Consider the following 113101-nt stretch of genomic DNA (forward strand, 5'->3'; position numbering starts at 1 on the left):
TATCGCCGACGCGGCACATCCGCAGCAGAGAGGACTTCGATCTCGGGTCTGAACTTATGGTCGGCCATAAGGTCGGACTTAGCACCGACGCCGAAATCCCGTCAGACGGCCTCCGCCGCAGGGATACCATCAAGTGGCCCCTAAGTATCCGAACATTACGGTCCAGCTGACTGGGGATGATAGCAATGCATTCATGATCCTCGGGTTGTGCCAACGGGCCGCCAAAGGCGCGGGAATCTCGAAGCAAGAGATCGCCGCGTTCTACCAGGAGGCCACAAGTGGGGATCATGATCATCTGATCCAAACCGCCATGCGCTGGTTCAGCTGCGAGTAGCTGCCGAGCTGCTCTGCGTCGCCTTTTTGGCATAGGTCGCTGCGAAAATTGTCTCCGAAAGCCATTTCTTGAACGACGGATTGTCGCTGAACTGCTTGAAAAGTTCGGTGTGGTCTGAAAGCAGCTCGATGACCGCTCGCTCCAGGGCTTTGTCGTGCTCGATACGGGCGTTCTGCTTGTCCGAGTTCTGCATCGCATTCTGGTAGGCTTTGTCGGCCGCGACCTTGGTGGGCAACTCCTCAGCGATCACCTTCCCGATTTTGTCAACATCCTTCCAATCGATGTTGCCGAACATCTCATTGAACGTCTTCAGGATGTTGCTCAGAAAGTCGAGTTCTGGCTCAGGCTTGCGACCGCCTCCACCCAAAGGTACCGGCCCGATTTCCGCATCCGCATCGGGAAGCGCAATCGACATCGTCGCCTGCGCCTCGACCCGATAGCTGTCCATGTCGATGGCTTCGAGGATGCCCTTCGAGAGATCCTGCTCCTCAGGCGCTGGCAATTTCGGCGTGAGGAAGTTCAGAAAGATCGAGAGTTTCTCCCACTCCGCGTTCGTGTAGGGCAGAATGGCCGCGAGGAATCCGTAGGTGCGCGTGAAAGCCTTCGCCTTGCCCTTGAAGTCGACCTGCCCATCTTCATCTAGGTCGGCCTTGTAAACCGCGACACACGCATCGAGGATGGGGTCGAGCTTGTCCCGGTCGGCGCCACCGAGATAAAGCGCCACGAGGTCCTCCACCTGCTCCCAAGAGTAGACTTGGTAGCCGTCGAGCCGCGCTTTCAGGTCGTGCAGCTTGTTCGGGTCGGTCTCCTCGCTCAGGATCGTCGTGCGGTAGTAGTCCTCGAACGACGCCTTGATGCTATCCACGTCGTTCATGAAATCCAGCACGAAGGTGTCGTGCTTCTGCGGATGCGCCCGGTTCAAGCGCGACAGCGTCTGCACGGCCTTGATGCCGGAAAGCGTCTTGTCCACGTACATCGTGTGCAGCAGCGGCTCGTCATAGCCGGTCTGGAACTTGTCGGCGACGATAAGGAACCGGTACGGATCATTCTGGATCGTCTCCTCAATCTTGTTGCTGGGAAAGCCGTTAAGCGACGCCTCGGTGACCTTCATTCCGCCATATTCATGCTCGCCAGAGAAGGCGACGATGGCCTGATATGGGCTCTTGCGCTCTTTCAGATATTCCCCGAAAGCGTGGAAATATTGGATAGCGCGGTGAATACCGCTGGTCACCACCATTGCGCGCGCCGCGCCGCCGATCTTGCGGTGGGCCATCACCTGGTCGTGGAAATGATCGACCATGATCTCCGCCTTCTTGCGGATCGCATGGTCATGGGACTCCACGTAGCGCCGAAGCTTCTTTTGCGCCCGCTTGCTGTCAAATTGCGGATCATACTCCACAGTCTTCATCAGGCGGTAGTAGCTGTCGACCGGAGTGTAGTACTTCAGCACGTCGAGGATAAAGCCCTCTTCGATGGCTTGCTTCATCGAGTAGTTATGGAAGGGGATGTGCCTGACCTTGCCGCCCTCAGGCACCGCCGTGCCGAAAACCTCAAGCGTTTTGTTTTTTGGCGTGGCTGTAAAGGCGAAATAGCTCGCGTTCGGCAGCACCTTCTTAGCTTCCATAAGCCGGTTTATGGTGTCTTCGACCGTTTCCTCTTCGTCCTCGGCCCCATTCGCGGCGAGCGCGATGTTCATTTTCGCAGACGTTCGGCCGCCTTGGCTGGAATGCGCCTCGTCGATGATGATGGCGAAGTTTCGACCGCGATGGCTGTCGCCGATCTCGTCCAGGATGAACGGAAACTTCTGTACAGTGGTGATGATGATCTTCTTGCCTTGCTGCAGGAACGTCCGCAGCTGCTGCGAGCCTTCGGTGACTGCGCCAACTATCGAGGATACTTGAGCGAACTGTTTGATGGTGTCGCGGATCTGCTTGTCGAGCACGCGCCGGTCGGTGACTACAATGACAGTGTCGAAGGTTGGTTTGCCGCGTGTCTCCAGCCCGATGAGCTGGTGACCGAGCCAAGCGATCGAGTTGCTTTTTCCTGAACCCGCTGAATGCTGGATCAGGTACCGCTGTCCGGCACCTGCGGCCTCGGCATCAGCCAGCAGCTTGCGCACAACGTCCAGCTGATGGAAGCGCGGGAAGAGCTGTTTCGGTTTCTTTTTCTTGCCTCGCTCATCGGTCTCCTCAACCACCTGCGCATAGTTTTCGAGGATGTCGGTGAGGTTCCGCTTGGTCAGAATTTGCTTCCACAGATAATTGGTCTTCAATCCGTTAGGGTTCGGCGGATTGCCCGCGCCGTCGTTCCAGCCCTTGTTGAACGGCAGGAACCAAGAGGCCTTCCCCTTCAGATGCGTGCACATGCGCACCTCGTGATCGTCGACGGCCCAATGAACGACGCAGCGGCCAAACTGGAACAACAGCTCCTTTGGGTCGCGGTCGCGCTTGTACTGCTCGATCGCGTCGTCGACAGTCTGTTTAGTCAGGCTATTCTTCAACTCGAAAGTGAAGACAGGCAGGCCGTTAATGAACACGGCGGCGTCGAGCGACAGTTTTGTTTCATCCTTGGAATAGTGCAGCTGGCGCGTGACACTGAATACATTGGCCGCGAACAGCTCCTCGGCCTTGGTGTTGCCGGGGGTGGGGGTGCCGAAGAACAGCTCGACCGAGCCTGGCCCATGCTTCACCCCGTTGCGCAGCAAGTCGATTACACCGCGTTTCGCGATTTCACCCTGCAAACGGTGCAGGAATTGCAGCCGCTTCGGGCCATCCTCACCAATGCCAAGCGCTTCGACCACGTCTGGCTGAGTGGAATTCAGGAAAGCGAACAGCTTCACGACGTCGATGGCGTGGTCTCGGTCGAAATCCTTGGAGTCACCCGCAGTATATCCCGCCTCGTCGATCAGCGAGCGGACGATGAGGGTTTCGAGACCCTTTTCACTCGTGTCAGTGTGCTGCCGCATTCGACGAACTCCTTCAACCTGGGTGCCGGGATCGACCCGAATGAGACCTGCTTCGCTGAGGAATGCCTCAAGCATCGGGTCTTTTGCCTCGAACCCTTCGATCAGACGTCGCGCCGCGTCGGACGGCATTTCCAGCCGGACACGAGAACTATTGGCTTGGGTCACCGAAGCAATTGATATTTGCCCGAAAGGGACACCGACATACGCGGCAACCATTGAGACTAGGCGTTGCCGCTCTTTTTCGTTCATCTCATCGGGATCACGCGCCACAATCAGATCGACCAGCATCTTTTGTTCTGCCGACATCGGCGGCGGATCACCGCGTGCAATGATGCACGGCGATTTCTTGTATCGTTGGAGGTAGCTCACGCCCCATTTTTCGTTGTCCGCCCGCTCGTGGCAGTTGGCGCACAAAGCGATCAGGTTTTCGAGCGAATGGTCCTGCGACTTGCTCCAAGGGATGACGTGCGCATACTCGAGCGGCAGCGACACGCAGCAGACCGCGCAATGATGCCGAGCCTCGAAGAGCACATCGCGCTTTATTTCGATTGGGATTGCAGGCCTATTCGTCGGCATCTGCCCCCTCCATTAACTCGGTGTCATCTGTCTCCAGTACGTCGTCCGATAAATCTATGTCTTCCAAGGAAGTGTTTTCGTCCAGAGCAGGAAGCTCGATATGCCTTACGTCCAGTTTTCCGGTCACAATGTCGGAAATTAGCCTTTCGCGGTACTCGTTGATCTTCGCGAGTTCAGACTTAAATCTTTTGCGAATAGCCGTTTCGAGATCAATGATGCGCCGTATTTCCTGTTGAATTTCGGCCGGTGGAATTCTTATTTTTTCCTTTCGAAGTGATCTTATGTTCAGAGGTCGATTGCGACCTGCAGCTCCGCGAGAGTGTATATCGAGCAATAATTGCCCATAGTCTGATCGAAAGAATGCAAGCAGATAAGAGGTGTCGACGACGCCTTCTGTGCCACGCAATATTGGGTAACGGTGTGAGGCTATGCACCCGTCAGCTTCATCGCCTACAAGAGCTACCGCCCCCTCCCACGCAAACTGGCCACTAAAGATAAAGTCTCCTGCCTTTATCCAGAAGAAGTGCGAGTCCCCCAGTTCTTCACCTGGCGTTTCCGGCTTTAGGAACATTCCGCGGCCCCTGTTGTACAAGCCGACAGGGATGTACAAGTTTGCTGGCGCACGCTCGACCGGTCTGATCACCAACTGTGTTGCAACATCAAGCCTTATCTCTTGCGCGTCTGTAGAATTCATGGCTTCGCGAGTCACAAGCTTAAGACGTTCGGATGCGGCCTCCGCTATCTTCCTTTTGTTTTGTATGAGGCGACGAATGCGCTGGTCATAGTTCCGAATAAAGGAAACGATTATTCGCTGCTCATCTTCGGGCGGCTGCATTGCAGGGATAGTGCCAAAGCGGTCCGAATAAAGTCGCAGGAAGCCAGACATGCCGGTTCCAAGCCCTTTGGACTCCTGACGAAATTTGGCCCTGTAGATGTTCGTCTTGAACAGGTTGACGAAATAATCGGGCTCAATCGGTTGCAGGAGGCGGAAGACCGCATAGTCAGGGCTAACAAGGCCGTCCTCACGCGCAACGGCAAACATGCCATTCGATGCCTGCATTCGGTTGAGGACCATTTGGCCGGCTCGGACCCGCTTGTAACCCTTCAAATCCTCTGGCGTTACTGGCTTGGTCGAGACCTTGTTGTGGGGGATCAACCCGTGTGCCTGGCGCATAGAAAGCAATGTTTCGGTGCCAGTATCCGTTCGATCATCAACTTCGCGAAAAAGGTACTTGCTTCGCACAACCTGCCAGTGTTCTGGAGCGGCTCCGAGCCAATCATGAGCACTGTCGCGATAACCCGAGTATGGTTTTGGGCCAATGGTATTCTCCGCCTCGGCGGCGCGATCAGTTTTAATATCCATTTGGCCCTTGTCGATCATTGGTTGGTCAAAAAGTGAGGGTTGCGGCAGGTCGCGCGGCGGTGGTGGAGCAACCGGGCGTTCGTGACGTGCATCAAGCCCAACGGGCCGACGGCTACCGCCAGCAGCGCAAATCACCTCAATAGGTTGGCGGAACAGAAGAAATTCCGGGATCGACAGCGGTTCGATCTCGTGCAGGCTCTCCGCCTCATCGCCCTTCAGCTGCTCGCGCAGTTCCATCAGCAGTCGGCCAAGCACGTTCATGCCGACGAGAGTGCCGTCGTCAATCACCTTCGCGCCCCAGAAATCATCCTTGCGGGATTGCTCGACGATGGGCCGGTCCCCGGTCGACAGCAACAGCCTGCCGAACTCATTCCAGTTCTGCGCCAACTTCACCCGCAGGCTCCAGCGCATGATCTTCACGCGTACTGCGTCCCAATCCGGCCTCGAATCCTTGCGGAACGGCTTGCTCCGCATTTTCGCCGTCATCGGGCTACGCTCGTCGATGATCGTGCGCTGCACATCCGGCAAATGCGGAAAGCGGCACGCCTGATAAAGAGCCTCCGACGTTCGGATGCGGACACCGTTCACACATAGCGGAAAGCCTCCAGCCATATTCGACAACCCGCCAAACCGCTCCTTCGTCTTGAGGAAGACGACGCTTGTTTCGCGGTCATATGTTCGGAACTGATTATTCCGGGACGCTTCAGAAGTCGAAGTCATCTAAATCGACCTCTTGTTCATATGTGCGCCGTTGCAGCAATGGATACCACTTGCTGAACGGATGATTGCGGTGGGCATCGGGATCGCCCCACCACAAGGCGAGGGGCGCGTTGTTGGGACAGTTCCGATAGGTCACGATGGTCGAGCCGAAGCCGACGCCAAAACCACTGAACCCGAGAGGGCGCATGATGGCTGAGGGGTTCTGGCAAAATCCACGGATACGCACGCCCGCCATGAGAAATTCGCGTTCGAGCAGTTGGCGACCTTCGTCTGATGAGAATATCTCGATTTCTGGCTTGCCGCCCGGTTGGCGTAGCTCCAAGGGGAAACGTCCTTGTTGCGCCAAATAGGCCGCGAGAGCAGGATCATCTGGGACGGTCGCGGGCCAAAGGACTTCAGACGTACTTCGGTACGCTTTTCTGTTCTCTATTCGCGCTGCTGCCCAAACATGGAGCTCAAGCTCTTTGCCGGCGGCGGCAGCAACTTCCTTGAGGCTCTTTGTAGACTGCCATTCGCCAAGTCTATGCGTGGCGATTACGAGAACGTGCACCACCGCCTTCGCTGGCGCAGCTTCCCTGATCCAGGCCGTCAAGTCATTTTTCACTCGGCCACCAGTGAAAATAACGTCGTCCAAATAGACGTATGCACCACCAGGGGCACCACAAGCATCAAGGTTTAGCCCGCACTGTTCCTGAAGAGATTCCCCGAAGAGCCTCCGTATCTGTGTCTGACTTTGCCCATTCTGTTGGATGTCTAAAAGATGTGCGCGCGACCAGAAACCGGCAATATCTTTGCCAGTTAGATTCTCGTGATTAATCTGTGCAGAAAAAAAGCCCTTAATCCATTCCTCGGAGAAGTAAGTCTGCTTGAGAACGTGATCCATCTCGCGAAGGATCGGTAGTTGCACGTCCGCGCCAAACTGATTGATCCACCGCTCTACATGATCTGGAGTCGGTGCCGGAAGATCGCCTTCGCGATAATCTGCAGTTGTTGCTGCTATTGAAGCAAGGAGGTCATTTCGCTCAGTCATTTGTAGCTCTTCGGTATGAAAGTAAAAATTAGCTGTTGCTTATAAGCCTTCGAAGTAGGTTTTTATCTTCTGCGCCATCAGTTTTCGGCGCTGTTCGAGAAAGTCGTCAAAGGTCGGGATATCACCGTCTAACAGACTCGCCGGCAGACAGCTCATCTGCAAGTTCGACCGCATCTCATCACCAGTCGTGATCCCGCCATACCTCTTGGGGCCGCCGTTGCATTGTTCAGAAAGCTCGGTGAAATAAACCTTCGGATCGCGATCACCGATGCCGATATTTATCTCGCTTTGAGCCAGGACGAAGTTGCCAATCTGATTGTAGCGGCCTCGCGTCAGGCCCTGGCCCTTGAGGTGATTGCGTGGATAGACATGGTGCACGTCGCTGCGGTTCAGCAGCAGGTCGCGCACGGTTATATCGCGAGACAGGAAACCGAGATCACCGAGCTTTGCCTGTGCTGCCTGATAGACCAAGAAATAGGGGCTTGAACCTGATGAGGTTTCCATCTCCTGCGGCAGCAGCGTATTCCAGAAGCTCTCGGGCAGTTCGGCGTCGATCACGGCATCAGTGTAACTAGCCAAGCCACGAGATTCGATCTGGCGAATATCGAAGTCGAATGCCGTTTCTGGGCTTCCCGAATAGCGCCCACGAAGCAGCGACATGACGTACCAGCGCCGCACAAGACGCTCCAAGTCGGCAGCGGGCATGCTTTCAGCTCGACCTCTCAAGTAGAGAATGTAAGCAAAGTTGATCGCGTTCTGACTACGGATTAGCCTTGAGGTCACAAAACCAGCCGAGCGAAGGATCATCGTCAATCGGTCGAAATGAGTTTTGTTTATAAAATTCAGGACGCCTGTCTTCAGGCGGGAAAAAGCCTCTTCTGCGACAGCTTCTTCATACTGCTTTGTCTCGAAGTTTCGACCCGATAGGAGGGCGACAAGGTCTTGGAGCTTTCCGCGTCGGAATTCAGATGTGAACGCAACTCGTAGCATGTCTGTGTAGGTGGGATCGTAGAGGTCGTCATTGACGTCTTTAAGCCAACGCATCTTCGGGAGGAATTCGGATGTGGCGAATGCCTTATCGCCCTTTTCAATTCGAGGCAAAAATTCAGGCGCGACAGCAAGGTGGCAGAAATAGTCTATCGCCTTTCGCAGTATGTTACCGCCATAAGTGTCGTTCGCCGCGATTTTCGACATGGCGAAGTCAGCCTGGCTGAGCGATGCACCGGCCGAGTTCACTCGGATGAAGATCTCGGTCACCGTCTCGATATCGAGATCTTCAGCCAGTTCGATGATGCCAACCTGGTTATTTATAACCTTGCGAACCTTCTCCAGCACCAATGAAATCTTATCCTGATCAGCCTCTGGATTGCGCGCTGTGTATTCACGCGTGAGCTTGGTCAGGCTGGCGTCAGGCGCGAAAACCGTCGCCAAGTCAGGGATCCATGAGGCATCTTTCTGGATGGCCGGGTTCGAGACCTCGAAGCGCTCGTCGACTGGGTGGAAAGCGATCCGGATGCGTACCGTCTCGTAGTCCTTGGTGAGTACCTCCTGGCCGAGCAACGCGGCCATGAGTGCGGTGACGCGCTGCTGCCCATCGATCAGAATGCGTTTGCCCGAGGATGTGGAGCCATCCTTCAATCGGACCGACGGGTTTCGCCAAGCGATCAGATAGCCGACCGGGTAGCCCTGATAGAGTGAGTCTAGCAGGTTCCGTACCTTGGTCGCATCCCATACGAAGGGGCGCTGGATCTCTGGGAATGCGATCTCGCCGGACTTCACCCAAGTCAGCAGTGTCTCAATCGGATGGGGGGTCACGGAGTAGCGCTGGGTGGCCATTCTCAGTGACCTCCCGTCAGCACGTCTTCAAGCAGCCCTTCGGTTTCCTCCTCAAGCGCCCGGATGTCAGATTCAATCTCCTGGAGTGTCCGCAGGGGTTGCGGTTTGTAGAAGTGCCGCGTGAAAGATATTTCATAACCGATCACGGTTTTCGACGGGTCTATCCAGGCGTCAGACGCGTGAGGCAGAACCTCACGACGAAAAAAAGCCTCGATACCGCCGCTCTCCAAGAATGGAACCTGCTCTGTATCTCTTAACTCCGTGTCCGGCTCATATTCGACGATCACCGCTTTGCCGCCTACGGTTTGATGGTAGCTGCCGCGCAGCGCGTCGGTTTCGGCATCGGCGCTTTGCTTGATCTTGGTCACCTTCCTAATAACAGGTTCCGCTTTAGGATCCTTGATGCCCAAACCCGCCATCAGGAGCTTTTGGCGTTTTGCCGTCATACGGACGCCGCGCTTGCCCGCAACAACTTCGGCTTCTTTAATGAAGTGGTTGAAATCGAAATGGGGGCCATCGCCAAGCCGTTCGGTCACTTCTTCCACAACGTTAAGGAGGGGCTCGTCATCAGCCTCCGTGCATGTCTTAGTGAAGAGACGCTGCGCGCTAGCCGAAAGTTCGACCTTCAAGCGCAAGGGCCGCTCGACGGTCACCTTCCAGTAGCCAAATGCATCGTTGGGAAAAATCTTAGACTGCTCATTTTCCTCGCTGTTGAGGAAGCTATCGCAAATTCGCTTGATGTCGTCCGGCCCAAGAACGCAGTTCTTCTTGCCAAGGTTCTTGCGCAACGGCTTGAACCAAGTCGTCGCATCAATCAACTGGACCTTCCCCTTACGGCATGGTGCCTTGCGGTTACTGAGCACCCAAATGTATGTTGCGATACCAGTGTTGTAGAAGATGTTCAGCGGCAGCGCGATGATTGACTCGAGCCAGTCGTTTTCAATTACCCAGCGCCGAACATTGCTCTCGCCTGATCCTGCGTCGCCGGTAAACAAAGCCGACCCGTTGTGTACTTCTGCTATGCGGCTGCCGACTTTGCTGTCTTTCTTCATCTTGCTCAGCATATTGGCCAAGAAAACCATCTGACCGTCACTGGAACGGGTGATCAGACTAAATTCTGGGTCGCCGCCATGCTCGATGATGAAGCGAGGGTCGGTGATATCCTTCTTGCCGCCCATCCGGTCAAGATCGGATTTCCAGCTCTTGCCGTATGGTGGGTTCGACAGCATGAAATCGAATTCTTTCGACGGGAAGGCGTCGGCTGACAGTGTCGAGCCATATTTCATGTTCTCAGCTTCGGCACCTTCACCCTTTAGGATCAAGTCTGCCTTGCTGATGGCGAAGGTTTCGGGTTGAACTTCCTGTCCGTATAGATGGACCGAAGCTTCTTTGCCGTGCTCCGTAGCCAGCTGGATAAGCTTTTCCTCTGCCACGGTTAGCATGCCACCAGTGCCGCACGCGCCGTCATAGACAAGGTAGGTCCCGGACAGGATGTCGTCCGCTATTGGTTTGAAGATGAGGTATGCCATGAGTTCGACGACATCGCGAGGCGTGAAGTGTTCGCCGGCTTCCTCGTTGTTCTCTTCGTTGAAGCGCCGGATCAGCTCTTCGAAGATTGTACCCATGGAATGGTTGTCTAGGCCGGGTAAGCGTTCGCTGTCATCTCGGTGAAGAACTGGTTTTGGGCTGAGATTGACTGACGGATCGAGAAACTTCTCTATTAGGAATCCTAAGATATCCGCGTCTACAAGAGTCGGGATCTGATTGCGGAATTTGAACTTTTCTAGAACCTCCTGAACGTTAGGCGAGAAGCCATCAAGGTATGCTTCAAAATCCGCTTTTAATTGCTGGCGACGGGCCTTTGATGTCAGATCCCGCAGGCGAAATTGAGAGGTATTGTAGAAAGCCTCACCAGACGCCTGACAAAGTGCTGCATGCTGATTTGCAACACCTGCTTTGTCGAGCTGGGACTTCATTGCGAGAACCGCGTCTTTCGTCGGCTCCAAGACGGCATCAAGCCGACGAACGACAGTCATAGGCAGGATGACGTCCCGATACTTGCCGCGCACATATACATCGCGAAGAACATCGTCGGCGATGTTCCAGATGAAATTGCTGATGTTCAGATCACTCACTCCGGCCCCTCACGTTTTGGTCTGTGCAGCTTTTTTCTGCATATCGATCCAGCTATCGAGGTCTGATCGCTTGAACCGCCATGCACCGGCCACCTTGAACCCTGGTAGATCTCCACGTTTGGCTAGCCGATAAACCGTCTTCTCGTCGACGTTCAGGTAGCCAGCCACATCTCGCACTGTCATGGCCTGGTCAGGCGTATCCGCCATCATCGCGCCCTCGCTGTTTTTTAGAATATAACAGGGTACTCTGGGGCAAGCCAGTCCAATCATGTCCAGCACTATTCGCGCCTTCCTGACCCGTAGGACGGCATTAGCCGCAATCTAGACATCTGCGACGGGGCGTGCCGAGTTGTGCCTACCCTCGACACGCCCAAAGTCTAACGCAACCACATGCGCGGTCGCGCAGTCGGCGAAACCTCGGCCGACCTGGTGGGCTCCGAGCGGGTTCGCCGCCATCCCCACCGCCGCGCTCGATCCGCCCCACGGTGCGGCGTCTCCTGCGGTCCCCGCGCTTGTCGGGTCCGGGTCCCCATCAGTTCTGGCCGCTTTGACTATTCCGCCTCGGGCGGTGGGGCAGAGGCCATCTCGGAGATGGCTTGAAATTCTGTCAGAAACTCCGGCCGATGTTGCATCAGGTACCGAACGATCCGGGCGTTCCCAAGAAGCTTTGCCAGATACCCCTTGATGACAGTCAGCTGCAGGTGGTCCTGGCCGTAGGAGTCTTGGATCGATGTGATCCCTTCCTGCAGCCGGGCCAGCTCGCGCTCCATGCGAGCCATGGCCTCCGGGGTGATGCCTCTCATCTTCTTGGGTTTCTTGGTGTCCACCAGCTGCGTCTGGGGCGTTCCCGCCAGAATTGCAGAGATGTATGCCGGAGAATAATTGTTCGCGTTCATCATCAGCTCGGCGGCCTCAATCTGGCGCATGGCTTTCATCTTGCGCAGGACTTCGAACACGGCGGTCGCGCAGTGTTTGTCCTTCAGGATGCCGACGGCCTCTTCGCAGATCCCATCGAGGAGCCGGGCCTTGCGCACAATGCTGCGCGGATTGAGGTCCAGCGCCAGAGCAATCTTTTCCTCGGATACCCCACGCTCGATGGCCCTGCGGATCATCTTGTGTTCCTGAATGGGCGCAAGGCGGCTGATCCGCTTGTTATAGGTAAAGGCCTCGTCGTCCGTGGAAATCAGACATTCGACTCGTTCGACGCCGAGATCCTTCAACACCTCGATCCGGATATGCCCGTCAAGCAGCATATAGGTGTCTTCCTCACCCGTGGATCTCGTGACCACCGGCGGTTCGACCAGGCCAACCTCTTTGATCGACGCAGTGATCTGGCGGTACTTGCGGCTGGATTTGACCGATGCGCTTAGCGCCTTCACGGGCAGGACAGCCTCTACCGGTACAGTGATGCAATCACTCTCAAAGCCGAGCGCAACCGCGTCCGGGGTCTTGCACTTGCCCCGGCTCATTCGGCCGCTCCCGCATCCAGTGATTGCCCGAGATAGGTGGGCAGGGTATCCAGCCCCTCCGCGCGCAAGAGAGTCAGGAAGTGGTCATCGTCGCGCAGCGAGCGAAACGCCTCCACGACGAACATCAGGCGGCCTTGTGTCAGTTCGGCTTTCTTGATCAGTATCTTCTGTCGCTCCGCTTCCTGTTGATAGGCTCGCACAAGCGCGTCGCTGGTCAGGGGCCGCTTGGTGCCGTCGCTTCTGCCATAGCGGTTGCGATGAAGGTGCGGGCCCTGCGCATCACGTAACTGGATGAGACGACGCACAGCGGCCAGTTTCTTACCGCGCAGCTTTTTCTGGGTGTAGGCGTCCATCAGAGCGCGCTGTCCGCCCTCGGCATCTGTCTTTGAAATGTCGATGGCGAGGTTCAGCGGCAGAAGGCCGGTTTCCACTGCCGAGACCAGCCGTTCTTCGCCACGTTCCAGAAGCCCCGCAATCATTCCGACATAGTCTGGCGTGACGCCGATCTTGGTGGCAATCTGGCGGTCGTTGTAGCCGCGTTTGCGCAGGTTGCCGATTTCGCGCATCAGGTCGATCGGGTTGTGCTGGCGGCGCGCGCAGTTCTCCACGAGGCTCATGACGAGGCAGTCGCTCTCATCGGCGTCGATGATGATGGCCGGTATGGCATCCTGCTGGAGCTCCATGAACGCCTCGAGCCGACCCTGACCGCAGACGAGATCATACTCCGCGGGATCTGTCCCGGCACGTTGCGCGACGGTGATTGGTCGCTTCAGACCGATCTTCGCAATGTTATCGACCATTTCTTCGAAGGTGCGCCGGTTGCGCACACGGGGATTGAGAATACGAATTCGGTCGGTGGGGATGAGAGTGACGTGTTTCTGGGCAATGTCTTGGGCGTCATCTGGCATCAGGCGGCCTCCGTGATCCGGGCCCGGCCAGCGAGCGCATAAAAATAGTCGAGCGTGTCGAAGCGGTAGGCGTCCAGCGACAGCCCGTTCTGCTCGGCCAGCCTCAGTCTGGCCATGGTCATATCGATGCTCGGCAGCAGGTAATAATCGCGTGGTGTTTCGTTCAATTCGTCCATTCGCACGGCAATCGTGATGTCGGGCACCAGGCCAGTATCGAGACGGATGCGCCATCTCAATGATCCGCCCTGCGTCTCGAAACATCGGGCCAACACCACCGACGCCGTGAACTCGTCGTTGATCCGGATCAGCTCCGTGTCCGGATCCTGCACCGCCTGTCCTCCACGCTCCGCGACCCCGTCGAGGATCCGGGCTACGATGCCGGGGTGGGCCTGCCGCAAGGCCCGGTTGATCTCGACGTAGCGATAGTCGCGCTCTGGCTCGTAACCGATCATCTGGTAAGCGCGCAGCAGGCTGCCGAAGCGGTTCCGAAAGGCGCTGGACGACGGCAGGTTGTCCTGTTCATCGATGATCAGTCCCGACAGCACGCCTTTCTGTTTCAGCACGGCGCGCAGGGCTTCGAGCAGTTCGGAATCTGTGAAATGCTGGCTGCGCGCGTCGACGATTTCGCGTGCGCGCAGATACAGCACCTCGTCCACAATGGCGGGGTAGGCGCCCTCCGCCCGGATCCACATTTCGCGTGGGTTCACCACTCGCTTGTGCTTCAGCTTGAAGGACACCTTGTTGTAAACGTTGTTGCCGATGTATTTTTCGTTGGTCAGGACCTGGTGCACTGATGCCCGGGACCATGGCCGCTCAAGATCGGTCAGATGCCCCTCGGCATTCAGGGTTTCCGCAATCTCACGCTCCGAGCAGCCATCCTCGACGAACATTCGGTACATGCTGCGCACGACATCCTGTTCCTGATCAGGGCCTGGAATGAGGACGACACGGTCAGTCTGAAGGCTCTTCTGTTCGCCGCGGGACAAGGCACCCTTCGGGTTGCCGTGTTCATCGATAAGCACCCGGCGCAGGCCGTATCCAGCCGCTCCACCTTGGCGGTAGCCAAGCTCAACCAGGCGGCATTGCCCAGCGAATACCTTCACGGAAAGCTCACGGCTGTATTCGCCGGCCATAACCCGCTTGACGGTTTTCAGAAGGTTGGAGCCGATGCTGCCGTCGTTTTCGAACTGCTCGCCGCAATAGTGGACCCGGATCCCGGCACGAGAGCAGACATGCTCGTGGTAGGCCCCTTCATCAGCATCCTGAAACCGGCCCCAGCGGCTGACGTCATAGACCAGAATGGCCTTGAAATCCGCTTGGCCGGTTCGGACCTCGGCCATCAGGTTCTGAAGCGCCTCGCGGCCGTCCAACCGCAACCCGGACCGACCGGAGTCCTCGAAGACGCGCAGGATCTGCAGGCCCCGGGCGGTGGCGTAATTCCGAATGATATCGAGCTGGTTCTCGGTCGAGTACTTCTGGTGATCGGTCGACATCCGCACATAGGCGACGGCCGGCACATCCGTTTCAGGCGGCTCGTCGCTCTTGTCGGAATGGGTCGTCCATCGACCAGTCACATGCGTATCTCCTCATAATTCCAGGCAAATCCATCGCTCCATTCGGAATCAACGGTTGAATTCTTCGCATCCATGTAAAGCGAAGGAGTGTGGAATGTCGTTTCCGAAAAAGGGCAAGTTCTTTCCAAAAGAAACCGGATATAATGGGAAAGGCGGTCATCAGACGAAAGGATGCTTTGTCGAAGAAATCGCATCGGCGTTAAAACGGTCGCTCGGCGACAGTCGGGCGGGTGTGAAGACCGTGGCGGCCTGGACGGGTGCCAACGAGAAGACGGTAAAGAACTGGTTCTCGGGCACGTATGGACCGAGCGGGGCGCACCTGATTGCGCTGGCGCGGCACTCTGACGAAGTGCTGGGTACCTTCTTGGCGATGGCTGGGCGGGAGGATCTGATGGTGGCCATCAAGCTCGCGGCTGCCGAAGACGCGATTTCGGAATTACTTGACGCCGTGCGTCAGCTTGGTGGTGACGACCCAAGCGGCAAGGTCAGCTGATCAGCCGAGCGAACTGAAAGCTATTGTCCCTCAATGGTGCGCAGGATTTCGAAGCGATCCCGTGCGGTGGAAAACTGCACGGGAGAGAGTTGGGCGCGTGACTCATTCGCTCCGCCACTTGCCCCCGCGAGAGCGTTCTCACGATCCGGCTGCGGCCGGATTCTCCTTTGTATTCAACGGCGTTGCAAGTGGGACGGTGCACCTGTCTTGGCGCGCGGGTGGTTGGTTGTATTGACCCAGCGGAATCTGCTCAGGTTAAGCCGCTAATCTGAATGCCTCGGCAGGCGTGCGCATGGCAAGCGCCTGGTGAGGGCGGCGGTTAACCCGCGCCCTGATGACATACGAGACCGCATGCTAGCCCGCCATGAACGCGCCCTTGCCGCCTATCCGCATGCGGTGCAGCTGACCACCCGCTGGTTTGACAATGACGCCTTCGGGCACATGAACAACGCGGTGCATTACCAGTTCTTCGATACGGCGGTGAACCTGCTGCTGCGCGACCTGGGGCAGGGGCAGGCGGCCGATGGGGCCTCGCGCTTTCTGGTGGTGGAAACCGGCTGTCGTTATTTCGCCGAGATGGCCTATCCCGATCTGGTGACGGTCGGTCTTGCGGTGGGGCATGTCGGGCGGTCTTCGGTCCGCTACGATCTGGCGCTGTTCCGCAACGATGAAACCGTCGCCGCGGCGGTTGGTTTTCTTGTGCATGTCAACACCGTCGAAGCCCAGGCGGCGGCAATGGACGACGGGTTGCGCGCCGCGCTTGGCCGCTACCGGATGCGCAGCGCCCCCTAGGCCGGGGTGCGGCGGTGCAATCGACCACTGGCAGGCCCGGCCAAATTGACCGATGGCAGGTGCCGCGCTAGGCTGTCGGAAGGTAAAGCGAATGCATTCACAGCGGCACGAGGATTGGCCATGACATTGAAACTGAAATTTGCGGCGGGAATGGGATTGGTGATCGGGGCCATGGCACCCGGTGTGGCGCTGGCGCAGGATGCCGCCATCTATGCCTATCCCACGGCCAATTACTGCCCGGCCGGGCTTCAGCCGGTCACCATTGGCGGCGTGATCTGCTGTGGCACCCCGACGCGGCACCAAAGCTATGCCAGAATGATGCAGCACCCGGTGAAAAAGCGGGCCCACAAGGTGCGCCGGGTGCAACGCGAGTACATTCCGACCCAGAAGGGCATTCCGACGGGCAAGGGACTGGGCGACTGACCTTGGCGCGGCCCGTTCTTGCGATGCCGTGAAAAAGGGGCGCGCCGGTTCTGGCGCGCCCCTTTTTCGGTTCATTTCAGGTCGGGTGCCAGGGCCTCTTGCGCCAGGTCCTTCACGACATCCGCCAGGGCGACGGTGCTGGTCTGCTTTTCGCCAAGGCGGCGCAGGCTGACCGTCTTCTCCTCGACCTCGCGCGCGCCCACGGCCAGGATGACCGGCACCTTGCCCATGGAGTGTTCGCGCACCTTGTAGTTGATCTTCTCGTTGCGGGTGTCGGCCTCGGCCCGGACACCGGCGGCGCGCAGCCTGGCCGCGACCTCCTGGGCATAATCGTCCACGTCCGACACGATCGAGGCGACAACCACCTGGCGCGGCGCCAGCCAGAAGGGCAGCTTGCCGGCCCAGTTTTCGATCAGGATGCCGATGAAGCGTTCGAAACTGCCCAGGCAGGCCCGGTGCAGCATGTAGGGACGGTGCTTTGCCGAATCCTCGCCGATATAGCTGGCGTTCAGGCGTTCGGGCAGGTTGGGATCAACCTGGAAGGTGCCGCATTGCCAGACCCGGCCGATGGCGTCGGTCAGCTTGAAATCCAGCTTGGGGCCATAGAAGGCACCTTCGCCTTCGTCCAGCGTATAGGGGTGTCCGGTGGCCTTGATGGCCTTTTCCAGCGCCTGTTCGACGTGATCCCAGGATTCTTCGGAACCGACCCGCTTTTCGGGCCGGGTGGCGAACATGATCTCGAACTTCTCGAACCCCAGGTCCTTGTAGACGCTGGCCAGGTAGTCGATGAAGGCCGCGCATTCCGCCTCAATCTGGTCTTCGCGGCAGAAGATATGCCCGTCATCCTGGGTAAAACCGCGCACCCGCATGATCCCGTGCAACGCGCCCGAGGGCTCATAGCGGTTGCACGACCCGAATTCGGCCATGCGCAACGGCAGGTCGCGATAGGATTTCAACCCCTGGTTAAAAATCTGGACGTGGCAGGGGCAGTTCATGGGCTTGAGCGCGTTGATCGTCTTTTCGCGCGCGTGGTCTTCGTCGACCTCGACGATGAACATGTGCTCCTGGTACTTGTCCCAATGGCCCGAAGCCTCCCACAGCTTGCGGTCCACCACTTGGGGGGTGTTCACCTCGACATAGCCGGCGGCGCGCTGCTTGCGGCGCATGTAGTCCTGCAGGGTGGTGTAGACGGTCCAGCCGTTGGGATGCCAGAACACCTGGCCCGGCGCTTCCTCCTGCATGTGGAACAGGTCCATCTCGCGGCCCAGCTTGCGGTGATCGCGCAGCGCGGCCTCTTCCAGCATCGTCAGATGCGCCTTCAGGTCGTTGCGGTTCTTGAAGGCCACGCCATAGATGCGTTGCAGCATCGGGCGGCTGGAATCACCCAGCCAATAGGCCCCGGCGACATTCATCAGCTTGAAGGCATCGGCGGGCACCTGGCCGGTGTGCTGCAGGTGCGGACCCCGGCAGAGATCCTGCCAGTCGCCGTGCCAGTACATGCGCAGGGGTTCGTCGCCCGGAATGCGGTTGATCAGCTCAACCTTGAAAGGTTCGCCTTTCGCCTCGTAGTGGGCGATGGCGCGGTCGCGGTCCCAGATCTCGGTTTTCACCGGCTCGCGGGCGTTGATGATCTCTTTCATCTTCTTTTCGATCACGGCCAGGTCTTCGGGCGTGAAGGGTTCGGCGCGGTCGAAATCGTAGAACCATCCCTGGTCGCGCACGGGGCCGATGGTGACCTTGACGTCGGGCCAGATCTCCTGAACCGCGCGGGCCATGATATGGGCCAGGTCGTGGCGGATGAGTTCCAGCGCGGGGTCGTCGTCGGCCATGGTGTTGATGGCGATGGCGGCGTCGCGTTCGATGGGCCAGGCCAGATCCCAATGGGCGCCGTCAAGGCTGGCCGATATCGCCTTCTTGCCCAGCGAGGTCGAGATTGACGCGGCCACTTCGGCGGCGGTGATGCCGGCATCGAATTGACGCGCGTTGCCATCGGGGAATGTAAGGGAAATCTGGGTCATGGCCCATGCTCCTCGTCGGTTTGGCGCCTACCAAGCGCCCGGTTGCGGGTATGTGGTTGTGCGCCTGAAATGGCGTTCGGTGCAGATGGTGTCAACCCGCTATCCCGCGCCGCCGAAGCACCGTTGCATCCCTTCGTCAGTGCGATAGGTTTGCCGCAACATCAGGAGGGCGCGATGGCAGCAGAACTTGAAACCCCGCAGGGCCGCAGGATCGCCCACCATGTTCTGCCGGGCAAGGGGCCGGGCGTGGTGTTTCTGGGCGGTTTCAAATCCGACATGGGCGGCACCAAGGCGGTGTACCTGGAGGCCTGGGCAAGGGCGCGGGGGCGGGCCTTTCTGCGGTTCGATTATTCCGGCCACGGCGAATCGTCGGGCGCCTTCGAAGAGGGCAGCATCGGCGACTGGGCCGAGGATGCCATGGCGGCCATCGGCGCGCTGACAAGTGGCCCGCAGGTTCTGGTGGGGTCGTCCATGGGCGGCTGGATTTCCTGCCTGGTGGCGCGGGCCATGCCCGAAAAGGTGGCGGGCTTCGTCGGCATCGCCGCCGCGCCAGATTTCACCGAAGACAGCATGTGGGCGGGGTTCGACGACAGCCAGCGCGCGGCACTGACGGGGCAGGGGCGGGTCGAACTGCCCTCGGCCTATGCAGACAGCCCCTATGTCATCACCCGGCGGCTGATCGAGGACGGGCGCGAAAACCTTGTGCTGCGCCAGCCCCTGAAGATCGACGCGCCGGTGCGCCTGTTGCAGGGCACGGCGGACGAGGACGTCGAGACGTCGGTGGCGCTGCGCCTTCTGGATCATATCGAGGGGCCGGATGTGCGTCTGACGCTGGTGCAGGGGGCCGATCACCGGTTTTCGACACCCGCCTGCCTGGCGATGATCGAAACCGCGATAGACGAGGTGACAGGATGAGCGGCGGAGCCATGGAACAGCGGATCAGCCTGATCACCCTTGGCGTGCGCGACATGGAGGCGCAGGCCGCCTTTTTTGACGCCATGGGCTGGCAGCGGGTGAAAACCGAGGATGGCGTGATTGCCTATGACCTTCCGGGCCAGACGCTTTGTCTTTATCCGGCGGCAGACCTGGCGCGCGATATCGGCGTCGAGGCCGGGGCGCCCGGCGGGTTTTCCGGCATCACGCTGGGCTATAACGTGCGCGACAAATCCGAGGTGGCGGCGGTTCTGGCGCGGGTCGAACCGGCGGGCGGGCGCGTTTTGAAACCGGCGGGCGATGTGTTCTGGGGCGGGCATCACGGCTATTTCGCCGACCCCGAGGGCCATGTCTGGGAAGTGGCCCACAACCCCTTTTCGCCGCTGGGCCGGGATGGCGCCTTTCAATGGAACGGCGCGTCCTGACGGCCAGGGGCGAAACTTTGCCATACGACTCTTGATTGGTTGCAGCCGGATTTGGCCGGGCCTAGGGTGCAGTCGAATTCGGACCCTCGAACAAGGCAGGAGGCAGGCAGCGTGAGTGACCCGGTGGTTCTGTTGCCCAGCTTCATGGCCGATGCCCGCATCTGGGGCGCCCAGATCGAAGCCCTGTCATCCACACATGCGGTTCACCTGGCCCACCTGGGTATCGGCCCCACAATCGAGGACATGGCAGGCGATGCCCTTGCCCATGCGCCCGAGACATTCGCCCTGGTCGGTCACGGGCTGGGCGGGATGGTGGCGGTGGAAATGCTGCGCCGGGCGCCCGAACGGGTGACGCGGATCGCGCTGATGTGCACCAACTGCCTGTCGGAAACGCCCCCCGCCGCCGCCGAACGCGAATTGCGCATCGCCCGCGCCAAGGCCGGCCGCCTGGCCGAGGCCATGGCCGAAGAAATACCCGATGGCTGTTTCGCGCCGGGCGAATACCACGACATGGTGGTGCAGTTCGCCCGCGACATGGCGATGGAGCAGGGGGCCGAGGTCTATCTGCGCCAGGCCGCAGCGCTTCAGCGCCGCCCCGATCAGCAGCGCACCCTGCGCCAGGTGCGGGTGCCGGCCATGGTGATGTGCGGCGAACACGACAGCCTCTATCTGCCGCGCCGCCACGAGTTCATGTCGGGGCTGATTCCCCGGGCGCAACTGGTGACGGTGCCCGACGCGGGGCACCTGCCCATGGTCGAACGCCCCCGCGCGGTGAACGAGGCGCTGGCGCGCTGGTTGCAGGACGCCCCGCAGGCGCTGATCCTGAACAAGATCTGAAGATATCGCGCCCCGGCGCCACGGCCGGGGGCAGCGGCGGCCTATTCCGCCGCGGTGACCGTGCGCTTGGATGCTTTGGGGGTATTGGCATCGATGAAATCCAGCACGAGGGGGCGGATATTGTTCCGCCAGCTTCTGCCCGCGAAGATGCCGTAATGCCCCGCACCCGGTTCAAGATGCGCGGCCTTTTTCGAATCGGGAAGGCCGGTCAGCAGGTCAAGCGCGGCCAGACACTGACCGGGGGCGGAAATATCGTCGTTCTCGCCCTCGACGATCTTGACCGCCACATCGGTGATCTTGCCGATGTCCACCTTGTGCCCATCGACGGTGAAATCGTTGCGGGCCACGTCGCGGTTCTTGAAGATCCGCTCGACCGTCGAAAGATAGAATTCGGCCGTCATGTCCATGACCGCCAGGTATTCATCGTAAAAGCGGTTGTGCTTGTCGTGGTCACCGTCGATGCCCTTGGCCACCCTCAGGATCTGGTCCTGGAAGGCCTTGGCGTGGGTTTCGAGATTCATCGACACGAAGGACGACAGTTGCAGCAGCCCCGGATAAACCATCCGGCCGGCCCCGGCATATTTGAAGCCGACACGCTGCACCGCCGTTTCCTGAAGCTGGCCCATGGTCACCCGGCGGCCGAAATCGGTAACTTCCGTGTCGGCGGCGTCCGGGTCGATGGGGCCACCGATCAGGGTCAGCGACCGCGGCTGTGCCTCGGGGGTCTGTTCGGCCAGAAGGGCGGTGGCGGCAAGGGCAAGGGGTGCCGGCTGACACACCGCGATGACATGGGTATCGGGGCCAAGATGGCGCATGAATTCAGCAAGGTAGAGCGTGTAATCCTCGACATCGAACTTGCCCGCCGACACCGGGATGTCGCGTGCGTTGTGCCAGTCGGTGATCCAGACATCGGCATCGGGCAGAAGCGAAACGACGGTCGAACGCAGAAGCGTGGCATAGTGCCCCGACATCGGCGCCACCAGAAGGATGCGCCGGGTGCGCGCATTGCGTCCGCCCACGTTGAAACGGATCAGATCGCCGAAGGGTTTCCTCACCTCGGGAACGGTGCTGACGACGTGGTCGCGCCCGTCATGGCAGACCACGCTTTCGATGCCCCAGTCGGGTTTCGTCACCATGCGCGCAAAGCTGCGTTCGGTCACTTCGCCCCAGGCGGCCATGATCTGGAACATCGGGTTGGGAAACAGCCCCGTGGCAGGGTACGATCCGATGGCGGCCGCCGTTGCGCCCAGCCACTGGTTGGTGTTGCGCATGGTTTCCATCATGTCATAGGTCGCCATATACCGCATGTTGCTCCTTACCCCGGGGAAAACCCGGACAGACTCACGCTTTGATCCCAGCTTGCACAATTGCTATGGTGGGGGCGCGGTTCATTATGCTGCCGTGCAGCAAACTAGGGTGGAAAAGTTAATATGACAACTCATGATTCCGCGAAGGGCGGCCCGGACGGTGCGGGTTCGGCCCTGCTCGAGGCCAACCTTGCCAAGGTCGAAGAGCTGTCTGCGCGCCTGGTGGCCGCCTTGTCGAACAAGCGCCAGGTCCCCGGCAGCCTGCAAGGCCCGGGGCAGGATCTGTTCCAGAAAGCCGCCGCCGCCTACGTCGCCGAGATGATGGCCAACCCCAGCAAGATGATGGAACAACAGGTTGGTTTCTGGGCAAAATCCATGAAGCATTATCTTGAGGCGCAACAGACTCTGGCCAGCGGAAAGCTGGCCCCGCCGCCCGACACCGGCCCCAGCGACAAGCGCTTTTCCAACCCCATGTGGGATACGCACCCCTATTTCAATTACCTCAAGCAGCAATACCTCCTCTCGTCCGAGGCAGTGCGTGATGCCGTCACGTCACTTGACGGGCTGGACCCGGCCGACCGCAAGCGTGTCACCTATTTCACGCAGCAGATCGTCGACATGTTCAGCCCCACCAACTTTCTGGGCACCAACCCCGAGGCCCTGGCCCGCGCCGTCGAAACCGAAGGGCAATCGCTGGTGGACGGGCTCGAAAACCTCGTGCGCGACATCGAAGCGTCGGACGGTGAACTGTTGGTCAGCCTGGCCGACAAGGAGGCCTTCAAGGTGGGCGAGAATATCGGCACCTCGGAAGGGTCGGTTGTTTTCCGAAACGAGATGTTCGAGCTGATCCAATATGCCCCCAAGACCGAGAAGGTGCGCAAGACGCCGCTTCTGATCTTCCCGCCCTGGATCAACAAGTTCTACATCCTCGACCTCAAGCCGAAGAACAGCCTGGTCAACTGGATCGTCGAGCAGGGCTATACCCTGTTCGTGGTCAGCTGGGTGAACCCCGATGCCTCATTCGCCGATACCGGGCTGGGCGACTACATCGAAAAGGGTTATCTGACCGCAATCGAAGAGGCCAAGGCGATCACCGGACAGGACCAGGTGAACGTTGTCGGCTATTGCATCGGTGGCACCACCCTTTCGCTGACCCTGGCCCTGCTGGAAAAGCGCGGCGACACCTCGGTCAAGGCGGCGACCTTCTTTACCACGCTCACCGATTTCTCGGACCAGGGCGAGGTGGGGGTCTTCCTGAACGACGATTTCGTCGATGGCCTGGAACAGGAGGTCTCGAAGACCGGCGTGCTGGAATCCTTCTACATGTCGCGCACCTTCAGCTACCTGCGCTCCAACGACCTGATCTATAAGCCCGCCATCCGCAGCTACATGATGGGCGAGGCGCCGCCAGCCTTCGACCTGCTGTTCTGGAACGGCGACGGCACCAATCTGCCCGCGACCATGGCCATGGAATACCTGCGCGGGCTGTGCCAGGAAAACCGCTTTGCCGATGGCGGCTTCCCGGTGCTTGGCGAAACCGTGAACATCACCGACGTGAAGGTGCCGCTTTGCGCCATCGCTTGCGAAACCGATCACATCGCCGCCTGGCGCAGCAGCTATGACGGCGTCCGCCAGATGGGCAGCCGGTCGAAAACCTTCATCCTGTCGGAATCAGGCCATATCGCGGGCATCGTCAATCCGCCCAGCAAGAAGAAATATGGCCACTACACCAACACCGCCTGGCCCCAAGAGGCAGCCGCCTGGCAAGAGGGCGCGGATTTCACCGAAGGGTCGTGGTGGCCAACCTGGGAAGCTTGGTTGCGCAAGCGGTCGGGAACGCTGGTCAAGGCGCGAAAACCCGGCGAAGGGGGGCGCGACATTTTGGCACCCGCACCGGGCACATATGTGACGGCGGTGCCAAAGGTCTGATTTTCAATCGCTATAGAAAATATGCTGCGATGCAGAAAAAACTTGAAATGCCGCAGTGCAGCATTCATATTGGTTTCAGAAATTCAACGCGGACCTTCCGCAGGATCGGAGAACTGATATGGCTACGAAAGCACAAGACTACACCAAGACCATGCAAGACATGATGGGTGCCTTCCCCGTCGACATGACCGCCTTTCAGGACGGTTTCAAAACCTACGCCGCCTTCGGCGAGAAGATGAGCAAGGTCGCCCTGGAAGCCGCCGAGAAATCGACCGAGATCTCGACCGCCTGGACCAAGGGCACCATCGCCAAGATGGGCGACGTGACCAAGTCGAAGTCCGAGGCCGCCGACTACCAGAAATCGGTCAGCGATTTCGCTTCGGCCCAGGCTGAAATGACCAGCGAATCCATGGCCGCCTTCGCCGAAGTGGCCAAGAAGGTTCAGATGGAAACCGTCGAGATCATGCTGGCCGCCGGCAAGACCGCCAGCGAAGACATGACCGCCGCCGCCAAGAAGGCCGGCGAGGACATGACCGCTGCCGCCAAGAAGGCGACCGCGAAGTAAGGAATGCGATCATCGCCGGCGCTCCTCCCTGCCGGCGATTGTCCTGGGCGCGCCTCGTGCGCGCCCTTTCTTTTTGTGCTGCACTGCCATAGATTGGCGCTGCACCGCAAAACCAGGAGGCTCAAATGGCCGAAACCGCCGCTCCGCTTTTGATCAAGCGTTACGCCAGCCGCCGCCTCTACAACACCGAAACCAGCGATTATGTCACGCTTGAAGACATCGCAGGTTTCATCCGCGCCGGGCGCGAGGTGCAGATCGTCGATCTGAAATCCGGCGACGACCTGACCCGCCAGTACCTGCTGCAAATCGTGGCCGAACATGAATCCAAGGGCGAATCCGTGCTGCCCCTGGGCGTTCTGACCGATCTCGTGCGCAGCTATACCACCCAGGCGCAATCGGTGGTGCCGCAGTTCCTGGCGATGAGCTTTGACATGCTGCGCGACGGCCAGTCCAAGGCGATGGAGAGCTTCACCAACCCGATGGCGGCCATGCCGGGATACGAGGCGATGCGCGCCCAGCAGCAGGCCTTCCTCAAGGCGATGACCGGAGGAATGATTCCCACCCCCGGCACCCCGGCCGAGGACAGCGAAAGCAAGGATGAACTCAACGACATCCGCGCCCAACTGGCCGATCTTCAGGCCAAGCTGGGCAAGCTCGAGAAATAGGGCAAAGACCCCCAGTGCATCACGCGACCGCTCACGCCGGCGAACAGGCCGCGCGCAGCGCGTCGCGTTCTTCTTCTTCGCTGCCGGAAAACCGGTCGCGCCTGGCGCGACGGTACCAATAGTCGGCATTGTCGGGGTCGCCCTCGACCCGGTGCAGATGGGCGTGCAGCCAATGGGCAAGGGGGGCATCGCCCGCCTGGGCCACTTCGTGCGCCCCTTCCCAGTCGCCATTCTCCAGCTTGTCTAGCGCCGCGCTGATGTCCTTGCTCATCTCGTCCTCATCTTTGGTCCTGAAATATCCCGGGGGTGAATTGCCCGGAACGGGCAAGAGGGGGCTGGCCCCCTCCCGCCGCGCTTCGTCACGCCACTTCGGCGAAGACCTGCTTGAGCGCCGATTCCAGCCGCGCGAACATTTCGTCCATCTGCGCCGGGGTCATCACGAAGGCGGGGCACAGCACGATGGCCTGGCCCAGCGGGCGGCAGATCAGACCGTGATCGGTGCAGGTGTTGGCGATACGCTCGCTCACCGACAGAGCGCCATCGAAGGGCGTCTTGTTGGCCTTGTCCTTCACGGCCTCAAGCGCGCCCATCAACCCCTTGCCGCGGGCCTCGCCGATGTTGTCCATTTCGGCAATGCGCGCCATCCCGGCCTCGAACTGCGGAATAAGCCCGCGCGCCTGTTCCAGCAGACCGTTCTCGATCAGGTGGATGGCCTTCAGCGCGATGGCACAGCCCACCGGATGCCCCGAGGCGGTAAATCCGTGGGGGAATTCCTCGATCACCTCGCTGGCGGCCTGCATCCGGTCGGCCAGGTCGGGCCCCAGGATCACGGCCCCCATGGGGAAATAGCCCGCCGTCAGTGCCTTGGAGGAGATGATCGCGTCGGGCACGAAATCATAGGTCTGGCAGCCCCACATTTCACCCGTGCGCCCGAAGCCGGTGATCACCTCGTCCGCGACCAGGGGAATGCCGTGTTTCTTCAGGATCGGCTGGATTGCCTGGAAATACCCTTTCGACGGCGGGATGACCCCGCCCGCGCCCATCACCGGTTCCGCGACAAAGGCGGCGATGGTGTCGGCGCCTTCGCGGGCGATCACCTCTTCAAGTTCGGCCGCCATGCGGGCGGTGAACTGCTCTTCGCTTTCGCCGTCCTGGCCAAACCGCCAGTAATGCGGGCAGGACAGGTGGTGGAACCCCTCCAGCGGCAGGCCGAAGACCGAATTGTAGGGCTTGCCGGTCATGCTGGCCGAAACCACCGTCACCCCGTGATAGCCGTTGATCCGGGTGAGGATCTTCTTTCTCTGCGGCTTGCCCTCGGCGATGCCGAGGAACCACAGCATCTTGACCAGCGTGTCGTTCGCCTCGGACCCCGAGTTGGTGTAGAAGACGCGCCCGCGCTCGAAGGGCGAAACCTCGATCAGCTTCTCGCTCAGCATCACGGTCTGGTCGGTCATCCGGCCAAAGAAGGCGTGATAGCCGGGAAACCGGTCGTATTGCGCCTTGGCGGCGGCGGCCATTTCGGGGTGGTCAAATCCCGCGACCATGTTCCAGAGGCCCGCGTTCGCGTCGAGGTATCGCCGCCCGTGAACGTCGATCACATAGGGGCCTTCGCCATGGGTCAGCACCACGGTGCCGCGCTTGTGGATCGTGGGCAGGTCGGTGAACCCGTAAAAGGTGTTCGCTTCGGCGCGGGCTTCCCAGCTGTTGGGGGCATCGTCTCGCATGGTTACACTCCTCGTGCATTTTGCCCAAGGCTATGCGCCCCGGCGGGCGGGATCAATCGGGCATCTTTGGGCGGGCGGCTTTCCTGTCGTCAGGTGCCGGTGGCGCGGTGTGGCGCGGTCACGTCGTCCATGGCGGCCAGCAGGGCGTCGGCAATGCCGTCGATCTGGGCATCGGTCAGACGCACCGGCAGGCGCAGATCGCAGGCCCGTTGCAGCATCGCCCGGGTTTTCGGCAGATCGGGGATGGCGCCAAGGAAACCCCAGTTCCAGAAGGCGCGCGCATTGTCCGGGGCGGCGCCGAAGACCTGCACCGCATGACCACGGGCGGCGGCCCCGTCGCAGAAGGCGCTGACCTGGCCGTCGTTCAGCCCTGCCAGGTTGAACTGGATCGAATCGGGCGCGCGCACCTCGCCTTGCAGGGGGGCGGGCACTTCGATGTGAGGATTGCCGCGCAGGGCATCGGCCAGCCGATCATGGTTGCGCAGCCCGGCGGCGATCCGGGCGGGCAGCTCGGCAAGCTGCGGGCGGGCGACGGCAGCCGACAGGTTCGACAGGCGGGTGTTGTACAGCGGCAGGCGGTTCTGCCAGCGGGCCAGCGCCGCGCTCAGGGCTGCGTCGGGGCCATGCTTGCGCCAGTTGTGTTCATAGGCGCCGGACATGATGACGGCCCGCGCGATCAGCTCGGGATCGTCTGAGATCAGAATCCCGCCTTCACCGGCGTTGACCATCTTGTAGGACTGGAACGAAAAGCAGCCCATGCGCCCGATGGTGCCGATCCTGCGCCCGTTCCACAGGGTGCCAAGGGAATGGGCGGCATCCTCGATCACCGGCACGCCGGCGCCGTCGCAAAGCGCCATGATGGCATCCATGTCCGAGGTATGACCACGCATGTGGCTGATCAGCACGGCGCCCGCACCCGGTAGCTTGGCGGCGAAATCCTCCATGTCGATACGGTAGTCGGCGTTGCATTCCACGAGGACCGGCGTGCATCCCGCATGCAGCACCGACGAGGGCACGGCGGCGAAGGTGAAGGCGGGAATCAGCACCCTGGTGCCGGCGGGCAGGTCCAGCGCCCGCATCGACAGGAACAGCGCCGCAGAACAGGACGCCACGGCCAGCGCATAGCGCGCGCCCATCATGCCCGCGAATTCCTGCTCCAGCAGCGTGACCGGCGCATCCTGCCGCGCGGTATAGCGGAACAGATCGCCCGAAGTCAGAAGCTCGGACACGGCAGCGAGGGCCGCATCCGGGATCGGATCACCATCTTGGGCAGATTTCGGTCGGGGTGCTGACATGGGGGGCGCCTCTGCTTTGTCCGGGGTGGCGTTACGAAGGGGTTTTACAAAGACTGGCGGGCAAAGACGAGGGTTTTATCATCTGACGCGGCGCGCCTGTTGCAAGGGGGCGGGGCAGGGATTACGCTCTGCGCGACTTCCACAGATCGGTGATCCATGCATATCGGCATTTTGCAAACCGGGTTGGCCCCGGACGCCCTGAAACCGCAGACGGGCGACTATCCCGGCATGTTCGCCCGCCTTCTTGATGGCCACGGCCTGACCTTCACCACATGGGTCGTCTGCGAAGGCGAGATGCCGGCGGGAATCGACGCCGCCGATGGCTGGCTGATCACCGGCAGCAAGCATGGCGCCTATGAAGACCTGCCCTGGATCGCCCCGCTTGAGGGGTTCATCCGCGATGTTCACGCCGCCGGTCGCCCGATGATCGGCATCTGTTTCGGCCACCAGATCATTGCCCAGGCGCTGGGTGGGCGGGTCGAGAAGTTCGCCGGTGGCTGGGCCGTGGGCAACACCACCTACCAGGTTGACGGCAAGACCTATCACATGAACGCCTGGCATCAGGATCAGGTGGTGCAGGTGCCCCCCGGCGCAAGGGTGGCGGGCCACAGCGATTTCTGCGCCAATGCCGCGCTGGCCTATGGCGACACGATCTTCACGGTACAGCCGCACCCCGAGTTCAACGCCGATTTCATCGAGGGTCTGATCAACACCCGCGGACGTGGCGTGGTGCCTGATACCTTGCTGCACAAGGCGACCGATGGGTTGAACGAACCGCTGGACAACGCCGCCATGGGCGATCTGTTGGCGCGGTTCCTGAAGGCGGGTGCCCATGTCAGCGCCTGATCCCGAATGGATGGCCCATATCCCCCGTGCCGCCCGCGCCTTTCTTGAAGGCCGGCGCCTGGACGAGGTTGAGTGCATCATCTCGGACACGCCGGGCATCGCCCGGGGCAAGGCCATGCCGGCCAGCAAGTTCTCGCGCCAGTCGCAGTTCTTCCTGCCCAATTCGATCTTCTACCAGACGATCACCGGCGGCTGGGCCGAAGCGGCAGGCACCGAGGGGTTCACCGAACCCGACATGATCCTGACGCCGGATTATTCCACGGCGACGGCGGCGCCCTGGACGGCGGACTGGACGCTTCAGGTGATCCACGACGCCACATTGCAGAACGGTCAGCCGGTGCCGACCGCGCCGCGCAATGTGCTGAAACGGGTGGTGCAGGCCTATCACGACAAGGGCTGGAAACCCATCGTGGCGCCCGAGATGGAATTCTATCTTGTCGCCCGCAACATCGACCCGGGCCAAAGCATCGAACCGATGCTGGGGCGCACCGGACGGCGCGCCGCCGCGCGCCAGGCCTACTCCATGAGTGCCGTCGATGAATACGGGCCCGTGATCGACGACATCTACGATTTCGCCGAGGCTCAGGGGTTCGAGATCGACGGCATCACCCAGGAGGGCGGCGCAGGGCAGCTTGAGATCAACCTGCGCCATGGATCACCGGTCAAGCTGGCCGACGAGATCTTCTTTTTCAAACGACTGATCCGCGAGGCCGCCCTGCGCCACGATTGTTTCGCAACCTTCATGGCCAAACCGATCGAGGGTGAACCGGGCAGTGCGATGCACATCCACCACTCGGTCGAGGACCGCGAGACGGGGCGCAACATCTTCACCGCCGAGGATGGATCGGAAACGCCCGAGTTTCACCATTTCATCGGCGGGATGCAGCGCCATCTGCCCAGCGTCATCGCCATGCTGGCCCCCTATGTGAACAGCTATCGCCGCTATGTGAAGGACCACGCCGCACCCATCAACCTGGAATGGGGGCGCGACAACCGCACCACCGGCATCCGCGTGCCGATTTCCGATGCCCAGGGGCGGCGCGTTGAAAACCGCCTGGCCGGGATGGATTGCAACCCCTATCTCGGCATTGCCGCCTCGCTGGCCTGCGGATACCTGGGGTTGATCGAGAAGGAAAACCCGACAGCGGAATTCGCCGGCGATGCCTATACGGCGGAAGAGGCCATTCCACGCGGGCTGTTCGATGCCATCGACCTGTTCGAGGACGCCCCCGCGCTGCACGATCTGCTGGGGCACGAATTCGCGCGGGTCTATTCCATCGTGAAGCGCACGGAATACGACGAATTCCTGCATGTCATCTCTCCGTGGGAGCGCGAGCATCTGCTGCTCAACGTCTGACCGTGCGACACCGTGAAGGGCCGCACCCGTCATCGGGCGCGGCCCCGCGCGTCAGTCGATTCCGTCCAGCGTCTTCATCTTCGCAAATGAGGGCCGGTCTTCGCACCGTTTGATCCAGGCCCGGATCTTCGGGCTGTCCGGTGTCATGTCGGGCAGCCAGGAAAACGGCGAGGACACCAGAAGATCGGCAGCGGTAAAGCTGTCACCCATCAGATAGGGGGTGTCGGCCAGGGCGTCTTCGATGAAGGCGACCGCCTCGTCCATGCTGCGGAAGGTGGTGTGCAGGATCGGCTGATCCATGCCCATCATCTTGAAGACGAAGACCGGTTCGAAGACGCTGCCGTACCAGTCCAGCCAGGACAGATAGGCGCCACGGGTCTTGTCGCCCACCACGGGCGCCAGGCCCGTTTCGGGGAAGCTGTCGGTCAGGTAAAGGGTGATGGCGCCACGTTCGCGAATGCCCACGCCATCATCCACAAGGTAGGGCACCTTGCCATCGGGGTGGGGGTTCTCGGGGTCGCGTCCGCCGCTGCCGTCCTGGCGGGGTATGGTGACCTGCCGGACGGTCACGCGGTCGGAGACGCCCAGTTCCTCAAGCAGTTGAACGATGGTCGAGGAGCGCGACCGCGGCGCGTGAAAAAGTGTCAGCATGATATGTCCTTTCGGGATTTGCCTGTCGTGACGGGTTCTGTATAACGGGGCCATCCTGTCAGTTTCCGTCAGTAGAAATCATGGCCCGGTCCGACCGTCTCTTGCGCCTGCTTCAGGCCCTGCGCAGCCTGCCTGCGCCGGTGACGGCAGCGCGCCTGGCGGCCGAAACCGATGTGTCGGAACGCACGCTCTACCGTGATATCGACGCCCTGCGCGCGGCGGGGGCGGTGATCGACGGGGCGGCGGGGCAGGGGTATTGGCTGACCGAAGATCCGGCCCTGCCGCCACAGTCCTTCTCGCGCATCGAGATTGAGGCGCTGGTGCTGGCCATGGGCGAACTGGCCGCGCGGGGCGATCCGGCCATCGTGGCGGCGGGCGAGGCGGCATTGGCCAAGATCATCGCCACCCTGCCGGAAACCAAGCAGCGTCAGGCGATGCATGCGGTTGTCACAGTCAACCGCTGGGGCCGCCCGCCACCCACCACGCTGGACCTGTCGCTGTACCGTCAGGCCTGTTGGGACGAAACCGCGCTTGATATCGCCTATTGCGATGCATCGGGTGCGGCAACGCGGCGGCGGATCTATCCGCTGACCATCGTCTATTCCGAACGCATCGTGTCGCTGTTGGCATGGTGCCTGCTGCGTGCCGATTTCCGCCAGTTCCACATGCACCGCATCGAAAGCGTGACGCTGAGCGATGAGGGGTTCCGACCGCGCCGCGTGGCGCTTTTGCGCGATTATCTGGCCCGCCTGCGCGGCACCGACCGGAAGGCAAGACCATGACGATGGACCTGTTGACAGCCAATGACCGGCCGGGCCGTTACCCGGCCAGCTGGTACGCCGAAACCGCGACGCCGCTTGCGCCCTTCGCGCCGCTGAAGGGGGCGCAACGGGCCGATGTCTGTATCGTCGGGGCGGGCTATACCGGGCTTTCGGCGGCGCTGCACCTGGCACAGGCGGGGCTGTCGGTGACCCTGCTCGAGGCGCAGCGCGTCGGCTTCGGCGCCTCGGGGCGCAACGGCGGGCAGGTGGGCAGCGGTCAGCGCCAGGATCAGGACTGGCTGGAGCGCCAGGCCCCCGGCGCGGCCCGCACCCTGTGGGATATCGCGCAAGAGGCCAAGGCCCTTGTGCAGGACCTGATCGCCGAGCATCACATCGACGCCGCCTGGCGCCCCGGGGTTGCCCACGCCTGCCACGGCGCCCGTTCGGCCGCCCATGCCCGCGCCTATGCCGAAAGGCTGGCCCGGGACTACGGCTATGACGCGGTGCAGCCACTGGACCGGGCCGGGATCGGCGCGCTGATCGGCTCCGGCAGTTTCGCGGGCGGTGATCTGGACATGGGGGCGGGGCATCTGCACCCCCTGCGCTTTGCCCTGGGGCTGGCGCGCGCCGCCCAGGGGGCGGGGGTGCGCATCCACGAACGATCCCGCGTGGTGGCGGTGGAGGGTGGACTGGTGCGCACCGAAGACGGAGAGGTGGCCGCCGATCACGTCATCCTGGCCTGCAACGGATACCTGGGCCGCCTGCACCCCGATATTGCCGCCCGTGTGATGCCGATCAACAACTTCATCGTCGCGACCGAGCCGCTGGGCAATCGAGCCGATGACATCCTCAGCCGCGACATCGCCGTGGCCGATGACCGCTTCGTGGTGAATTACTGGCGCCTGTCCGAGGATCGCCGCCTGCTGTTCGGAGGTGGCGAAAGCTATGGCTACCGCTTTCCGCGCGACATTGCCGCGCTGGTGCGCCGGCCCATGCTGTCGATCTATCCGCAGCTTGCCGATGTGAAGATCACCCATGCCTGGGGCGGTACGCTGGCCATCACGCTGAACCGGATGCCCTGTTTCCACCGCGACGGCGGCATCTATACCGCTTCGGGGTATTCCGGGCACGGAGTGGCCATGGCCACCATGGCAGGCCGCATCATCGCGGCGGCGGTGCAGGGCGATGCCAGCCGGTTCGATACCATGGCCACCCTGCCCACCCGCGCCTTTCCCGGCGGTGGCGCGCTGCGCACACCGCTTCTGGCGCTGGCGATGACATGGTATGGCCTGCGTGACCGGCTGGGGCTGTGACGCCCGGGGCTAGATGTTGTCCCAGTCCAGCACGACCTTGCCCGACTGGCCCGATTTCATCGTGGCAAAGCCTTCGGCAAAATCCGCCGCATCGAAACGGTGGGTGATGACGCCCGAGACATCCAGCCCGTTCTGAAGCATGGCGATCATCTTGTACCAGGTCTCGAAGATCTCGCGCCCGTAGATGCCCTTCAGGGTGATGGCCTTGAACACGATCCGGCTCCAGTCGACGGGGCTCTTGCCCGGCGGAATGCCCAGCAGGGCGATCCGCCCGCCCATCACCATCGCCTCGACCATCTGGTCCAGCGCCACCTGGTTGCCCGACATTTCCAGCCCGACATCGAAGCCCTGCTTGATGTGAAGCCGCGCCTTCACGTCCTCCAGATCGTCGCTGGCCACGTTGACCGGCGTCACGTCGGCCACCTTTGCGGCCAGATCCAGGCGGTGCTGGTTCACGTCGGTGATCACGACATTGCGCGCCCCCGCATGACGCGCCACGGCGGCGGCCATGATACCGATGGGGCCGGCGCCGGTGATCAGCACATCCTCGCCCACCAGATCGAAGGACAGGGCGGTGTGAACCGCATTGCCCAGCGGATCGAGAATGGCGCCGATATCATCGCTGATCTCATCGGGCAGGGGTACGACGTTGAAGGCGGGCAGGCGCAGGAACTGGGCGAAGGCGCCCTGTTCGTTCACGCCGATGCCCCGCGTTTCCGGGTCGAGGTGGAACTTTCCCGCGCGGCTCTGGCGGGATTTGCGCCCGATCAGGTGACCCTCGCCGCTGCACCGCTGCCCCAGGTCAAGTCCGTCGACATTGCGCCCCAGTTCGACGATCTCGCCGGCAAACTCGTGACCCGTGATCAGCGGAACCGGCACCGTCTTCTGCGCCCATTCATCCCAGTTCCAGATGTGGATGTCGGTGCCGCAGATGCCGGTCTTGCGGACGCGGATCAGCACGTCGTCAGGCCCGATTTCGGGCACCGGTGCGGTTTGCAGCCAAAGCCCCTCGCGCGGGTGGGCCTTAGTCAGGGCGCGCATTTCATTCGTCATTTCAATACCTTCATGGCCTTCCCGACCTTTTCGAATGCGTCGAGGGCGCGATCGAGTTCATCGCGAGACAGCGCGGCGTTCATCTGGGTGCGGATGCGGGCCTGGCCGCGCGGCACCACTGGAAAGAAGAAGCCGCTGACATAGACGCCTTCCTCGAACAGCCGCGCCGCCATCTCCTGAGCCAGCTCGGCCTTGCCCAGCATGACCGGGATGATCGGATGTTCGCCGGGCAGGATGTCGAACCCCAGGCGTTCAAGTCCCGCGCGCCAGTGGGCGGCATTGTCAAACAGCCGTTGGCGCAGGCTGTCGCCCTCTTCCACAAGGCGGATCGCCTCGATCGCGGCGGCGACGATGACCGGCGGCAGGGCGTTGGAAAACAGGTAGGGGCGGGCGCGTTGGCGCAACAGGTCGATCACCGGTTGCGGCCCCGCGATATAGCCCCCCAGCGCGCCGCCAAGCGCCTTGCCGAAGGTGCCGGTCAGGATATCGACATCGACGCCGAAGTGGGCCGGCGTGCCTTGCCCCTTCGGCCCCATGAACCCGGTGGCGTGGCAATCATCGACCATGACCATGGCGCCATGGGCTTCGGCGAGGCGGGTGATTTCGGGCAGCTTGGCAAGATATCCATCCATGCTGAACACGCCGTCTGTGGCGATCATGATGAACCGCGCGCCATCGGCCTTGGCCGCCTTCAGCTGCTTTTCAAGATCCGCCATGTCGGAATTGGCATAACGATAGCGTTTCGCCTTGCACAGGCGTATGCCGTCGATGATCGAGGCATGGTTCAACGCATCCGAGATGATCGCGTCTTCCGGCCCCAGAAGCGGTTCGAACAGCCCGCCGTTGGCATCGAAACAGGCGGCGAACAATATGGTATCGTCCTTGCCCAGAAAGCGCGCCAGCCGCGTTTCAAGGTCGCGGTGCAAATCCTGCGTGCCGCAGATGAACCGCACCGAAGCCATGCCGAACCCCTTGGAAGCCATGACGTTTCTGGCGGCCGCGACAAGATCGGGATGATCGGCCAAGCCAAGGTAATTGTTGGCGCAAAGGTTGATCACCTGCCGCCCGTTCACCGTTATCTCGCCCCCCTGGGGCGAGGTGATCAGGCGTTCGCGTTTCAGCAACTGTTCCGAGTCCAGCTGTGCAAGCGTGTCGGTGACATGGGAAAGAAATGCATTGGTCATGGCGCCCTCCGGTTTTCCCTGGCCTATCACAACGGCCCGCTTTTCGAAACCACCGTTCATGCGTGATGACGGAAAATTTCCGTGATGCTGTACGGAGGCGCGGTTCAGGCGCCGTGAACCACCAGAAAGGCATGGGCCGGGCCTTCGGCCTCGATCCGGTGGGCCACGTCGGCCGGATAACGCGCGGTATCGCCCGCCGACAGGTGTTCTGTTGTTTCGCCGCTGGTGACGGACAGGCGGCCTTCGATCACTGTCAGATGTTCGCGCGCGCCCTGACCGTGGGGCTGACTGAGAAGCGCGCCCCCGGCGGCAAAGCGCAGATCATAGACCTCGTGCCGTCCGGCCTCGTCGGGGGGCGACAGGATACGGATGGCACACCCGGTGCCCAGCCGCTCGATGGTGGGAACGGCATCGGCGCGGATCACCTCGATGCGCCGATCGGCCCCCTGGTCGAGAAGCCCGGCAAAATCCACCTGCAACGCCCGGGTCAGGTTCCAGAGGGTCGAGATGGTGGGCGAGGATTCGCCGCGTTCGATCTGGCTGACCATGCTGCGCGACACGCCCGAAAGCTTGGCCACAGCCTCCAGCGACAACCCCTTGGAGCGGCGCGCCTCCTTCAGGCGGCTGGGCAGACGGGACAGGATGGCGTCGGTGGTCTCCATGATGCCGGATGCTACCGACAAGCGCCCCCAGACCGCAAGCCGACTTTCCCGGGCGGGTCGGAATGGTGATCAAAAGCGACGGCCAGCGGCTTTCGTCTGTCCAAGATGATGACATGGTGCCCCCACACGGACTCGAACCGCGGACCTACTGATTACAAATCACAAACTCATATTTATACAGTTGGCGCACGTTGGTGCGCTTCACCAGTAATTACATGCGGTTATCCTAATTTTGCAACGATAATCAGTCAGTTGACACTGCGCCAGAATGCGCCTTATTGAAATGGTCTGTTGCAAAAAACGTTGCAAAAAAACGGAGATGGATAGATGACCGCTGCAATCGACTTCACCAAGAACGCGAAACTCCTGAAAGCCCCACCGGGCATGTATCGCCACGATGGCGACCGCTTTCCGGGCCTATATCTGAACGTCGGGAAGCGGCGTTCGACGTGGTATCTCAAGAAGCGCGTCGGCGGTAAAGTAAAGTCGATCAAAGTCGGCGCGTTCCCCGACATGGATGCCGCACAGGCGAGCAAGCAGGGCGAGACCAAGACGACACAGGTGCGCACCAGCCCGGACATTACGACCGTGCGTGACGGCTGGGAGAAGCACTGCGACACGTCGCAGGCAATGGGGTCGATGTCCGACAAGCACCGCGCCGACATGACGGCCAAGCTGGAACGCCACGCCCCGGACATCCTGAAACTGCATGTTGCCGACGTGACCTCCGCCCGCGTGCAGGACGTTGTGAACGGCCTCGCGAAGGACGGCATGAAGGCAACGGCCCGCCATGTGCGCACGGCCCTCGGGTCCGCCTTCAACTACGCGAACGTCCCCAACCCTGTATCCGGCAAGAAGGTGCGTGCGCCGAGTTCGGGCGAGACGGAAACCAAGTGGACCCTCGCCTGCAACGCGCACGGCCTCGACGAGGACGACTGGTCGCCCATGTGGGAGGCGATCATGGGCATGGACAACGCCCTGCGACGCACGGCTTGGGTCGTGATGCTGTTCACAGGCATTCGCGCGGGCAACGTCCGTTCACTGCGCTGGGACCATATTGACCTCCAGATGCGCACGATCCACCTGCCGAAGATGAAGAACAAACTGGCTCGCACGTTGCCTATCTGCGACACGGTGGCTCGCGCTCTGACGGCGATCCGGGGCGGCGGTTCCGACTTCGTGTTTCCGGCACATTCCAAGACGGGGCATATCGACCAGCTCGACGTGCTGTCCACTACCATCGAAGGGAAGCAGGTTCCGGTCTTGAGCCAGCACGACACCCGGCGGCACTTCATGCAGGCGGGCGCGGAGGCGTTCCTGCCCGATTACGTGATCCACTATCTGCGCGGCGACGTGTCGGGCGGCAAAGGTAACGACATGCTGATGAAATACATGAAACGGATGGGCAATCACCGCGCGCCTGCGGAAATCGAAAAGGTCGTCTTGCAGCGGATTAAGGTAGAACCTTCTTTCGACATTGTTTCTTAACCCTGCCTGCACTAAGTTGAGGGTGCACCAATGCAACGTCGTGAGACGCCGCGCGCCATAGTGGCGGGTGCCAGCATATTGCTCAGGGGATCGGCGCCTGAGCATGAGGGCTAAGCCGAAATATCAACGGGCGCGAAGAGCGCAACATGGCCCACCTGTTCACGACCGGACAGCAGGAACCGTTGATATGTCTCAGGACCAACTGTGCGCAATCGAGTCGCGCCTTGAAGAACTCGAAACCCGACTATCCCATCCCCGCATGATGACTCCCCTTCAGGTTTGCGACTTCCTGCAAATCTCCGAACGCGCGCTCTATGACATGAAGGAGCGCGGCGACGCGCCGCCAGCCATCTACTTCAGCCAGCGGACAGTGCGCTACGACCTGCACGAGGTCATGGCGTGGGCGAAGCAAAAAGAAGTGGGGCATGGGTGATGGCGACGAAAGCAGATACCGTTGTATTCCAAGAAGCGGAAGCGTTGCGGCAATTCACACTCGGGCAGAACAAGCGCGTGGAGGCGTGGCTAACAGACAACTGGGAACATGTCGGGCTGTCAGGTCCAATCAACAAGAGCACCGTGTCTAAGGCTCTGTCGTCGATGCCCGTGGTCAAGCCTGTCGCAGATGCGCTCGACGTGCTGTTCTCCGAGATGCGCGACGATCCTTGGGCTTGGTGCGAGCCGCCGGGTCATGTCGAAGAAATGCCCAGCTATGCGCCCCTGACTTGGTGGTTCAAGACACTGCGGCTCAAGGACGGGTTGCCGTGGTCCCGCTTCGAACGGATGCCATCGAAGCCGCTGACGGACGAGGATCGCTCGTGGGTGCAGGAACGTCTCGACGAATGGTCGGCGCGGCTCAAGGCTGCCTGCGATCAGTTTAAGACGGACCGTGCACTCGTGCGTGCGCTCGAAGCCGACGAAGATCCCGAGTTTCAAAACTGGCACAGGATCGACGGCGAGTGGCGCATGGGTAAGAAACCACCACGCGACACTGCCGAGAAGGACTTACGACGACGTGTCGGCAATGCGGGCCTCTACGGGCGATCAGAGGACGAGATCGGGCTAGCATGGGCGCTCGCAGATGCGACGATCACATTGCCGGATATAGTCGAGGCGAAGCTGACATATTCGAGGCCTCGCGCGGTGTCTGGTGTCACGCATTTCTCGGAGCCTATCGAGCCGTGGAACGGCCAGGAGTTCGATGGCGTCGAGATTGCAGAGTTCGTTTACGACAAACCATATACGGACACCGAGGCCTACACGATCAAACACAGGGTTCGCTTCTACTGGGCTGGTGATCGCTACAAGGTCGAAGACGTGGAGCCTTTCGCGAAGGTCAAAGATGTCGATGGCTGGCGGGCCACGACGGCGCAAGAGCGCGATCTGTTCATGACGGGGATCAAACGCAAGCACCTGACGCGCGGCGAGATTGCCGCTATGCGGGATGAATGGATCGAACGGACATGGGATGTGCAAAAAGCGGAGCCGTCTTTGCGCGAGCAGTTCCCAGATGGCGTTCCGCGATCTTTCACTGAGGAGGCGTTCGAGCGCGTCTTTAGAGAGATCGACGAAGAAGCGGCAGCCGACGAGCAACGCGAGGTCGCTCGTCAGCGGATGGCGTTCATGCGGCAACTGCGCCGCAGGTAGGAAACAGTTCTGCCACGAGTTGGCGGCGCGTAGCATCGTCAACGCGATCCCGCAGCCACTGGGAACAGGTTGCGGGATCGTTCAGCGCGTTCGCACGGGCGAGGCGGTTGATCAGGCGGGGGTGGACGCTTGGGGGGAAGTCGAAAGGCATGTCGGGTCTCCTTTTGAGGTTTACTTGCCGAGGGAGTCGAGAATCTCTTCGCACTCTTTGCGGGTCGTCTTGGGCATGAGCCAGCGGCGGATGGTGTCGAGGTCGATGCCTTCGGCGTAGAGGCGGTGGGCGTGGTCTCGGGCCATCGTACTGCCTTCGGATTGGTCATTTGTCATGGGTGGGTCTCCTTGCCGTTGCTATGCAACGATCATACGCGCCGCAGCGATGCTTCTTCGACCGCGATTGCAGGTAATACCTATAACTTGGTTGTGGCTTGGTCGGCCCTGCGCCCTACACGCTAACGCACGCACTGGCGCGTGCGCGCGTGAAACAACGACGGTGGTGTAAAATTACACCGACGTTTTTGCACGAGGGAAATTGAGGGAATGCCTGTGCAGGGTGCAGGGTGTGCAGGGTCGTCATGAAAGCAAGGGCGTTCAGGGTCAAAAGGCGTGCAGGGCTGATGCAGGGAACGCGTTGCTTCGGGAGTGATCACTCCAATTCGATGATCTTGGATCGCGCGTGCGCGCGTGTGTATAGCTGGGGCGAATGTCAATGGGGCGAGGACGAGATTTCTTGGGTCGCCTGCATTTTGTTGAGCCTGCCTCTCTCCCCTCGAAATCTCCGACCGCTTGTTGCGAGCCGTTCGCAACTGAACCGTGCAAATCAGCCCTTGTGATAAATAATCAGTGGTTCTGCCATTATTGCTCAAGCGGTTAGTCGGTTTTTGCAACGCGCTTTGCAACATAGGCGAAAGACCTACCAAATAGGTCACCTGAATATCCGCAGATCGACCGCGCCAACGCACATGCAGCCAACGCTATCGCCCGACACCGTGCCAGAGCCGCGATCTGCTGAGGCACACGCGGTCGTCTTGGTCAAATCCGACGCAATATGCCCGACGGCCGATAACGGGCGTCTCTGAGGCGCTGCTGCGGTGTGATCGTCGAACGCCTTTCAGCACCTAACATTCCCCCTCCAACACCTCCTTCTGTCCGCATCCGCCCCGAAGCGAGGTGATACGCATCATTTGTCGGACCCTGTGATGAAACCGCGCGCCCAAGGGTGGTCCGACGTTTCCTGCTCCCCTTGGGCGCGCACATCGCAGAAGGACCACACCTTGACCTACCAAGCAGCGATCAGCGGCTCGACCGCGAAGATCACCGTCACCACGACGGCCAATTCGACAACCCTGCGCGTCGCCAACGCGGCCAGCTTGGGCAACCAACTGACAGCCCTCGCGACAGACCCCAGCACGGCCCCTGTCGATCAGACGCCCGACTACATGGTCTATCCCAGGGACAGCGGCGTGCGCGTCACGTCCGGGCCGGGCCACGTCGATATTCCGTGGCGCTGGGTCATGCCCATCGCAAGCCAGCTTAACGCCTGACCTTGCTGCCCGACCTCCCCCGCACGCCCGAAGCGGCCTTGGTCACGGCGATTCTCATGCAGGCCTACCGCGACCTGTTCGTGGCCGTCCGCACGGAGAGCAACGCGTCCTTCACGACCCAGTCGGATCAGGATCAGGCCATCACCTTCCTGACCGACAAGGCGGGTGCATACGCCCAGCACCGGAACGCCCTCTGCGCCCTGATAGGGTGGGACGGCGACGTGCTGGCCGCTCGAGTTCGCGCGATGATGGACGGCGACGACTTCGCCCCTCCCACGTCCTATGCAACCCCCGCCACGGCCGAACGCCACGCCGCCGCTGTCGAACGCCTGCGGGAACGCTGGCACGCCCTCAAGCATCCCCGACACAACCGCGCCGCCTAGCGAGACCTGAAATACACGATCAGCACCTCGTTCTGGATATCTACAAGCCCTGTCAGCCCCAATAAATTGACCTCACGAGCGCAACGGTGCGTCGCTCCTTCTGTCCAAACCGGATTGAGCGCGGCGTCCCGATGCCGCGCTCAATTTCGGATGGACATAGGAGCATCAGATGCCTGACGACACGACCGCCGCCCTGCAAGCCCTCATGCAGCAGGTGCAGACCCTCACCGAAACTGTCACCGACCAAGCCAAACGCCTCGACGATCTGCACGCCTTCAATAGCCGCGTGCTGGACGAGAAGAAGGACGTGCAGCGCCAACTCGAAGCGGCCAAGAATGAGCCGCCCAAGAAGACCCTGATCGACGTGGTGAACGAGGAAACCCGCGAGCGGAAGATGCGCGCGGCCAATCTCGAAAAGGACGCCGATGGCAACTGGTATCCCAAGGGCGTGCGCCCCGCGCACAGCCTGACCCGCGAAGACGCCCGAGACCCGCGCAAGTATGCAGCGGCGAAGGAGGCAGCGCAGAAGGCTGGCGCGACGCTGACCGTGATCGACGACGGCGACGATCCGACCATCCGCAACACAGGCCAGGGCGATGTTGTTCAGTCGAAGACGTTCACCTTCGACGACACCCACGAGCGCGTCCGCTACATCCGCGCCGACATGGAAACGGGCAAGGGCATCGTCGGTCGCCGGATGCGGGCCGAGCAAGACGGCTATACCATCAAGACCTTCCGCACAGCGGACGATCTGCCACCCCACGCCCGGACCAAGTTCGAGTTGATGGAGAAAGCCGCGAACGCGGAATCCTGATCATGGCACAAGGCGGAAACAAGTTCTCGGGGCGTCGAGCCATCATCGACATGCGCCCGGACAAGAACGAGATCATCAAGGACATTGTTCTGGAACGTCGTCCACTGGCCGAGATCGCGCGCCGCCTTGGTGTCGATTACTCGACGGTGCAGCGGTATCGGGACGACAAGATCACGGAAGAAATGCGCCGTTCGATCCTCGCGGAATCGCGGATCGACAGCATCAAGGCTGACACCGAAGTGATCAATCAGGACCGCATGGACGTTGCCATGACCTACGAGTCCTTGGCGAAACGTGTCGAGCGGCTGATCACGAAGGCAGAGCAGAACGAAGACGATGCCTTCGCGCTCACGGCAATGGAAGGCCTGCGGAAGGTGCTGCGCGATATTGCGACCATGCAAGGCAAGCTGGCCACCAACCTGACGGTCAACGTGTCCCTCGCGGAATCGAAAGAGTGGGTCACGCTGCGTCGCATTCTGAATGAGGTCGTCGAAGAAGTCCCAGAAGCCCGCGAACCACTGCTGCGCCGGATGCGCCACGAAGTCCTGTCCGTGACGCGCGAGGAAAGAGGCGCGCTATGACCCATCGGACATTCGAAGGCTGGCATTCATACGGGCGACGGATCAAGGCAGCGACGAAAGCGGGCAATCGCGACTGGGTGCGCCTGCCGTATTGTCGGAGTGTCATGCTGGCCGAAGGCGGCAAGCTGTTCTTCACGGGCAAGGCGTGTAAACGCGGGCATGTCTCGCCGCGCAACGAGCATGGTGATTGCACCCAATGCCACCTGATGCGCCTTGCCGAGCGTCGCGATGCCGTTTGACGCCCTCCATGACTGGTGCAGCCTCGTCGAACGCGACTTGGACCCTGCTGCTGAAATGCTGCACTTCCTGCGGCAGGAAATCCCGGATGCCGAAAGCGTTGATCCTTGGCAGGTCGAGGCGATCACATCGAACGCGCAGACGGTCGCGCTACTTGTGTGCCGTCAGGCGGGTAAGTCCTGCGTTCTCGCGACACGCGGCATCCGCGAATTGAAGAATGGCGGCACCACCATCTGCGTCGCGCCCGCCGAACGTCAGACCCGCGAGATCACCCGCAAGGTGCAAGCATACCTCCGCGCGACCGACCTAATCGTCGAACGGGCTACCCAGACCGAGATCGAAACGTCGAACGGTGGCCGCTTCATCGCCGTGCCTGCCTCTGGCGCAACGATCCGGGGCTATACGGCAGACCTGCTTCTGGTGGATGAAATGGCATATCTTTCCGGCGAGAACGGCGGCGAGGATGTTGTCGTGTCGATCCTGCCGATGCTCAAGGACAATGGACAGATATTCTACGCATCGACTCCAGCAGGGAAGCACAACCTTTTCGCAGAACTATTCCTCGAACCCAAGGACAACGTGCATCGGATTAAGGTGCCCGGCACGTCGATCCCACGCCTTGCATCCCGCGTTGAACGCCTGCGCGAGCAATTGTCGGCCACGCGCTTCCGTCAGGAGGTTTTGTGCGAGTTCCTATCGGACGGCCTGTCTTACTTCGACCTGTCGGCCATCGAGAACGCCACATCACAGGAGGCCGCGATATGCCCGAGGTTCTGAACCTGATCCACATGCCCGATGGGCGCGTGATCAACGAGACCAACATGGACCCGGCCATCGAGAGAGTGACCGGATTTGTCAGATACTTCGTCGGCGCAGACCTTGGGCAAGCCAACGACTTCTCGTCGGCGGTGGTCCTGAAAGACCAGCAGTTGCCCATCCATGACGGCACCCGCGTCGTCCTTGGTCCGCGCGAGCGCACCGTCGTCTTCGCGGACAAGTTCCGGGGCGTGTCCTACGTCGATGTGGTCGATTACCTCATTCGCCTTCGCAACGCGCCGCCCTTCGGTGGAAAGTCGGAATTGATCATCGACGGAACGAGCATCGGACGGGTCGTTTCGGACATGATGTTCGAGCAATCCGTCGATCACACCGCCGTGCAGATGACAGGTGGTCAAGAGTGGCGGCGATCCGGGCGCTACGTCAACGCGTCCAAGACCCTAATGATCGAAAACCTCGCCGTCCTGTTCGCGTCGGGCGACCTCAAGTTCGCGCATAACTTGCCCCTGCGGTCGGAGATCGAAGAAGACCTGGCCTCGTTCACGACGCAGACGACCGCTGCCGGGAACCAGATCATCACGCAGTCCCGCAACGCCTCGGGTCACGGCGACACAGGCATTGCCCTGATCGTCGCAGCCTTCGCTTCGCAGTATCTCGTGCCGCAGAATATCCGCGTCTCGACCCTGAAAGGCTGGTTCTAACCCGCGCTGTCGTCGCGCACTTGGCCGCTGCGCCTGCCATTGCCCGACGAAGCGCACGAGACGCGAGCAAACACCCCCGAAAAATCGCGCGCTGATGGGCGTCTCGATGTTTTGGGCATCGTTGCGCCTGCCAGCCCGCAATGCGCCTTAGACGCATGCTGCTGAATGCCTAAGTCGCCCTACTCGTTCAGCATTTTGTTACAGACCGCGAACACCTTTTCGGCTCTTTCTAGGGTCACCATTATGTCGTCGCCGTCGCCTTCTAGAATGCCAGGGTTGCGGATCAGCCAGTCCGCAGGCCGGTAATGGCTGTATTCAGGAATTTCAGCGGGTAGCAGTCGGAAAAATGCCTCAGCCTGTTTGACTTGCCTTGGCGCACCCTCGGACTCAGCCAACTTCTCTGCCGTGATTGCATTATCACCATCTAGTGCATAGCAGCCGTTGATCACCTTGCAGAAAAACTCTGGATGCATGACATCTTCAATATCCGCTTCGGGTTGATCTAGCAACTCTGCAATTGTGTGAAGCCGCTCCGCCGCCAAGACTTCCGCTCGGCGCAGGCGCTCAATCTTACCATTGTCACCTTGCCCTTGGTCTGAAAGCACCGCCACGTTCAGGTGGTTGCCGTGAAAGAGCGAAATAAAGGGTCGAATGTTGTCGATCCCGCCTGCTGGGCAAGTGGTCCATTTTGAGTCTAGGCCGACCCGCCCCCGTCTCTCAAGTTCATTCGAAAATACTTGTAAATAGAGAATGTCTGATGGACCTTCCACGAGCAGGCTGTTCTCTCCGATAAACAAAGATTGTGTAACGGAATACCCGAGCGCCCCTTGCAGCGGGAACAACGTGTCCTTGTCGGTACTCATCACGTCATCTGTGACCTTCGTGCCCTCGGATTGCGGGCGCCCCCGTCTATCAGAAGTAATCACGTCTTCGACCACGCGGCAGTCGGCCAGCCGATCATGGGGAACCATGAATGGCGAGTGGGTGGAATAGATCACTTGATGGTCAGGTAGCAGCTCTTCTGCGATGTAACGTAATAAATCAGCTTGGGCTTTGCCGTGGAGGGTCAGGCCGGGTTCATCAAGAAGAATGATCACATTGTCAGTATCCCGTCGCATCATGGCAAACTGAACGAGGAACGAGAAGAACCAAACGAACCCCGCGCTTCGCTCTGAAAAGGATACGCTGGCCCTATGCAGTTGATTGTAGACCCTCGCCCTTGCCACGGCACCCGCATTGAATGGCGCTTTGTCTTCCGCGCGCCCCTCGCTCAAATTGACCTGAACTTCAAGATTATCGTTCTGCGACCAATACTCAAATATTTGATCGGTAATATCTGCGGAAGCGGCTTCACATTTTGCGTTAAGTTCCTCATATCGCGGAGAGTTATTGAGTTCATCCAACGACGTTCCGGCCAAGCGGAGAAAGTCCAGGAATATCTGATCACCGGGAGATATGCCGTCCGCAGCCTTGTCCGTGGCAATCTTCTGAGCGGAAATTTGTCCGCTCATCCGATCATAGTGTGACGTGTAAAAGAAGTGAGGCACAATTGGGTTGAGAAGGTCGATACCGCGCTTCGTTACTGAATGATCCCGAAAACTCTCAAATCTGGCCTTCAGGGTATTCAACTTCTCAGTGGAATTTTCTTGTGCTGCGACGGCTGCAATTGCCTGCTTTGCCGTCGTCGATTTCGCAAGGACGGCTTTTTCAGCAGCGTTCATCTGCATCATTTCAATTGCGTTTTTGATCGCCGCGCCTTCATCAACCGGAACGGACCAATATGTTCCCTTTTGGTTGTATTCCTTCCAAATCTTGAACTCTCTCGACGTAATGGCGCTTTCCCCAAACTCATCGCAAAGCATTTGGTGTCCTTGATCGGACAATTCCCACCAAGTTTCGACCACCGTAGCATCATTTCTAGGATGACGTTCTGCAAATCGTGCGGAGTATCGCCTCGGATAATTCTCAGTAACGTCAAAGTCTGACTGTGCGTTCCCGTAAGGCCGTATGGACTGAAGTGCGGTAAGAGTGGCGGTCTTGCCGGCCTCATTCTTACCAACCAAGCAACAAAGTTCGCTTGTCGAGAATTTCCCAGAATCTAGAATTGATCGAAAGTTCTGAACTCTAACATGCGTCAATTTCATGCTGCTTTGCTCCGCTGCTCGTTATGCGCGAGAATGCACGATTCAAGATAGCTCTACAAGATGTAGCGGCGTAGGCGTCGCAACACGCTTATGATAGCGTGCCCAGCCTCGGAAGGCTTCATGAACAGGTCCGTCCGCATTTCGAACGCACGGCGCAACGGGATGACATGCAGCCCGTCGTAAGGATTGTGTGGAGCGATCATCCTCCCGGTCGCTCCACATTCCTTTGCAAAGCTTATTTGCAGGCTGCAACCAGTGCGGCAGCGCGGTTCGTGTCGGCATCGTGGGCCGGGATGCGCTTCACGCCTTTGGGCAGGAGCAGATAGTATTTGCCCGCTTTGCGTTCGACGCCTAGCCCAAGTGCGCCCATGTCGGTGCGCAACGCGGACGACACGGTGTCTTTGTTCCAGCCGAGCGTCGCCATCAGTTCCTCGATGGTCGCGCCCTTGGCCAGAGCCACGGCCATAAGGTGCCGTTTCGAGCCTGCCTTCGTGGCTTTCACGTCTTCGGCCTTGCCGGGTTCGATCATTACGCGGTCAGCGAGAACGCGGGGCTTGAGCGCGGCTTTGAGTGCGGCCTTCGCCTCGATGCCTTCGGCCATCAGATCAAACGCAACGCGGATGCCGTCGTCGGCAAGCACCTGTTGCACCGGGCCTTCGCCGTTCACTCCCTCGTCCGTGATCACGAGTAGGGCTTTCGTCGTGAGTGAGGCAATCACGCCTTGCACCTGCTTCTGGGTCAGCCCCGTGCGCTGTGCGATTTCTGGCACGTCGCCCCACGTCATGTTGTCCGCGAGCATGTCGTCCAGGGTCTGGGCACCGTTCGCGTCGATCCCGGCATTTAGGTAGGCGACAAGGACTCGCTTCTCCAACGCGGTCAGCTTCGGCGGCTGCGCCTCGATCATTGCGACGAGGTCGTCCTTCGAGGTCTTTTTCAGCGCGGAGGCCGTCAGCGGCTTCGCCAGAATATCGTTGAGGGCGGTTTTGGTCTGGTTGTTGAGGTCGGTCATAATCTTGTCACTCCGTTGATAGGCGGGCGCGGCGCACCCGGTGACACGACGTTCGGACCTATCCCCGGCGCTGCTCAACCGGAGATTGCGGGGCTATCCGTTGTTTGTTTGAGACACCGCTTGGCAATCGACTCCCTAAAGGTCGCGCAGTAGGGTGCCCAAAACGAATTGTTGAGGGGTTACAGGCGGATGGCACTACTGCATGACAAGGTGGCGCAGCTTCGGGAGCAGCGAGGGCCGATGCCCGAGGCTTTGCAGGGCGTGACGAAGAACCGTATTCGAGCCGTCCTGCAATACCTCGATCTCGGCTCGAACGCGGACCTAGTCGATTGCACCTTCGCAATGCTCGACGACGAGACGGACAGTTGGTTCACCAAGGCACCTGCTGGGGCGAAGGTCGCTGACGGCGCATCGACGGCTCACCTCGCCTGCCATATCGGCATCCTGCAACGGGACAGCGGCAAGCTGGATCGTGAGGGGCGCGACTACTGGATCAAGCCGCTCCGTGAGTTGGGAGGGTTCGAGGCGATCACGCTTGAGAAAGGTGAGTTCATCCCCGGACACGTAAAAGCGAAATCGCCAAACTCCTGCTACCGCCTCGACGAGGCCCTGAAGGCCGTCCTGAAGGCTCCTGACGACGCGTGGCGAGATATGCTGGCCGAGTGGGCGCGGGACGACGTGTCGCGCGAACGCCGCGCCTTCCAAGCTGAGATGGCCGAGGCTGCCCGCAAGTTGGTCGACTCCGGCCACGCGCATCTGATTAGGGCAAGCGTCGAGAATTACGCCCCGCGCTTCCTTCCTGGCTATCAACTGCTCTATGTCGATGATGCGGATGGCGACCGCGTATCGGATGCCGAGCGCGCGAAGATGGCAGAAGCCGGGGTGGCCTTGACTTTAGAGGACGCAATGCCCGACGCATTGCTCTGGCACCCGGACACGGACCACCTGTGGGTTATCGAGGCGGTGACAAGCGACGGCGAGGTGGACGCGCACAAGGTCGCGCAGATGAACAGGCTGGCCGAAAGGTGTGGAAAGGCGGGCGTTGGGTTCACGACGACCTACCGGACGTGGAAGGAGGCGGCTGCGCGCCAAGGCAAGCACCAGAACATCGCCTACGACACGTTTATCTGGATTCAGGGCGACCCGGCAAAGCAGTTCAAAGTGACAGGCTAGAGCAAGTCATCCATCGTTGTGTCGCCGCGGCCTAGCGCCTCAAGCTGGTCGCGGCTCGGATAATGCAGGTTACGCAGGTCAGTCGCGTTGACCTGCGTATGCCCCGAGAAGATGCGGAAATACTGGTCCACGGCCTCCGAGTTCAGGAAGGCGGCGAGGCCTTTGGCAAGGTCGAGCGGCAGGCCTTCGCCGCCCTCGTGGAAGTAATTCAAGTGGTTCTCGAACCCCGCGCGCCCGCCGTCGTAAATCGAGGCAACGAGACGGCGCTTTTCTTCCTTGGCTGTGAAACGCTTGGTCAGGACGTAGATGCCTGCGGGCGTGATTAGCTTCGCCGTGTCGTCGTTGTCGGCCAGCGCATTGTGCTTTCGGAAGTCAGGTATCGGCCAGCGGATGCCCCCATCGTGGAAGTGTTGGGGGTAGATCAGTGGCACCGTGTCGTCGCCCGGTTCCTTGCGCAGGTTGTCCCGCGTGCGAAAATCGACGACGCGCCCGGTCGATACCTTGATACCAAGGTCCGCAAGGACGCAGGGGAGCGCCTGAACGCTGTCGGCAAGGTCGTTGCCTGACACAGGCAGGCGGATGAAGGCGTGGCGATCAGAGGGGCGCACGATGTCCGAGAACGGCACGGCGCGCGGGTCGGTGAGGTCAGTCGAGAGCGAAACGTCGCCTTGCGCACAGCCCTTGCGCACGCGGAAGATCATGTTCTCCTGCAACACGTCGTCGTCCTTGAAGGAGGATCGACGGGACTCGAAGACATGCAGGTTCGAGATTGCAGACCCGCCAAGCAGCAAGCGGCGGAACGGCTCATAGTAGGACCCGTTGCAGAAGGAGCGCGGCGTGATGGCGACGATCTCGCCGCCGTCGTCCATCTGCTGCAAGGCGACGGCGACGAAGGCAGTGTAGAGGTTCACCGTTTCGATCCCAAGGGAGCGCAAGCCCAGCCGCCATTCCGAGGTCTGATTGATCTTGCCGTAGGGCGGGTTGAGGATGGCACAGTTGTAGGTGCGCTGCTCCCGCAGCAGCGGCTCCGCCGACTGCAAGATGTAGTCGTCGCGGACGACGCGGCTCGTGAAGGATACGCCCGCGCTCGCACACTGATCGGCGCAGGCGGCAAGCGTGCCGTCGAGAATCGACGCAAGCTGGTCGTCCACCTCGTAGCAGGTCACGTCTATCGACCTGGGCCTCGCGTCACGGGCAAGCGCTTCCGCGACGAAAGCGGCGGTAAGAGCGCCCATGCCTGCGCCCGCATCGAGCAAGCGTACCTCGGGCGGCACATCGAACATTCCTGCCATGAAGGACGCTATGCGACCGGGCGTCATGAACTGCCCGAGTTTCGAACGACGCTTCGGATCGAGGGTGGGGGATACTTCGAGGCGGGTCTGGTCGATAGATTCTAGGAGCAATTGTTCTTCCTTTGTTTTCGCCCATCATCGCATCAACGTGCGAGTCTGCCAACCAAAACGGCACACAAAGGAAAGCCCGCGACCGTTAGGTCGCGGGTATTGGATCACGCAGCTTTAAGCGCATTGGCATCATCGTTGATGCTCATGCCGAGCGAGTGGATATGCTCGTCTAGCTGATCCTTGTAATACGTGATGATCTTGACGTGAGCTTCGCGGCTCAATCCCTCGAATACTCGATCTGGGATGACTTCTCCTTTGAACCGGAAGGTTCCGTCGCCGTCGATTGAGAAGCTATCGACGTCATGGCAGAGAATATCGTCGAGCGCTTTGATAATAAGATTCCACATATGGAATCCTTTCACGGTGGCGAGTGAATATAGAGGGGAGCACCTGCCACCTGCGGAGCCCACGCCTCATCCGACCGCTTGCGCGGAGGAATTCGTCATGTCTGGAACTCCGTTGATAGCGAACGCGATTCCGCGTCCGTGGGGCATAGGTAGGCTTCCGAGGCCGGGTAGTCAAGAATTTCTTTTGGTAACAGTGGCTTGCCTGTTTAAACGTCGAGCGCGACATTTCCGCGATGTTGCAAAGTTGTTGCAAAATCGGAGACACAGCAAATCGCCGCTCGACTATTTATTCAACGATTTCATGATGATATATGGTGCCCCCACACGGACTCGAACCGCGGACCTACTGATTACAAATCAGTTGCTCTACCAGCTGAGCTATAGGGGCATTGGGCGGGGATTTAGCAGGGGTCTTGCGGGCTGGCAAGGTGGATTGTGGGGAAAGCGCGGGTCGTGGTTCGCTGGTGTAGCACCAATCTTGCCGCGGTGCGACGGCGGGCTTGATGGCCGCTCTTTAGGGTTTTGACCGCCCCCGGTGCTGTTGATAAGGTCGCGTGCAGGCTGCGCCCGGGCGGCGGGCCTTTGGGGATGTGCAGTATGATCAATCTGTCGGGCATGGGCGCAAGCGGCGGCGCAATCGTGGGAGCCGCGGCCATCGCCGGTGTTGCGGTGCTGGGGTATTTTGCCCTGCGCCCCGAACCCGCGCTGCCGCCACCATCGGTGGTGCCCGATGTGGTGGCGGTGGTGCCGCCAGCCCCGGCCAACGATGCGCCGCAACCGACGCCGCCAAAGGCGCCCGCGCCGCCATCGCGTGGCGAGGGTGCGCCGCCGGCGCCACCGCCGGCAGGCGACGCGCCAGAGGTCGAGGGCGCCGCGCCGGTGCCCGAACCCGCGCCGCCGCCGCAACAGGGCCATCCCGCCCCCAGCTTTGACATCGTGCGGGTCGAACCCGATGGCTCGGCCCTGATCGCCGGGCGTGCCGCGCCGGGCAGCACGGTCTCTGTCCTGCTGGACGGGGACGAGATTGCCACAGAGCAGGTCGACGGGCAGGGCGGTTTCGTGGCGCTTGTCACCATTGAACCGTCTGCGGTGCCGCGCATCCTGTCGCTGTCGTCGCGGCTGGGTGACAGTGTGCTGGTGGCGCAACAGACCGTGATCCTTGCGCCAAGTGCCGAAACGCTTTTGGCCGCGGCGCCTGCCGAGGCCGCACCGCAGCCTCCGGCCCCGGCGGCGGCCCTCCCTGATGCGCCACCGGCCAGGGCGGTTGCCACGCCGCCCCAGGCGCAGACCCCGGCACCGGCCGAGGAGCGCGGCGCGGAGGAGGCCGATGGGCCGGTTCCTCCCGAGGAAACGACAGCGCCCGAAACGGCGATGCAAACCGCAGAGGCCGACGCGGCCACAGCGGACGATCCCGAAGCCGATGGCGCGACACCGCCCGCTGTTGACGGCACAGCGCCCGGCGATCTGGCCCTGGCTGACCCGACAACAGAACAACCGCGCCGCCCCGGTGCCAACACCCCGCCCGCCATCCGCGCAACGCCAGGTGCGCCGGGGCGCCCCGCCACATCCCAACCCGAACCGGTGGCCCGGGCAACTCCGCCCGGCCAGCCCGGGATGGCCAGCGCACCCACCGCCCCGACAATCGCACAACCCGGCGAGGCGCCCGGCACGCTGCCCGATGCCGCCGCCCCGGCCAGCCCGGCGCCAGCCCCCGCGCCACCCCGCGTTTTGGTGGCCGACGACAGCGGCATGAAGGTGCTGCAAGAGCCCGGCCCCGGCCCCGATGCCATGTCCAGCGTATCGCTTGACACCATCAGCTATGACGCGTCGGGCGACGTGGTGCTGGGCGGGCGCGGCGGCCCTTCGCGGTTTGTGCGGGTCTACCTTGACAACGACCCGGTGCGCACCACCCGGATCGGCGAAGACGGGCAGTGGCGGGCCGATCTGCCGCGGATCGACACCCGGGTCTATACCCTGCGCGTCGACGAGATCGAGGAGGGCGGCGATGTCGTTTCGCGCACCGAAACCCCCTTCCGCCCCGAAGCGCCCGAAACGGTGATCGCGGCCGAGACGGCCAGCCCCGATGCGCCGCCGGTGACGGTGGTGACGGTGCAGCCCGGCTTTACCCTGTGGCGGATCGCGCGCGAGAATTACGGCGACGGCATTCTCTATGTCCGGGTGTTCGAGGCGAACGCCGACAAGATCCGCGACCCCGACCTGATCTATCCCGGCCAGATCTTCACCGTTCCCGAATAATGGCGAAGGCTCTGGCCAATCGCACCACCGCGCCCTAGGTTCCGGTGTTCCCCGAGCCAGAGCCGAGATTTCCATGCCAGAAGCCCCCTCCGTCAAAGACATCCCCTCCAGCGGGATGAGCGTAATCCGCCGGGTCGCGCCCTATCTCTGGCCCGACGAACACCCCTGGGTGAAACGCCGGGTGGTGCTTGCCTTGGCGGTGCTGGTGCTGAGCAAGCTGATCGCCGTGGGCACGCCGTTCTTCTACAAGGCGGCGGTCGATGCGCTATCGGGCGATGCGCGCGACGTGGCCTGGACGCTGGGCCTGGGGGCAGTGGGGCTGACCGTGGCCTATGGCGCGGCGCGGCTGATGAACGTCGGCTTCCAGCAATTGCGCGACGTGATCTTCGCCGCGGTCGGGCAACGCGCGCTGCGGCAACTGGCCCTGGAGACCTTCACCCACATTCACCGGCTTTCGATGCGCTATCACATCACCCGCAAGACCGGGGGCCTGAGCCGGATCATCGAGCGGGGGGTGAAGGGGGTCGAGTTCCTGCTGCGCTTCCTGCTGTTTTCCATCGGGCCGCTGGTTCTGGAACTGCTGATGATTGCGGTCGTGCTCGCCTGGGTTTTCGATATCTGGTATCTCGTCGTCGTCTTCGTCACCATCGCGCTTTACACTTGGTTCACCTTTGCCGTCACCGAATGGCGGGTGAAGGTGCGCAAGGTGATGAATGACCAGGACACTGATGCCAACCAGAAGGCCATCGACAGCCTGCTGAACTTTGAAACCGTCAAGTATTTCGGCGCCGAACAGCGCGAGGCCGATCGCTATGACAGCGCGATGGAGAAATATGTCGCCGCCGCGCTGACCACATCCTATTCGCTGGCCTTCCTGAACTTCGGCCAATCGGTCCTGATCACCGGCGGGCTGGTGGCGGTGATGGTGATGGCGGCGGTGGGCGTGGGCAACGGCGCGTTGACCGTGGGCGATTTCGTCATGGTCAACGCCTACATGATCCAGATCACGATGCCGCTGAACTTCCTCGGGACCGTCTATCGCGAGATCCGCCAGGCCCTGGTGGACATGGGCGAGATGTTCGGCCTGCTGGAGCAGCCCGCCGAGGTGCAGGACAAGCCCGGTGCGCCTGCGCTCGAGGTGAAGGGCGGGCGGATCGAGCTGCGCGACGTGGTCTTCGGCTATGACGCGGCGCGACCGATCCTGAAGGGCATCTCGCTCACCGTGCCGGCGGGCAAGACGGTGGCGATCGTCGGATCAAGCGGGTCGGGGAAATCGACAATCGGACGGCTGCTGTTCCGTTTCTATGATGTAAGCGGCGGCAGCTTCACCATCGACGGGCAGGACTTGCGCGACGTGACGCAGGATTCGCTCCATGCCCAGATCGGGGTGGTGCCCCAGGATACCGTGCTGTTCAACGACACGATCCGCTACAACATCGCCTATGGCCGCCCCACCGCCAGCCACGCCGAGGTCGAGGCGGCCGCGCGGGCGGCCAAGATCCACGAATTCATCACGGCCCTTCCCGACGGGTACGAAACGACGGTGGGCGAACGGGGGCTGAAGCTTTCGGGGGGCGAAAAGCAGCGCGTGGGCATCGCCCGCACTCTGCTGAAGGACCCGCCGATCCTGCTGCTGGACGAGGCGACCTCGGCACTGGATACCGAGACCGAACAGGACATCCAGACCGAACTCAAGGGGCTGGGGCGCGGGCGCACCGTCATGGTCATCGCGCATCGCCTCTCCACCATCGCGGACGCGGATCAGATCGTGGTGCTGGAAGCGGGCGAGATCGTCGAACGCGGCAGCCACGAGGAACTGCTGACGGCCCAGGGGCGCTATGCCTCGCTCTGGCATCGCCAGGAAACCGAAGAGGAAGACGCGGCCTGACCTTTCGGAGGCGCGCTGGCGCGCGCCCCGACATTGTTTCGGTCGCGCCGGTTTCGGGTGATGGCGTGCCGGGGACGGGCGGTTGCGCGGGCTGCGCGGACGGAACGCCTCCGGCGGGAGTATTTGGGCAAGAAAGAGGGGGGATGCGCCCCTGTTTCTTTCTTGCTTCAAATACTCATCTTCTTCTTCGCCCTGTCCCTATTCCGCCGCGCGCAGGTTGGTTGCGGCGTGGGCTGGCAGGTCTTGCGCCCGGTCGTCTTCCGCGGTGTCCCAGATGATCTCGGGCGAGCGGATCTTGCGGGCGGCGCGGTGTGTTGCCACGTCGCGGGCCGACTTGCCGCGGCGGCGGGCCAGCGCGCCCAGGCCGCGCATCGAGCGATAGGCGCCTTCCGAGATCCAGACCCGCAGGGCCAGCAGCGAGGGGGTGAAGACGAGGGTCAGCATCGTTGCGATCCCGAGCCCGAAGACCACGGCCGTGGCCAGCTGTTTCCACATGATCGCGGTGGGGCTGTCGAGGGTATAGCCGCCACCGATGAAATCGAGCGAGAGGCCGTACATCATCGGGGCCAGCCCGGCCATGGTGGTTGTCGTGGTGAGCAGCACCGGGCGGATGCGGTCTTCGGCGGTGCGCACGATGGCCTCGAGACGGGGCATGTAGCGGGCGTATTCCTGGTAGGTGTCAATCAGTACGATGTTGTTGTTCACCACGATGCCCGCCAGCGCGACGATGCCGGTGCCTGTCATGATGATGCTGAAGGGTTGCCCCATGACCAGCATCCCGATCAGGCAGCCCGTGGTCGAAAGCACCACCGCCAGCAGCACGAGGACCGCGTTGTAGAAGCTGTTGAACTGGGCCAGCAGGATGATGAACATGAGACCGAGCGCGCCGACGAAGGCCTTCATCAGGAAGGCGCCGGATTCTTCCTGGTCTTCCTGGTCGCCTGTCCATTCCCAGCTGACCGAGGCGGGCAGGGGGGCGGTCTCGAGCCACTCGGTGAGGGTGGCGATGCGTTCGTTGGCGTTGATCGGGATGTCCTTGCCCGATGGCCCCGCTTTCGTGAGGTTCGGGGCGACATCGGCCTTCACGTCGAAATAGCGCGACTGGTCGACCCGGTCGATCTGGCCCAGTTTCTTCACCGGCTTGCGCGTGATGAAGTTGGACAGGGGCACCAGGCCGTCGCGGGTGCGCACCTTGAGGTTGTCGAGGGTGGAGAGCACCCTGTCCTGTTCGGGCAGGCGGACGCGGATCTCGATCTCTTCGTCCGAGGAGGGCACGCGCATGGTGTCGAGCAGGATGCCGCGCGTCACCAGTTGCACCATGCCGCCCACGGTGGCCACATCGGCGCCGTAGCGGCCGGCCTTTTCGACATCGACGTCGATCTGCCAGTCGATGCCGGGCAGGGGGCGGCTGTCCTCGATATCGGTCAGCCCTTCGGTGGTGGCGAATTTTTCGCGGGCGAGGGCGGCGGCGGCCTGCAGATCGCCCCAGTCGTTGCCCTTCAGCCGCAGGTGGACCGGTTTGCCCGACCCGGGCCCCATGGCCAGGTTCAGCACCTCGGTCTGGATGCCCGGAAGCTGGGCAAGCCTGCGTTGCAGTTCGGCGATCACCGCATCACCGTCAAGCTGCTCAAGCGTGACCTCGTCGGGGTGGGTGCGGGCATAGTCGGCGCGATCCTCCCAGGCGATCAGTTCGATCTGGATCTGGCCGATGGCGTCCAGCGGTGCCTGGCTGCCGGCGGTGTTGGCGTTCAGCCCGCCCTCGCCGGCGAAGGCGAAGGCGCTTTCGATGCCCTTGGTGGACAGGGCGACGGTTTCGGCTTGGCGCAGCAGCGCGTCCTTCTCGTGCAGCGACAGGTTGCCCCGCGCCTTGACGTAGACGATGGCCTGTTCGGGTTCGGATTCGACGAAGAACTCAACGCCGTTGTTGTTGGCGGCGAAATAGCCGAAGACCGAGACGACCACGAAGATGACCGCGCCGATCGAGACCAGCGGCATCACCGGGTTGCCGGTGATGAACTTGATGAAATAGCCAAAGGGGCTGCGCCGGCGGTGGGCGTCGATCCGTTTCGGGGCGCGGGTGATCTTGACCGAGCCGAGGGTGATGGCGGTCAGCGTGGTGCCCAGCAGGAACAGCAGGGCACCCGGCAGAAGCCGCGCCGGGGGCGGCAGCGGAGAGCCGCCGGGAAAGATGTAGTCGGGGTTGAGAAGCTGCATCGCCGCGATGAAGACCAGCAGGCCGGCCGGCACCACCAGGGCGGCGCGGACCACCCAGGGCAGCAGCGCGCGCAGCATGTCCGAGGCGCCCTGGAAGGCCCTGCTCATCCGGCCGGCGACGCCGCCCATGACCGGCAGGTAGACAAGCGCCACCAGCAGCGAGGCCAGCAGCACATAGATCAGCGTGACGGGCAGCATCCCCATGAATTCGCCCGCCACCCCGGGCCAGAACAGCATCGGCAGAAAGGCGCAGAGCGTGGTGCCGGTGGACGAGACGATGGGCCAGAACATGCGCTTGGCGGCCTCGGTGAAGGCGGCCATGGGGCCGGCGCCTTCGTCGATCCGCCGGTCGGCGTATTCGACCACCACGATAGCGCCATCCACCAGCATCCCCACCGCCAGGATCAGGCCGAACATCACGATGTTGGAAATGGTGATGCCCATGACCCCAAGCAGCACGAAACACAGCAGGAAGGACGTGGGAATCGCAAAGCCCACCAGCAGCGCCGAACGGATGCCGAGCGCGCCCAGAACCACGATCATAACCAGCGCGATGGCCGTCAGGACCGAGCCTTCAAGCTGTGACACCATGGAAGCCACCTGGCGCGACTGGTCGTTGCTGGTGCCCACGGTGATCGCATCGCGCAGGTCGGCGGGCCATGCGTCCTGGGCCTTGGCCACCTCCTCTTTCACCAGCGCGGCGGTGTCGATCAGGTTGAAACCCTTGCGTTTGACCACCTGCAGGGCAACGGTCGTGTCGCCGTTGAAGCGGGCGGTGCCGGTGCGGTCTTCGAAGGTCAGCCGGATATCGGCCAGTTCGCCCAGGGTCACCACGCGGTCGCCATCCACCTTGACGGGCAGGGTGTAGATGTCCTGCTGATCGTCGAAGGACGAAGGGATCTTGACCGAGAAGGTGCCGTTCTCGGTCTCGACCTCGCCCGCCGCGATCAGTTGGTTGTTGTTCTGCACCACGCCGATCAGTTCGTTGGCGGTGACGTTGTAGGCTTCAAGGCGCAGGGGGTCGATGATCACTTCCAGCATCTCGTCGCGGTGGCCGGCCAGGGCCGCCTCCAGCACCGGTTCCAGCCCTTCCAGCCGGTCCTGCAGATCCTTGGCCACCTTCAGAAGCGTGCGTTCGGGCAGGGGGCCGGTCAGGTTGACGATGATGATGGGGAATTCCGAGAAGTTGATCTCGTTGATGCTGTACTTGTCGGCTCCGGCGGGAAACTTGGCCTCGACCGTGTTCATGCGGTCGCGCACATCGGCCAGGACCTTGGTCTTGTCCCAGCCGAACTCGAACTCCAGCGCGACGCCGGCATAGTTCTCCGAGGCGGTCCCCGAGATCGTCTTCAGCCCATCCAGGTCGGAAAGCTCGGTTTCCATCGGCTTGACCAGCAGCTTTTCGCTGTCCTCGGCGGAAATGCCGGGAAAGGGGACCGAGACGAAAAGCGCCGGAATCTCGATATCCGGCTCGCCCTCCTTGGGAAGCGAGACATAGGCAAGGCCGCCTGCCACGATCGACAGCATGATGAAGGCAAGGACCATCCGCGCCCGCGACGCGGCCCAATCGACGATACCGGTCATTGCTGGATGGCCCCGCTGTTGTCCGCCGTGCGGAAGGTGGGTGTGACGGGCACGCCGTCGGTCACGTATTCCTGGCCGACGACGATGACCGAGACCGTTTCGTCAAGCCCGGCCAGCCAGACGCCATCGACCGTGTCGCGCAGCACCGACACCGGAACGAAGCGGGCCGTGTTGTCGTCTGCCACGATTCGCACGCCAAGGTCGCCCTGATCGTCCAGCGTCAGCGCGGACTGGGGCAGAAGGTGCGCCTTGCGGCCATCCGATTGCACCATGATCTCGACCGTCTGACCGTCGCTGATGGCAAGGTCGGCGTTGGGAACGGTCACTTCGGTGCGGAAGGTGCGGGTGTTGCTGTCGGCGCTGCGCGACAGGAAGGTGACGGTGCCCGTCACCTCTTGCCCCGAGGCCAGCCGCGCGCCGGCAAATGCGCCGACCTTCACCTTCGCCACCTCGGTTTCCGGCACGAAGCCCACCAGCTTGATCGGGTCAAGCTGGATCACCGTGGCGCAAAGCGCGCCGGGCTGCATCAGCGTGCCCAGTTCGGCGGAATCGGTTTCCAGAAGCCCCGAAAAGGGCGCGGCGATGGTCAGCTTCTCGATCTCGCGTTCGGCGGCGGCCACGGCGGCCTCGGCGGCCTGCACGCCCGAACTGGCCGACTCCACGCCTGACTTCGCCGCCTGAACTGCCGCGCGGGCCGATTCGACCGCGGCGGCCGTCTGTGCCACCCGGGTCTGCGAGGCGAAACCGTCCTGCGACAGCTTGCTTGCGGCGTTGTCGTTGATCGATGCTTCGGACAGGCGCGCCTCGGCCTCGGCGACGCGGGCCATGGCCTCGGGGCCTCGGGCGCGGGATTCGACCAGCCGCGCCTTGGCCTCGGCCAGTTGCGCGGCGCGGGTGCCGGGGTCAAGCTCGCACAGGATCTGGCCTTCGTCCACGAAGGCGCCCTTGCGCAGGGGCTGGGAGATGATGCGCCCGCTGGTTTCGGCGCTGACCGACACCTGCCGCGCCGCTTCGGTGCGCCCACGCAGAAGAACGGCGCTGTCGATCACCTGCGCGTCGGATTTCAGCGCAACGACGGCAACCCGGGTCGCTGTATCGGTGACCTCGGTGCTTTCCGTTTCGGCCTCTTCGACGGATTCACCTGCCGCAAAGGCCAGAAGGGCCGGGCGTTCGAACACCACCAGGTAAAGGCTGGCCATCACGAGAAGGGCAGTCAGGATCGAGAAAAAACGCATCGGGGCCTCTTTGAAATGGCGGCAGTCGTCGAGTGTGGGCGCGGTCTAATGCGCAATCGAATTCTTTGACAGGTATTACGCTGAACTAATCGGTTCAGATTAAACTTTTCCCGACAGCGGCGCAAGACTGCCACAGGAGCGGTTCTTGCGCCCTTGGCATTGGTCCCCCTGACAGGGTAAGAGGGGCGAAACCGGGATGGGGATATGGCGTGAGCGACACCGACAGTTTCATCGACGAAGTCAGCGAAGAGGTACGGCGCGACCGCCTGTTCGCCCTGATGCGCCGCTATGGCTGGATCGCCATTGCCTGCGTGGTTCTTCTGGTGGGGGGCGCGGCCTATAACGAATGGCAGAAGGCCAGCCGCCAGTCGGCCGCCCAGGCCTTTGGCGATGCCCTGCTGGGTGCCCTTGAACAGAACGATCCGGCCGACCGCCGCGCGGCCCTGGCCGGGATCGAAGGCACGCCGCGCCAGAACGCGCTTGTCGCGATGCTGTTGGCGCAGGAGGCCGAAGAGGGTGACGGCAACGTGGCATCCACCCTTGAGACCCTGTCGCAGAACGGCGAATTGCCGCAGGTCTATCGCGAATTGGCGCTGCTGAAATTCGTCATGCACGACGACAACGGGCTAAGCCCCGAAGCCCGTATCGAGCGGCTGACCCCCCTGACCATTCCGGGCGCGCCCTATCGCCTGCTGGCGCTGGAGCAGATCGCCCTGGCCGAGGTGGAGCAGGGCGAGACCGAAGCCGCGCTTGAGCGTCTGCAGGGCATCCTGGGGGAAGACCAGGTAAGCCAAGGCTTGCGCCGCAGGGTTTCTCAGTTGATTGTGGCATTGGGTGGCACGCTGGACGCGGCATGACCGAAGGCCCCGCAAAGGGGCCGCGGCGCGACGGCGGGCAGACCGGCAGAGGGCAGGAGACAAGGCATGGGACTGAGCAAACCGGTGATGGCGGCCATTGGCGGGCTGGCGCTTCTTGCGGCCTGCGGTGACCCCGAACTGATCCTCACGGGCGAAAGGCTGGACCTGCGCGCCGATCTTGACGGCGCCACCCCGGCCGACCCGGTGGATCTGTCCACCGCGATTTCGCTGCCGGCCATGGTTGCCAATGCCGACTGGACCCAGAAGGCCGGCGGCGCGACGCACCGCATCGCACACCCCGCCCTTGGCAACAACCTGACCCGGATCTGGAGCGCGCCCATCGGCGAGGGTGACAACCGCCGTCACCGGATCACCGCCGATCCGGTCGTGGCCGACGGGCGGATCTTCACCGTCGACAGCCGGGCACGGGTGATGGCCCATTCCACCGCTGGCGCCGCGCTGTGGTCGGTCGATCTGACCCCGCCTTCCGACAACCCCGACGACGCCTCGGGCGCCGGACTGGCGGTGTCGGGCAACCGGCTGTTCGTGACCACCGGCTTCGGCGATCTTGTGGCGCTGGACGTGGCAACGGGCGCGCGGCTCTGGACACAGGAACTTGACGCCGCGCCTTCGGGTGCGCCGACCGTGGTGGGCGATCTGGTCTACCTCGTGACGCGCGATGCCCTGGCTTGGGCGGTGCGCACCGACAAAGGCCGTGTCGAATGGACCCTTCAGGGCACGCCCAGCCCCTCGGGTGTCGTGGGCGGTGCCGCCCCGGCGGTGAATGACCGGGTTGCGGTCTTCCCCTTTGCGGGCGGTGAACTGGTCAGCGCGCTGCGCAGCGGCGGCACCCGGATCTGGGGCAGCAACGTGGCGGGCACGCGCCTTGGCCGGGTCTATGCCCGGGTGTCCGACATTTCGGGCGATCCGGTGATCGACGGCGATCGCGTCTATGCCGGAAGCCCCAGCGGGCGCACCGTGGCCATCGACCTGACCAGCGGTGAAACGCTCTGGTCGGCACGCGAGGGCGCGATGAGCCCGGTCGTTGTGGCGGGCGGGTCGGTCTTCACCGTCTCGGACCGGGCCGAGCTGGTGCGGCTTGACGCCGCCACCGGCGGCAAGGTCTGGGGCAGCGAACTGCCGTTCTTCGTCAAGGAGAACGCCCGCAAGCGCAAGGCGGTCTTCGGCAACTACGGCCCGATCCTGGCGGGTGGGCAGCTGTGGGTGGCCTCGGGCGATGGTGCCCTGCGTGCCTTCAGCCCCGAATCCGGCGCGGCCACGGGTGGCGTCGATCTGCCCGGCGGTGCGGCAACGAATCCGGTCGTGGCCGGGCGCACGCTCTATGTCGTTTCGTCAAATGGACAGCTTCACGCTTTCCGTTAGGCGCAATAGGGTGTAAGCGGCGTTTTTCCCATCCCTCGTGAGGGCAACATGAGCTTTACCCTGGCCATCGTCGGCCGCCCCAATGTCGGCAAATCCACGCTGTTCAACCGTCTGGTGGGCAAGCGCCTGGCGCTGGTCGACGATCAGCCCGGCGTCACCCGCGACCTGCGCGAAGGTGCGGCGCGGCTGGGCGATCTGAAATTCACCGTCATCGATTCCGCCGGTCTGGAAGAGGCCAGCGATGATTCCCTTCAGGGGCGGATGCGCAAGCTGACCGAGCGGGCGGTGGAAATGGCCGATGTCTGCCTGTTCCTGGTGGATGCCCGCGCCGGCATCCTGCCCCAGGACGAGGTGTTTGCCGACATCCTGCGCAAGAAGAACAGCCATGTCATCCTGGCCGCCAACAAGGCCGAAGGGCGGGCCGCCGATGGCGGTGTGATCGAATCCTATGCCCTGGGGCTGGGTGAACCGATCCGCCTGTCGGCAGAACACGGCGAGGGGCTGAACGATCTTTACGAACAGTTGCGCCCCCTGGCCGATGCCTTTGCCGAACGCGCCAAGGCCCAAGCCGACGAGGCGCCCGAGGTGGACGTGGATGTTGACGAAGACGCCGACGCGCCGCGCGTTCCCACCAAGGCGCGCCCGCTTCAGGTGGCCGTCGTGGGGCGGCCCAACGCCGGAAAATCCACGCTGATCAACCAGTTTCTGGGGGAAGAGCGTCTTCTGACCGGCCCCGAAGCCGGCATCACCCGCGATGCGATTTCGGTGAACATGGACTGGAACGGCGTGCCTGTCCGCCTGTTCGACACGGCCGGCATGCGCAAGAAGGCCAAGGTGCAGGAAAAGCTTGAGAAGCTTTCGGTCTCTGACGGGCTGCGGGCGGTGAAATTCGCCGAGGTCGTGGTGGTTCTGCTGGACGTGGCGGTGCCGTTCGAACAGCAGGATCTGCGGATCGCGGATCTGGCCGAACGGGAAGGGCGCGCCGTGGTGGTCGCCGTGAACAAGTGGGATATCGAGGACGACAAGAGCAACAAGATCAAGCTTTTGCGCGAATCCTTCGAAAGACTGCTACCCCAGCTCAAGGGCGCGCCCCTGGTCACGGTCTCGGCCAAGACCGGCAAGGGGCTCGACCGTTTGCAGGACGCCGTGATCAAGGCGCATGAGGTCTGGAATCGCCGGGTGACGACCGCGCATCTGAACCGCTGGCTGACCGGCATGGTCGAGGCACATCCGCCCCCCGCACCGGGCGGTCGTCGGATCAAGCTGCGTTACATGACCCAGGCCAAGACGCGGCCGCCGGGGTTTGTGGTGATGTGTTCTTACCCCGACAAGATGCCCGCCAGCTACGAACGCTATCTGGTGAACGGGCTGCGGTTGGATTTCGACATGCCCGGCACGCCGATCCGGCTGTGGTTTCGCGGGCAGGGCGACGACAACCCCTATAAGAACCGCACGAAATCAACGCCGTCCCGGCTGCGCAAGCATCTGGGCAAGGGGCGCGCCGACGAGTGATCTTTCCGAAAGTGACGGAACGTGGCGGGCAGGAGTGATCTTCCTGCCCGTTTTCGGTTACTTCTGCCGCAGCCGCAGGAAGGTCAGCGCGACAACGACAATGGCCAGCCCCAGCGCCGCCAGCGCAAGGCCCAGGGCGCCGTCGCGGTTCTGCACGGCCACGCCAACAAGGGCCCAGGCCACGCCAATGCCGAAGGTCGCCACCGCGCGGGTATAGATCATCGCAAGCGACACGATCAGCGCCAGCAAGACGCCGGCCCAGGCCGCCACCAGCGGCCCCGTCCAGCCCCAACCGGCCAGCAGAAGGCCGACGGACACACAGCTGGCCGCCGTCAGCCACCCGGCATAAAGCCCGATGGGCGCAGCCGCCCACCAGTGATCGCCCCGCGGCGCGGTGACAAGGGCCACCAGCGCAGTGATCAGCATGACCCAGATCATCACCGTGGCGCCGATCGGGCTGACCAGCGCCATGGGCAACCAGAACACCCCGACCGCCAGCGAGACGATCAGCGGCAGACGGTGCGCGTCCCATGCGGCGTCATCCCGGCGTTTCCACATCCCGTAGGCCGCGCTGGCGATCAGCCACAGATAGATCACGCTCCAGATCGAAAAGGCATAGCCGGCGGGCTGCACCGGCGGGTCGTCCTGCGGGATCGGATAAAGCGATGGGTCAAAGCCTCCGAACTCGGGCGTGAGGAACGGAGAAACCGCGAAGGCGACAGCCGCGATCAGCAGCAGAAGGGGTTTTATCTGTGTCATATGGCAGAGATAGGCGGTGGCCCGGCGAAGGCAACAGGATTAATCGAAGGCGCCGCTTTGCGCCAGCATGCCCTGCATATGGGCCGGCATGGCGCGCAGTTCGGCCATGGCACCGGGCGACAGACCCAGCGGGCGGTCCGACAGAAGCGGCGGCGCGGTGTTGGGGTAGGGCACCGGCACACCGGGGGGCGTGGCCGCTGCGCCGGGCAGGGGCGGAAAGGCGCTTGCCGGTCCCACGTAATGGCTGGTTTTTTTCGGCTTGGCGGCGGGCGGGTTCAACGCGCGGTGCTTGGCCCAGATATCGCGCACGAAGGCATCGCGCGCGTCATCGCTGACGCCGAACTCACTTGAAAACCTGGTGCGGTCCGAAGCTGTCAGTCCGACGGTGCCATTGGCCTGCCTGAGGTAGATGCTGGGCCGGATCTTCCGGTTTGTTGCGCCGATCTCGTAGACCGAGATATGGGGCAGGCGGCCATCACGGGGAAAGCTGCCGTGAAATTCGTAACCGGTATCCTGCGTGGCGCCGCAGATCAGAAAGCCATGGGCCCAGTGCCCTGGCCTCTTCGGTTCCCAGAAATTCGGCATCTTTCATCCTCCGGTTAAGTTTCTCACCGGAGGATGACGCAGGGTAAGGTTTCGATCAAGCGCGCTGTTCAGCCCAGGCTGCCGTCGGAAGCGATTCTCGTCTTGCCGCCCAGGTAGGGGTGCAGCGCCTCGGGCAGGGTGACCGAGCCGTCGGCCTCTTGCCCGTTCTCCAGAACCGCGATCAGGCAGCGCCCCACGGCAAGGCCCGATCCGTTCAGGGTGTGCACGAAGGCGGGCTTGCCCTCGGCCGGTTTGAAGCGGGCGTTCATGCGGCGGGCCTGGAAATCGCCGGTGTTCGAGACGGAACTGATCTCGCGGTAGGTGTCCTGACCGGGCAGCCAGACCTCAAGATCATGGGTGCGGCGGGCGCCAAAGCCGGTGTCGCCTTCGCACAGCAGCATGACCCGGTAGGGCAGGTTCAGTCGCTCCAGCACGTTCTGCGCACAGCGCGTCATCCGGTCGTGTTCGGCGCGGCTTTCGTCGGGGTGGGTGATGCTGACCATCTCGACCTTTTCGAACTGGTGCTGGCGCAGCATCCCGGCGGTGTCCTTGCCGGCCGATCCCGCCTCGCTCCGGAAGCACAGAGAATGGGCGGTCAGGCGGATCGGCAGGTCGGCGCCCTCGATCACGGTTTCGCGCACCGAGTTGGTCAGCGTCACCTCGGAGGTGGGGATCAGCCACCATCCGTTGGTGGTCTGATAGCTGTCTTCGGCGAACTTGGGCAGCTGGTTGGTGCCATACATCGCCTCTTCGCGCACCAGCACGGGGGCGTTGGTTTCCTCAAGCCCGTGTTCGTTGACGTGCATGTCGATCATGAACTGCGCCAGCGCCCGGTGAACCCGCGCCATGGCCCCGCGCAGCACGACAAAGCGGCTGCCCGAAAGCTTGCCCGCCGTTGCAAAATCCAGCCCGCGGGCGGCGGGCAGGTCGTAATGTTCGACCGGCGTGAAATCGAAGCTGCGGGGCGTGCCCCAGCGCGCGATCTCGGTATTGTCGGTGTCGTCGCGGCCCGGCGGCACGTCGTCGTCCATCACGTTGGGCAGGGTCAGAAGCAGGTCGGTCAGTTGCTGGTCCAGCGCCTTGGCCTGGGTCTCCATCTCGGCGACCTCGGCCTTCTTGGCGGCGACGGTGGCGCGCAGCTCCTCGAACAGGGCTTCGTCACCGGCGGCCTTGGCGGCGCCCACCTGCTTGCTGGCGGCATTCTGGTCGGCCTTGGCGGTTTCGGCGGCGTGAATCGCCGCGCGACGGGCGTTGTCGATATCCAGAACCCGCGCCGAGACCTCCGACAGGCCACGGCGCTGCATGGCGGCGTCGAAGGCGGCGGGATCGTCGCGAAGAGAGCGGATGTCGTGCATGGGTCTGGTCCTCGATCGGTGGTCGGTGCTTCTCTACACAACATCGCGAGCATTGAAAATCGCCGAGTGACGTGACACTTGCTGCGGTGCAGCCTTGCTTGCCAACCCGGGCACCCGCAGATAGGGTGCGCGCGATCCGAAAAGCGGCCATGAGCGCCGAACGTTAGACCGAGGAAACCGATATGTTTGTCACGCCTGCCTATGCGCAAGCGGCCGGGGGCGCAGCAAGCGCCTTTACCAGCTTCGTCCCCCTGATCCTGATCTTCGCGATCATGTATTTCCTGCTGATCCGTCCCCAGCAGAAGAAGGTGAAACAGCACCAGAAGATGGTCGAGGCGCTGCGCCGCGGTGATCAGGTGGTCACGGCCGGCGGGTTGATCGGCAAGGTCAGCAAGGTCAAGGACGACGGCGAGATCGAGGTCGAGCTGAGCGAGGGCGTGAAGGTGCGCGTCGTGCGTGCAACCATCAGCCAGGTTCTGAACAAGACCGAACCGGCCGCCTCGTAATTTTCCGATTCTAGGGGCCGCACCATGCTGGACATCCCACTCTGGAAGCGGATCGTCATCTGGGGGCTGATCGCCCTCGGACTGGCCTTCGCTTTGCCGAATGCGTTCTATTCGCGGGTCGAGGGGCACAACGACGCCCTCGCCGAAATCGAAACCCTGGGTGCAACCCCAGAACGGACGGCGGCGGCGGCGGGATGGCCCGACTGGATGCCCAATTCGCTGGTCAACCTCGGGCTTGACCTGCGGGGCGGTGCGCATCTGCTGGCCGAAGTGCAGGTCACCGAGGTTTACGCAGACCGGGTGGATGGTATGTGGCCCGAGGTGCGCGACGCCCTGCGCGAGGCGCGCGACGAGGTCGGCACGATCCGCCGGATCGAAGGTGAGCCAGGCACGCTGGCCTTCCGCATTTCCAAGCCCGAGGCGATGGCCAGGGCGCTTGAGATCGTGCGCGGGCTGGCCCGCCCTGTCGTCACCCTCACGGGTGTCGGCGCCAGCGACATCGCGGTTGCGGGCGATGGCGACACCATCACCCTCAGCCTGACCCCCGAGGAACAGGCCGCGACCGATGACCGCACCATGCAGCAATCGGTCGAGATCATCCGCCGCCGCGTCGACGAGGTGGGCACACGCGAGCCCACGATCCAGCGTCAGGGGGCCGACCGCATCCTGATCCAGGTGCCCGGCATCGGCAGCGCGAGCGAGCTGAAGGAACTGATCGGCACCACTGCCCAGCTGACCTTCCATCCCGTGGTCGGGCGTACGACCGATTCCACCCAATCGCCCGGCCCACGCCAGCTTGTCCTGCCGTCCGTCGACGAAGAGGGTGTCTTCTACATCGTCGAACAGACCCCCGTCGTCACCGGCGAGGAACTGGTCGATGCACAGCCCGCCTTCGACCAGAACGGCCGCCCGGCAGTGAACTTCCGCTTCAACCCCAGTGGCGCGCGCAAGTTCGGCGATTACACCGCCGAGAACATCGGTTCGCCCTTCGCCATCGTCCTCGACAACGAGGTGATCAGCGCCCCGGTGATCCAGAGCCACATTCCCGGCGGCAGCGGCATCATCACCGGCCAGTTCAGCGTCGAGGAATCCACCAACCTTGCGGTTCTGCTGCGCGCCGGTGCGCTTCCGGCCGGCATGACCTTTCTTGAAGAACGCACCATCGGCCCGGAACTGGGGCAAGACAGCATCGACGCCGGGCGCATCGCCTGTATCGTCGCCTTTGGCGCGGTGCTGGTCTTCATGGTGCTCAGCTATGGTCTGTTCGGGGTCTTCGCCAATATCGCGCTGATCCTGAACGTCGGGCTTCTGTTCGGCCTGCTCAGCATGATCGGCGCAACGCTGACCCTGCCGGGCATCGCCGGTATCGTGTTGACCATCGGCATGGCGGTGGACGCCAACGTGCTGATCTTCGAGCGTATCCGGGAAGAGCTGAAGACGGCGCGGGGGCCCGCGCGGGCCATCGAACTGGGTTATGAAAGGGCGCTGAGCGCGATCGTGGACGCCAATATCACCACCTTCATCGTCTCGGTCATCCTGTTTACCTTGGGGTCGGGGCCGGTGCGCGGTTTCTCCATCACCCTCGGCCTTGGCATCCTGACCTCGGTCTTCACGGCGATCTTCGTTACGCGGCTGATCATCGTCACCTGGTTCGAGCGCCGCCGCCCCAAAACGATCGAGGTCTGAGATGCGCCTGAAACTTGTACCGGAAACCACCAACATCGACTTTTTCGGCTATGCCAAGGCCACCTTCGGGGCATCGGTCATCGCCGTGATCCTGTCGCTGGTGGCCTGGCTGATGCTGGGGCTGAACTTCGGCATCGATTTCAGGGGCGGCACCACGATCCGCACCGAAAGCGTGCAGGCCGTCGACATCGGCGCCTACCGCGAAGCCATCGACCCCCTGGGGCTGGGTGATGTCACCATCACCGAGGTCTTCGATCCGACCTTCGGGCCTGAAAAGAACGTGGCGATGATTCGCATCCAGGCCCAGGACGACCAGGAAAGCGTGGCGGCCGATACCATCGCGAAGGTCGAGGAAACGCTGCAGCAGGTCGACCCGTCGATCACCTTCCCCTCGGTCGAAAGCGTCGGGCCCAAGGTCTCGGGCGAATTGATCCAGACCGCGCTGATCGCCGTGGGGGCATCGCTGGCGGCGATCCTGTTCTACATCTGGCTGCGGTTCGAATGGCAGTTCTCGGTCGGGGCGGTCGCGGCCCTGTTCCATGACGTGATCCTGACGATCGGCGTCTTCTCGGTGCTGCAGATCCGGTTCGACCTGGCCACCATCGCGGCGCTGCTGACGATCATCGGCTATTCGATCAACGACACGGTGGTGATCTTCGACCGTCTGCGCGAGAACCTGATCAAGTACCGCAAACGCGATCTGCGCGAAGTGATGAACCTCTCGGTCAACGAAACCCTGTCGCGCACGCTGATGACATCGGGCACCACGCTGCTGGCGCTGATCGCGCTGCTGGTGCTGGGGGGCGACGTGATCCGGGGGTTCGTCTTTGCCATCACCTGGGGCGTGATCGTCGGCACCTATTCCTCGGTCTACGTGGCCAAGAACGTGGTGCTGTACCTGGGCGTGAACCGCGAGGACAAGCCGACCGACAAGGGCAACCAGTTCGCCAACATCGACGCCTGAGCCCGATTGCAACGCGGGGGCTTGAGTATTTTTCGCAAGAAAGAGCAGGCGCGGCGACATGACGGAAAGGAAGCACGATGCGGCTGAACGAGATTTCCTATAACGATTCCCGGCCCATCGATGGATATGGGCCGGGGTTCTTCCGCATCGGCGGCAAGGTGGTGCAGGGCGACGTCTGTGTCCTGCCCGGCGGCGTCCTGCCCTGGGGGGGCTACGTGGACCACGCGACGCTGATCCAGGCGCGCGACGATCTTGACGTGGTCTTCGTGGGCACAGGGGCCGAGGTGGCCCATGTGCCGGGCGATTTTCGCGCCGCGCTGGAAGAGGCCGGGCTGGGGGTCGAGGCGATGGCCACACCGGCGGCCTGCCGGACCTACAACATCCTTCTGAGCGAGGGGCGCCGGGTGGGCGTGGCCCTTCTTGCCGTCTGAGCCGCTGCTGTCGCTTGTCGATGTGGCATGCGCCCGGGGCGGCGTGCCGGTGCTTTCGGGGGTAAGTTTCGATATTGCGCCCGGCGAGGCGGTCGTTCTGCGCGGGCCCAACGGATCGGGCAAGACGACGCTGTTGCGCACCATTGCCGGGTTGCAACCGACCCTGGCCGGAGAGCTTCGGGGCGCCACTGACGACATCGCCTATGCCGGACATGCCGATGGAATCAAGGCGGCGCTGAGCGTCGAGGAGAACCTGCGCTTCTGGGCCGAGATGTTCGGCACCCGCGACATTGCCGCGGCATTGCGCGCCTTCGATCTGGAGGGGCTGCGCGGGCGGGCGGCCCAACACCTTTCGGCGGGGCAGAAGCGGCGGCTGGGCCTGGCGCGGCTGCTGGTCACGGGGCGGGCGATCTGGGCGCTGGACGAACCCACCGTATCGCTGGACACCGGCAGCGTGGGTCTGTTTGCAGCGGTGCTGCGCGACCACCTGGAATCAGGGGGCGCGGCGGTGATCGCCACCCATATCGACCTGGGCTTCAGCGCGCGGGCGGTGGATGTGTCGGGGTTTCGCGCCCGCGCCATGGCCCGCAGCGGTTTTGACGAGGCTTTCCTGTGATCCGGCTGGTGCTGCGCGATCTTGCGCTGGCGGTACGGGCCGGGGGCGGGTTTGGCCTGGGGCTGGCCTTCTTCCTGATCGTCGTCGTGCTGGTGCCCTTTGCCGTGGGGCCGGAAACCGCGCGGCTGACCGCGATCGCCCCCGGTATCCTTTGGCTTGGCGCGCTTCTGGCCTGCCTGCTGTCGCTGGACCGCATCTTTGCGCTGGATTACGAGGACGGCACGCTGGATCTGCTGGCCTGCGCGCCGATCCCGCTTGAGGGGGTCGCCGTGGCCAAGGCGCTGGCCCATTGGCTGACCACCGGTCTGCCGCTTACCCTGGCCGCGCCGGTTCTGGGAATTTTCCTGAACCTGCCGGCGGGCGGTTTCGGCTGGCTGGTGGTGTCGCTGGCCCTGGGCACCCCCGCGCTGAGCGTGATCGGCGCTTTCGGTGCCGCCTTGACGGTGGGCTTGCGGCGGGGAGGGTTGCTGTTGTCGTTGCTGGTCTTGCCGCTCTACGTGCCGACGCTGATTTTCGGGGCCGAGGTGGCCCGCCGGGGGGCCGAGGGGTTGGCGGTGCAAGGCCCGCTGCTGTTGCTGGCGGGGGTGACGGCGGGCGCGCTGGCCCTGCTGCCCTTTGCCGCAGCGGCGGCGCTGCGCATCAACTTGCGGTGAGAATTCAGTTCAAGATTGCGGCGCAAGATGTTGAAATTCATATTTCATATGAATTCCAAGGCCTCCGGCGGGAGTACTTTTGGCAAGAAAGAGCAGGCTTGAGCGCCCCCCGGGCAGAAGGTAGAGCAAGGCATGTCTTTGTGGGAATATGCAAATCCGGCCCGTTTCATGGGGCTTAGCGCGAAGGTTCTGCCGGTGGTGGCGGGGCTGAGCCTGCTTTGCCTTGGGGTTGGCCTGGTCTGGGGGTTCTTCTTCACGCCCGACGATTACCGGCAGGGGGCGACGGTGAAGATCATCTATCTTCACGTCCCCAGCGCGATGATGGCCATCAACGCCTGGGTGATGATGCTGGTTGCTTCGCTGATCTGGCTGATCCGGCGGCACCATGTCAGTGCGCTGGCCGCGCGGGCCGCGGCGCCCGTGGGCATGGTGATGACGTTGATCGCGCTGGCCACCGGGGCGATCTGGGGGCAGCCCATGTGGGGCACCTGGTGGGCCTGGGACCCGCGGCTGACGTCGTTCCTGATCCTGTTCCTGTTCTACCTCGGCTATGTCGCCCTGTGGGAGGCGATCGAGGACCCCGACACCGCCGCCGACCTGACGGCGGTGCTGTGCCTGGTCGGATCGGTTTTCGCGGTGCTGTCGCGCTATGCGGTGAATTTCTGGAACCAGGGGCTGCACCAGGGCGCGTCGCTGTCGCTGGACAAGGAAGAGAACGTGTCGGACGTGTTCTGGTTGCCGCTGGTGGTCTGCATCGCGGGCTTCGTCCTGCTGTTCCTGGCGCTGGTCCTGGTGCGCACCCGGACCGAGATCAGGGCGCGGCGGCTTCATGCGCTGCGCCTGCGGGCAAGGATGGGATGATGCCGGATCTGGGGAAATATGCGGCCGAGGTTTACGCGGCCTATGGTGCCACCTTCGTGCTGCTTGCGGTGCTGGTGGCGCTGACATGGGCGCGTGCGGCGCGGATCAGGCGCCAGTTGCAACAGGCTGAAGAGGAGAGGCGACATGGCTAGGGTATCGCCACTGATGATCGCCCCGCCGCTGATTTTCGCGGGCCTCGCGCTGGTCTTTGTCTTCGGTATGATGCGCAGCGATCCCGACAGCCTGCCTTCGGCGCGTGAGGGGCAGGTGGCACCGCCCCTACAGGTGGACCCCCTGGGCGAGGCCGAGCCGCTGGTGGCCGAGGCCCTGCGTGCGCCGGGCGTGAAGCTGGTGAACTTCTGGGCAAGCTGGTGTGCGCCCTGCCGGATCGAACACCCCAACCTGGACCGTCTGGCCGAAGAAGGCGTGACGATCCATGGTATCAACTACAAGGACGATCCGGCCAAGGCGCTGGCCTTCCTTGAGGAGCTGGGCAACCCCTATGCCACCCTGGGCGCTGATGCCAAGGGGCGGACGGCGCTGGACTGGGGCGTTTACGGTGTGCCCGAAACCTATGTGATCGACGGCGAGGGCAAGATCCTGCTGCGTTTTCCCGGTCCGATCACCGAGAGGGTTCTGAACGAGACGATCCGCCCGGCAATGGAGCGGGCCGGTCAGCCGGGATAGGCGTTCACCGCCAGCAACCCAACGAATAGTGCGGTTTCAAGCAGCGGCAGCGGCAGCTGGATACGCCGCGTTGCCGCACGTATGCGTTCAGTCAACATGTTCATCGCCCCCAAGCGTGTCACACAAGACTTAACGGTTCATGAGCCGATTGCGAGAAAACACACTGTTTCTGGCCATCCTTGGCGGAGCATTGCCGCCCGTTGCCGCCAGATATGAAAACGGCCGCCCCCATGGGCGGCCGTTTTCCTTTTTCTTCAATCACTTGGGCGCTCAGGCCGATTTGGCCAGGTTGCGCAGCACGTAGTGCAGAACGCCGCCGTTCTCGATGTATTCAATCTCGACCGCGGTATCGATTCGGCTTTTCAGCTCGATCTCTTTCACGGTGCCATCGGCGAAGGTGATGGTGCAGGGCACCGTCGACTGCGGCTTGATGTCGCCTTCAAGGCCGGTGATCGACACGGTTTCCTCACCGGTCAGCCCCAGAGACTTGCGGGTGTCGCCGTTGGTGAATTCGAACGGGATGACACCCATGCCCACCAGGTTGGACCGGTGGATGCGTTCGAAGCTTTCGGCGATCACGGCCTTCACGCCCAGCAGGGCCGTGCCCTTGGCCGCCCAGTCACGCGACGAACCGGCGCCATATTGTTCGCCCGCGAAGATCACCAGCGGCGTGCCGGCCTCCTGATAGGCCATGGCGGCGTCGTAGATCGAGGTCTGTTCGCCGTCGGGGCCCTTGGTATAGCCGCCCTCGACGCCATCCAGCATCTCGTTCTTGATGCGGATATTGGCGAAGGTGCCGCGCATCATCACCTCGTGGTTGCCGCGCCGCGAGCCGTAGCTGTTGAATTCGCGCGGGGCGACCTGGCGTTCGGTCAGGTACTGACCGGCCGGTGTCGATTCCTTGAACGAACCGGCGGGCGAGATGTGGTCGGTGGTGATCATGTCACCCAGCACCGCGAGAACCTTGGCATCCTTCACGTCGCTGATGACGCCGGGATCCTTGCTCATGCCCTGGAAGTAGGGCGGGTTCTGCACATAGGTGCTGGTGGGCGGCCAGTCGTAGGTCTGGCTGTCGGTGGTTTCGACGGCCTGCCACTTCTCGTCGCCCTTGAAGACATCGGCGTACTTGCTCTGGAAGGCTTCGCGGGTGACGGTCTGCTCCACCAGGTCGGCGATCTCTTTCTGGTCGGGCCAGATGTCCTTGAGGTAAACATCCTTGCCGTTCTTGTCCTGGCCCAGGGGCTGGGTGGTGATGTCGACGTTCATGTCGCCCACCAGCGCATAGGCCACCACCAGCGGCGGAGAGGCCAGGTAGTTGGCGCGCACGTCGGGGCTGATCCGGCCCTCGAAGTTGCGGTTGCCCGACAGAACGGAAACGCCGATCAGGTCGTAATCGTTGATCGCCTTGCTGATCGCGGGGTCCAGCGGGCCCGAGTTGCCGATGCAGGTCGTGCAGCCATAGCCCACGAGGTTGAAGCCGATGGCGTCAAGATCCTCTTGCAGGTTGGCCGCCTCAAGGTAGGCGGAAACCACCTGGGAGCCGGGCGCAAGCGAGGTTTTCACCCAGGGCTTGCGGGTCAGGCCCAGTTCGCGCGCCTTGCGTGCGACAAGGCCGGCGCCGATCATCACGTAGGGGTTCGAGGTGTTGGTGCAGGAGGTGATAGAGGCAATCACGATCGAACCGTCGTGCAGCTGGTAGTTGCCATCGTCGCTGGCGACATAGCCGCGCTGGTGATGGCCGGTGTCGCCGGGGATGTCGCGCGGCTCGGGCTGACCGCCTTCGGCCTCCCAGCGGACTTCGGCGTTCTCGGTCACGTCCTTGCCGTTACGTTCGCCCTCGATGTACTTGGCGAAGGTGCTGGCGGCCTCGGTCAGGGCGATGTGATCCTGCGGGCGCTTGGGGCCCGAGATCGCCGGAACGATGGTGGACATGTCCAGTTCCAGGGTGTCGGTATAGACCGGCTCGTACCCCGTGTCGCGCCACAGCCCGTTGGCCTTGGCATAGGCTTCGACGAGGGCGATGTTCTGCTTGTCGCGGCCTGTGGTGTTCAGATAGCGCAGGGTTTCATCGTCGATGGGGAAGAAGCCGCAGGTGGCGCCGTATTCGGGGGCCATGTTGCCGATGGTGGCACGGTCGGCCAGGGGCACATTGTCCAGCCCGTCGCCGTAGAATTCGACGAATTTGCCGACAACGCCCTTGGCGCGCAGCAGCTCGACGACCTTCAGAACCAGGTCGGTCGCGGTGGTGCCTTCGGGCATCGCGCCCTTCAGCTTGAAGCCCACGACCTCGGGGATCAGCATGGAAATCGGCTGACCCAGCATCGCGGCCTCGGCCTCGATCCCGCCGACACCCCAGCCCAGAACGGCGGCGCCGTTGACCATGGTGGTGTGGCTGTCGGTGCCCACCAGCGTGTCGGGATAGGCGACGGTCTGGCCGTTCTGGTCCTTGTCGTTCCAGACGGTCTGGGCCAGGTATTCCAGGTTCACCTGGTGGCAGATGCCGGTGCCCGGCGGCACGACGCGGAAGTTGTTGAACGCGCCCTGGCCCCATTTCAGGAACTGGTAACGCTCCATGTTGCGTTCGTATTCGCGATCGACGTTCATCTGGAAGGCGCGCGGATTGCCGAATTCGTCGATCATGACCGAATGGTCGATGACCAGGTCGACGGGGTTCAGCGGATTGATCATCTGCGCGTCGCCCCCAAGGGCCACGATACCGTCGCGCATGGCGGCCAGGTCAACCACGGCGGGAACGCCGGTGAAATCCTGCATCAGCACGCGGGCCGGGCGATAGGCGATTTCGCGGTTCGTCTTGCCGCCGTTCGCGGCCCAGTCGGAAAATGCCTTGATGTCGTCCACGTGGACGGTCTTGCCGTCCTCGAAACGCAGCATGTTTTCCAGCACTACCTTCAGCGCGGCGGGCAGGCGGGAAAAATCGCCAAGGCCGGCCTTTTCGGCGGCCTCGATCGAATAATAGGCGTAGGTCTGGCCATCAACGGTCATATCCCTGCGGGTCTTGGAGGTATCTTGTCCTACCTGGATCGTCATCGGGTGTCTCCCTTGCAATTGGGTGGGGCGTTCCCCCAGCGTTTCGCCCAAACGGGCGGGGCGATCAAGGGGAGTCGCGATTTGTATACGATGGTACACCGTATTGCGCCAGAGGACAAATGATGCAATCTGTCGCCGCCGGTCAGCGGTTGCGCCGGGGCCCGTGATCTCTCAAAACCTTGATTGGTCATTTCAGGCCCCGTTGGATAGGCAGGGGACGTGGCCAAGGAAAGGGCAGAAGATGGCAAGGTGGATTGCAGCGGCGATGGTTGCGTTGTCGGGCTGGGGCACCATGGCGCAGTCGGGTGATCTTCCGGTGGTTGTCGAACTCTTTACCTCACAGGGGTGTTCCTCGTGTCCGCCCGCCGATGAACTACTGCGCCAGCTTGCCGGGCGCGAAGACGTGATCGCCCTGGCCCTGCATGTCGATTACTGGGATTACATCGGCTGGAAAGACAAGTTCGCCAATCCGGCCTATACCAAGCGGCAGAAACACTATGCCCGCGCGGCGGGTGCGCGCACGATCTACACGCCGCAGTTGATCGTCGGCGGCAAGGAGCATGTCGTGGGTTACCGCCCGATGGAGGTGGCCGACCTGATCCAGGCCCATCGCGCCCGCCCCGACCGGGTGACGCTGAGCGCGGTGCGCAACGGCAATCGCGCCATTGTCACGGCGCGTGCCGTGGGGGCCGTGCCGGGGGCAATGGTGGTGCAGATCGCCCGCTATACCGCGAGCGAGACCGTGAACATCGAACAGGGCGAAAACGCCGGAAACACCTTTACCTACGCCAATATCGTGCGCGACTGGTCGACGGTGGGCGAATGGGACGGCAGCGCGCCTCTGGCCCTTGACGTGGCCGTGCCCGAGGGTCCGGCGGCGGTGATCATCCAGGAGGCTGGCTTTGGTCCGGTCGTGGCGGCTGCGCGTCTGAACTGAGCCGCTCTGCCGCGCGGCGGGCCTGATCCTCGGGTTTCCAGCGGCGGTGAATCCAGAACCATTGATCCATGTGCCGGCGCACCATCCTTTCAAGGCTGTCGTTCAGCGCCTGGGTGATGGTTTCGGCATCGCTCAGCGGCACCGGTTCGTCCAGCACGATGTCGAAGGACAGCCCGTCGTCCCGGCGCACCCCGTAGATCGGGATGATGACGGCATCGTATTTCAGCGCCCATTCCGCCGTCGACAGCGCCGTGGGGGCAGGTTTGCCGAAATAGCTCAGCACTGCGCCCTCGGGGGCGTAGACATCGATCAGGATGCCAATGCTGTTGCCCTGTTTCAGATGCCCGACATAGCCGGTCAGCCCCTTGCGGGTGGCTGGAAAGACCGGCGTGGCAATGGTGCTGATGGCACGCACGTAGTGATCGTTGAAGCGCCGGTTCTTCATCTCGCGGTAAAGGGCGCCCAGGGGAAAGCCCTGTTGCGACAGGGCCGCGCGCGGGGCGTCGTAGTTGCCGAAGTGCCCGGTGACCAGGATCGTCGGGCGGCCCTGGGCGCGGGCCTCTTGCAGGGCGGGCAGGCCGGGGCCGGTGAGGGGGGTGTTCCTGACCCTCTCCTTGAACTGCTGGCCCGAGTAGATTTCGATCAGCGTGCGCCCGGCATTGTCGGGCACGGCGCGCACCAGGCGTTCGACCTCCTGCGCGGGCAGATCGGGCAGCACATGGGCCAGGTTGGCGCGCACGCGCTTGTCCCACCCGGCCAGCGGCGCGACCACGCGCGACACGATCCAGCCCATCATCGGCACGCGGGCGCGATAGGGCACGGCCAGGGCAAGGCCAAGCACGGCGCGGATCGCCAGGTTCTGCAGGGCATCGCGCAAGGGGCAGCTCCTCGGGGTGGGTGGCCGCGTCATAGAACGTGGCGCGGCCCTGGGCAAGGCGCGGTCAGGCCGGGCTGCGCGCCAGGCCGGTGCCGATCATCGAATCGCGGGTGACAAGAGCGGCCAGCGCGGTTTCATCAAGGCCCTCGGTCCCGGCGGGGCGGGCCGGGATGACGATGTAACGCATGTCGGCGGTGGAATCGTGGACGCGGATCGTGGTGGTGTCGGGCAGGGTCAGCCCGAATTCGGCGAGCACGCGGCGCGGCTCAACCACCACCCGGCTGCGGTATTCGCGGGACTTGTACCAATCGGGCGACAGGCCCAGCAAGTTGCGCGGATAGCAGCTGCACAGGGTGCAGACGATGACATTGTGCACGTCCTGGGTGTTTTCCACGGCGATCAGGCGCAGCGCGCCGATGTCGAACCCCAGTTCGCGGCTGGCCGCCGAGGCATCGGCAAGAAGGCGCTGGCGAAACGCAGGGTCGCACCAGGCCCGGGCAACGACACGGGCGCCGTCGGCGGGGCTGCGCGCATCCATGGCGTCGATCTGAGCGGCGATCTCGGCGGTCGTTGTCACGCCCTTCTCGATCAGCAGTTCGCGCATGGCGATCTCCATGCACTGCCAATAGGTCAGTGGCATGTCGTTGTCGGCGCGGTAGGGGTGGCCGGAGGGGCTGAGGTGATCGTGGGGCATGTCAGGCGGGCTCCAGCCAGTGGCCGTAGATTTCGGCGTCGAGCGTGTCATCAGGGCGTTCGGCCTTGCCGCCCCAGACCTCGGCCATGGTGAAGCGGACGCGATAGAGCGGCAGCGGATCGCCGGGCAGGCCATAGGCCAGTTGTTCGGGATTGCCGAAGGGGCCGAGGCGGCGTTCGATCACGCCGCATTTGCCACGCAAGTAGTGGGGCGTGCGGATATGGCCCGGCGGCTGAAAGCTGCGCACGCGCACCGGCGCGCCAGGCGCGGCGTCAAGCACCTGCAAGGGAGGCCTGGCCATAGGTGGGGCCGCGGCGCGCCACCTGCTCCATCCTCTGCCCCAGTTCGGACAGGGTATAGACGCCGGATTCGACCAGGTTCTGATTCACGGCTGCGATCCAGCGATCATAGTAGGACATGGTTTCAAAGGCTTCTGGGCCCATATCCTCGATCGCGCGGCGCAGCCCGTCGACCGTGAAATGGCCCTTCGTCGTCATCAGCACCATCAGGGCATCGACGCGCTTTTCCCAGAGGGCGAAATCGTGTTCGGCCGGGCGGCCATCGCGCAGCGGCAGGGCATCCGCGGGATCGCCCCCCATGTCGTGCCAGCGCTTGTTCATCATCGACTCCATGCCCCGTATTCTGGGCAGCGCTGCGCCCGTTGTCCAGAGGGATGCGCGGGCTGCGGTGTGGGATGAGTATTTGGAGCAAGAAAGAGGCTCAGTCGTCGTCATCCTCGCTGACCAGCTGGATTTCCCCGCTGTCCAGAAGGGTGCGGATTGCCGTGATCACCTCGGTGCGGGCGGCTTCGGCGATGCGCAGCTTGACCGGGTCGGCCTCGGCGGCTTCGTCGCGCAGGGTGGCGGCCAGGCGTTTGGACATGTTGTTGAGCAGGAATTCGGTCGCGTCGCTGTTGGTGCCGTCGACGCTGGCGACAATGGCGATCAGGCTGTCCTGCGCGACATTGCGCAGCACGGCGGGCACGTCGAGCGGTTTGATGCGCGCGGGGATGTCGGGGAAGGTGAAGATGGCGCGGCGCACCTCGTCGGCGAAGGCGGCGTCGTCTTCGGTGAGGCCCGCCAGCACATCGTCGCGCGTGGCGCTGGCCGAGACGTTCAGGATAGCCCCCACGCGCGCCACGGCCCCCGTGGCAAAGGCGCGGGGCGGTTCGGCCTTCAGTTCGGCCGCGAGTGACAGACCGATGCGGCGCACGGTTTCGGGCGCGACATCGGCGGTTTCGGACATGGCGAAGGTCAGGCGGCGGGCCTTGTCGCCGGGCAGCTTGCCCAGGATGTCGGCCGCCTTGGCGACCTTCAGCTTGGAGAGCAGGACCGCCCCAACCTCGGGCGACTGGCGTTCCAGCAGGGGCAGCAGCAGTTCGGTGTCGAACCCCGCAAGGCTTTCCCAGGGGTCGTTGAACCAGACCATGCCGGCCTGCTTGCGCAGCCGCGCCGCCATGTCGGGGCTGATCACGCCTTCGAGGATGGAAAGCGCGCCTTCCAGCCCGCCGGGAAAGGCCAGGCCGATGCTGTCGAGTTCGTTTGCGAATTCCTCGATCACCGATTTCAGGGTGGCGCGGTCGACATAGCGCATCTGGCTCATCTGCGTGGTCAGTTCCGCCTGAAGCGGTTCGGGCAGGTCGGCGAGCGGCAGCGCGGCGCCTTCGGCCAGCAGCAGGCGCACCACGATGGCGGCCTTCTGGCGCCGGTTCAGGGTGGGGCCGGTGCGGATTCCGGTCAGCCGCCCGCCGGGAACGGGGGCGCGCGCCGCGGGCGCGGGAGAGGCGGGCAGGGTCAGGTCGGTTGTCACGGGGCAGGGGCCTTTGCACAGTCGGGCTTTGCGCCCAGCAGTGACATATGCCGGTTAACAGACCGTTGTGGGCCCCGTGACCTTTGCGTCAGTAGGTGGCGGTGCGCCCGGTTTCGATGGCCATGCGCAGCGACACCTCGGGCCAGCCGCCCATTCCGCCACGGGTGCGGATTTCATCCAGTTGCAGGCGCGCCAGGTCGACATGTCCGGCAATCACATGGGCCTGGCCCATGTAGGACCGCGCCAGCAGGTTGTCGGGGTTCTGCGCCAGTGCCCGCGCATAAAACGCCATGCCTTTCGCCATGTCGCCCCGGGCGCGGTGGGCAAACCCTAGATAGGTGAGCACGCCGTCGCTGTCCTGATCGCCCATCGCCGATAGCACGCCAATGGCATCGTCATAGCGGCCTGCATAGGCCAGTTCGCGCGCGCCCTGATAGAGCGTATCGTCATCGAGGCGGCTGTCCTTGGCATCGACACAGCTTTCGGTCTTTTCGTCATAGACCTGCGTGCCGGTGCATTCGGTGGTGGTTTTCGTGGTTGCGGGCGGGGTGGAATCCGACGATCCGGCCGCGAAGGCGACCGTGGGCAGGCAAAGCGCGGCGGCAAGCAGAAGTCGTGGCATCGGGTGGCCTTTCGGGAAACCGGGGGAACAGGGGCCGGCGGCGGGCGTTGCGCGCCGCCGGTCGTGGTCAGCTGGTGGTCTGGGTCACGCAGGTGCCGGTGGCGGCGTCAAGAACCATGCCCTGGGCACAGGACATCGACGCCTGATCGCCGTGATCGGAACAGCCCATGGCAAGCCCGAGTGTCGGGGCCGCGACCAAGGCGCAGGTGGCGAGGATCAGTCTCAACTTCATCGTGCACGCTCCTGTTCTGGTGTCAGAGCCTGAAGGGTAGCACGGGTTGGCCCCCTGACGCGGGGGAAGGTGACGGCGGGCTTTCACATTTCCGTGTGCCCGCCGCCAGCCGGATCAGTCGGCGCCGAAGACCCGGGCGAAGATCGTGTCGACGTGTTTGGTGTGATAGCCGATGTCGAACTTCTCTTCGATCTCGGCCGGTGACAGGGCGGCGGTGACTTCGGGATCGGCCAGAAGCTCGGTCTTGAAATCGGCGCCCTGTTCCCAGACCTTCATCGCGTTGCGCTGCACCAGTTTATAGCTGTCCTCGCGCGAAACACCCGCCTGGGTGAGGGCGAGGAGCACGCGCTGGCTCATCACCAGCCCGCGGAACTTGTTCATGTTGGCCAGCATGTTGTCGGGATAGATCACCAGCTTGTCGATCATGCCGGTCAGCCGGGCCAGGGCGAAATCCAGCGTCACCGTGGTGTCGGGGCCGATGTTGCGTTCGACCGATGAATGGGAAATATCGCGTTCGTGCCAGAGGGTCACGTTCTCCATCGCCGGCACCACCGCCATGCGCACGAGGCGGGCGAGGCCGGTGAGGTTTTCGCTCAGCACCGGGTTGCGCTTGTGGGGCATCGCGCTGGAGCCCTTCTGGCCCTTGGAGAAGAACTCTTCGGCCTCCAGAACCTCGGTGCGCTGCATGTGGCGCACTTCGGTGGCGATGTTCTCGATGCTGCTGCCGATGACGCCGAGGGTGGCGAAGAAGGCGGCATGGCGGTCGCGCGGGATGACCTGGGTGCTGATCGGCTCGGGCGTCAGACCCATCTGTTCGCAGACATGTTCCTCGACCGCCGGATCGATGTTGGCGAAGGTGCCGACGGCGCCGGAAATCGCGCCGGTGGCCACCTCGGCGCGGGCTGCGCGCAGGCGGGTGCGGTTGCGGTCCATCTCGGCGTAGAAACGCGCGAAGGTCAGGCCCATGGTGGTGGGTTCGGCGTGAATGCCGTGGGACCGGCCGATGCGCACCGTGTCCTTGTGTTCGATCGCCCGGCGCTTCAGGGCCGCCAGCAGATCGTCGAGATCGGCCAGCAGGATGTCGGCGGCGCGCACCAGTTGCACGTTGAAGGTGGTGTCGAGCACATCGGAGCTGGTCATGCCCTGGTGGACGAACCGCGCCTCCTTCTCGCCGATGATCTCGGCCAGGTGGGTGAGGAAGGCGATCACGTCATGCTTGGTCACCGCCTCGATCTCGTCGATGCGGGCGACGTCGAATTCCACGTCCTTGGCCTTCCAGACGGCGGCGGCGCTTTCGGCCGGGATCACGCCCAGCTTGGCCTGGGCGTCGCAGGCATGCGCCTCGATCTCGTACCAGATGCGGAACTTGCTGGCGGGGGACCAGATGGCAACCATGTCGGGGCGGGAATAACGGGGGATCATCGTGGGGCCTTTCCGGGGTGGAACTGGGGTTGGCGCGGTCTTAGACTGCACGGGCACGGGCGGCAAGGGAGCGGTGGAATGCTTGGCAAGACGATCACGCTGGCCGATTTCACCGGAAGCTGGACCCTGACCCGCCAGATCGACGACAGCCGCAACGCCACCCGCGCCAACCTGGAGGGGCTGGCCCGATTCATCGGCGATGGTGCGGGGTTGCGATACGACGAAGCCGGCACGCTGCGCCTTCCGGGGCAGGCCCCGGTGCAGGCAAGGCGGCGCTATCACTGGCGGGCCGAGTCGGGCGCGATCGTCGTTTTCTTCGAGGACGGGCGGCCCTTTCACCGGTTCGACCCTGCCGACAGTGCGCCGGGCGACACCCACCTTTGCACGCCTGATACCTATGTCGTGCGCTATGATTTCAGCCGCTGGCCCAGGTGGACAAGCCATTGGCAGGTCAACGGGCCGCGCAAGGCATATGCGATGACCTCGCTCTATGAGCCTTGCGATACCGCCTTCGCTGGTGCAGAAACAGCGGAACGGACATTATCGGAGGGACCATGAACATGGCCGACACGACAACTGACCGGGTGCTGATCGAGGCCATCGGCCCTTCGCAAGGCACCCTTTTGCGGATCAAGCAGGTGGTTCTGGTGATCGCAGGTATCGCCGCGCTGGCGGTGATGGCCAAGATCAAGGTGCCGGTGCCCGGCAGCCCCGTGGCCATCGGCATGGGCACCTTCGCGGTGCTGTCGATCGCGGCGGCCTATGGCCCGCGCCTGGGGCTTACGACGATCCTGGGCTACATGCTTGTCGGCGCGCTTGGCTTTGACATCTTCCAAAGCTCGACCGCCGAGCTGAGCGGTTTCGCCTACATGACCGGCAGCACCGGCGGCTATCTGGTGGGCTATGTGCTGGCGACGCTGGCCATGGGCCTTCTGGCCCGCCAGGGGTGGGACAGATCGGCCGGGCGCATGGCAATTGCCATGCTGATCGGCAATGCGATCATCTATGTGCCGGGCCTGCTGTGGCTGGGGCAGATCTATGGCTGGGATCAGCCGATCCTGGCCTGGGGCCTCACGCCCTTCCTGCTGGGCGATGCGCTGAAACTGGCGCTGGCGGCGGTGGTTCTGCCGGGCCTTTGGGCGCTGGTCGGGCGCGCGCGCGGCTGACACCCCTGACACGCCGGATCATTTGATGCGAAACGGGGCGTGGCCAGGGCTGCGCCCCTTTTTCGTGGGACGGCGCCAAGGGCGAACTGTCGGAGCCTCCGGCGGGAGTATTTCGGGCAAGAAAGAGGGGGGCGAAACGAGAAACGGGCAAGCGTCGTGGCCTGCCCGTTTCATATAAGTGCTGGTCTGGTCTGGTGGCCTGGGGCGGTTTCAGGCCCCATAGACGGCACGTTCGGCGATCTTGCGCGCGTCGCCGGGATAGATCCCCAGATCAAGCGCCACGTCGAGCGGCAGTGCCGAGATTTCGGCGACGGTGCGGCGGTAGGCGGCCCGTTTGGCGGCGGCGTTGCGCAGGGCGTTGTAAAAGCTCATCTTCTGTTCCTTCCGGTTCTGGTGTTGCGGGGCTTGTCACCCACGCCCCCTAGATGGACCCGATGTTAGCGCCCCACAACCGACGATTCCGGAAGGGTGCCATGCGGTTTCTGCAACGCAGCGAATGGTGGCCCCGGCGCCCCTTAAACCGGGAAGCGGATGCAAAAAGGGGCGCCTCTTGGCGCCCCTTTGCGGTGTAGTGCGGTGAGCGGATCTGGCTCAGATCAGCTTGCCCATGGCGACGGCCGTGTCGGCCATGCGGTTCGAGAAGCCCCATTCGTTGTCGTACCAGGACAGGATGCGCACCATGTTGCCGTCCAGAACCTTGGTCTGGTCCATGTGGAAGACCGAGGAATGCGGATCGTGGTTGAAATCGCTGCTGACCAGCGGCTCGTCTGTGTAGCCCAGCACGTTCTTGAGCGGGCCATCGGCGGCGGCGCGGATGGCGTCGTTGATTTCCTCGACAGTGGTGGCGCGCGCGGCCTCGAAGGTCAGATCGACGACCGAGACATTGGGGGTGGGCACGCGGATCGCCACACCGTCAAGCTTGCCGTTCAGCTCGGGGAGGACCAGACCCACGGCCTTGGCAGCACCGGTCGATGTGGGGATCATCGACAGCGCGGCGGCGCGGGCGCGATAGAGATCCTTGTGCATGGTGTCCAGCGTCGGCTGATCGCCGGTATAGCTGTGGATCGTGGTCATGAAGCCCTTGGTGATGCCCACGGTATCGTTCAGCACCTTGGCCACCGGCGACAGGCAGTTGGTGGTGCAGGAGGCATTGGAGACGATCAGGTCATCGGCGGTCAGCGTGTCGTGGTTGACGCCGTAAACGATGGTCTTGTCGGCGTCGGTGCCGGGGGCCGAGATCAGCACCCGCTTGGCACCGGTGGAAAGATGCGCCTGGCACTTTTCCTTGCTGGTGAAGATGCCGGTGCATTCCATGATGATGTCAACATCGCCCCAGGGCAGGTCGGCGGGGTTGCGGATGGCAGTCACCTTCATCGGGCCACGGCCGACGTCGATGGTATCTTCGGTGGTGGTCACCTTGGCGGGGAAACGGCCATGGACCGAGTCATAGCGCAGCAGGTGGGCGTTGGTTTCCACCGGCCCCAGATCGTTGATCGCGACCACTTCGATATCGGTGCGGCCCGATTCGATGATCCCGCGCAATACGTTTCGCCCGATCCGGCCGAATCCGTTGATGGCAACTTTGACGGTCATTGCAGTTCTCCTGTGGTGTTTCGGTTCGCGTTGGGGGCCGAATGGCAGGCGCGGCGCCCGGTTGGCAATGGTGTTGGCGCTAACATGTTGAATTTTCCCGAAAGGTCAACCGTGGCGCAGGGCGCTTAGCGCCAGAACGCGACATGTTGAACAAGATCGACAAACTTGCGCCCCAGAAACACGATCATTCCGGCGTCGAGCCAGATGTCGAGGCCGATCAGCGCCAAGATCAGCGCGCCAAGCCCGATGGCGATGCCATTGGTCATTCTGTCACCCCGGGCAGGCCCGGACCCTTCGTTGCGGCCCGTGGCCCCTTGCCGCGCAACATGGCAGAAGCGCGATTGCGGGCCAAGGGGCAAGAACGGCTTGTCTGTCGGGCCCGGGGGGCGCAGGGTTGCGTGGAGGTCAGGAGAGGGCGAGGCCATGCATCGAATGCTGGATCTGCTGGGGCGCTGCCTGCTGGCGCTGTTGTTCCTGGGGGGCGCGGCGCAGAAGGCGGGCGATCCCGGGTCGGTCATGCAGCTTCTGGCGGCCAAGGGCCTGCCCGAATGGCTGGTCTGGCCTGCGCTGGCCTATAACGCTCTGGCCGGTGTCATGCTGATTGCCGGCTGGTGGCTGGGGCCGCTTGCCCTGTCGCTGGCCGCCTATTGCATCTTCACAAGCTGGTTTCACTTCCTGCCCGACGATCCCTGGCAGATGACGATCTTCGTGAAGAACTGGGCCATTGCGGGCGGTTTCCTGGTGCTGGCGGGGGCACATCTGCCGCGTCATGCGGCGGGGCGTTGAAAATCCTGCTTCACTTTTCCGATCAGCCTTATAATGTCGCCATCTTGCGGAAACCAGGTGAAGATTCATGATTGCCGATCCCCATCCCCTTCAGTCCGAAAGGCTGGACGCCCTGAACAGCTATGACGTGCTGGATTCGGCGCGCGAAAAGGATTTCGACGATGTGGTGCAACTGGCCTCGGTGCTGTGCGGCACGCCCATTTCGGTCGTCAACCTGATCGACGCCGACCGGCAGTGGTTCAAGGCCGAGGTGGGCCTTGGCGTGCGGGAAACGCCGCTGGAAACCTCGATCTGTTCCCATGCGATCCTGGAGGATTCCTTCGTCGAAATCCCCGATACGCTGGCCGATATCCGCATGCGCGACAACGCGCTGTGCCTTGGCGATCCGGGGCTGCGATTCTATGCCGGTGCGCAGTTGATCACCGAAGAGGGGTTGCCCATCGGCACCCTCTGCGTGCTGGACTACGCGCCGCGCCAACTGACCGAGACGCAGCGCCAGGCGCTGACGGTGCTGGCCCGCCAGGTGATGAAGCAGCTTGAGCTGCGCCGGGCACTGAAACAGGCCGAGGTGCTGCGCCACGAGGTCGATCACCGGGTCAAGAATTCGTTGCAGTCAGTGGCCTCTCTGACCCGGCTTCAGGCGCGCTCGGGCGTGTCGGACGAGGTAAAGCGCGCGCTTGAGGTGGTGATCCAGCGGATCGAAAGCGTCGCCGCGCTGCACGATCAGATGTATCGCACCAACGCCTCGGACCGGGTGGACCTGGGTGAATACATGACCAACGTCGTGGGTTCGCTCGCCTCGATCTGCCCCGATGGCGTGTCGCTGGATGTGGATGTTGCGGGCGCGATGGTCACATCGAAGCGGGCGGCGGCTGTGGCTGTCGTCGTCAATGAATTCGTGCAGAACGCGCTGGACCATGCCTTCCCCGAGGGTCAAGGTGCGATCCGCGTGAGCGGCGGGCCGGACGGGCAGGGCGCATTTGCCCTGCGGATGGAGGACGACGGCGTGGGCTTCCCGTTGAATCACAGCCGCCCCGGCGGTCTGGGCCTTGCGGTGATCGACGCCTCGGCCGACCAGTTGGGCGGGCAGTACGAACGCGAAGAGGTGGAGCGTGGAACGGCGGCGGTGCTGCGGTTCGCACTTTAGGGACGACGCGAAACGCCCTTCTGCAGGTAGCTACAGCGCCTTGCGGAAATAGACGACCCGCTGGGTTTCCTCGAACCCCAGTGCCGCGTGAAAGGCATGGCTTTCGACATTGTCGAGATAGGCATCGGATGCCAGTTCGGTGCAGCCCTGTTCCCTTGCCCAGGCCCGGATCGCCGCAAGAAGGGCGCGCCCAAGACCCGCGCGCCGGTGTTCGGGGTGCACATAGATGCCTTCAAGAAAAGCGACCGGCGAGGTTTCGCAGCCGTTCACATAGTCATGGCGCAGGGCCACTTCCGCGAAGGCGCGCGCTTCGGTTTCCTCGGAGATTTCGATAAAGCCCGCACATTGGCCCTCGGGCCTGGCCAGCATCTGCGCGATTTCGGCGCGGTGTTCGTCATGCGGCGTTTCGGGCCAGAGCCTTGCGCGCAGTTCCAGCCATCCGTCGATATCAACAGCGGTCGCAATACGAACAGGCATGATCCTTCGCGCCCCTATTCTGGACGGGTGGGGTGTCGGGCGGCCCGCCTGGGCCGCCCGGCGTTGGGTCAGCCCAGCAGGGCCTTTACCTTGGCGACGGTCGCCTCGGCGGTGATGCCCATCTTCTCATAGACCACTTCGGCCGGGGCCGAGGCGCCAAAACCTTCCATGCCGACGAAATCGGCCTTTTCACGGCGGCCACGCTCGCCGAACAGCCAGGTGTCCCAGCCAAAGCGCACGCCGGCCTCAATCGCCACGCGGACGGGGCCTGCGGGCAGAACCTTGCGCCGGTACGCCTCGTCCTGCTGGGCGAACAGTTCCTGGCAGGGCATGGAGACGACGCGGGTGCCGATGCCTTCGGCCTCCAGCTTCTCGCGCGCCTCAAGCGCGATCGAGACTTCCGAGCCGGTGGCGATCAGGATCGCGCGCCGCTTCTCGCCCGCCTCGGCCAGGACATAGGCGCCCTTGGCGGTCAGGTTCGCCGTCTTGTGCTGGGTGCGCACGGTGGGCAGGCCCTGGCGCGACAGGGCCAGAACCGAAGGCGTGCTGTCGGTGGTCAGCGCCAGTTCCCAGGCCTCGGCGGTTTCGATGCTGTCGGCGGGGCGGAACACATGCATGTTCGGCGTGGCCCGCAGCATGGCCAGATGTTCGACCGGCTGGTGGGTCGGGCCGTCTTCGCCCAGGCCGATCGAATCGTGGGTCATCACGTAAACCGCCGGAACACCCATCAGCGCCGAAAGGCGCATGGCACCGCGGGCATAATCGGTGAAGCACATGAAGGTGCCGCCATAGGGGCGCACCCCACCATGCAGCGCCAGACCGTTCAGCGCCGCCGCCATGCCGTGTTCGCGGATGCCATAGTGGATATAACGCCCCTTGCGGTTGTCGGCGTCGAACACGCCCAGATCGGCCGTCAGGGTGTTGTTGCTGCCGGTCAGGTCGGCCGAGCCGCCGACGGTTTCGGGCATGATCGGGTTGACGACCTCAAGCACCATTTCGCTGCTCTTGCGGGTGGCGACCTTGGGGGCGCTTTCGCTCAGCTGCTTTTTCAGGGCACGGATGGTGCTGGACAGCTTCTTGGGCGCTTCCATGTCGTACATGCGGTTGAACAGCGCCTGGCGGTTGTCCGAAAGATCGGACAGGCGGGCCTGCCAATCCTTGAAGGCGGCGTCGCCACGGCTGCCCACGTCTTCCCACCACGATTTGATGTCCGAGGGGATTTCGAAGGGCGGATGGCTCCAGCCCCAGGTTTCGCGGGCGGCTTCGATCAGCTTGGGATCGGTCAGCGCGCCATGGCCCTTCGAGGTGTCCTGAGCGGTGGTGCCAAGGGCGATATGGGTCTTGCAGGCGATCATCGAGGGCTTGTCCGATGCCTTGGCGGCCTTGATCGCCGCGTCGATGGCTTCGGGATCGTGGCCATCGACCGCCTGGACATGCCAACCCGAGGCGGCAAAGCGCTGTTCCTGGTCGGTGCTGTCGGTCAGGCTGACCTTGCCGTCGATGGTGATGTCGTTGTTGTCCCAGAACACGATCAGCTTGCCCAGCTTCTGGTGACCGGCCAGGGCGATGGCCTCCTGGCTGACGCCCTCCATCAGGCAGCCGTCACCGGCGATGACATAGGTGTGGTGATCGACGATCTTCTTGCCGAAGCGGGCGCGCAGCACCTCTTCGGCGATGGCAAAGCCCACCGAATTGGCCAGACCCTGACCCAGGGGGCCGGTGGTGGTTTCGATGCCGGCGGCATGGCCGTATTCGGGATGGCCCGCGGTGATCGCGCCCCACTGGCGGAAATCCTTGATCTGTTCCAGCGTCATGTCGGCATAACCGGTCAGGTGCAAAAGACCGTAAAGCAGCATCGAGCCATGGCCCGCCGACAGGATGAACCGGTCACGGTCGGGCCAGTTGGGATTGGCGGCGCTGAACTTCAGGTGGCGCGAAAACAGCACGGTCGCCACGTCGGCCATGCCGATGGGCATTCCGGTATGGCCGGAATTGGCGGCGGCGACGGCATCCAGTGCCAGCGCGCGCAGGGCGGTGGAACGGTTCCAGTGGTCGGGCGCCTGGGCGCGCAGGGTGGCAATGTCCATGGGGTCTGTCCTATATGCATCTGATCAGGGCTGACCGGGTGATAGCAGCCCGTGGCACAAGTTCAAGCGTGGGCGCGGCCAAACCACGGCCTTTGGCGGGCTATTCGCAGGTTGGGGGCTGAAATCGGGTTTGACTTGGGTTTAAATAAGCCTGACGGCAGCAAGATCGATTCGCGGCACCACCGCGCAACAACAGGCAGAAACAAGGACCGATGTCATGAACGACATGAGTGAGCTGGAGCGCCGGATCTCCGCAGCGCTTGACCGGATTTCCACCCATGTGACCACGTTGCAGCGCCCCGCGCCCGCCCCCGAGGAGGAAGCGCAAGCGCCCGACGAGGATCTGCCCGCAGCCGCCGAGCTGATGGCCGACCTGGAAGCCGAACGCGCCGTCACCGCCCAGCTTGAGGAGCGGGTGCGCGCGATCAAGGAACGTCAGGACACCCGTGTCGCCGAACTGGAATCCAGCCTGGCCGCGGCGAAGGATCGGGTTGCCGCGCTGGAAGAGGAAAACGCCGCCCTGCGCGACGGCGACGGCGGCACGGCCGAGACGCCCGAAACCGCAGCCGAGGGCGAGGCCCTGCGCCGCGAACTGGCCGACCTGCGCGCCGAGCGCGAGGCCGAGCGCTCCGAGCTGGTGGCCCTGCTCGCCGAACTGCAACCCATCGTCGAGGAGAGCGCAAGTGCCTGAGATCAAGATCAATATCGGTGGCCGTACCTTCGATGTCGCCTGCCAGGAAGGCGAAGAACACTACCTGCAATCGGCGGCCCGGATGCTGGACGCCGAGGCGGCTGTCCTCGTCGGTCAGATCGGGCGCCTGCCCGAAAGCCGGATGTTGCTGATGGCCGGGCTGATGCTGGCCGACAAGACCGCCGGCATGGAGGAACAGGTGCGCGCCAGCGAACAGACTATCGCGGCACTTCAGGCCCAGCTGTCCGAGGCGCAGGCCCAGACCGAGGCGCTTCGCAATGCCCCCCCGCCCGAGGCCGAGCGGGTCGAAGTGCCGGTCATTCCGGCCTCGCTGGTTGAAACCATGGCCGAACTGGCCGCCCGGGCCGAGGCGATCGCCGACGATGCCGAGGAAAGGGCGACCGCATGATCCGCGGGCTGTGCCTTGCCCTCGGTCCGGTTCTGGCAGCCGGGGCCGCATGGGGCGATGTTTCCGTGGTGGAGTACACCTGTGACCGGGGCGCGGTGTTGTCCGTGGCCTATGTCACCGGTGGCGAGGATGACCTGGCGATCATGCCCGTCGAAGGGCAGCTGGTGGCGCTGGAGCGCGCTCAGTCGGGATCGGGGGTTCTTTATTCCCAGGTCGGGCGCGAGGATGGATACATCTGGTTCGCCAAGGGCGACGAGGCGCTTCTGGGGCATGGCGGGGTCGAAGGCACGACCATCCTGCCGGGGTGTCGCGCCGCCGAGTGACCTCGACGGCGCCAAATTGGTTCAGCCGTTGGCTTCGCGGATCTTGTCGGCGGCGTCCTTGTCGAAGGCCACGCCATTGTTCGCAAACAGGGTGTCGAGTTCGCCCGACAGCGTCATCTCGGTGATGATGTCGCAGCCGCCGACGAATTCGCCCTTGACGTAAAGCTGCGGAATGGTCGGCCAGTCGGAATAATCCTTGATGCCCTGGCGGATGCCTTCGTCGGCCAGCACGTTCACATCGGCGTATTGCACGCCCATGAAGTTCAGCACGCCCGCGACGCGGCTGGAAAAGCCGCACTGGGGCATTTCCTTGGTGCCCTTCATGAACAGAACCACGTCGTTGGTGGTGACGGTCTGCTTGATCTGGTCTTCAGCGCTCATGTTTCGTTGTCCTTCTTGCGGTCCTGGCGGGGGGTGCCCTTCAGGTAGGGGCGCAGCGCGCCCCAGGTGATCACTGCGACAAGGGCGATGGCGGCAAACAGCGGCCAGCCCTCGGTGAATAGGCTGCTCACGCGGTGTCCGGTGCCTTGGTGGTCAGGGCCAGCGCATGCAGCTCGCCGTTCGAGCCGTCCATCTTTCCCTTCAGCGCGGCATAGACGGCGCGCTGTTGCTGTACCCGGTTCATTCCGGCGAAGGATGCGTCCACCACCTCGGCGGCGTAATGGTTTCCGTCTCCGCGCAGATCGGTGATCGTGATCTTCGCATCGGGGAAGCTTTCGCGGATCAGGTCTTCGATGTCCTGGGCCTGCATTGCCATGGTCGGTGTCCTTTGCTGCTCGGGTGCAATCTATTGCGGAGCGGTTGGCGCTTCAAGGGCGGCGGTGTCGCGGGGCGAGGGCGCGGACCCTCCGGGGGGGATATTTGAAGACCAAAGATGCCAGGGGTTCAGCCCACCGCCGCGGCGAAGGCGCCACGATAGAGTTGCGACAGGGTTGCCAGCGGCGTGGCGGTGCCGCCCAGTTGCACGTCGTTGCCGCCGAAACGGCCCACGGTGGCAATGGGGATGCCCGCGCCATGGGCATAATGCATCAGCGCCTCGGCCGCATCGAAGCGGCAGGCGATCAGGTAGCGGGCCTGATCCTCGCCGAAGAGGAAGGCGGGATCGGCGCTGTCGAGCGTCACGCCGATGCCTGACGCCTCGGCCATCTCGAAGGCGGCGAGGGCAAGGCCGCCGTCGGAGAGGTCGGTGGCGGCGGTGATCCATTCGCGGTTGCGCAGAAGGAAAGCGGCATTGGCCTTTTCGGCGTCAAGGTCGACGGGCGGCGCGTCGCCCTCGGCACGGCCGAACATCTCGGCCAGCAGGGCGGATTGGCCAAGGTGGCCTTCTGTCGCGCCGATGAGGATGGCATAATCGCCCTCGGCCGGGGTGCCGGCGATCAGCTGGTCGGCGCTGTCGATCAGGCCCACCGCGCCGATGGTGGGGGTGGGCAGGATGCCGGTGCCGTCGGTTTCGTTGTAAAGTGACACGTTGCCCGACACGATGGGCATGTCGAGCGCGGCGCAGGCCGCGCCGATGCCGCGGATCGCGCCCACGAACTGGCCCATGATCTCGGGCTTTTCGGGATTGCCGAAGTTCAGGTTGTCGGTCGTGGCCAGGGGGCGGGCGCCGACGGCGACCAGGTTGCGGAAGGCTTCGGCGACGGCCTGCTTGCCGCCCGTTTCCGGGTTGGCCTTGACGTAGCGCGGCGTCACGTCCGAGGTGAAGGCCAGCAGCTTGGGGGTGCCGTGCACCCGCACGATGCCCGCCCCAAGGCCCGGCGCGCGCTGGGTGTCGGCCATCACCTGGGTGTCGTATTGTTCATAGACCCACTGTTTGCCCGCGTAGTTGGGCGATGTGATGAGCGCGCGCAGCCCCTCCATCGGGTCGATGTCGAGCGTTTCGGTAAAGGGCGTGGCGGGGGGCGTTTCCACCCAGGGGCGGTCGTATTCGGGCGCGGTGCCGGACAGGGCCTTGAGCGGCAGGTCGGCCTTCACTTCGCCGTTGTGCACGATCAGGAACCGGTCTTCGGCGATGGTTTCACCCACGACGGCGAAATCCAGATCCCATTTGTCGAAGACGGCCCTGGCTTCGGCCTCAAGCTCGGGCTTGAGGACCATCAGCATCCGTTCCTGGGATTCCGAGAGCATCATTTCATAGGCGGTCATCTGGTCTTCGCGCACCGGCACCTTTTCAAGGTCCAGCCGTACGCCGAGGTTGCCCTTGTCGCCCATCTCAACCGCCGAACAGGTCAGTCCCGCCGCACCCATGTCCTGGATCGAGATCACGGCGCCGGTGGCCATCAGCTCCATGCAGGCCTCCATCAGGCGCTTTTCGGTGAAGGGGTCGCCCACCTGCACCGTGGGGCGCTTTTCCTCGATGGTGTCGTCGAATTCGGCGCTGGCCATGGTGGCGCCGCCGACGCCGTCGCGCCCCGTCTTGGCGCCGAGGTACACCACCGGCATGCCCACGCCCGATGCGGCGGAATAGAAGATCGCGTCGGCATCGGCCAGGCCGGCGGCAAAGGCGTTGACCAGGCAATTGCCGTTGTAGGCCGCGTCGAACCGCACCTCGCCCCCGACGCAGGGCACACCGAAGCAGTTGCCATAGCCGCCGACACCGGCCACCACGCCATGCACCAGCTGCCGGGTCTTGGGGTGATCGGGCGTGCCGAAGGACAGCGCGTTCATGGCCGCGATGGGCCGCGCGCCCATGGTGAAGACATCGCGCAGGATGCCCCCCACGCCGGTGGCCGCGCCCTGGTAGGGTTCGATGTAGGAGGGGTGGTTGTGGCTTTCCATCTTGAACACCACCGCCTGGCCATCGCCGATATCGACAACGCCGGCGTTTTCACCGGGCCCGCAGATCACCTGGGGGCCGGTGGTGGGCAGGGTGCGCAGCCATTTCTTGGACGACTTGTAAGAACAATGTTCGTTCCACATGGCCGAGAAGATGCCGAGTTCGGTGAAGGTTGGTTCGCGCCCGATGATATCGAGGATGCGGGCATATTCTTCATCGTTCAGCCCGTGGGCGGCGATCAGGTCTTGAGTGATGGCTGGTTCTTGCATGGTCGTCTCCCCGCAGCGTTGGCACCTTCTAGACCGTGGCGGGAATGGGGGAAAGGGCCGGATCGGGCAATCCTTGCGGAGGTTGGCGGCAGGATGCGATCCGTTTCGCCGCCGCAACAGGTGGGCCTGCGATGAGGAGGGGCGTTTCGCAAAAAAAAGGCCGAGCTCAAAGGCTCGGCCAAGTCCAACAGGGAGGTAGAAGGCGATGGGCGCGAAGCGCTGCCGCCGCCTTCTGATGAGGCACCTATGCCCGCTAACATATCGTTTCAAGAACAATTCGCCTCGCCGGGTGCAAGCCGGATATGCACTGCGTGCATGGCTGAGGTCAGGGCCTAGGGATCGACTGAATACTTCAGCTTTTCGCGGTGCGCGGCCAGCTCATCGACGACGAAATCACGGAAGGCGTGGATGCGGCGCGATTGGCGCAATTCTTCGGGGTAGGCGAGGAAAACCGGCACCTCGGCGCTTTCGAAATCGGGCAGGACGCGCACCATGCGGGGAAAATCCTCGATCACGTAGTCGGGCAGAACCCCGATGCCCAAGCCCGACAGCACGGCCTGCAACACGCCGAAGTAGTTGTTCACCGTCAAAAGCGAAGGAATATCGTGGGTCAGCAGTTGCTGCACCATCATCGCCCCCGCGCTGACCTGCGCCGAGGTGGTGTTCTGACAGATCAGCCGGTGGGTGCCCAGATCCTCCTGCCGGGTCGGGGTGCCGTTGGCGGCAAGGTAATCGGGCGAGGCATAGAGGCGCATCTTCACGGTGAACAGGCGCTTGCGGATCAGGTCGGCCTGACTTGGCTCTTTCATGCGGATGGCGATGTCGGCTTCGCGCATGGGCAGATCGAGAACGTGTTCATCCAGGATCAGGTCGATCTTCAGATCGGGATACTTGGCGTAAAGCGCGGGCAGGCGCGGCGCCAGCCAGAGCGAACCGAAGCCGGTGGTGGTTGTCACCCGCAGCTCTCCGAAGACTTCCTCTTCGCTGTCCTTTATCCGTGCCGCCGCCGTATCCAGCCGCCGCGCCATGGCGCGTGTGGCATCGTGCAGCAGTTCGCCCTGTTCGGTGAGAATCAGCCCCCGCGCGTGGCGGTGAAACAGGGTGGTGTTCAGCGAATCCTCAAGCGCGCGAATCTGGCGGGAAACCGCCGATTGCGACAGGTGCAGCGAATCGCCCGCGTGGGTCAGGCTGCCCGCTTCGGCCACCGCGTGAAATATTCTGAGCTTGTCCCAGTCCATGAAATCCCCGATCCGCTGTTGTCAGCGCTAACGACTTGTCTCGTGTTACCTGCCCTCTACCATCTAACGCAAACGGCAAAAGCTGGCGATTTGATTTTGTAGGTCAGATATTTTGACCTATACTGGACCCATGCAGGATTGATGGCTGGGAGGGCCGGACATGCGGCAGGATGTTTCACTTCACGACAGGTACGATCTGGACAAGGGGCAGGTTCTTTTGAACGGCACCCAGGCGCTGGTGCGGCTGATGCTGATGCAGAAGGCCCGCGACCGCGCGGCGGGGCTGAACACGGCCGGCTATGTCACGGGATACCGCGGATCGCCCCTTGGCGCGGTAGATATCGTCATGGGACAGGCCGAAGGGGTGCTGGGCGAGGCTGAGGTGAAATTCCAGCCCGGCCTGAACGAAGATCTGGCCGCCACCGCCCTTTGGGGAACGCAGCAGGCGGAATTGCGCGGCGAGGGCCGCTTCGATGGTGTCTTCGGCCTGTGGTATGGCAAGGGCCCGGGGGTGGACCGGTCGGGCGACGTGATGCGCCATGCCAATATGGCGGGCACCTCGCGCCATGGCGGCGTGTTGATGGCCATGGGCGACGATCACACCGGCGAAAGCAGCACCGTCTGCCATCAAAGCGACTGGGCCATGGTCGACGCCTACATGCCCGTGCTGTCGCCCGCCGGGGTGCAGGAAATTCTCGACTTCGGGCTCTATGGCTATGCCCTGTCACGGTTTTCCGGTCTTTGGGCCGGGCTGAAACTGATGAAGGACACGGTGGAGGTGACTAGCGTCGTCGATGGCCGGCCTGACCGGATGTCCTTCGTGATGCCCGAATTCGACATGCCGGAAGGCGGGTTAAACATCCGGCTGGGCGATCACTGGATCCCTCAGGAAGCGCGGATCATCGACCACAAGCGGTTTGCGGCCGAGGCCTTTGCCAAGGCCAACGGCATCGACAAGCGGATGCATGGCAAGCCGGGGGCGAAGATCGGTTTCGTTGCGGCGGGCAAGAACTGGCTGGACCTGACCCATGCGCTGTCGCTGCTGGGCCTGGATGCCGGGGAATGCGAAAGGCTGGGCGTGACCACCTACAAGGTGGGCCAGGCCTTTCCGCTGGACATGGATTCCTTTCACGACTGGGCCGACGGGCTGGACCTGATCGTGGTGGTCGAGGAAAAGCGCAAGCTGCTTGAGGTGCAGATCAAGGAGGCGATCTTTGACGATCGTCAGGGGCGGCGCGTCTGGGGCTGGCGGATGGGAACCACCCACGGCCCCGAACTTTTCCCGACCCGATTTGCCCTTGATCCGGTGATGATTGCCGAGAAACTGGGCAAGATCCTGATCGACGAGGGTCGGCGCACCGATGCGCTGGAAGGCGCCTTGGGTCGCCTGTCAGAGGCGCGGAAGGCCGATAACGCGCCCGAGATCGCGGCGCGACTGCCCTACTTCTGCTCGGGCTGTCCCCACAACTCCAGCACCAAGGTGCCCGAGGGCGCGCGCGCCTATGCCGGCATCGGCTGCCATTTCATGGTGCAGTGGATGGACCGCGAAACCACCGGCTTTACCCACATGGGCGGCGAGGGCGTGAACTGGATCGGCGAGGCGCCGTTTTCGACGCGCGAGCATGTGTTCCAGAACCTGGGTGACGGCACCTACAACCATTCGGGCGTGCAGGCGATCCGCTTTGCCCTGATGGCGGGAACGCGCATCACCTACAAGATCCTCTACAACGATGCTGTGGCGATGACCGGCGGGCAACACAACGATGGCGATCTGACCGCGGAACAGATCGCGCGCGAGGTGCTGGCCATGGGCGTGCGCCATGTCTCGGTCGTCCACGACCCGAAGGAAGAGGTGGACCTGTCGCGCTTTCCCAAGGGTATCGAAATCGCCGAGCGTGACGAACTGCCCCGGGTGCAGAAGACATTGGCCGAAAAGGAAGGCGTCAGCGTCCTGATCTATATCCAGACCTGCGCCGCCGAAAAACGCCGCCGCCGCAAGCGCGGCAATTTCCCCGACCCGGACAAGCGGGTGTTCATCAATTCCGATGTCTGCGAGGGCTGCGGCGATTGCGGGGTGCAAAGCAACTGCGTTTCGCTGGTGCCGGTTGAAACCGAACTGGGCCGGAAGCGGGCGGTGGACCAATCGTCATGCAACAAGGATTATTCTTGTTTGTCAGGCTTCTGTCCGTCGTTCCTGACAGTGTCCGGCGGCAAGGTCCGCTCCGAAGCGACGGCCGAAGTCGATACCGGAACGCTGCCGATGCCCGATCTGCCCGAGATCAGCGGCACCCATAACGTGGTGATCACCGGGGTCGGTGGCACCGGTGTCGTCACCATCGGCGCGATCATGGCCATGGCGGCGCATCTGGACGGCAAGGGTGTGGGCATGATGGAGATGGCCGGCCTGGCGCAAAAGGGCGGCGCGGTGCACATCCATTGCCGGCTTTCCAACTCCCCCAAGGATATCAGCGCCATACGTGTCGCAACCGGAGAATGTGATGCCCTGATCGGTGGCGATCTGGTGGTGTCGGCAGGGGCCAAGACCATCGGGTTGATGAAGCCCGGCGTAACCGGCGGCGTGGTGAACAGCCACGAGATCATCACCGGCGATTTCACCCGCGATACCGAATTTCGCATTCCCGGCGACAGGCTGGCGCTGGCCTTGCAGTCAAGGTTGAAGGACCGGTTGCAACTCTTTGATGCTACAGATCTTTCCAAGGCCCTGTTCGGCGATTCCATCTACTCGAACATGATGGTTTTTGGTGCGGCCTGGCAGATGGGTTTCGTTCCGCTGAGCTTTGAGGCCATCGACGCCGCAATCGGGTTGAACCGCGCCGCAGTGGAGCGCAACCGCCGCGCCTTCGAGCTGGGCCGTTGGGCTGCCCTGAACCCGCAGAAGGTTGAGGAGATCCTGACGGCCAAGGTGGTGGCGATGCCCAAGTCGACGGAAGAGAAGATCGCCTTTCGCGCGCAACACCTGGAGACTTACCAGGGGCGCGGCCTTGCCAAGCGTTATCGCAAGCTGGTGGACGGGATCACCGATGAAAAGGTGCGCAATGCCGCTTTAAGAGGGTATCACAAGCTTTTGAGTTACAAGGATGAATATGAGGTGGCCCGGCTGCTGATCGAAAGCCGCGCCAAGGCCGAGGCGGAGTTCGAAGGCGATCTGAAGCTGACGTTCCACCTTGCGCCGCCGATCCTGTCGCGCGAGGGCGCGGACGGGCGCCCCGAAAAGCGCGCCTTTGGCCCCTGGATCGAACGGGCCTTTCCCCTTTTGGCCCGTATGCGGATGCTGCGCGGCACGTGGTTTGATCCCTTCGGGCGGACCGCCGAACGGCGGATGGAGCGCGCCCTGATCCGCCAATACGAAGCCGACATGGCCGAGGTGCTTCCGCTGCTCAGCGATGCAACCCGTGACGCGGTGGTGGCGCTGGCTGAACTTCCGATGCAGATCAAGGGCTTTGGGCCGGTAAAGCAGGCAAACGAGCGCAAGGCCGCCAAGCGCCGCGAGGAAATCCTGGCCGTGATCCGTGCGGGGGGCGACGCGATGGCCAAGGCCGCAGAATAGGGCGCGGCGGCCACCCGGCCTTGGCGGTTCGCCACCAACGGGCCAAGGGGCGCATCGCGGTGATTTACTTCTGTCGTTTGCAGACCTATTGCAGTGAAATAACTCGCCGGTGGGACCGGGGGGCGGCAAGTACAATGGACAGGATCTGCAATGGCAATCGGGGTGTTCGATTCTGGGTTGGGCGGGCTGACGGTGCTGGACGCGGTGGCGCGGCGGTTGCCCGAAGTGCCCTTCGTCTATCTTGGCGACAACGCCCATGCGCCCTATGGCGTGCGCGATGCGCAGGACGTTTATGAACTGACCACTGCGGCAACCCAGCGCCTGTTCGACGCGGGCTGTGACCTGGTGATCCTGGCCTGCAACACGGCAAGCGCCGCGGCATTGCGCCGGATGCAGGAAAGCTGGATACCGCCTCAGAAGCGGGTTCTGGGTGTTTTCGTTCCCCTGATCGAGGCGCTGACCGAACGCCAGTGGGGCGACAATTCGCCCCCCCGCGAAGTGGCCGTGAAGAACGTCGCTCTCTTTGCCACCCCCGCAACCGTGCGCAGCCGTGCCTTTCAGCGCGAACTGGCCTTCCGGGCCATCGGCGTGGATGTCGAGGCCCAGGCCTGCGGTGGCGTGGTGGACGCGATCGAAGAAGGCGACATGATCCTGGCCGAGGCCCTCGTGCGCAGCCATGTCGATGCCCTGCGCCGCAAGATGCCCGATCCGCAGGCGGCCATTCTGGGCTGCACCCATTATCCGCTGATGCAGGATGTCTTCCAGCAGGCGCTGGGGGCGGATGTTCAGGTATTCTCGCAGGCCAATCTTGTGGCGGAAAGCCTGGCCGACTACCTCCAACGCCACCCGGGCATGGTGGGTTCGGGGACGGAATCGGCCTTCCTTACCACTGGCGATCCGGCGCGGGTGTCGGGGCGGGCGACACAGTTCCTGCGGCGTCAGATCACATTCCAATCGGCCTGAATCTGCCCTATGTGAAGTGCGGTTGAAGCCGATGGGCCTGAGACTGATGCCGACCTGCCCGAGGAACCCGGGCCAAACCGACAGGAGCGTGCCATGCGCGGGCTGAAGAAGAAACGGCGAATCCAGGTGATCGCGGTGGCTGCGGTGGCGCTGGCCTGTTCGACCGCGCTGATCGGTTATGCCATGCGCGACGGGATCAACTTCTTCCGCTCGCCTGCCCAGGTGATGGCCGAACCGCCCGCACCGGGCGAGGTTTTCCGCATTGGCGGACTGGTGGCCGAGGGTACGCTGAAGCGCGGTCAGGGCGAGGTGATATCCTTCTCGGTGACCGATGGCGCCGCGACGGTTCCTGTCACCTACACCGGGGTGCTGCCCGATCTGTTTGGCGAGGGCGAAGGCATGGTGGGCACCGGACGTTACATCAACGGCATCTTCGAAGCCTCGGAAATCCTTGCGAAACACGATGAAACCTACATGCCGAAAGAAGTGATCGATGCGCTGAAGGAACAGGGCGTCTACCAGGAACCGAGCGGTTAGGTTTCGCAAGTTTAACCATTTCTCCGCACCCTCCGGGTCAGTGTTGCGCTGTGGAGAGGACGAAAAATGGTTTCGGTTCAGGCGATTGCAGAAGAGATCGTCGCCCGCGAGGGCGGCTATGTGAACGACCCCGACGATCCGGGCGGTGCCACCAACCACGGCGTCACCCTGGCGACCCTGCAGCGGCTGGGGATCGACCTGACAGGCGATGGCCGGACCACCGCCGAGGATGTCCGCAAACTGACCGCCGCGCAGGCCCGCGACATCTTTGTGCGCCATTATTTCGAGCGTCCGCAGATCGACCAACTGCCCGCGATCCTCCAGGCCAGCGTTTTCGACATGCATGTGAACGCCGGCGCCAATGCGATCAGGATTCTGCAGCAACTGCTGTGCGATATGGGCCAGCGGGTTGCCATCGATGGCCAGATCGGCCCCGAAACCATCGCCGCCGCCCGCCTGGCCGAGGCGGCGGCGCCCGCCCATTTCGCCGATGCCTACGGCATTGCACGGCGCAACTATTATTACGCCCTGGCCGACAGGCGCCCGGCATCGCGCAAGTATGCCCGCCGACGTGACGGAGGAAAGGGGGGGTGGATCACCCGGGCCGAACAGTTCATTTCGCCCCGCTATCACCTTAGCGCCGGGGAACATGCGGCGAGGGTTGCGGCATGGGGATGATCGGCCGAATTCTTGATGCACTGCTGGGCAACGGCAACGTGATTGCCCGCACCGCCGAGGTGTTTCGCGAGAATGCCGAGGCGGCAGGCCAACGCCAGGGCACGCTGAGCGCGGCGGCCCTGGCGCAGTTCGCGGCGGAATCGGCGCGCCCGGCCTGTGGCCGGTTCGACCGGTTCATCGACGGGTTGAACCGCCTGCCGCGCCCGATGCTGGCCCTTGGCACGCTGGGCCTGTTCGTGGCGGCCATGGTCGATCCGGTCTGGTTCTCCAGCCGCATGGTGGGCCTTGCGCTGATCCCCGAGCCGCTGTGGTGGCTTCTGGGGGCCATCGTTTCGTTCTATTTCGGGGCGCGCCATCAGGCGAAGGGGCAGGATTTCCAGCGCAGCATCGCCGCCAGCCTGGCCCGCGCCCCGCAGGTGGCCGACACCCTGGCGACCCTGCAATCCGTGGACACCCCCCGCAAGGAGCCCGAAGTTGAGCGCCAGACCCCGCAACGCCGCGACCTCGCCCCAGGGGCCCAAACCGCCACGCCCGCCGCACCGGCCGCGCGTCCCCTTTCGGACAACGCCGCCCTTGATGACTGGCGGGCCGGGCGTGGATGACCTCTGGCGCCAGACGGTCGAGGCGCGGCTTTTTGCCAGCGAAACCCGCGATGCGGTGGACGAGGTGCACCGCCTGAACGTCGAGAAGCGCCTTACGGCGATCGAGGATTCCCTGCGCTGGTTGGTGCGGCTGATCGTCGGCGGCATGGTGATGGGCGCGCTGGCCTTTGCGCTGAAGGGCGGGTTCGCGCCGCTCTGACTGCGTCAAACCGCCATCCCCGGCGCGGTCACTTTCGCGTCGGGGGCCATTGGCGCGGCGCACGGCGCGCGGTATCGTCGCGCCATGATTGCAGAACTCGGACATTTCACCCTCATCCTGGCGCTCATGGTGGCCATCGTGCAAACCGTGGTGCCGCTGATCGGCGCGCAGAAGGGTTGGACCGGCTGGATGGCCGCGGCCGAGCCTGCGGCCAAGGTGCAGGCTCTGCTGATCGCGTTCTCGTTCGGGGCGCTGACCTATGCCTTTGTCACCTCGGATTTCTCGCTGCGCCTCGTGGTGCTGAACTCTCACACGCTGAAACCGATGCTTTACAAGGTGTCGGGGGTCTGGGGAAACCACGAGGGGTCGCTGCTGCTCTGGTGCCTGATCCTTGCGGTGTTCGGTGCCTGTGCAGCCTGGTTCGGTGGCAATCTTCCCGCCACGCTGCGCGCCCGGGTTCTTGCGGTGCAGGGGGCCATCGGCGTTGCCTTCCTGGCCTTCCTGCTGCTGACGTCAAATCCGTTCCTGCGGCTTGAGGTGCCGCCCTTTGACGGGCAGGACCTGAACCCGCTGTTGCAGGACCCGGGCCTGGCCTTTCACCCGCCGTTTCTCTACCTCGGCTATGTCGGCCTTTCCATGACCTTCAGCTTCGCCATCGCGGCGCTGATCGAAGGGCGGGTCGATGCCGCCTGGGGCCGCTGGGTGCGGCCCTGGACGCTGGCGGCCTGGGTCTTCCTGACCGTCGGTATCGCGCTGGGGTCGTGGTGGGCCTATTACGAACTGGGCTGGGGCGGCTTCTGGTTCTGGGACCCGGTGGAAAACGCCAGCTTCATGCCCTGGCTGATCTCGGCGGCACTTTTGCATTCGGCCATCGTGGTGGAAAAGCGCGAGGCGCTGAAAAGCTGGACGGTGCTTCTGGCGATTCTGGCCTTCGGGTTCTCGCTGATCGGGACGTTCATCGTGCGTTCGGGGGTTCTGACCTCGGTTCATGCCTTTGCCAACGATCCCGAACGCGGGGTCTATATCCTGCTGATCCTGGCCCTGTTCATGGGGGGCGCGCTGACGCTGTTCGCCGCTCGCGCCACCGCGCTTGAGGCGAAGGGCGTGTTTTCCACTGTCAGCCGCGAAACCGCGCTGGTCGCCAACAACGTGCTTTTGACCGTTGCCTGTTTCGTGGTCTTCGTCGGCACGCTCTGGCCGCTGATCGCCGAACTGTTCTTCGACCGCAAACTTTCGGTCGGCGCGCCCTTCTTCAATGCCGCGTTCAGCCCCTTCATGGTGGCCCTTGCCGCGATCCTGCCCCTGGGCGCGCTGATGCCCTGGAAAAGGGCGCGCATGGGGCGCGTGATGCGGCCGCTCTGGGGCGCCCTGGCGCTGAGCCTTGCGCTGGGAGCGCTGGTCTGGACGATGCAGACCGGCGGTCGTTTCCTGGCGCCTGTGGGGCTTGTCCTGGCGCTGTGGATCGTGCTGGGCGTGCTGGCCGAACTCTGGACGCGGGCAGGGCGCGGCGACGCCGCGTCGCGTGCGCGCCGCCTGTTGCACCTGCCGCGCGCCGACTGGGGCAAGTCGGTGGCCCATGGCGGCTTTGCGATAACGATCTTCGGCATCTGCGCGATGACCGCCTGGCAGACCGAGGATATTCGCGTCGTTCAGGTTGGCGAGACATTCCAGGTTGCGGGCTATGACGTGACCCTGAGCGATGTGCAGGAAGGCCGCGGCCCCAACTATTTCACCACCATGGGCGTGATCGACCTGGAAAGGGCCGGCCGCAGCATTCGCCTGACGCCCGAGAAACGCGTCTATCCGGTGGCGCGCATGCCCACGACCGAGGCGGCGATTCACAACGGCGTCTGGCGCGATCTCTACGTGGTGATCGGCGATCCGCAGGATGGCGGCGGCTGGACGGTGCGCACCTTCGTCAAACCCTTCGCCAACTGGATCTGGGCGGGCTGCATCATCATGGCGCTGGGGGGCTGCCTTTCGCTCAGCGACCGGCGCCACCGGGTGGCTGCGGGCGCGCGCAAGACCCGTAGCGCGGTGCCGGCAGAATGAGATGGCTGGCCCTGATCCTGTGCCTGTGGATGACACCGGCGCTGGCGGTGGAACCCGACGAGGTTCTGGCCGACCCGGTGCTGGAGCAGCGGGCGCGCGACATCTCGAAGGGGCTGCGCTGTCTTGTCTGCCGCAACGAACATATCGACGCCAGCGATGCCGACCTTGCCCGCGATCTGCGCCTTTTGGTGCGCGAACGCCTGGTGGCGGGCGATTCCGATGGTGAGGTGGTGGCCTATATCGTCGACCGTTACGGTGAATATGTCCTGCTGAATCCGCCGGCGCAGGGCTCGACCCTGATCCTCTGGCTGGCTGGTCCGGCCATGTTGCTGCTGGCGGGGGGGGGTGCCGCCGTCTATCTGCGCAAGCGACGCCCCGAAGCCGCCCAGGCCGGGCTGAGCGAGGCGGAAAAGGCCGAGTTGGAGCGGATTATCAACTCGTAACCCTGCGTTCCTCTTTTCTGAACCGGACCGTTCAGCCATGCTGTGTGGTAACGCCCGGATCAAAGGAACCCGCCATGCAATACCAGACCATCCGCCTTTCCATTCGCGACAACATCGCCGTGCTGACCCTGCGCCGCCCCGAGGTGATGAACGCCCTCAACACCCAGATGCGGGCCGAGATCCTGCACGCGGTCAAGGCCGCCGAAAAGGACGCGCGGGTGCTGGTGATGACGGGGCAGGGGAAGGCCTTCTGTTCGGGCCAGGACCTGGGCGATGGGGCGAATGCGGCAAACATGGACCTGGAACGCACCCTGCGCGACGAATACGTGCCGATGCTGAAGGCGATCTTCGACTGCACCATTCCCACCATCGCCGCCGTCAACGGACCGGCGGCGGGTGCGGGCGCGAACCTGGCCCTGGCCTGTGACGTGGTCATCGCCACGGAAAGTGCCGTGTTCCTTCAGGCCTTTACCCGGATCGGGCTTATCCCCGATGCCGGCGGCACCTACTGGTTGCCCCGCCAGATGGGGGCGGCCAAGGCCATGGGTGCTGCGCTGTTTGCCGAACCGATCACCGCGCGCCAGGCCTCGGACTGGGGCATGATCTGGGAGGCGGTGCCCGACGCCGATTTCACCGCCCACTGGCAGGCGCGGGCCGGAAAGCTGGCCCAGGGGCCGACCCTTGCCTATGGCCACGTCAAGAAGGCGATCCGCGAAACCTATGACAACACGCTGGACGAACAGCTTGCGGTCGAGGCCAAGTTGCAGGGCGATTGCGGTCAATCCTTCGACTTCAAGGAAGGCGTTCTGGCCTTTCTTGAAAAGCGCCCGGCCCGTTACGAAGGACGCTGAACGCAAGACGCCCCGCGCAAGGCGGGGCGTCTGAAATCGTTGGTATATGGCGGGGTGTCCTGCACCCCGCGCCGCGCTCAGCGGTTTTCGACATCCACGTAGTCGCGATAGGTGCTGCCCTGGTAAAGCTGCCGGGGGCGCCCGATCTTGAGCTGCGGATCGCTGATCTGTTCCTTCCACTGGGAAATCCAGCCGACCGTGCGCGCCAGTGCGAAGATCGGCGTGAACATCGAGGTAGGAAAGCCCATGGCGTCAAGGATGATGCCCGAATAGAAATCCACGTTGGGATAGAGCTTCTTTTCCTTGAAATAGGGGTCTTCCAGAGCGAGCCGCTCAAGCTCTTTCGCGACCTGCAGGGTCGGATTGTTCTCGATCCCCAGAAGCTCAAGCACCTCATCGGCGGATTGCTTCATCACCTTGGCGCGCGGATCGAAGTTCTTGTAGACGCGGTGGCCAAAGCCCATCAGGCGGAACGGATCGTTCTTGTCCTTGGCGCGTTCGATGAATTCGGGAATGCGGTCGGGCGTGCCGATTTCCCGCAGCATTTCCAGGCAGGCCTGGTTGGCGCCACCGTGGGCCGGGCCCCAGAGACAGGCGATACCGGCGGCGATGCAGGCAAAGGGATTGGCCCCCGAGGAGGACGCCAGGCGCACGGTCGAGGTGCTGGCGTTCTGTTCGTGATCGGCATGCAGGGTGAAGATCCGGTCCATCGCGCGGCTCAGGATCGGGTTTACCTGGTATTCCTCGGCCGGCACGCTGAAACACATGCGCAGGAAGTTCGACGCATAGTCAAGATCGTTGCGCGGATAGACGAAGGGCTGACCGATGCTGTATTTATAGGCCATCGCGGCAATCGTCGGCATCTTGGCGATCAGGCGGATCGAGGCGACCTCGCGCTGCCAGGGATCGGCGATATCGGTGCTGTCGTGATAGAAGGCAGACATCGCGCCGACCACGCCCACCATGGTGGCCATCGGATGCGCATCGCGGCGGAAGCCACGGAAGAAATTGTGCATCTGTTCATGGATCATCGTGTGGTTGGTCACGCGATCCTCGAAATCCTCGATCTGATCGGCGGTGGGCAGTTCACCGTAGAGCAGCAGGTAGCACACTTCGAGGAAGTGCGATTTCTCGGCCAGCTGGTCGATGGGATAGCCGCGGTGCAGCAGCACGCCTTCGTCACCGTCGATATAGGTGATTTCGCTGTCGCAGGCCGCGGTCGAGGTGAAACCGGGGTCGTAGGTAAAGACATTGGCCTGGGCATAGAGCTTGCGAATGTCGATCACATCGGGCCCGGCAGAGGGCGAGAGGATTGGCAATTCATAGGTCTGCCCATCAATGGTCAGGCTGGCGGATTTCTTTGCGTCGGCCATTGCGGTTCCTTCCTGATCGGATGACCGCGCGCTGCGGCGTGGTCTGTTGTTTCCTGGGGCCGTTCCCGGGGCGGGATCAGCCAAATCGCTCAGACATCGCCAAGACGGGCGAGCGTTTCGTCGCGCCCGAGCGTCAGCATCATGTCAAACACACTGGGGGTCGCGGTGCGACCGGCAAGCGCGGCCCGAAGCGGCCCCGCAAGCTTGCCCAGCCCGACACCGTTCGCCTCGGCGACAGTGGCTGCCACAGCCTCCAAACTGTCTCGGGACCAGCTAGCATTTTGCAGGTGCGGCGTCAATTGCGCCAGCATACCACGGGATACCGGATCAAGCGCCTTGGCGGCTTTCTCGTCCGGCACAATCGGGCGTGACGTCAGGCAGAAGTGTGCCTTTTCAATAAGTTCCGGATAAGACTTCGCGCGTTCCTTCAGGTGGGGCATGGCCGCGCCAAGGGCGGTCAACTGGCTGTCGCTCAAGGGGGAAAGCCCTGCTGCCGCGAGGTAATCGACTATTCCTGTGACCAGTGCAGCATCTTCCATCACCGCGATGTGCTGCCCGCTCAGATGGGCCAGCTTCTTGAAATCAAGCCGCGCCGGCGCCTTGCCGATTCCGTCCAGCCCGAACCACTCTTTCGCCTCGGCATCAGAGAAGAATTCGTCATCCCCATGCGACCAGCCCAGCCGCGCCAGATAGTTGCGCATGGCGGTGTCGGGGTATCCCAGGGCCTGATATTCATGCACCCCGAGGGCGCCGTGACGTTTGCTCAGCTTCTTGCCGTCCTCTCCGTGAATCAGCGGGATATGTGCCCAGACGGGCACATCCCACCCCATGGCGCGATAGACCAGCATCTGGCGCGCGGCATTGTTCAGGTGATCGTCGCCCCGGATCACATGGGTCACGCCCATGTCGTGATCGTCGACGACAACCGCCAGCATGTAGGTCGGCGTACCATCCGAGCGTAAACAAATCATGTCGTCCAGCTGATCATTGCGGATGGTCACATCGCCCTGGACCTGATCGGCGATCACGGTGGTGCCTTCTAGCGGCGCCTTGACCCGGATGGCGAAGGGCGCATCGGGGTGGTCGGCCTCGGAAACGTCGCGCCAGGGCGAACGGAACAGGGTCGATCGCCCCTCGGCGCGGGCCTCTTCGCGGAAGGTGGCAATTTCTTCCTGCGTCGAGAAGCACTTGTAGGCCGTGCCACTCTCCAGCATCTGGCGCGCCACCTCGGCGTGACGGGGCGCATTGGCCGATTGGCTGACGGCCTCGCCGTCCCAGTCCAGACCCATCCAGCGCAGGCCCGTCAGGATCGCCTCGGTCGCTTCGGGGGTCGACCGCGCGATGTCGGTATCTTCGATGCGCAACAGGAATTTCCCGCCACGCCCGCGGGCGAAAAGCCAGTTGAACAGGGCGGTACGGGCGCCACCGATGTGCAGGAACCCCGTGGGCGACGGGGCAAAGCGGGTGACGACAGGGGCCTCGGTCGCGGGCTTGGACATGCGCGTTAACTTTCTGGAAACCAAACGGGAGATAGCATCGCAGCGGGTTTAGACAATCGCGGAAAGGGAAACAAGGGTGGCACCCTTCGGGCCACTGGGGCCGGCCTGGGACGGAATGATCGACAGGCAGCGTGGCGCGCTGTTTCCCTGGGTTCCGGTGTGCATGGCCATCGGCATCGGTATCTATTTCGTCCTGCCGCGCGACCCTGCGCCGCTTGCCTGGGGTGCCTTGGTGGCTGGCGCACTGGGCTTTGGGTATCTTGCCCTGCGCCATGGCATGATGGCCCGGCCCGGTGCGTTGGCGCTGCTGCTGGTGCTTTGCGGTCTGCTCCTTGCGGGCGCGCGGGCGCAGATGGTGGCGCAACCGGTGCTTGGTTTCCGCTATTACGGGCCGGTCGAGGGGCGCATCCTGCATATCGACCGGTCGGCCAGCGAAAGGCTGCGCCTGACGCTTGGCCAGGTGGTTCTGGCCGACATGCGCCCCGAAAGGATGCCCTGGCGTGTCCGCGTGTCGCTTCAGGCTGACATTCCCGGCACCCTGCCGGAGGTGGGCAAGCATGTGGCACTGACGGCGCACCTGGCCCCCCCCGGCGGACCGGTCGAACCCGGGGGCTTCGACTTTCAGAGAATGGCGTGGTTTCAGGGGCTTGGCGCCGTTGGTTACAGCAGAACGCCGCTGATCGCGCTGGCCCCGGCACCCACGGCGTTCAGCGTCGCGCGCTGGCGCGCGGCCATCTCGGACGAGGTGCGCCGCACCCTCCCGGGCGAGGCGGGGGCCTTTGCCGCCGCCGTCACCACCGGTGACCGTTCGGCCATGTCGCAAGAGGCGCTGAGCGCGCTGCGCCAGTCCAACCTTGCCCATCTTCTTGCTATCTCGGGGCTGCACATGGGGCTTCTGACCACGTTCGTCTTCGCCGTCCTGCGGATCACCATGGTCCTGGTGCCGGGAGTGGCCCTTGGCTGGCCGGTCAAGAAGATCGCGGCGGTGGGGGCGCTTCTGGCGGGCGCCGTCTATCTGGCGCTTTCGGGGGGGAATGTCGCCACGCAGCGGGCCTTCGTCATGGTCGCGGTGATGCTGGTGGCGGTCCTGTTGGAGCGGCGGGCGCTGACCCTTCGCGCGGTAGCCGTGGCCGCGATCATCGTGTTGTTGCTGCGCCCCGAAAGCCTGACCGAACCGGGTTTTCAGATGTCATTCGCGGCCACCATTGCCCTTGTCGCGGTGTTCCGCGCTCTGCGCGACCTGGACATCGACCGCCTGCCAAGGTGGACGCGCCCGGTGGTGGCGACGGTGGTTTCCTCGGCCGTGGCGGGGGCGGCGACCGCGCCGGTCGCTGCGGTGCATTTCAACATGGTAGCGCATTACGGGCTTTTGGCGAACCTGGTTTCGGTCCCGCTCATGGGGTTGGTGGTGATGCCGGGCGCCGTGCTGGCGGCTTGCCTTGCGCCCTTCGGCCGGCATGGTCTGGGCCTTGCAATGATGGAGCCTGCCATCCGCTGGATCATGGCCGTGGCCCACTGGACCGCATCGCAGAACGGAGCCGTGGGTCGGGTCATCGAGCCGGGCCAGTTCGTCTTGCCGCTGTTTGCGTTGGGAATGCTTTGGGTCGCCCTGTGGCGGGGGGGATGGCGTTGGGCCGGTGTGTTGCCAGTCGCGGCAGCCTTCGGGCTCTGGGCCCTTGCCGAACGTCCGGCGCTTCTGGTTTCGGACAGTGGCGGCCTGATCGGGGTGATGACCGAGGGGGGCCGCGTTCTGAACAAGCCGCGCGGCGAGGGCTTCGTGGCGCTCAGCTGGTTGGAGAACGACGGCGATCTTCCCGATCAGGGTACTGCGGCCGCACGCCCGGGCCTGGAGCGGGAAGGCGAGATTGTCACCTTCGATCTGGCCGGTCAGCCGGTGGCGCATCTGTCGGGGCGTGGTGCCCGTGACAGGGTTGGCCAGGCCTGCGCCCTAGCGCCGCTGGTCATCCTGGCGGCCGATGCCGACGGCTCGCCGCCGCCCGGCTGCACCCTTTATGACCGCAAGGCGTTGCGCGAAACCGGGGCGCTTGGCCTTTATCCTTCGCCCGATGGCCTGCGCATTCTTGGCGCGCGGGCAGCAGCGGGTGATCGGCTGTGGAACCGTCCGTAGGATTGGTCAGTAGGTGCGGATCAACCCGACAAGGCGCCCCTGCACCTTGACCTGATCATCGCGGAACACCCGGGTTTCATAGGCGGGGTTCGCCGCCTCAAGCGCGATGGAACTGCCATTGCGGCGGAACCGTTTGAGCGTCGCTTCCTGACCCTCGACAAGGGCGACGACGATGTCGCCGTTGTCGGCGGTCTGGCCTTCGCGGATCACCACGACATCGCCATCGTTGATCCCGGCGTCGATCATCGAATCGCCTTTGACCTCAAGGGCATAGTGGTTCGCCTTGGCCGTCAGCATCGAACCGGGCACCGCCACGCGGTGGGATTCGTGCTGCAATGCCTCGATCGGGACACCGGCGGCGATCTGGCCCATGACAGGCAGATCCACGGCAGCGGCCGACACTGCCATCGCCTTGGCCGGGGGATCGGTGCGGTCGCCTTCGATGACGCGCGGGCTGAACCCCGGCGCTTCCATGGCCTCGGGCAGCTTCACGATCTCAAGCGCGCGGGCACGATGGGCCAGGCGGCGGATGAATCCCCGTTCCTCAAGCGCGGTGATCAGGCGGTGGATGCCGGACTTGGAGCGCAGATCCAGCGCCTCTTTCATCTCGTCGAACGAAGGGGGGACGCCGTCACGCTGCACCCGCTTGTTGATGAAATCCAGCAATTCCAACTGCTTGCGTGTCAGCATCCTGCCCATCCCTGCCTGTTGCATTCCCGCCGCGACATGCGGCGTTCACCTCGTGTTCTACAAGCGTTCCCGCTTTGTGTCAACGGTCAGAGGGGCAGGTAGGTGACGCTTTCGCCCACCGAGCGTGCCGGATCGTCGACCGGGCGCAGGATCAGGGCGTCGGCGTTGGCCAGCGCCCCGGTCAGGGCGCTGTCCTGCCGCTCGGCCGCGTGAAGCTGGCCATCCCTGAGGGTGGCGCGCATGTAGTGTTCGCGCGTCCCATTGGCGGTGAGGGGTGTCGCCAGCGGCGCGTGCAGTCGCGGCGCCGGAGCCTTGCCAAGGCCCAGAAGCGCGCGCAGCGCCGGGCGCAGGAAGACATGGCCGCAGACCATTGAAGATACAGGGTTTCCCGGCAGCCCGATCATCGGCACGCCGTCCAGCCGACCCGCCATCAGCGGCTTTCCGGGGCGCATGGCGATCTTGTAGAAGGCGCGCTTCATCCCCAGATCGCCCGCCACCTTGCCCACCAGATCATGATCGCCCACCGAGGCACCGCCAATGGTGACGATCAGATCCGCCCCCGCGGCCATGGCAAAGGCGGTGCGCAGCGCGCTTTCGGTGTCGCGGGCAATGGGCAGGATGCGGGCAATGCCCCCCTCGCGCTCCACCATCGCGGCCAGTCCGAAGGTGTTCGAGGCGACAATCTGGTCGTCGCGCGGCGTTTCGCCGGGCATCACCAGCTCATCGCCGGTGGCGATCAGCGCGACGATAGGCTTGCGGGTGGCGCGGGGCGTGGCGCAGTTCATCGCCGCCATCAGGACAAGATCGGAGGGGCCAAGCCCGCGGCGCGGGAACCATTCATCGCCGCGCGCGAAATCGGTGCCGGCGGCGCGGATATAGGCAGCGGAATCAAGGGTGTCGCGCAGGGTGATCATGTCGCCGTCGCGGCTCACATCCTCCTGGATCACGACGCGATTGGCCCCCTCGGGCACTGCCGCGCCGGTGAAGATGCGCATCGCCTCGCCGGGGCCGATCGCGAGATCACAGGCGCGCCCGGCGGCGGATTCCCCGATCACGCGGAAACGCGCACCGGGGCGCACCTCGTCATCGCGCAGCGCGTAGCCGTCCATGGCCGAGGCGGCAAAGGGCGGCTGATCGCGCAGGGCGCGCACCGGGTCGGCCAGGACCCGTCCAGCAGCTTGCCGCAAAGGCACCGTTTCCGAAGGCAGGGGGGTGAGCAGGTCGAAGATCTGTGCCAGGGCCTGATCGACGGTGATCATGGCGCCTGGAAGCGGCCGGATTTGCCGCCATCCTTCAGGGTCACGCGGATTTCGCCGATCACCATGGTCTTCTCGACCGCCTTCAGCATGTCGTAGACCGTGAGGCAGGCGGTGGAAACGGCGGTCAGGGCCTCCATCTCGACGCCGGTCTGGCCGGTGGTCTTGACGCTGGCGGTGACGCGCACGCCGGGCAGATCCGGGTCAGGCTCAAGCTCCAGGCTGACCGAGGTGACGGGCAGCGGATGGCAGAGCGGAATGAGATCGGCCGTCTTCTTGGCGCCCATGATCCCGGCCAGGCGGGCCACGCCCAGCACATCGCCCTTCTTCGCCCGCCCTTCGGTGATCAGGGCAAGAGTGTCGGGCTGCATCCGCACATGCCCCGTGGCCGTGGCTATACGGGCCGTGGTCGCCTTTTGCGAAACGTCCACCATATGGGCATTGCCCGCGCCGTCGAAATGGGTAAGCGGCATCACGGATGCCCGCTGAGCGGATTGGCCAGGATCGCACGCGTGGCCGCGGTCACATCGTCCTGACGCATGAGCGATTCACCGATCAGGAAGCAGCGCGCGCCGTAGCGGGCCAGATCGGCCAGATCGTCAGAGGTGGAAAGGCCGGATTCGGCCACCAGCGTGCGCCCGGGTTCCACCAGTTTCGACAGCCGGCGGGTGGTGTCCAGCGTCACGTCGAAGGTCTTGAGGTTGCGGTTGTTGATGCCCATGAGCGGCGATTTCAACGCCCCCGCGCGCTCAAGCTCGTCTTCGTCGTGCACTTCGATCAGAACGTCCATGCCCCAGTCGGTGGCGGCGGATTCAAGCTCCTGCGCCTGGGAATCGCTGACGCTGGCCATGATGATCAGGATGCAGTCGGCCCCCAGCGCCCGGGCCTCGGCCACCTGATAGGTGTCGTACATGAAATCCTTGCGCAGGGCGGGCAGGGCGGTGGCATTGCGCGCGGCGGTCAGGAAGGCGTCTTCGCCCTGGAACGAGGGCGCATCGGTCAGAACCGACAGGCAGGTGGCGCCCCCGGCCTCGTAGGCGCGGGCCAGGGCGGGCGGATCGAAATCGGCGCGGATCAAGCCCTTGGAGGGGCTGGCCTTCTTCACCTCGGCGATGAGGCCATAGCCTTCGCGGGCGGCATCGGTCAGCGCCCGGGCAAATCCACGGGGCGCATCGGCGGCGCGGGCGGCGGATTCGACCTCGGGGAGGGGGCGGGCGGCCTTGCGGGTGGCGATCTCTTCAA

109 protein-coding genes and 1 tRNA gene (1 of these 110 cut by a window edge) are annotated in these 113101 nt (G+C 63.3%); 56 read left to right on the forward strand and 54 right to left on the reverse strand.

Annotated elements, in window-relative coordinates:
* Window positions 1–320: 320 nt before the first annotated feature.
* From H7828_RS18265 to H7828_RS18305, 9 genes are all read right to left on the reverse strand, one after another.
* Window positions 321–3875: a type I restriction endonuclease gene (locus tag H7828_RS18265; protein WP_226782506.1), complete on the reverse strand. Its 3555-nt coding sequence runs from the start codon at window positions 3873–3875 to the stop codon at window positions 321–323.
* Entirely contained in the window at window positions 3862–5958 is a 2097-nt protein-coding gene (locus H7828_RS18270; RefSeq protein ID WP_226782507.1) for an NADAR family anti-phage protein, read from the reverse strand. Before H7828_RS18270 ends, H7828_RS18265 begins: the two co-directional genes overlap by 14 nt.
* The gene (locus H7828_RS18275) at window positions 5942–6988 is read right to left on the reverse strand and encodes a phosphoribosyltransferase-like anti-phage protein (RefSeq protein ID WP_226782508.1); all 1047 of its coding nucleotides are present in this window, start codon (window positions 6986–6988) and stop codon (window positions 5942–5944) included. The genes H7828_RS18270 and H7828_RS18275 overlap by 17 nt, the downstream gene beginning before the upstream one ends.
* 39 nt (window positions 6989–7027) lie before the next feature.
* Window positions 7028–8824 (reverse strand): GmrSD restriction endonuclease domain-containing protein, encoded by a 1797-nt coding sequence (locus H7828_RS18280; protein WP_226782509.1) that lies wholly within the window; start codon window positions 8822–8824, stop codon window positions 7028–7030.
* 2 nt (window positions 8825–8826) lie between these two features.
* Window positions 8827–10959, reverse strand: coding sequence for a type I restriction-modification system subunit M (locus H7828_RS18285; protein WP_226782510.1), 2133 nt, complete (start codon window positions 10957–10959; stop codon window positions 8827–8829).
* Between the two features lie 9 nt (window positions 10960–10968).
* A complete protein-coding gene (locus H7828_RS18290; RefSeq protein ID WP_226782629.1) occupies window positions 10969–11229 on the reverse strand; it encodes a helix-turn-helix domain-containing protein in 261 nt (86 codons plus the stop codon).
* Window positions 11230–11510: 281 nt separating this feature from the next.
* Window positions 11511–12428 carry a plasmid partitioning protein RepB C-terminal domain-containing protein gene (locus H7828_RS18295; protein WP_226782511.1) on the reverse strand — a complete coding sequence of 306 codons (918 nt, stop codon included), beginning with the start codon at window positions 12426–12428 and terminating at the stop codon, window positions 11511–11513.
* On the reverse strand, window positions 12425–13336 hold the full coding sequence (locus H7828_RS18300; RefSeq protein ID WP_226782512.1) for a plasmid partitioning protein RepB C-terminal domain-containing protein: 912 nt from the start codon (window positions 13334–13336) through the stop codon (window positions 12425–12427). The genes H7828_RS18295 and H7828_RS18300 overlap by 4 nt, the downstream gene beginning before the upstream one ends.
* Window positions 13336–14910: a recombinase family protein gene (locus tag H7828_RS18305; protein WP_226782513.1), complete on the reverse strand. Its 1575-nt coding sequence runs from the start codon at window positions 14908–14910 to the stop codon at window positions 13336–13338. Before H7828_RS18305 ends, H7828_RS18300 begins: the two co-directional genes overlap by 1 nt.
* Before the next feature lie 94 nt (window positions 14911–15004).
* On the opposite strand from H7828_RS18305, the gene H7828_RS18310 reads away from it, so the two are divergent.
* The 3 genes from H7828_RS18310 (at window position 15005) to H7828_RS18320 (ending at window position 16618) form a co-directional block, all read left to right on the forward strand.
* Window positions 15005–15403, forward strand: coding sequence for a hypothetical protein (locus H7828_RS18310; protein ID WP_226782514.1), 399 nt, complete (start codon window positions 15005–15007; stop codon window positions 15401–15403).
* A gap of 351 nt (window positions 15404–15754) precedes the next feature.
* Window positions 15755–16195, forward strand: coding sequence for an acyl-CoA thioesterase (locus tag H7828_RS18315; RefSeq protein WP_226782515.1), 441 nt, complete (start codon window positions 15755–15757; stop codon window positions 16193–16195).
* Window positions 16196–16315: 120 nt separating this feature from the next.
* Window positions 16316–16618 (forward strand): hypothetical protein, encoded by a 303-nt coding sequence (locus tag H7828_RS18320; RefSeq protein ID WP_226782516.1) that lies wholly within the window; start codon window positions 16316–16318, stop codon window positions 16616–16618.
* Window positions 16619–16689: 71 nt separating this feature from the next.
* On the opposite strand, the gene thrS is transcribed toward H7828_RS18320, so the two are convergent.
* Entirely contained in the window at window positions 16690–18636 is a 1947-nt protein-coding gene (thrS, locus tag H7828_RS18325; RefSeq protein ID WP_226782517.1) for a threonine--tRNA ligase, read from the reverse strand.
* A gap of 174 nt (window positions 18637–18810) precedes the next feature.
* Between thrS and H7828_RS18330 the strand changes: the two genes are divergently transcribed.
* The 3 genes from H7828_RS18330 (at window position 18811) to H7828_RS18340 (ending at window position 20831) form a co-directional block, all read left to right on the forward strand.
* Window positions 18811–19551, forward strand: coding sequence for an alpha/beta hydrolase (locus tag H7828_RS18330; protein WP_226782518.1), 741 nt, complete (start codon window positions 18811–18813; stop codon window positions 19549–19551).
* 11 nt (window positions 19552–19562) lie between these two features.
* Window positions 19563–19994 (forward strand): VOC family protein, encoded by a 432-nt coding sequence (locus tag H7828_RS18335; RefSeq protein WP_226782630.1) that lies wholly within the window; start codon window positions 19563–19565, stop codon window positions 19992–19994.
* A 111-nt stretch (window positions 19995–20105) separates the two neighbouring features.
* Entirely contained in the window at window positions 20106–20831 is a 726-nt protein-coding gene (locus tag H7828_RS18340; protein ID WP_226782519.1) for an alpha/beta fold hydrolase, read from the forward strand.
* A 41-nt stretch (window positions 20832–20872) separates the two neighbouring features.
* Here H7828_RS18340 and phaZ read toward each other — a convergent pair whose 3' ends face one another.
* Entirely contained in the window at window positions 20873–22138 is a 1266-nt protein-coding gene (gene phaZ, locus H7828_RS18345; protein ID WP_226782520.1) for a polyhydroxyalkanoate depolymerase, read from the reverse strand.
* Between the two features lie 123 nt (window positions 22139–22261).
* Here phaZ and H7828_RS18350 point away from each other — a divergent pair, with 123 nt between their 5' ends.
* The 3 genes from H7828_RS18350 (at window position 22262) to phaR (ending at window position 25297) form a co-directional block, all read left to right on the forward strand.
* On the forward strand, window positions 22262–24067 hold the full coding sequence (locus H7828_RS18350; RefSeq protein WP_226782521.1) for a PHA/PHB synthase family protein: 1806 nt from the start codon (window positions 22262–22264) through the stop codon (window positions 24065–24067).
* Window positions 24068–24185: 118 nt separating this feature from the next.
* Window positions 24186–24632 carry a Phasin gene (locus H7828_RS18355; RefSeq protein ID WP_226782522.1) on the forward strand — a complete coding sequence of 149 codons (447 nt, stop codon included), beginning with the start codon at window positions 24186–24188 and terminating at the stop codon, window positions 24630–24632.
* Between the two features lie 125 nt (window positions 24633–24757).
* Complete coding sequence (gene phaR / locus H7828_RS18360) at window positions 24758–25297, forward strand: polyhydroxyalkanoate synthesis repressor PhaR (protein ID WP_226782523.1); 540 nt, start codon at window positions 24758–24760, stop codon at window positions 25295–25297.
* A gap of 31 nt (window positions 25298–25328) precedes the next feature.
* Here phaR and H7828_RS18365 read toward each other — a convergent pair whose 3' ends face one another.
* From H7828_RS18365 to H7828_RS18375, 3 genes are all read right to left on the reverse strand, one after another.
* Entirely contained in the window at window positions 25329–25568 is a 240-nt protein-coding gene (locus tag H7828_RS18365; RefSeq protein ID WP_226782524.1) for a hypothetical protein, read from the reverse strand.
* 88 nt (window positions 25569–25656) lie between these two features.
* Window positions 25657–27021, reverse strand: a complete 1365-nt coding sequence (locus H7828_RS18370) for an aminotransferase (protein ID WP_226782525.1) — start codon at window positions 27019–27021, stop codon at window positions 25657–25659.
* A gap of 89 nt (window positions 27022–27110) precedes the next feature.
* Window positions 27111–28316, reverse strand: a complete 1206-nt coding sequence (locus H7828_RS18375; protein ID WP_226782526.1) for a DegT/DnrJ/EryC1/StrS family aminotransferase — start codon at window positions 28314–28316, stop codon at window positions 27111–27113.
* A gap of 156 nt (window positions 28317–28472) precedes the next feature.
* Here H7828_RS18375 and H7828_RS18380 point away from each other — a divergent pair, with 156 nt between their 5' ends.
* Together H7828_RS18380 and H7828_RS18385 are read left to right on the forward strand one after the other, a co-directional pair.
* Window positions 28473–29162: a type 1 glutamine amidotransferase gene (locus H7828_RS18380; RefSeq protein ID WP_226782527.1), complete on the forward strand. Its 690-nt coding sequence runs from the start codon at window positions 28473–28475 to the stop codon at window positions 29160–29162.
* The gene (locus tag H7828_RS18385; RefSeq protein ID WP_226782528.1) at window positions 29149–30519 is read left to right on the forward strand and encodes a glutamine synthetase family protein; all 1371 of its coding nucleotides are present in this window, start codon (window positions 29149–29151) and stop codon (window positions 30517–30519) included. Before H7828_RS18380 ends, H7828_RS18385 begins: the two co-directional genes overlap by 14 nt.
* 51 nt (window positions 30520–30570) lie before the next feature.
* Here H7828_RS18385 and H7828_RS18390 read toward each other — a convergent pair whose 3' ends face one another.
* On the reverse strand, window positions 30571–31170 hold the full coding sequence (locus H7828_RS18390; RefSeq protein WP_226782529.1) for a glutathione S-transferase family protein: 600 nt from the start codon (window positions 31168–31170) through the stop codon (window positions 30571–30573).
* A gap of 80 nt (window positions 31171–31250) precedes the next feature.
* Here H7828_RS18390 and H7828_RS18395 point away from each other — a divergent pair, with 80 nt between their 5' ends.
* Complete coding sequence (locus H7828_RS18395; RefSeq protein WP_226782530.1) at window positions 31251–31952, forward strand: helix-turn-helix transcriptional regulator; 702 nt, start codon at window positions 31251–31253, stop codon at window positions 31950–31952.
* 2 nt (window positions 31953–31954) lie between these two features.
* Window positions 31955–33244: an NAD(P)/FAD-dependent oxidoreductase gene (locus H7828_RS18400; RefSeq protein ID WP_226782531.1), complete on the forward strand. Its 1290-nt coding sequence runs from the start codon at window positions 31955–31957 to the stop codon at window positions 33242–33244.
* A gap of 9 nt (window positions 33245–33253) precedes the next feature.
* Here H7828_RS18400 and tdh read toward each other — a convergent pair whose 3' ends face one another.
* From tdh to H7828_RS18415, 3 genes are all read right to left on the reverse strand, one after another.
* On the reverse strand, window positions 33254–34297 hold the full coding sequence (gene tdh / locus H7828_RS18405; RefSeq protein WP_226782532.1) for an L-threonine 3-dehydrogenase: 1044 nt from the start codon (window positions 34295–34297) through the stop codon (window positions 33254–33256).
* On the reverse strand, window positions 34294–35481 hold the full coding sequence (locus H7828_RS18410) for a glycine C-acetyltransferase (protein ID WP_226782533.1): 1188 nt from the start codon (window positions 35479–35481) through the stop codon (window positions 34294–34296). The genes tdh and H7828_RS18410 overlap by 4 nt, the downstream gene beginning before the upstream one ends.
* Before the next feature lie 104 nt (window positions 35482–35585).
* Complete coding sequence (locus H7828_RS18415; protein ID WP_226782631.1) at window positions 35586–36146, reverse strand: helix-turn-helix domain-containing protein; 561 nt, start codon at window positions 36144–36146, stop codon at window positions 35586–35588.
* A 324-nt stretch (window positions 36147–36470) separates the two neighbouring features.
* Here H7828_RS18415 and H7828_RS18420 point away from each other — a divergent pair, with 324 nt between their 5' ends.
* The 3 genes from H7828_RS18420 (at window position 36471) to H7828_RS18430 (ending at window position 39275) form a co-directional block, all read left to right on the forward strand.
* Entirely contained in the window at window positions 36471–37631 is a 1161-nt protein-coding gene (locus tag H7828_RS18420) for a tyrosine-type recombinase/integrase (protein ID WP_226782534.1), read from the forward strand.
* A 187-nt stretch (window positions 37632–37818) separates the two neighbouring features.
* Window positions 37819–38064: a helix-turn-helix transcriptional regulator gene (locus H7828_RS18425; RefSeq protein WP_226782535.1), complete on the forward strand. Its 246-nt coding sequence runs from the start codon at window positions 37819–37821 to the stop codon at window positions 38062–38064.
* Complete coding sequence (locus H7828_RS18430) at window positions 38064–39275, forward strand: hypothetical protein (protein ID WP_226782536.1); 1212 nt, start codon at window positions 38064–38066, stop codon at window positions 39273–39275. The genes H7828_RS18425 and H7828_RS18430 overlap by 1 nt, the downstream gene beginning before the upstream one ends.
* Window positions 39276–39446: 171 nt before the next feature.
* Here the strand turns inward: H7828_RS18430 and H7828_RS18435 are convergent, their stop codons facing one another.
* Window positions 39447–39602, reverse strand: coding sequence for a hypothetical protein (locus tag H7828_RS18435; RefSeq protein WP_226782537.1), 156 nt, complete (start codon window positions 39600–39602; stop codon window positions 39447–39449).
* A 944-nt stretch (window positions 39603–40546) separates the two neighbouring features.
* On the opposite strand from H7828_RS18435, the gene H7828_RS18440 reads away from it, so the two are divergent.
* From H7828_RS18440 to H7828_RS18470, 7 genes are all read left to right on the forward strand, one after another.
* The gene (locus H7828_RS18440) at window positions 40547–40816 is read left to right on the forward strand and encodes a hypothetical protein (protein WP_226782538.1); all 270 of its coding nucleotides are present in this window, start codon (window positions 40547–40549) and stop codon (window positions 40814–40816) included.
* An 80-nt stretch (window positions 40817–40896) separates the two neighbouring features.
* On the forward strand, window positions 40897–41199 hold the full coding sequence (locus H7828_RS18445) for a hypothetical protein (protein WP_226782539.1): 303 nt from the start codon (window positions 40897–40899) through the stop codon (window positions 41197–41199).
* A gap of 169 nt (window positions 41200–41368) precedes the next feature.
* Window positions 41369–42013: a hypothetical protein gene (locus H7828_RS18450; RefSeq protein WP_226782540.1), complete on the forward strand. Its 645-nt coding sequence runs from the start codon at window positions 41369–41371 to the stop codon at window positions 42011–42013.
* 2 nt (window positions 42014–42015) lie between these two features.
* Window positions 42016–42594, forward strand: a complete 579-nt coding sequence (locus H7828_RS18455; RefSeq protein WP_226782541.1) for a hypothetical protein — start codon at window positions 42016–42018, stop codon at window positions 42592–42594.
* Complete coding sequence (locus H7828_RS18460) at window positions 42591–42833, forward strand: hypothetical protein (RefSeq protein ID WP_226782542.1); 243 nt, start codon at window positions 42591–42593, stop codon at window positions 42831–42833. Before H7828_RS18455 ends, H7828_RS18460 begins: the two co-directional genes overlap by 4 nt.
* Window positions 42823–43608 (forward strand): terminase large subunit domain-containing protein, encoded by a 786-nt coding sequence (locus tag H7828_RS18465; RefSeq protein ID WP_226782543.1) that lies wholly within the window; start codon window positions 42823–42825, stop codon window positions 43606–43608. The genes H7828_RS18460 and H7828_RS18465 overlap by 11 nt, the downstream gene beginning before the upstream one ends.
* Window positions 43593–44309, forward strand: coding sequence for a hypothetical protein (locus tag H7828_RS18470; RefSeq protein WP_226782544.1), 717 nt, complete (start codon window positions 43593–43595; stop codon window positions 44307–44309). The genes H7828_RS18465 and H7828_RS18470 overlap by 16 nt, the downstream gene beginning before the upstream one ends.
* Window positions 44310–44488: 179 nt before the next feature.
* On the opposite strand, the gene H7828_RS18475 is transcribed toward H7828_RS18470, so the two are convergent.
* Both H7828_RS18475 and H7828_RS18480 read right to left on the reverse strand, forming a co-directional pair.
* Window positions 44489–46453 (reverse strand): AAA family ATPase, encoded by a 1965-nt coding sequence (locus H7828_RS18475; protein WP_226782545.1) that lies wholly within the window; start codon window positions 46451–46453, stop codon window positions 44489–44491.
* Window positions 46454–46688: 235 nt separating this feature from the next.
* Window positions 46689–47462: a DUF3489 domain-containing protein gene (locus tag H7828_RS18480; protein ID WP_226782546.1), complete on the reverse strand. Its 774-nt coding sequence runs from the start codon at window positions 47460–47462 to the stop codon at window positions 46689–46691.
* Window positions 47463–47651: 189 nt separating this feature from the next.
* Between H7828_RS18480 and H7828_RS18485 the strand changes: the two genes are divergently transcribed.
* Window positions 47652–48635 carry a BsuBI/PstI family type II restriction endonuclease gene (locus tag H7828_RS18485; RefSeq protein ID WP_226782547.1) on the forward strand — a complete coding sequence of 328 codons (984 nt, stop codon included), beginning with the start codon at window positions 47652–47654 and terminating at the stop codon, window positions 48633–48635.
* Here the strand turns inward: H7828_RS18485 and H7828_RS18490 are convergent.
* The 3 genes from H7828_RS18490 to H7828_RS18500 form a co-directional block, all read right to left on the reverse strand.
* Entirely contained in the window at window positions 48632–50038 is a 1407-nt protein-coding gene (locus H7828_RS18490) for an Eco57I restriction-modification methylase domain-containing protein (RefSeq protein ID WP_226782548.1), read from the reverse strand. The two genes, H7828_RS18485 and H7828_RS18490, sit on opposite strands and share 4 nt — an antisense overlap.
* Window positions 50039–50142: 104 nt before the next feature.
* On the reverse strand, window positions 50143–50385 hold the full coding sequence (locus tag H7828_RS18495) for a hypothetical protein (protein ID WP_226782549.1): 243 nt from the start codon (window positions 50383–50385) through the stop codon (window positions 50143–50145).
* A gap of 312 nt (window positions 50386–50697) precedes the next feature.
* Window positions 50698–50773 (reverse strand) — tRNA-Thr (locus tag H7828_RS18500).
* 209 nt (window positions 50774–50982) lie between these two features.
* Here H7828_RS18500 and H7828_RS22865 point away from each other — a divergent pair.
* Complete coding sequence (locus tag H7828_RS22865) at window positions 50983–52641, forward strand: LysM peptidoglycan-binding domain-containing protein (RefSeq protein WP_281070780.1); 1659 nt, start codon at window positions 50983–50985, stop codon at window positions 52639–52641.
* 73 nt (window positions 52642–52714) lie between these two features.
* Window positions 52715–54529: an ABCB family ABC transporter ATP-binding protein/permease gene (locus tag H7828_RS18510; protein ID WP_226782550.1), complete on the forward strand. Its 1815-nt coding sequence runs from the start codon at window positions 52715–52717 to the stop codon at window positions 54527–54529.
* A gap of 198 nt (window positions 54530–54727) precedes the next feature.
* On the opposite strand, the gene H7828_RS18515 is transcribed toward H7828_RS18510, so the two are convergent.
* Both H7828_RS18515 and H7828_RS18520 read right to left on the reverse strand, forming a co-directional pair.
* Window positions 54728–58327 (reverse strand): efflux RND transporter permease subunit, encoded by a 3600-nt coding sequence (locus tag H7828_RS18515; protein WP_226782551.1) that lies wholly within the window; start codon window positions 58325–58327, stop codon window positions 54728–54730.
* On the reverse strand, window positions 58324–59562 hold the full coding sequence (locus H7828_RS18520; RefSeq protein WP_226782552.1) for an efflux RND transporter periplasmic adaptor subunit: 1239 nt from the start codon (window positions 59560–59562) through the stop codon (window positions 58324–58326). The genes H7828_RS18515 and H7828_RS18520 overlap by 4 nt, the downstream gene beginning before the upstream one ends.
* 209 nt (window positions 59563–59771) lie before the next feature.
* Here H7828_RS18520 and H7828_RS18525 point away from each other — a divergent pair, with 209 nt between their 5' ends.
* From H7828_RS18525 to der, 3 genes are all read left to right on the forward strand, one after another.
* Complete coding sequence (locus tag H7828_RS18525) at window positions 59772–60419, forward strand: hypothetical protein (RefSeq protein ID WP_226782553.1); 648 nt, start codon at window positions 59772–59774, stop codon at window positions 60417–60419.
* Between the two features lie 66 nt (window positions 60420–60485).
* Window positions 60486–61802 (forward strand): outer membrane protein assembly factor BamB family protein, encoded by a 1317-nt coding sequence (locus H7828_RS18530; protein WP_226782554.1) that lies wholly within the window; start codon window positions 60486–60488, stop codon window positions 61800–61802.
* Between the two features lie 48 nt (window positions 61803–61850).
* The gene (gene der, locus H7828_RS18535) at window positions 61851–63314 is read left to right on the forward strand and encodes a ribosome biogenesis GTPase Der (RefSeq protein WP_226782555.1); all 1464 of its coding nucleotides are present in this window, start codon (window positions 61851–61853) and stop codon (window positions 63312–63314) included.
* 57 nt (window positions 63315–63371) lie between these two features.
* On the opposite strand, the gene H7828_RS18540 is transcribed toward der, so the two are convergent.
* The 3 genes from H7828_RS18540 to serS form a co-directional block, all read right to left on the reverse strand.
* Window positions 63372–64073, reverse strand: a complete 702-nt coding sequence (locus H7828_RS18540) for a tryptophan-rich sensory protein (RefSeq protein ID WP_226782556.1) — start codon at window positions 64071–64073, stop codon at window positions 63372–63374.
* A gap of 39 nt (window positions 64074–64112) precedes the next feature.
* Complete coding sequence (locus H7828_RS18545; RefSeq protein ID WP_226782557.1) at window positions 64113–64658, reverse strand: hypothetical protein; 546 nt, start codon at window positions 64656–64658, stop codon at window positions 64113–64115.
* Window positions 64659–64726: 68 nt separating this feature from the next.
* A complete protein-coding gene (serS, locus tag H7828_RS18550) occupies window positions 64727–66013 on the reverse strand; it encodes a serine--tRNA ligase (RefSeq protein ID WP_226782558.1) in 1287 nt (428 codons plus the stop codon).
* Window positions 66014–66195: 182 nt separating this feature from the next.
* Here serS and yajC point away from each other — a divergent pair, with 182 nt between their 5' ends.
* The 9 genes from yajC to H7828_RS18595 all read left to right on the forward strand — a co-directional run bounded on the left by yajC (window position 66196) and on the right by H7828_RS18595 (window position 72417).
* Window positions 66196–66519, forward strand: a complete 324-nt coding sequence (gene yajC / locus H7828_RS18555) for a preprotein translocase subunit YajC (protein ID WP_226782559.1) — start codon at window positions 66196–66198, stop codon at window positions 66517–66519.
* Between the two features lie 24 nt (window positions 66520–66543).
* The gene (secD, locus tag H7828_RS18560) at window positions 66544–68205 is read left to right on the forward strand and encodes a protein translocase subunit SecD (RefSeq protein ID WP_226782560.1); all 1662 of its coding nucleotides are present in this window, start codon (window positions 66544–66546) and stop codon (window positions 68203–68205) included.
* A gap of 1 nt (window position 68206) precedes the next feature.
* Window positions 68207–69169, forward strand: coding sequence for a protein translocase subunit SecF (gene secF / locus H7828_RS18565; RefSeq protein ID WP_226782561.1), 963 nt, complete (start codon window positions 68207–68209; stop codon window positions 69167–69169).
* A gap of 77 nt (window positions 69170–69246) precedes the next feature.
* Window positions 69247–69600, forward strand: a complete 354-nt coding sequence (locus tag H7828_RS18570) for an Mth938-like domain-containing protein (RefSeq protein WP_226782562.1) — start codon at window positions 69247–69249, stop codon at window positions 69598–69600.
* A 7-nt stretch (window positions 69601–69607) separates the two neighbouring features.
* Entirely contained in the window at window positions 69608–70216 is a 609-nt protein-coding gene (gene ccmA, locus H7828_RS18575) for a heme ABC exporter ATP-binding protein CcmA (protein WP_226782633.1), read from the forward strand.
* Window positions 70213–70869: a heme exporter protein CcmB gene (ccmB, locus tag H7828_RS18580; RefSeq protein ID WP_226782563.1), complete on the forward strand. Its 657-nt coding sequence runs from the start codon at window positions 70213–70215 to the stop codon at window positions 70867–70869. Before ccmA ends, ccmB begins: the two co-directional genes overlap by 4 nt.
* Window positions 70870–71001: 132 nt before the next feature.
* Complete coding sequence (locus H7828_RS18585; protein WP_226782564.1) at window positions 71002–71730, forward strand: heme ABC transporter permease; 729 nt, start codon at window positions 71002–71004, stop codon at window positions 71728–71730.
* Window positions 71730–71882 (forward strand): heme exporter protein CcmD, encoded by a 153-nt coding sequence (ccmD, locus tag H7828_RS18590; RefSeq protein WP_425354958.1) that lies wholly within the window; start codon window positions 71730–71732, stop codon window positions 71880–71882. Before H7828_RS18585 ends, ccmD begins: the two co-directional genes overlap by 1 nt.
* A complete protein-coding gene (locus H7828_RS18595) occupies window positions 71875–72417 on the forward strand; it encodes a DsbE family thiol:disulfide interchange protein (protein WP_226782566.1) in 543 nt (180 codons plus the stop codon). Before ccmD ends, H7828_RS18595 begins: the two co-directional genes overlap by 8 nt.
* Window positions 72418–72687: 270 nt before the next feature.
* Here the strand turns inward: H7828_RS18595 and acnA are convergent, their stop codons facing one another.
* Complete coding sequence (gene acnA / locus H7828_RS18600) at window positions 72688–75465, reverse strand: aconitate hydratase AcnA (RefSeq protein ID WP_226782567.1); 2778 nt, start codon at window positions 75463–75465, stop codon at window positions 72688–72690.
* 241 nt (window positions 75466–75706) lie between these two features.
* On the opposite strand from acnA, the gene H7828_RS18605 reads away from it, so the two are divergent.
* Window positions 75707–76402 (forward strand): DUF1223 domain-containing protein, encoded by a 696-nt coding sequence (locus H7828_RS18605; RefSeq protein WP_226782568.1) that lies wholly within the window; start codon window positions 75707–75709, stop codon window positions 76400–76402.
* Here the strand turns inward: H7828_RS18605 and H7828_RS18610 are convergent.
* The 8 genes from H7828_RS18610 to purB form a co-directional block, all read right to left on the reverse strand.
* Window positions 76350–77312, reverse strand: coding sequence for a lysophospholipid acyltransferase family protein (locus H7828_RS18610; protein ID WP_226782569.1), 963 nt, complete (start codon window positions 77310–77312; stop codon window positions 76350–76352). The genes H7828_RS18605 and H7828_RS18610 overlap by 53 nt on opposite strands.
* A gap of 31 nt (window positions 77313–77343) precedes the next feature.
* A complete protein-coding gene (nthA, locus tag H7828_RS18615) occupies window positions 77344–77973 on the reverse strand; it encodes a nitrile hydratase subunit alpha (RefSeq protein WP_226782570.1) in 630 nt (209 codons plus the stop codon).
* A 1-nt stretch (window position 77974) separates the two neighbouring features.
* Window positions 77975–78274: an SH3-like domain-containing protein gene (locus H7828_RS22870; protein WP_226782571.1), complete on the reverse strand. Its 300-nt coding sequence runs from the start codon at window positions 78272–78274 to the stop codon at window positions 77975–77977.
* The gene (locus H7828_RS22875; RefSeq protein ID WP_226782634.1) at window positions 78246–78572 is read right to left on the reverse strand and encodes an SH3-like domain-containing protein; all 327 of its coding nucleotides are present in this window, start codon (window positions 78570–78572) and stop codon (window positions 78246–78248) included. The genes H7828_RS22870 and H7828_RS22875 overlap by 29 nt, the downstream gene beginning before the upstream one ends.
* A gap of 121 nt (window positions 78573–78693) precedes the next feature.
* Window positions 78694–79782 carry a flagellar motor switch protein FliG gene (locus tag H7828_RS18630; RefSeq protein ID WP_226782572.1) on the reverse strand — a complete coding sequence of 363 codons (1089 nt, stop codon included), beginning with the start codon at window positions 79780–79782 and terminating at the stop codon, window positions 78694–78696.
* 88 nt (window positions 79783–79870) lie between these two features.
* Window positions 79871–80404, reverse strand: a complete 534-nt coding sequence (locus tag H7828_RS18635) for a tetratricopeptide repeat protein (protein ID WP_226782573.1) — start codon at window positions 80402–80404, stop codon at window positions 79871–79873.
* A 67-nt stretch (window positions 80405–80471) separates the two neighbouring features.
* Window positions 80472–80636 (reverse strand): adenylosuccinate lyase, encoded by a 165-nt coding sequence (locus H7828_RS18640; RefSeq protein ID WP_226782574.1) that lies wholly within the window; start codon window positions 80634–80636, stop codon window positions 80472–80474.
* A gap of 114 nt (window positions 80637–80750) precedes the next feature.
* Complete coding sequence (gene purB, locus H7828_RS18645; RefSeq protein ID WP_226782575.1) at window positions 80751–82058, reverse strand: adenylosuccinate lyase; 1308 nt, start codon at window positions 82056–82058, stop codon at window positions 80751–80753.
* Between the two features lie 78 nt (window positions 82059–82136).
* On the opposite strand from purB, the gene H7828_RS18650 reads away from it, so the two are divergent.
* On the forward strand, window positions 82137–82616 hold the full coding sequence (locus H7828_RS18650; protein ID WP_226782576.1) for a DUF6314 family protein: 480 nt from the start codon (window positions 82137–82139) through the stop codon (window positions 82614–82616).
* Window positions 82617–82618: 2 nt separating this feature from the next.
* On the forward strand, window positions 82619–83224 hold the full coding sequence (locus H7828_RS18655; protein WP_226782577.1) for a biotin transporter BioY: 606 nt from the start codon (window positions 82619–82621) through the stop codon (window positions 83222–83224).
* A 210-nt stretch (window positions 83225–83434) separates the two neighbouring features.
* On the opposite strand, the gene H7828_RS18660 is transcribed toward H7828_RS18655, so the two are convergent.
* From H7828_RS18660 to H7828_RS18670, 3 genes are all read right to left on the reverse strand, one after another.
* Window positions 83435–83596, reverse strand: coding sequence for a hypothetical protein (locus tag H7828_RS18660; protein ID WP_226782578.1), 162 nt, complete (start codon window positions 83594–83596; stop codon window positions 83435–83437).
* Window positions 83597–83815: 219 nt separating this feature from the next.
* A complete protein-coding gene (gene gap / locus H7828_RS18665; protein ID WP_226782579.1) occupies window positions 83816–84817 on the reverse strand; it encodes a type I glyceraldehyde-3-phosphate dehydrogenase in 1002 nt (333 codons plus the stop codon).
* A 125-nt stretch (window positions 84818–84942) separates the two neighbouring features.
* On the reverse strand, window positions 84943–85083 hold the full coding sequence (locus tag H7828_RS18670; RefSeq protein WP_226782580.1) for a hypothetical protein: 141 nt from the start codon (window positions 85081–85083) through the stop codon (window positions 84943–84945).
* 157 nt (window positions 85084–85240) lie between these two features.
* Here H7828_RS18670 and H7828_RS18675 point away from each other — a divergent pair, with 157 nt between their 5' ends.
* On the forward strand, window positions 85241–85603 hold the full coding sequence (locus H7828_RS18675) for a DoxX family protein (RefSeq protein ID WP_226782581.1): 363 nt from the start codon (window positions 85241–85243) through the stop codon (window positions 85601–85603).
* A 67-nt stretch (window positions 85604–85670) separates the two neighbouring features.
* Window positions 85671–86750, forward strand: coding sequence for a sensor histidine kinase (locus tag H7828_RS18680; protein ID WP_226782582.1), 1080 nt, complete (start codon window positions 85671–85673; stop codon window positions 86748–86750).
* A gap of 30 nt (window positions 86751–86780) precedes the next feature.
* Here the strand turns inward: H7828_RS18680 and aac(6') are convergent, their stop codons facing one another.
* Together aac(6') and tkt are read right to left on the reverse strand one after the other, a co-directional pair.
* The gene (aac(6'), locus tag H7828_RS18685; protein WP_226782583.1) at window positions 86781–87227 is read right to left on the reverse strand and encodes an aminoglycoside 6'-N-acetyltransferase; all 447 of its coding nucleotides are present in this window, start codon (window positions 87225–87227) and stop codon (window positions 86781–86783) included.
* A gap of 68 nt (window positions 87228–87295) precedes the next feature.
* Entirely contained in the window at window positions 87296–89314 is a 2019-nt protein-coding gene (gene tkt, locus H7828_RS18690; RefSeq protein ID WP_226782584.1) for a transketolase, read from the reverse strand.
* Window positions 89315–89531: 217 nt separating this feature from the next.
* Here tkt and H7828_RS18695 point away from each other — a divergent pair, with 217 nt between their 5' ends.
* Genes H7828_RS18695 through H7828_RS18705 form a run of 3 tightly spaced genes read left to right on the forward strand, consistent with a single transcriptional unit; the run spans window position 89532 to window position 90737 of the window.
* Entirely contained in the window at window positions 89532–90005 is a 474-nt protein-coding gene (locus H7828_RS18695; protein ID WP_226782585.1) for a hypothetical protein, read from the forward strand.
* A complete protein-coding gene (locus tag H7828_RS18700; protein WP_226782586.1) occupies window positions 89998–90414 on the forward strand; it encodes a cell division protein ZapA in 417 nt (138 codons plus the stop codon). Before H7828_RS18695 ends, H7828_RS18700 begins: the two co-directional genes overlap by 8 nt.
* Window positions 90411–90737: an MliC family protein gene (locus H7828_RS18705; RefSeq protein WP_226782587.1), complete on the forward strand. Its 327-nt coding sequence runs from the start codon at window positions 90411–90413 to the stop codon at window positions 90735–90737. The genes H7828_RS18700 and H7828_RS18705 overlap by 4 nt, the downstream gene beginning before the upstream one ends.
* Window positions 90738–90758: 21 nt before the next feature.
* Here the strand turns inward: H7828_RS18705 and grxD are convergent, their stop codons facing one another.
* The 5 genes from grxD to H7828_RS18725 all read right to left on the reverse strand — a co-directional run bounded on the left by grxD (window position 90759) and on the right by H7828_RS18725 (window position 95020).
* Window positions 90759–91118 carry a Grx4 family monothiol glutaredoxin gene (gene grxD / locus H7828_RS18710; RefSeq protein ID WP_226782588.1) on the reverse strand — a complete coding sequence of 120 codons (360 nt, stop codon included), beginning with the start codon at window positions 91116–91118 and terminating at the stop codon, window positions 90759–90761.
* Complete coding sequence (locus H7828_RS22880) at window positions 91115–91249, reverse strand: hypothetical protein (RefSeq protein ID WP_281070782.1); 135 nt, start codon at window positions 91247–91249, stop codon at window positions 91115–91117. Before H7828_RS22880 ends, grxD begins: the two co-directional genes overlap by 4 nt.
* Window positions 91246–91494 (reverse strand): BolA family protein, encoded by a 249-nt coding sequence (locus tag H7828_RS18715; RefSeq protein ID WP_226782589.1) that lies wholly within the window; start codon window positions 91492–91494, stop codon window positions 91246–91248. The genes H7828_RS22880 and H7828_RS18715 overlap by 4 nt, the downstream gene beginning before the upstream one ends.
* A 128-nt stretch (window positions 91495–91622) precedes the next feature.
* On the reverse strand, window positions 91623–93782 hold the full coding sequence (purL, locus tag H7828_RS18720; RefSeq protein ID WP_226782590.1) for a phosphoribosylformylglycinamidine synthase subunit PurL: 2160 nt from the start codon (window positions 93780–93782) through the stop codon (window positions 91623–91625).
* 332 nt (window positions 93783–94114) lie between these two features.
* Entirely contained in the window at window positions 94115–95020 is a 906-nt protein-coding gene (locus H7828_RS18725; protein WP_226782591.1) for a LysR family transcriptional regulator, read from the reverse strand.
* 160 nt (window positions 95021–95180) lie between these two features.
* Between H7828_RS18725 and H7828_RS18730 the strand changes: the two genes are divergently transcribed.
* The 9 genes from H7828_RS18730 (at window position 95181) to H7828_RS18770 (ending at window position 104913) form a co-directional block, all read left to right on the forward strand.
* Complete coding sequence (locus H7828_RS18730) at window positions 95181–98588, forward strand: indolepyruvate ferredoxin oxidoreductase family protein (protein ID WP_226782592.1); 3408 nt, start codon at window positions 95181–95183, stop codon at window positions 98586–98588.
* A gap of 150 nt (window positions 98589–98738) precedes the next feature.
* Window positions 98739–99551: a glutamate racemase gene (gene murI / locus H7828_RS18735; protein ID WP_226782593.1), complete on the forward strand. Its 813-nt coding sequence runs from the start codon at window positions 98739–98741 to the stop codon at window positions 99549–99551.
* Window positions 99552–99644: 93 nt separating this feature from the next.
* Window positions 99645–100088, forward strand: coding sequence for a cytochrome c maturation protein CcmE (gene ccmE / locus H7828_RS18740; protein WP_226782594.1), 444 nt, complete (start codon window positions 99645–99647; stop codon window positions 100086–100088).
* A 66-nt stretch (window positions 100089–100154) separates the two neighbouring features.
* Entirely contained in the window at window positions 100155–100766 is a 612-nt protein-coding gene (locus H7828_RS18745) for a holin-associated N-acetylmuramidase (protein WP_226782595.1), read from the forward strand.
* Complete coding sequence (locus H7828_RS18750) at window positions 100757–101368, forward strand: holin family protein (RefSeq protein WP_226782596.1); 612 nt, start codon at window positions 100757–100759, stop codon at window positions 101366–101368. Before H7828_RS18745 ends, H7828_RS18750 begins: the two co-directional genes overlap by 10 nt.
* Window positions 101361–101567 carry a hemolysin XhlA family protein gene (locus H7828_RS18755; protein WP_226782597.1) on the forward strand — a complete coding sequence of 69 codons (207 nt, stop codon included), beginning with the start codon at window positions 101361–101363 and terminating at the stop codon, window positions 101565–101567. The genes H7828_RS18750 and H7828_RS18755 overlap by 8 nt, the downstream gene beginning before the upstream one ends.
* Before the next feature lie 84 nt (window positions 101568–101651).
* Window positions 101652–103619 (forward strand): heme lyase CcmF/NrfE family subunit, encoded by a 1968-nt coding sequence (locus H7828_RS18760; protein ID WP_226782598.1) that lies wholly within the window; start codon window positions 101652–101654, stop codon window positions 103617–103619.
* On the forward strand, window positions 103616–104062 hold the full coding sequence (locus H7828_RS18765) for a cytochrome c-type biogenesis protein (protein ID WP_226782599.1): 447 nt from the start codon (window positions 103616–103618) through the stop codon (window positions 104060–104062). The genes H7828_RS18760 and H7828_RS18765 overlap by 4 nt, the downstream gene beginning before the upstream one ends.
* Before the next feature lie 74 nt (window positions 104063–104136).
* A complete protein-coding gene (locus H7828_RS18770) occupies window positions 104137–104913 on the forward strand; it encodes an enoyl-CoA hydratase-related protein (RefSeq protein ID WP_226782600.1) in 777 nt (258 codons plus the stop codon).
* 77 nt (window positions 104914–104990) lie between these two features.
* Here H7828_RS18770 and H7828_RS18775 read toward each other — a convergent pair whose 3' ends face one another.
* Window positions 104991–106286 carry a citrate synthase gene (locus tag H7828_RS18775; protein WP_226782601.1) on the reverse strand — a complete coding sequence of 432 codons (1296 nt, stop codon included), beginning with the start codon at window positions 106284–106286 and terminating at the stop codon, window positions 104991–104993.
* Window positions 106287–106375: 89 nt separating this feature from the next.
* Window positions 106376–107785 carry a glutamate--tRNA ligase gene (gene gltX / locus H7828_RS18780; RefSeq protein WP_226782602.1) on the reverse strand — a complete coding sequence of 470 codons (1410 nt, stop codon included), beginning with the start codon at window positions 107783–107785 and terminating at the stop codon, window positions 106376–106378.
* A 76-nt stretch (window positions 107786–107861) separates the two neighbouring features.
* On the opposite strand from gltX, the gene H7828_RS18785 reads away from it, so the two are divergent.
* Window positions 107862–109913 carry a ComEC/Rec2 family competence protein gene (locus tag H7828_RS18785; RefSeq protein WP_342592307.1) on the forward strand — a complete coding sequence of 684 codons (2052 nt, stop codon included), beginning with the start codon at window positions 107862–107864 and terminating at the stop codon, window positions 109911–109913.
* A gap of 6 nt (window positions 109914–109919) precedes the next feature.
* On the opposite strand, the gene lexA is transcribed toward H7828_RS18785, so the two are convergent.
* The 4 genes from lexA to trpC all read right to left on the reverse strand — a co-directional run.
* Window positions 109920–110603 (reverse strand): transcriptional repressor LexA, encoded by a 684-nt coding sequence (gene lexA, locus H7828_RS18790; RefSeq protein ID WP_226782603.1) that lies wholly within the window; start codon window positions 110601–110603, stop codon window positions 109920–109922.
* A gap of 86 nt (window positions 110604–110689) precedes the next feature.
* Window positions 110690–111862, reverse strand: a complete 1173-nt coding sequence (locus H7828_RS18795; RefSeq protein WP_226782604.1) for a molybdopterin molybdotransferase MoeA — start codon at window positions 111860–111862, stop codon at window positions 110690–110692.
* Window positions 111859–112332: a cyclic pyranopterin monophosphate synthase MoaC gene (moaC, locus tag H7828_RS18800; RefSeq protein ID WP_226782605.1), complete on the reverse strand. Its 474-nt coding sequence runs from the start codon at window positions 112330–112332 to the stop codon at window positions 111859–111861. The genes H7828_RS18795 and moaC overlap by 4 nt, the downstream gene beginning before the upstream one ends.
* A protein-coding gene (gene trpC / locus H7828_RS18805) for an indole-3-glycerol phosphate synthase TrpC (protein ID WP_226782606.1) crosses the window boundary here: on the reverse strand, window positions 112332–113101 show its 3' portion. Its footprint extends 34 nt past the window's final position; the window shows 770 of its 804 coding nt (coding positions 35–804); the start codon falls outside the window, past its right edge — the gene reads right to left on this strand; its stop codon occupies window positions 112332–112334. The genes moaC and trpC overlap by 1 nt, the downstream gene beginning before the upstream one ends.

Source organism: Oceaniglobus trochenteri, from assembly GCF_020529025.1.
In the GTDB taxonomy this organism is placed as follows: Bacteria; Pseudomonadota; Alphaproteobacteria; order Rhodobacterales; family Rhodobacteraceae; genus Oceaniglobus; species Oceaniglobus trochenteri.

Bases quoted from the DNA above. Each gene is read 5' to 3' on its own strand.
- H7828_RS18750 (WP_226782596.1), top strand. From the start codon at position 100,757: ATGGGGATGATCGGCCGAATTCTTGATGCACTGCTGGGCAACGGCAAC.
- H7828_RS18745 (WP_226782595.1), top strand. From the start codon at position 100,155: ATGGTTTCGGTTCAGGCGATTGCAGAAGAGATCGTCGCCCGCGAGGGC.
- H7828_RS18275 (WP_226782508.1), bottom strand. From the start codon at position 6,988: ATGACTGAGCGAAATGACCTCCTTGCTTCAATAGCAGCAACAACTGCA.
- H7828_RS18380 (WP_226782527.1), top strand. From the start codon at position 28,473: ATGCATATCGGCATTTTGCAAACCGGGTTGGCCCCGGACGCCCTGAAA.
- H7828_RS18400 (WP_226782531.1), top strand. From the start codon at position 31,955: ATGGACCTGTTGACAGCCAATGACCGGCCGGGCCGTTACCCGGCCAGC.
- H7828_RS18475 (WP_226782545.1), bottom strand. From the start codon at position 46,453: ATGAAATTGACGCATGTTAGAGTTCAGAACTTTCGATCAATTCTAGAT.
- H7828_RS18765 (WP_226782599.1), top strand. From the start codon at position 103,616: ATGAGATGGCTGGCCCTGATCCTGTGCCTGTGGATGACACCGGCGCTG.
- H7828_RS22875 (WP_226782634.1), bottom strand. From the start codon at position 78,572: ATGGGGGGCGATCCCGCGGATGCCCTGCCGCTGCGCGATGGCCGCCCG.
- secD (WP_226782560.1), top strand. From the start codon at position 66,544: ATGCTGGACATCCCACTCTGGAAGCGGATCGTCATCTGGGGGCTGATC.
- H7828_RS18705 (WP_226782587.1), top strand. From the start codon at position 90,411: ATGATCCGCGGGCTGTGCCTTGCCCTCGGTCCGGTTCTGGCAGCCGGG.
- yajC (WP_226782559.1), top strand. From the start codon at position 66,196: ATGTTTGTCACGCCTGCCTATGCGCAAGCGGCCGGGGGCGCAGCAAGC.
- H7828_RS18485 (WP_226782547.1), top strand. From the start codon at position 47,652: ATGGCACTACTGCATGACAAGGTGGCGCAGCTTCGGGAGCAGCGAGGG.
- H7828_RS18495 (WP_226782549.1), bottom strand. From the start codon at position 50,385: ATGTGGAATCTTATTATCAAAGCGCTCGACGATATTCTCTGCCATGAC.
- grxD (WP_226782588.1), bottom strand. From the start codon at position 91,118: ATGAGCGCTGAAGACCAGATCAAGCAGACCGTCACCACCAACGACGTG.
- H7828_RS18595 (WP_226782566.1), top strand. From the start codon at position 71,875: ATGGCTAGGGTATCGCCACTGATGATCGCCCCGCCGCTGATTTTCGCG.
- H7828_RS18470 (WP_226782544.1), top strand. From the start codon at position 43,593: ATGCCCGAGGTTCTGAACCTGATCCACATGCCCGATGGGCGCGTGATC.
- H7828_RS18775 (WP_226782601.1), bottom strand. From the start codon at position 106,286: ATGGCCGACGCAAAGAAATCCGCCAGCCTGACCATTGATGGGCAGACC.
- H7828_RS18430 (WP_226782536.1), top strand. From the start codon at position 38,064: ATGGCGACGAAAGCAGATACCGTTGTATTCCAAGAAGCGGAAGCGTTG.
- H7828_RS18265 (WP_226782506.1), bottom strand. From the start codon at position 3,875: ATGCCGACGAATAGGCCTGCAATCCCAATCGAAATAAAGCGCGATGTG.
- H7828_RS18465 (WP_226782543.1), top strand. From the start codon at position 42,823: ATGCCGTTTGACGCCCTCCATGACTGGTGCAGCCTCGTCGAACGCGAC.
- H7828_RS18435 (WP_226782537.1), bottom strand. From the start codon at position 39,602: ATGACAAATGACCAATCCGAAGGCAGTACGATGGCCCGAGACCACGCC.
- phaR (WP_226782523.1), top strand. From the start codon at position 24,758: ATGGCCGAAACCGCCGCTCCGCTTTTGATCAAGCGTTACGCCAGCCGC.
- H7828_RS18680 (WP_226782582.1), top strand. From the start codon at position 85,671: ATGATTGCCGATCCCCATCCCCTTCAGTCCGAAAGGCTGGACGCCCTG.
- H7828_RS18450 (WP_226782540.1), top strand. From the start codon at position 41,369: ATGCCTGACGACACGACCGCCGCCCTGCAAGCCCTCATGCAGCAGGTG.
- H7828_RS18695 (WP_226782585.1), top strand. From the start codon at position 89,532: ATGAACGACATGAGTGAGCTGGAGCGCCGGATCTCCGCAGCGCTTGAC.
- H7828_RS18670 (WP_226782580.1), bottom strand. From the start codon at position 85,083: ATGACCAATGGCATCGCCATCGGGCTTGGCGCGCTGATCTTGGCGCTG.
- purB (WP_226782575.1), bottom strand. From the start codon at position 82,058: ATGATCCCCCGTTATTCCCGCCCCGACATGGTTGCCATCTGGTCCCCC.
- H7828_RS18310 (WP_226782514.1), top strand. From the start codon at position 15,005: ATGTCGTTTCCGAAAAAGGGCAAGTTCTTTCCAAAAGAAACCGGATAT.
- H7828_RS18335 (WP_226782630.1), top strand. From the start codon at position 19,563: ATGGAACAGCGGATCAGCCTGATCACCCTTGGCGTGCGCGACATGGAG.
- moaC (WP_226782605.1), bottom strand. From the start codon at position 112,332: ATGCCGCTTACCCATTTCGACGGCGCGGGCAATGCCCATATGGTGGAC.
- H7828_RS18655 (WP_226782577.1), top strand. From the start codon at position 82,619: ATGGCCGACACGACAACTGACCGGGTGCTGATCGAGGCCATCGGCCCT.
- der (WP_226782555.1), top strand. From the start codon at position 61,851: ATGAGCTTTACCCTGGCCATCGTCGGCCGCCCCAATGTCGGCAAATCC.
- H7828_RS18610 (WP_226782569.1), bottom strand. From the start codon at position 77,312: ATGACGCGGCCACCCACCCCGAGGAGCTGCCCCTTGCGCGATGCCCTG.
- H7828_RS18795 (WP_226782604.1), bottom strand. From the start codon at position 111,862: ATGATCACCGTCGATCAGGCCCTGGCACAGATCTTCGACCTGCTCACC.
- H7828_RS18375 (WP_226782526.1), bottom strand. From the start codon at position 28,316: ATGTCAGCACCCCGACCGAAATCTGCCCAAGATGGTGATCCGATCCCG.
- H7828_RS18300 (WP_226782512.1), bottom strand. From the start codon at position 13,336: ATGCCAGATGACGCCCAAGACATTGCCCAGAAACACGTCACTCTCATC.
- H7828_RS18410 (WP_226782533.1), bottom strand. From the start codon at position 35,481: ATGACCAATGCATTTCTTTCCCATGTCACCGACACGCTTGCACAGCTG.
- H7828_RS18455 (WP_226782541.1), top strand. From the start codon at position 42,016: ATGGCACAAGGCGGAAACAAGTTCTCGGGGCGTCGAGCCATCATCGAC.
- H7828_RS18650 (WP_226782576.1), top strand. From the start codon at position 82,137: ATGCTTGGCAAGACGATCACGCTGGCCGATTTCACCGGAAGCTGGACC.
- H7828_RS18730 (WP_226782592.1), top strand. From the start codon at position 95,181: ATGCGGCAGGATGTTTCACTTCACGACAGGTACGATCTGGACAAGGGG.
- H7828_RS18425 (WP_226782535.1), top strand. From the start codon at position 37,819: ATGTCTCAGGACCAACTGTGCGCAATCGAGTCGCGCCTTGAAGAACTC.
- gltX (WP_226782602.1), bottom strand. From the start codon at position 107,785: ATGTCCAAGCCCGCGACCGAGGCCCCTGTCGTCACCCGCTTTGCCCCG.
- acnA (WP_226782567.1), bottom strand. From the start codon at position 75,465: ATGACGATCCAGGTAGGACAAGATACCTCCAAGACCCGCAGGGATATG.
- H7828_RS18570 (WP_226782562.1), top strand. From the start codon at position 69,247: ATGCGGCTGAACGAGATTTCCTATAACGATTCCCGGCCCATCGATGGA.
- H7828_RS18605 (WP_226782568.1), top strand. From the start codon at position 75,707: ATGGCAAGGTGGATTGCAGCGGCGATGGTTGCGTTGTCGGGCTGGGGC.
- H7828_RS18385 (WP_226782528.1), top strand. From the start codon at position 29,149: ATGTCAGCGCCTGATCCCGAATGGATGGCCCATATCCCCCGTGCCGCC.
- H7828_RS18770 (WP_226782600.1), top strand. From the start codon at position 104,137: ATGCAATACCAGACCATCCGCCTTTCCATTCGCGACAACATCGCCGTG.
- H7828_RS18760 (WP_226782598.1), top strand. From the start codon at position 101,652: ATGATTGCAGAACTCGGACATTTCACCCTCATCCTGGCGCTCATGGTG.
- H7828_RS18725 (WP_226782591.1), bottom strand. From the start codon at position 95,020: ATGGACTGGGACAAGCTCAGAATATTTCACGCGGTGGCCGAAGCGGGC.
- H7828_RS18355 (WP_226782522.1), top strand. From the start codon at position 24,186: ATGGCTACGAAAGCACAAGACTACACCAAGACCATGCAAGACATGATG.
- H7828_RS18460 (WP_226782542.1), top strand. From the start codon at position 42,591: ATGACCCATCGGACATTCGAAGGCTGGCATTCATACGGGCGACGGATC.
- H7828_RS18290 (WP_226782629.1), bottom strand. From the start codon at position 11,229: ATGATTGGACTGGCTTGCCCCAGAGTACCCTGTTATATTCTAAAAAAC.
- H7828_RS22870 (WP_226782571.1), bottom strand. From the start codon at position 78,274: ATGGCCAGGCCTCCCTTGCAGGTGCTTGACGCCGCGCCTGGCGCGCCG.
- H7828_RS18350 (WP_226782521.1), top strand. From the start codon at position 22,262: ATGACAACTCATGATTCCGCGAAGGGCGGCCCGGACGGTGCGGGTTCG.
- H7828_RS18270 (WP_226782507.1), bottom strand. From the start codon at position 5,958: ATGACTTCGACTTCTGAAGCGTCCCGGAATAATCAGTTCCGAACATAT.
- H7828_RS18585 (WP_226782564.1), top strand. From the start codon at position 71,002: ATGTCTTTGTGGGAATATGCAAATCCGGCCCGTTTCATGGGGCTTAGC.
- H7828_RS18520 (WP_226782552.1), bottom strand. From the start codon at position 59,562: ATGCGTTTTTTCTCGATCCTGACTGCCCTTCTCGTGATGGCCAGCCTT.
- H7828_RS18390 (WP_226782529.1), bottom strand. From the start codon at position 31,170: ATGCTGACACTTTTTCACGCGCCGCGGTCGCGCTCCTCGACCATCGTT.
- H7828_RS18540 (WP_226782556.1), bottom strand. From the start codon at position 64,073: ATGACACAGATAAAACCCCTTCTGCTGCTGATCGCGGCTGTCGCCTTC.
- nthA (WP_226782570.1), bottom strand. From the start codon at position 77,973: ATGCCCCACGATCACCTCAGCCCCTCCGGCCACCCCTACCGCGCCGAC.
- H7828_RS18480 (WP_226782546.1), bottom strand. From the start codon at position 47,462: ATGACCGACCTCAACAACCAGACCAAAACCGCCCTCAACGATATTCTG.
- murI (WP_226782593.1), top strand. From the start codon at position 98,739: ATGGCAATCGGGGTGTTCGATTCTGGGTTGGGCGGGCTGACGGTGCTG.
- H7828_RS18515 (WP_226782551.1), bottom strand. From the start codon at position 58,327: ATGACCGGTATCGTCGATTGGGCCGCGTCGCGGGCGCGGATGGTCCTT.
- H7828_RS18510 (WP_226782550.1), top strand. From the start codon at position 52,715: ATGCCAGAAGCCCCCTCCGTCAAAGACATCCCCTCCAGCGGGATGAGC.
- H7828_RS18315 (WP_226782515.1), top strand. From the start codon at position 15,755: ATGCTAGCCCGCCATGAACGCGCCCTTGCCGCCTATCCGCATGCGGTG.
- gap (WP_226782579.1), bottom strand. From the start codon at position 84,817: ATGACCGTCAAAGTTGCCATCAACGGATTCGGCCGGATCGGGCGAAAC.
- phaZ (WP_226782520.1), bottom strand. From the start codon at position 22,138: ATGCGGTATATGGCGACCTATGACATGATGGAAACCATGCGCAACACC.
- lexA (WP_226782603.1), bottom strand. From the start codon at position 110,603: ATGCTGACACGCAAGCAGTTGGAATTGCTGGATTTCATCAACAAGCGG.
- H7828_RS18420 (WP_226782534.1), top strand. From the start codon at position 36,471: ATGACCGCTGCAATCGACTTCACCAAGAACGCGAAACTCCTGAAAGCC.
- H7828_RS18370 (WP_226782525.1), bottom strand. From the start codon at position 27,021: ATGCGAGACGATGCCCCCAACAGCTGGGAAGCCCGCGCCGAAGCGAAC.
- H7828_RS18330 (WP_226782518.1), top strand. From the start codon at position 18,811: ATGGCAGCAGAACTTGAAACCCCGCAGGGCCGCAGGATCGCCCACCAT.
- H7828_RS18530 (WP_226782554.1), top strand. From the start codon at position 60,486: ATGGGACTGAGCAAACCGGTGATGGCGGCCATTGGCGGGCTGGCGCTT.
- thrS (WP_226782517.1), bottom strand. From the start codon at position 18,636: ATGACCCAGATTTCCCTTACATTCCCCGATGGCAACGCGCGTCAATTC.
- H7828_RS18280 (WP_226782509.1), bottom strand. From the start codon at position 8,824: ATGGCCACCCAGCGCTACTCCGTGACCCCCCATCCGATTGAGACACTG.
- H7828_RS18675 (WP_226782581.1), top strand. From the start codon at position 85,241: ATGCATCGAATGCTGGATCTGCTGGGGCGCTGCCTGCTGGCGCTGTTG.
- ccmD (WP_425354958.1), top strand. From the start codon at position 71,730: ATGCCGGATCTGGGGAAATATGCGGCCGAGGTTTACGCGGCCTATGGT.
- H7828_RS18640 (WP_226782574.1), bottom strand. From the start codon at position 80,636: ATGAAGTTGAGACTGATCCTCGCCACCTGCGCCTTGGTCGCGGCCCCG.
- H7828_RS18635 (WP_226782573.1), bottom strand. From the start codon at position 80,404: ATGCCACGACTTCTGCTTGCCGCCGCGCTTTGCCTGCCCACGGTCGCC.
- serS (WP_226782558.1), bottom strand. From the start codon at position 66,013: ATGCACGACATCCGCTCTCTTCGCGACGATCCCGCCGCCTTCGACGCC.
- H7828_RS22865 (WP_281070780.1), top strand. From the start codon at position 50,983: ATGATCAATCTGTCGGGCATGGGCGCAAGCGGCGGCGCAATCGTGGGA.
- H7828_RS18320 (WP_226782516.1), top strand. From the start codon at position 16,316: ATGACATTGAAACTGAAATTTGCGGCGGGAATGGGATTGGTGATCGGG.
- secF (WP_226782561.1), top strand. From the start codon at position 68,207: ATGCGCCTGAAACTTGTACCGGAAACCACCAACATCGACTTTTTCGGC.
- H7828_RS18365 (WP_226782524.1), bottom strand. From the start codon at position 25,568: ATGAGCAAGGACATCAGCGCGGCGCTAGACAAGCTGGAGAATGGCGAC.
- tdh (WP_226782532.1), bottom strand. From the start codon at position 34,297: ATGACGAATGAAATGCGCGCCCTGACTAAGGCCCACCCGCGCGAGGGG.
- H7828_RS18545 (WP_226782557.1), bottom strand. From the start codon at position 64,658: ATGCCGAATTTCTGGGAACCGAAGAGGCCAGGGCACTGGGCCCATGGC.
- tkt (WP_226782584.1), bottom strand. From the start codon at position 89,314: ATGGACATTGCCACCCTGCGCGCCCAGGCGCCCGACCACTGGAACCGT.
- H7828_RS18295 (WP_226782511.1), bottom strand. From the start codon at position 12,428: ATGAGCCGGGGCAAGTGCAAGACCCCGGACGCGGTTGCGCTCGGCTTT.
- ccmE (WP_226782594.1), top strand. From the start codon at position 99,645: ATGCGCGGGCTGAAGAAGAAACGGCGAATCCAGGTGATCGCGGTGGCT.
- purL (WP_226782590.1), bottom strand. From the start codon at position 93,782: ATGCAAGAACCAGCCATCACTCAAGACCTGATCGCCGCCCACGGGCTG.
- H7828_RS18395 (WP_226782530.1), top strand. From the start codon at position 31,251: ATGGCCCGGTCCGACCGTCTCTTGCGCCTGCTTCAGGCCCTGCGCAGC.
- H7828_RS18715 (WP_226782589.1), bottom strand. From the start codon at position 91,494: ATGGCAATGCAGGCCCAGGACATCGAAGACCTGATCCGCGAAAGCTTC.
- H7828_RS18660 (WP_226782578.1), bottom strand. From the start codon at position 83,596: ATGAGCTTTTACAACGCCCTGCGCAACGCCGCCGCCAAACGGGCCGCC.